Raw genomic sequence first — 106,117 nt, 5'->3', positions numbered from 1 at the left:
TTACTCGCGTCAGGATTATCCATGGGAATATCCTCTATATCATTCTGAGACTTGAAAACGCCAAAAAGATCCCATACCTGTATCAGGTTCCGGTTGTGAGGAATTACATCAATGTCGACAGGTCCATCGTCGGAGATATCATGACTAAATACAAATACATCTTCAATTAATCATTATGGAAACAGTATTGAAAAAAATACAGCTGTTACAACTTATGTTCGCCTGCTTTTTGATGTTCGGACAGGTCAGTGTGAAGAGGCTGAACGATCCTTCAATTGTAGCACAGCACAAACGGATGACCTTTGAAAGCTGGGGCGACTGGCGGCCATATCCGAAATATTTCCTGGGTATCCAGACCAATTTCGCTTATGCAACGGTTTGGGGGATGTGGTCTCCGAGCATCAACAGACATTATAAAGAAGGAGCAGATATACGTCCTTTGAAAACTAGCGGTGAACAAAATCTACGTTTCGCACAGCTAAAATTCCAGGAAGAAGACGCTAAGAAGATCAATGCTGCATCCGATACGATCTACAAAAGAAGTGTTCAGGATCTGGCACACTGGACTTCGGCCACAGTCGATGCAGACCCGCTATGGCTGCTCTATTACAAAAGAATGCTCAAACCGATCACCGAATTTCCGGACACGCCGCAGAACTTTACCGAATGGCGACTGAATGACGAACCAACTTACGAAGCACTCAAAACTACCGGCACCTTAAAAAGATTACAGGAAGAACTGGACCTGATCAAGGAAAAATATTCCATGTCGCGCTCAATAGATATGCCGAGAGGAAAACGCTTCATTATGTATCACGAAACGCTGATCCGGTGGCGGACATTTGTGAAGGAATTGAGAAGGTACAATAACCGAACGATGCTGCTTCTCGATTATAAAAACATCCTGAATAGCCATTTGCCAACCGCATTGCCAACACCATGGACACCCGCTTCAGACAAGGGAATTGTTCAAAATGTCATACAGCAATATAAATATCGATATTAGAGATGAATAAAAATAGAAAATTAATTTTTTGCCTTTGCGCAATAGTACTTCCAATAATGGGCTTTGCGCAGACCGATGGTGATTACAGCAACCTGCTTCAGTTTCTGAAGGGTGATGGCGCCTTTGAAAAGTGGTTTATGGAGGTCTTCACCAAGCTGGACACCAGTATTCAGGACAGCGCTCAAGGTTCCGCACTTGTAGGAAGAGCCATCGGAGGGCTCGGTGCATTGATGTATCTCGGTTATATGGGCTGGCAGATGGCCGCCGGAGACCGGGAATGGGAAATTACCCCGATGCTTAAACCGATCCTTATTGGATTTACCTTAGTCTATTGGACGGGATTTGTCAATCTGATACAGGCACCATTCGAGGCCATCGCCGAACCCGGCATTGCTATTTTCAGCGATATCGAATCCGAGGTCAATGACCTGAGGGTTCAGCGGTTCAAAAAACAACAGCAATTGTTGGATGCGGTCATTAAGCTCAATGCCGAGGAAGATGCCAAGCAGGAGATCATTAACAATACTTCAAAAGATGCAGACGATTCGTGGTTTGATATCAGTGACGGAATTGATAAGCTGCTGCAGCCTATCAAGGAATGGCAGATCAGGATGCAGTTCCAGATGCAGAAACTGGTCGCCGAGGTGATCGAGTTTGTCTGCCTTTCCATTCTCAGGATTTGTGTTTACCTCATATTCTTTATCCAGAAGATCTGGGCATATATTCTCATCATTTTAGGTCCCATTGCAGTCGGAATGGCCCTCGTTCCGGGCTTTGAAAATTCGTTGTACAGCTGGGTATCCAAATTCATCAATATCAACCTTTACACATTTGTGGCCTACACCATCATCAATATTGGACAGCAGCTTATTGCTTCAGGCTACACGATGGAGATCGAACGTTACGATACTTTACTCACAAACGGAACAGTGACCAACCTGGATGCCTTAATGGTCTATGTCAGTAATTCCGGGATGATCTACAATCAGCTTTTTACCTGTGTTGCTTACATCGTGACGGGTATCGGGGTGTTGATGACCCCGACAATTGCTGATACGATTGTAACTGCAGGCGGAGCGGGTGCGATGACAAAAATGAAAAATGCGGCCGGAAAAGTGGTAAGTAGTGCCAAAACAGCGGTACTGACTGTGAAAACAGGAGGTGCAGCAGCAGCGGCATCGGTTGCCAGATCAGCTGCGTCAGGTACTGCTTCAGGTAGGGTGAGTAGTGCAATGAATAACAAAAAGAAATAAAGATGCTTATCAAAAATATAGAACAGCGAATCAAGATCAATAAGATCGTTTCATTATCGGCTATTGGCTTTGCCATATTCATTGTCATTGCCGGGTTTTTCTTTTCCTATCGGATGATCCAGGATTCCCGCAAATCTATTTATGTTCTGGATAATGGGGTTCCGGTATTGGCTAAGCAAACGGATGTCCTATTGAACCGGCCGGTTGAATACAAAGCCCAGATCGAATTGTTCCACCGCCTTTTTTTCACATTGGCTCCCGATGATGCCTACATCAAGGAGAACATTCAGAAGTCTCTGTATCTCATTGATGACAGCGGAAAGAAGGAATATACCAACCTCAAGGAAAAAGGATTTTACAACCAGATCGTAGCTTCAAGCTCAATGGTCAGCATCCACGCCGATTCGATTACCCTGAATATGGAGCAGAACAAATTTCAATTCTTCGGAAAGCAGATGATCACCAGAAAATCTTCGGTTATCACTCGGAAGCTGGTCACTGAAGGATTTTTTGAGGACATCATCCGAAGCCCCAACAATCCTCACGGAGTTCTGCTGAAGAACTGGCGCATCATCGATAACGAGGAACTCTCCAATCAAACCAAAAATTCGTATTAAAATGAATGCTTTTACAAAACAAACCGGACAGAAATGGCTGGAGCGCGTGGCTAAAAATCCGAAAAAGTTCTTTGTGTATTCGATGATCTTTCTTTCGGTCTCATTCATAGGCTCGCTGATACAGGGAATTTTCTTTCCTTCCCAAAAGACCTTTACCATCAAAGCTCCGGTTCTCTATTCCAATAATGGGATCAGTCAGAATACAGCTTCTGTTCAGGATAGGGAAATGGAAAAGATCGTCAATGAGCTGAAATTGCTGAAAGAAAAAAGAGACCGGAATGCTTTACAAAAAGAGGACAGCCTGAGAATAGAGTTTCTATTTAACCGATTCCAGCAGTTAAAAAATAACCGGTAGCACCGGAGGCAATTTATCTAAAAATCAAAACGCAATGAAGAAAATTAATTTCAAACAGAAAAAATATGTGCTTCCGCTCTTGGCTTTGCCGTTCCTGCTTCTTTTCGGCTACGTCGGTGCGGAGTTCACCAAAAAGGATAAACCTAAAGACAAACCCAAAGAACTTTCCCTTTCACTGGGAGAAACCAAGGATTCGATTATGAATAAGAATGATGCCTACGATGCATTTTTCAAAAAAGATGACAACCGTACGATGTTGGGAGGACTGGATAAGGAACAAGACAGTCTCTTAAGTTATGATGACCAATTGTCGTTAGCACAAAAAAGAAAGATTGATTCCCTGCAAGCGGTATCCTCAAGACAGAATCAATACCAGGCCAAAGGAAATCCTTCATCCTACTATGACCCAAAGCAGCATAGTGAGGATAAGGATTACAAAAGGTCGGCAGAAATAATCCGGATGCTCAATGATAAATCGTATGGAAATCAGGAAAATAAATACGCTGATACACCAAAAGAAAAAAATCAATCTGTCCAGCCAGATCCCGTCAAATACCTAAAAGAACAGATGCTTGTCATGGATTCCCTGGAAAAAGCCAGAGACCCGGAGTACCAAAACAAACTGGCGGCAGAACAACGGCTCAAAGCCAATAAGGAAAAGATGGAAGAATTTCTTAATTCGACCTTCAATGTCAGCAAATCAGGAATCAACAGTGTGTTCAATGCATTCTATAAAGAGCAGGAAAACAGCTTTATCAAAGCGGTCATTGACGAAAACAATAAAGGCTTTCTCGGCAGCAGAATCAGGTTCAGACTATTGGAAGATATTTTTGTGGGCAACCGTAAAATTAGTAAAGGTTCCATTCTCTATGGGCAGATCTCCGGATTCTCCATGCAAAGGGTTGATCTTAAGATCATATCAGTGTTCACCCACGGAGAGATTTTTCCGGTCAACCTCTACATCTATGATGTGGACGGGATGAAGGGTTTGTATGTTCCCCAGAGTGTATTCCGCGATATGATCCGTGAAATGGGCAGCAATTCAGTTCAGGGAACACAAATGGATATGGGCGGACAGGGATTTTTTACCAGCATCGGTTCCAAATTGTTCACATCCACTTCCAAATCAATTGCTAATCTCATCAAAACCAATAAAGCGAAACTGAAATACAATTCCTATGTATTCCTGATCGACGAAAAACAGCTTAAAGAATCACAAAACCAGCAAAATAAATAAAATGATGAAAACCTTACTATACAGCCTTCTGCTGTTCACCGCACCATTGTTAACTGCCCAGACCGCCACCCCTGAGCAGATCATTTCTGACCTATCGGAACTTGAGATCACGGAAGGGATCAACCTTCACATAATCTCACCGGAACCCATTCAATATGTTGATCTTTCCACTGAGAAACTGACCGGAGATCTCCCTGCCAGCAATATCGCAAGAATTAAAATTACCGATAATACTATATCTAATAAGGACAAAAAGAAACAATCCATCCCTTTTTTCAGTGGAGATACAGTGGGGATTATAACGGTTGTCGGTCAGTCTTTCATCGCGCAGTATAAAGCGGTCTATAGAAGCCCCGATAACCTTAATACCATTACCAACATCCACATTCAGCCTGATGCCATGCAGCCTATCGAGTTTGACAAAATGATCTTCTCAAACCGCGAACTCAGACAATTTGCCTTGGACATCATTCAGAAGAACGCTGACAAAAAGCCTGTCAGAATAGAAAACAACCTGAATCTCAGTATGCAGCTTAACAATGTATATGTCATGGGTGATTACATCTTTCTGGATATGACCTTTAAAAATACTTCCAACCTGAGCTACGACTTGGAAGCCCTCAAGTTTTCCATAGAAGATAAAAAGATCCATAAGGCAACCAACAATCAAAGCATTGAAATGACCCCAGTATTTCAGCTGAATCCTCAAAAACATTTCAGGAAAAACTTCAGAAATATTTATGTATTCAAAAAATTTACCTATCCGAACTCCAAGGTGATGATGATACGGCTGATCGAAGAACAGCTATCCGGAAGGACCATCGAAATGAAAGTGAACTATTCGGATATTCTTAAAGCAGATACCTTCTAGCAGGCTAGGCCTGACCTAATTTTTTAACTAAAAAAAAATGCAAGAACAACAACATCAGATAAAGATCTACGGATTCCTACAAAAGGCGGTTTATGCGGTCGTTGTATTGGATTGTGCATCTCTTTTTTACCTGAATGCAAATGTTCCGGTAATCTCCAATCTATTGAAGAACTTCTCGAAGATGAGCTTTATATATCCACCCATTAATGCCAAGTTTGCCACACTCATTTTGATCGGATTGGTTGCTATCGGAACGAAGGCTAAGAAAAAGAAAGATCTCAATGTAGCAAAGGAAATCATTGCTCCAATGGTATTGGGACTGGCAATGATGTTTTGCGCCTTATTTTGGCAGAACGAAGCAGGAAATACAGAACTTTCGAAAGTATTTCCCGGGATGAACCTGTACCAGGTCATCTATGCGAGTCTCTCTTTTCTTGGGGCTGTTATCCTACAAATGGGTGCAGACAGCATCTCTAAGCTAATGCAGCAGAAAATGGGGAAAGACCGATGGAATGTCGAGGAAGAATCTTTTGACCAGAATAGGGAACTGGTCAATACCGAGACAAGCATTAATATTCCTTACTTATTCAGATATAACGGTAAAATCAATAAGGGCTGGATCAACATCAACCCGTTTCGGGGTACGACCGTAATCGGAACACCGGGAAGCGGAAAGTCGTTTGGGGTGATCAATCCGGCCATCCGCCAGATGATTGCAAAAGGCTTCTGCTTATGCATTTATGATTTTAAGTTTCCAGACTTAGCGAAGATCGCCTATTATAATTATCTGATTAAAAAAAGTAGAGAATCGAAATACAACTATCAGTTTCACATCATAAACCTAAACGAGGTTGAAAGATCTAAACGGGTCAATCCGTTTCATAAAAAGTATATCCAAACTTTGGCGGAAGCACAGGAAATGGCAGAATCAATGGTGTCTTCATTACAGAAAGGCGGAAGTAGTTCCGGCGGAGGATCGGATGCGTTCTTCACCCAATCTGCGATCAACTTCCTGTCATCCTGCATTTATTTTTTTGCTACTCTGGAAAACGGGAAATATTCAGACCTGCCGCATATCCTCTCTTTTATGAATCGGAGCTATCAGGAAATCTTTGACACGCTGTTTACTAATGAGGAAATAGGGTCATTGCTTTCTCCCTTCAAAACAGCGTATGATAACAAAGCTTTTGATCAACTGGAAGGACAGATCGGAACACTAAAGATATTTCTTTCCAGGTTAGCAACTAAAGAAAGTTTTTGGGTGTTTTCAGGTGATGAAGTGGAACTGAAAATTACTGACAGGGAAAATCCGTCCATCCTGATTTTAGCCTCAGACCCCGGTACGCAAGATATTAATTCCGCATTATACTCATCGGTTTTAAACCGCACTTTACGCCTGATCAATTCCAAGCACAACCTGCCGGGAGGTATTATTGCCGATGAATTTCCAACCATTTATATCCATAAGATCGACAATGTTGTTGCTACAGCTAGAAGCAACAGGGTCGCTGTATTACTAGGGCTTCAGGAAATTCCACAGCTTCGGCAATTTTACAAAAAGGAAGTAGCAGACACTATTTCTGCCATTGTCGGAAATATTCTATCCGGTTCGGCAAGAGATAAAAATACGTTGGACTGGCTGGAAAAACTGTTTGGAAAAATCAAGCAGAAATCTTACTCACAGTCCATATCACAACAGGGAACAACGACCAGCATCAATGAGAAAATGGACCACATGATTCCGGCCGGAAAAATAGCCGCATTAAAAACCGGGGAAATGGTTGGGATGATCGCGCAAGGGGAAGAAAACGACACCGACGAATACAAGACATCAGCGATTCACGGAAAGATCAATCTGGATATGAAAGCCATTAAAGAAGAAGAGCGAAACTATGCTCCGATGCCGATCTATTATTCATTTCTGGATAAAAGGGGAGTTAACCGCAAAGAGGAAGTACTGATGAGCAATTTCCGGAAGATCAACAAGGAAGTGGAGCTCATCGTGAATGAATTTATAAAATCAGCCTCATGAAAACGCTTACAACATACTGCTTTATCGCCTTGTTTTTTTCTTTTCATTGCTTTGTGTATGGGCAATTCAATACCCTTATACCCATCCAGCCTAAGAAAACAGAGAATCTTCCAATTGTGGAGAAGACGGATGAGACTAAGGATTTGAAGCAGAAAAGCGACAAAAAATTCTGGAAGGCTATTTTTAACACAACCTCCAAAGCAGACCTGAAAAAAGAACTGGATTCTTTGAAAACAATGATCAAAGAGAATTCAGAAAATAACAACAAAAAATGGAGAATACAAAAAATCCAGGATTCGCTGATTTTACAGCGCCAAAGTCAGGTAGTTATTAATGAACAAAAACGAACTAGTAATCTAACAAAGAATGGCTTTGAAAATGAAACCGGAGAACTGAAGTTATCAAAGATCGCAATGCCATTAAGCAGGCCTGTCTCCGTGACATCGCCTTATGGAATGAGAATACATCCCCTGCTTGGAAGAGCCAGAATGCATAATGGTATTGATCTTAAAGCTCATTATGAGAATGTGTACGCCGTGATGGACGGAATGGTTACTGCAACAGGATGGGATCCAAAAGGCGGTGGAAATTACATCAAAGTAAAACATTACAACCGGTTTGAAACGTCTTACCTGCATCTCTCAGAATTCTATTACAGAACAGGAGATTTGGTAAAAGCGGGATTTATCATTGCCAAAAGCGGCAATACCGGAAATTCTACCGGTGCGCACCTGCATTTTGCGGTCAGAGAGAATGGGAATTACATCAATCCTATCCGTTTTCTCAATGACCTTATCGAAGCAAATCATTGGCTTGCTGCATCTTATTAACACTAAATAGTCTTACACTCTAACATAAAAAACATCATCATATGGAAAATCACAATTTACCGACCGAAGACCTCAAAACCTATGGCATCATCAACGAAGACCTTACATTTTCCCAAAAGTTAAGTCCTGACGACGTCCAGAAGTTTCTGAGGGGCTATACCATCGTCGCTGATAATGACAGGAACCGTGCTACTTTTCAGCTCACCGATAACAATACCCAGCTGAAGGTCATCTTTCTGGAACGGGACAAAAGCCTTTCGGAAATTCTAAAAAAAAGCAAGGATCAAATTCAGTATTCTGAAACAAGGGCACAATACAATGACAATGGGAATTCTACACGATTAAGCTTTTCAAAGCAGGCTTTTGTTTTTGATGAAGAAACCAACACTGTAAAGGAATTAGATCTTATCAAAAACGCTCCTGATCTCACCGCCATTATTGCTGATAAAAAAGACATACAGGAGCTAAACCGCTATAAAAACGAACTGCAAAATCTGAAAAATTTCCTGTACGATAAAATAGACTTATATCCTGAAATTGCCAAGGAAATCAGAAATGATATAAACATCATTTCGGGTGAGATTGATACCGTAGATGGAATTTCACAAGATATGGGTCAAATGAAAAAGCGAGCAAAATCTAATATTCGGTTAAATGTAGATGACCCAGATCTATACGATAAGGCTAACAGAATGGTCGAGGAAAGTGGGGAACAGGAAGAAGATTTACAAAAGTCAAAACGTAGAGGAAGATAAGTTTTTATATAGTCGTGATGATGAAAAGTAATGAAATTTTATATTCTTCGGGGAATAATGACGAATGCCATACCCCCAGATATGCGGTAATACCTATCCTCAGATATATACCGGAAAATAGTGTTGTCTGGTGCCCATTTGATACACAAAAAAGCGAATTTGTAAAAGAGATCAGCAAAACAAATAAAGTCGTGTTTTCGCATATTGATAGTGGTCAGGATTTCTACACATATGAACCTGAAAACTGGGATATTATCATATCGAACCCTCCTTTTACCAACAAAAGAAAAATTTTTGAAAGATGTCTGAATTTCAATAAGCCTTTTGCATTATTGATGTCAAATACCTGGTTAAATGATGCTGCGCCCAAACAACTTTTTATGCAAAAGGAGTTGCAATTGCTGATGTTCGATCAAAGAATCAAATTCAATTGTAAAGGAATAGTAAACAATAAGATTACCTATAGCAGTAGTTACTATTGCTGGAATTTTTTGCCTAAGCAATTAATAATGGAAAAAATTAATGAAACGAAAGCCAACTGCAATAATTAACTCGTTTTATTCTGTCGTTAGTTACGCTGTTGTGATTGAGATGTACTCTCGAAAGAATAAGAATAAAAGGAATTTTAGAGGATAGAACAATTTTAATGTTTTAATAAATTATAAAACGCAAATGGAAAAAGAATTGTCATGGTTTGAAAGGATAATTACTCCAAAAACCAAAGCCTATAAAGATTTTGTAAAAGAAATGGAAAGCACACCTGCTGAGTTGTTCTTTCAAGATGGAGAAAAGAAATTTTCCGATAAGGAGAGAAAATTTATGCAGATCTACAAATCAAAAGAGAACGGATTCAGTGCAAGCCAGCCCTATAGTGTGAAGATTATCTCAAATTCAAATAAGGAGTTTCCCGTAGAAATTGATATTAAAAGCACTTCCGGACTGGTTCAATTTATCGGAAAACAGGAAGCAAATACTAAAGTCTTAATCATTCAGGATAATAATGCTTTTACAGAAATATATGTAGATAACGAAGCGGCAAAACAGAAGTTCCTTTCCGATATATGGGCGAAAGAGTTGTATGACAGGACTGATTTAAGTTTAAAATTGACCAATACACAAATTGACGAGCGGCAGGCTTTGCATTATCACAATTATAAAATTGAAATAAAAAAAGAAGGTGGTAAACTCTTTTCAGATATAGATTTCGAAGAAAATCTAATCAACGTGTCCGATTTGCCTAAGGGGTGGAATTGGAATGATTATGAATACGGGAGTGGTTCCCTGGTGAGTCCAGATGGGCACAGCTATTACAGTTATGATCTCCAAACTCAGGAATACCATTTATCGTTTGGTAATAATGAGTGGACCGGTATTGTAAAACAAGGTGAAACTCCAAAAAGCCTGAATGAATTTAAAATCTTTGCAGAAAATGATATTATAGAAAAAGCTCAATTACACCTTCTTTCCCCAAAGCTTTCTGAAGAAGCTTTACATGATCTGCTAAATCACAAAAATATTGAAAGAGACAAAGAATTTCTTCTGGGAGATTTAAATATCACCCAATATCAAAGAGAGAGTTACTTAGAAAAGATGGAATTCGGAATGACGAGCGGAGATTATACTCTGACTGAACAACAATTGAGACAATTGCCTGATTTCATTGATGGATACCACCTATCTAAGAATGATAAATACGAACTTGCTTACGGCCTGCTACAAAAACAGCATTATGCAGAAGCCTATTCCATATTGCCGGGAGGTGGAATAGTCAAAATGTTCCTGGATGAAGAAGGGGTATCTTCATACAGGTCATTATCAATTGATGAAATAAAATATAACAATCAAAATCCAAAAATTATGGAAACACAAAAAGATTTCGACCAGGTACAATACCTGAAAGACCAGATGAAGTATCTTGGTTTCGGTGAAGGCGAACAACTTCATAAAGATTTAGAAAATGGGATCAACGCTAAAAAGCAACAGTTTGAAATTAAAACCGGTTCGGACAGAGTATTGCCCGGTAATAAGGTGGATTTTACACTGAACTTCAACAAAACCGATAGAGGTGGTATTTTTCTCAATTCGTATCATGCCAAGCTTACAAGCGAGAACAATGAGGAGCGCTCTCACAATTTTCATATCAGAGGAGAAAATAGCTTTACAGCGAAGGAGGCTATCAACCTTTTGGAAGGACGGAATGTAAAGATTGAATTTCTTAATCCAAAGAGTGAACAGGTAGAGCCTGCCTTTGTTCAATTTGATTTCTACCAAGCCAAAACAGAAAAGGGCAATTATTATTTCCAGAATTTCTACAAAAATTATGGCGTCGATACAGCCAAAATCGTTGAGAAAGCGGAGTTGGTGTTTGATAAACCGGAATGGAAAGAAAATGTCATAAAATCTTTAGAGAAAGGAAATATTGTCAAAGTAAAATTCAAAAAGGATGATTCGGTCATGGAAGGCAAAGCTGTTCTTGATCCTCAAAACAAAAACCTTAAACTTTATGACAACGATATGAACCGCCTGAATACCAACAAGCCTTTGGAAGGGCTGGAACAGGATCATAAGCACGAAAAAAATAACGTGAAAGAGCAAAGCATCAAACGTTAATAGAAATACCTGACCATTATGCGAAGGCGGTGGGTCTGATGATCTGCCGCTTTTTTAAAATTAAACACGATGAAAATAAAATTGACACTATTATCTTATGCTGTAATGTTAGGCTTAAGTTCCTGCCGAAAAGAAATTAAACCGGATAAAGGCGGCATTGATATCTTTTCCAATGTCTATTTCAATGCTTCCAAGGGACTGGACCAAATGCAGAGTTTCCATATTTCCAAAATGAGCTATTCTGAGGATGATTTGATAGAAATCGTTCCCGACCGAAGCTTTCCGGAAGTTAATAAGCAACTTTATTTTATCAATGATTCTCTATGCTATTCACTGGGTTCTGAAAGAAAGAACGCAATATTTTCGGAGGTCGTGCTAAAACAAGAGCCATTGCTTGTATGGCAGAAGAAAGAAGGTGCTGTTTTCTCAAAAGAATGGATTCCGAATTACAGGAATAGAAGGAAATTATCTGACACTGTTTTGTTCGGTAAACAATATAAACGTTTCGAGATCAATTCGCCCTGGAACTACACCCGGTTCTATATCTATCCTACCGACACTATTCTTCCGTACTCATTGTACCGACACGCTGAAATAGATTATCGCGGACGGCTGGAACGTATTGACTCTTACAATAAGAAGAATGACATTTTTGTCACGCTTCAGTTGATTCCGAGAAAAAACTGGGACGAGCCGGCCCAGGAACTATTTGAGTTTAATCGTTTTGTAACACGCACAAAAAATGAGTGAGCCTATAGAAATAAATGATGACATTACTGTCATTGAAGGAAGTAAAAACGAACTGATCCTTTTTGGAAAAAATGAGGATGCTAAGTCGTTCCAAAAACTGTTAGAGCTTAACGGGCAATCCAATACAAGAACCCTTGTTACGCTCAATGCGGTTACGAATGCAAAAAAATTCCTCAGCAGATTCAAGTATTTCGAAGGCAAGATCTTTTTGTGTCTTGAAGCAAACCGGACAGACGATGCAGCAACGCTCAAAATCCTGATGGAATTTAGGGACAAGAATATCAAAGACATCCGGAAAATGTATGAGATATCCGCCAATGGAAATAAGAACCTGGCTCAATATCTTCAGAACAAATTAAAGAATCTTCATAAAAACAGTAATTTAGTCAAATCAAAAGAATCAGAAAATGCCGGCAGTAAAATTAGATCAAAAGGAATATCCGACACTCAGCACCTGGGATCCGAATTTTCTGGAAGAGATTCTGGAAAACCTTTGCAGGACATCCAATCCCAACAAAACGGAAATAACGACAGAGGACAAAATGTGGACAGCTCAAATGCTGGAAATGGACCTTCAGGCGCAAAGCGGAGCGATCACAAACCCGGAGAACGAGGAAGAAGATCCACTGACGGAACACAATCTCAGGATGCTGAAGAAAGACCTTCCGTGGGCAGAATCATATTCGGGCGAATTGCACCCGACACAGGAAAATCCGAAGGACAAGTCCCCAAGATAACCAATAATTCTGCAAATGTTGCAGAATTAGGCGGTCTTATCGCAAAATATAATGGTCAGAAGCTGACCAACCAGCAAGTTGCAGAAGTCGTTTCCGCAGCTTGTTTTATTTCAATTAACAAAGAGGTTCTTTTTAAAGATGGCATCGCCATCACCGAAGAACTAAAAGATATCTGCCATCAGTTTAAAAGCGGCGGTGTCGCAAAAGAAGGTCGCGGTATTCTTGACGAGTATTACACGGATCAGAAAATCGTAGAGGCTGTCCGGAACCTAATCAAAGACCACTTTAAAAACAGGAAGGAACTAAGCGTTTTAGAACCGAGCGTGGGGACGGGCGGCTTCTTGTATGCAGCTAATGGACTTGCTTCTAATGCAACTATTTCTGCCTTTGAGATCAATGAGACCACAGCGAAGATCGCGAAAATACTCCATCCTGAAGCCAACATAAATCTCCGTTCTTTTGAAACTGAATTTATTGACGAGAAGGGAAACAAAAAGGATTTTTCTCAGCAATACGATTTTGTAATCGGAAATCCGCCTTATGGCGAACATCGTGGTCTCTATAAAGGGTTGGGTGAGGAACCCAAACTTTCCAAATACGAAGATTACTTTGTCAAACGCAGCCTTGATGTTCTGAAAGACGATGGAGTCCTGGCAATGGTCCTTCCGTCAGGCTGGCTCAACCGCAAGAGAGATCTTGAAAATGCTGAATTGGTCAAGGCTTTCCGATTACCAATCGGAGCTTTTGCAGGAACACAGATCGGAACGGATATCATTATTCTTAAAAAATCCTCTCAAAAAATTAATCGGGATATCTCCGCTTATTTTGAAAAAAATCCAGGAAACATTTTGGGTGAGATCCGTGAGAAATCGAATCGTTTCGGACGTATGGAGCTATACGTCCACGGAAATCTGGATGAAGCATTAGCCAGGCTGCAGAGACTTGAAACGAACAAACAAACCGAAAGAATAGGGAATCTCTTTGAAGACCTGCTTTTTGAGAATGTTGAAACTGAGGTAAACATACAAAAAACAGTTCCAGTTGAAAAAGAAGGTAATCCGGAAAAAGAAACTGAAATTGATCTTTCCGAGGTACAGGACAAACTTAAAACGATCGTCTCTCAACTCAACGACATCAGATTCAAATCCCCTGCAATCTTAAGGGAGATTGAGAAGTACACCAAGCTGCAAACTCAGCTGACTAATGAGCCAAAGAACCTCAGCCGGGATCAATTTGCTGAAATTCTTGAGAAAACCGATAAAATACTTCAGGCTCAAAATAAAAGGAAAGAGTCCGAATTCAGTGTCCAGACGAAGCCCCAAATCAAAAAAGGAATTTTAAAATACCTGTTTTCAAAAACTGATGAAGTGGTGAATACTTCGCTTCAGAATAGTTCTGATATCACTTCGCAACAGATCGAAGCATTCCGGGACACGGATTATGACGGAACGCTGAATAACAGAGGCAAGCACTACAGATTCGCCAATTATATTGGCGGCAAGTGGGTACACGACTTTTATTATGCGGAAGGTAATATTTATGCCAAGCTGGAACAGTTGGAAAGGGACTTTGCCGATAAAAATTCTGTTGGCGGCACCGAAGACCAGTATGAAAAACAAAAAGCATTACTCCAACGTGTTCTGCCAATACCAAAGTCAATCGATGAAATATCGATCAGTCCCAATCACGAATTCGTCCAACAATTTGCATTGGGACAAGTGGAAAAAGAACAATACAACTACAATACAAAACTAAGCGAGGTCGTCACTGTTGATTACAACCTGGCTGAAAAATTCAAAGATTTTGTCGGGACCTTACCCAGTGATGCCTTCCAGGGTTCTTCAGCCTGGGAAGTAAGACAGTTTGTCGATAATGAGACGGTCACAGGAAGTGACAAAGAACGTAACGCCTTAGTTCGGGACCGAAGAAAGGCTGCAGCCATCGATCTCTTTCAAAAATTTATACTTGAAGAATTATCGGATGAACTCAGGGAAAGGTTTGTGAGAGAGTTCAACAAAAACTACAACAATATCTACGTTCCGGACTATTCCAAATTCCCCTTATTTTCTAAAATCAATAAGAACTTCAAAGGGCATGAATTAAGATTAACTGAGGTTCAAAAAGCAGGTATCGGAAGGCTGACAACTAAGGGCGTTGGTTTACTGGCGCACGAGGTAGGATTCGGGAAAACCTTATCCGGAATCCTCTCGATGCACGAAGCAATGGAAAGGGCAAATTCTAAAAGACCTTTGATTATTGTCCCAAACGACAGTATTATCAAACAATGGGTGGAAACCATCTTTGAAACGATACCAAATGCGAAGGTCAATGTTCTGGGAAATCTCGGAAAAGATTATGACCTTTCAAAATTTGACAACAAGGACGGAGAAATTACCATTGTGACGTATGAGGGCTTCAACAACATAGGTTTTTCGGAAAGCATTACTCAGGATCTGGCCTCAAAGTTTTCGTATATCTCAGAAAGTGAGTTACGAAGTGTGAATTCAATCAGCGACAGGGATTTCCAAAAAGAATTGGAGAAGACCAAAGAGGTAGAGGGTAAAATGAAGCGTGGCAAGATCTACGACTGGGAAGATTTCGGTTTCGACCATATCACATTCGATGAAGTCCATAATGCTAATCATATTGTAGGTAAGGTGAGAATTGAGGACAGAAGATTTTCTTCCGATTTCAGAAGCCAAAATCAGCAGACTTCCAAATTGGGAATCAACACCTGGATGGCCGCACAGTACATTCAGCAAAAGTATGACGGTAGAAATGTTACTCTGCTTTCGGCGACACCATTCACCAACAAACCGCTGGAATACTATTCCATACTTTCCCTGATCGCCAATAAACGTCTTGAAGAATCCGGCTATTTCAATGTCAATACCTTCTTTGAAACCTTTATGGAAGCGGACACCGATATGGAGATCGATGCGAAAGGCGATGTGAAGTTTAAAGCCAATGTACGCCGGTTCAAGAACAATTCATTGTTTCAGCAGCTATTATCTGAATTTATAGACATCAAGGGTGAAGAGGATAATCCAGAACTGGTCCGTCCCAACAAGATCAACAAAGAATATAAGATTGAGCAAAATGACTTGACGAAAGAGCAGTATGATCTATTGACGGAAAGTTTCAGCGAAACGGAAAAGGGAGCAATACTCACACACATTCTTAATGCACGGCTGATTACTATTTCTCCGTATTTGTCGCCTTATTATGATGGGGGATTGCCAACCGTAGAAGAATTTATTGATAACTCACCGAAGCTGAAGGAAACAATGAATCTTATCCAGCAAAATAAAAAAGACATTCCGGACGCAGGACAGATCATTTATTCTGAATTGGCAGTAGCTGAATTTCCAAAGATGAAAGAGTATCTTGTGACCAATATTGGTTACAAGCCTGATGAAATAGGTGTCATTACTGGTACTACGAGTAAAGCACAGAGGATATCAGTACAGAATGATTTTAATTCCGGGAAGATCAAGATCGTCATCGGCAGTGAAGCTATTCAGGAGGGAATGAATCTCCAGGAAAATACTACGGACCTGTACCTGCTGTCCCTACCATACAACTTTACCACATTAAGACAGGTGGAAGGCCGTGCCTGGCGACAGGGAAATAGGCATGAAAATGTTAGGGTGAACTTTATGCTCACCAATGACAGCATTGATGTTTTTATGTTGCAGAAATTACAATCGAAACAGGCAAGATATCTGGAAGCGATGAAGAAGGGAGCTGATGTGCTGGACATTTCGGATATCAGCACACAAGAACTTAAAACCTCAATCATCACAAATCCTGAAACAAGGGCTAATATTGAAATCGAGTTACTCAAGAAGAAAATTGAAAGTGAGAAAAATAAATTTCTGGCAGATATTGCATTCGTCCTTAGAAAGCAAGAAGATTTTCTTAAGGTGAAAGAAATGGTGACTAAAGCTGAACAAGCTTACTACAGAATCTTAGGCTATTCTCAAAATGGAGATGCTAATACCAATTACTGGAAAAATCAACTTCCATCTTACCAGAAAACGATTGACCTTGCTAAAATGGAAGTTCAGAAAACAATTGAATTTTTAGGTGAAAAAGGGGTTAATGTTGCAGAAATAGAAAAGCAGACACAGGATACAGAAGCGAAAATTGTTGAACTTGATAAAAGATTAGAACAACTTCCTGAAACTAAAATACAGCTGATTCTCCAATACAAGCAAGAAAGAGAAGAACAAATAAATATAAATAAAGCAATTGATTTTATCAGTGAGCGGAGTGATGAAAATAAAACTTTATTTGGATGCACCTTTACAACAGATCATGTTGCAAAAAGTTTCTCGTCTATCATAAATTATCAAAATGAAAGTAATTTGCAGATCGAAACCAAAAGAAAAAGATAATATATTTAGCTGATTTTATAGATTGTAATTTTATATATTTGTAATACAGTAATAACAGTTAATCATTATTATTGTAATTAAATAATACAGTTATGTTACTTATTTCATTGTCTAAAACGCAGAAACTGATTGCTGATTATGTTCGTGATCGGAGACTTCTGATGGAACTTACTCAGGAAGGGCTGGCCGAACGTTCAGGGGTAGCACTTTCCACCCTCAGGAAGTTTGAACAAAAAGGATTGATTTCGCTGGACTCTTTTCTAAAGATATTAATGGTAGTTGGAGGTATGGAACAATTGCTTGATGCTCTTAAGCCAGACAAGCCAGCTTTCAATTCAATAGATGATGTTTTGAAACAAGATGATAATTTAATTAAAAAAAGAGGTCGAAGAAAATGAATAAGACTATTGCAGAAATAAAAGTTGGATTAGATTTTGGCCTAGTAGTCCAGCCTGTTGGACGTCTTGCAATACGTAGTGGTATCATCTACTTCCAATATGATGACAATTTTGTTAACGATGGATTTGAAATATCTCCTTTCAGATTGCCTTTGAAAAGAGGCGTTAGTGGATTGTCCCTGCATCCATTTGACGGATTGGCCGGGGTATTCAGCGACAGCTTGCCGGATGGCTGGGGAAGATTGCTATTTGACCGCATGATCAGAACCTTCGGATTGATGCCATCAGATGTTTCACCTCTAGACCGCCTGGCTCATGTAGGTATGCACGGAATGGGAGCATTGGTTTATGAGCCGGATCATAGTCCTGAAGTGACACAAGATAAAGTTGACCTTGATGTGCTGGCTGCACAAACTGAAAAAGTCTTGGAAGGAAGTTCAGAAGAAGTAATTACTGAGCTGTTAGCTTTAAATGGTTCTTCAGCAGGTGCCAGACCAAAAGCACTCATTGGCGTAGATGGTAAACGAAAAAATATATTATACGGAACCCAAAATTTAGACGAAACTTTTGAACATTGGTTAGTTAAGTTTTCCAATTCGCAGGACGGTCTGGATTCCGGAGCCATTGAATATGTCTATGCGCTGATGGCTGCAGAAGCTGGTATCTCAATGCCGGATGTGCATTTATTTCCCTCCCAAAATGGGAGCGGTTATTTCGCAGTGAAGAGATTCGACAGGAATGGTAATAGAAGATTACATATGCATACTGTAAGTGGGTTGCTGCATAGCAATTTCAGACTACCGTCGCTAGATTATGAAGATCTACTGAACTTGACTGCAAGCCTGACAAAAGATATTCGTGAAGTCGAAAAAATGTATCGATTGGCTGTCTTCAATGTAATGGCTCATAATAGGGATGACCATACAAAAAACTTTAGCTTTTTAATGGACGAAACCGGCAACTGGAAACTTTCTCCTGCCTACGATTTAACATTTTCGTCAGGTCCTGGCGGAGAGCAGAGTACCATGGTTTTGGGAGAGGGTAGAAATATAACAACAAAACATCTTGTCAAATTAGGAAATGAGGCTAAACTACCAAAAGAATTCATAGAGGATGTTATTGAGCAAACAACATCAGCAATTAGCAAATGGTCAAGACTATCAAAAGATTTTGGAGTCAATAAATCCAACAGAGAATTAATAGGTAGATTAATTAAGAAATTTTAGTAAAAGTTTAAGCTATACTTGTTAGCATTTTTAAATTATTTTGCCCTAAAATGGATGAAAATTGAGGTGTACAGACGAAATGTATCAATTATCACTGTTGCATTCGGGAAATGTTAATTGTCTAATTTACAGTAATTTACAAGGTTGGAGGTGGACAAAAGTAGTACAAATGTATTTTTAAATTCATCGTTAAATATTTTAAAACATTGGTTTACAAGTGTTTAATGTGACGAGATTCGTGCGGAAAAGTAGAAAAAAAAGATGTTGCAGCATCTTAATCCTGTACCACTTTTGTACACCTCGATGTACGTAAACCACCATAGATAAAGACTTCTATAGATACTGTATCGGGCGGCGCACAAGATTTCAGCGAATATAAAAACTCTATCCCCTATTTTTAGAAGAATTGTTTAGTTGAACAAATCCTTGGGAAATTATCTTGATGATATAGAAGTTCGAGCAAAATATAAAAACAAGTAAGTGATTATTACCTTAAGCATAGTGATTTTGAAGGACAAATATTAATTTTTGTAAATCCTATAATACTTGATTTTTGGAATGTAAAATTATATAATATGGCTTTCTTTTCATAATTTTATAATCTCTCAATTAAAAATGCTATATCTAAAAAATGTTGCATTTGAAGGGAATAAAATTTATAGGTTCGCCCGATTCCGTTGTTGGCAAAGAAAAAACAAGTAAGGGAACACCTGATTCCTTTTTTGTTAATGGTGACAATTACATTTTGTTGAATGTACAACAAAAGAAAGAATTGGAGAGTCAAAATCATTTCAGAAACTTTCAGAAGTGTACATTATTTAAACTTTTATGAATAATAATCCTAACGTGCAAATAAACACTGTCCGTTCCTTATTTCAAGGAAGAGAGGAAGTGTTTGCCGTTCGTTGGGAAAAAGCAGGAAAGTCAGGTTATATGCCTGCATATCAATACGACCCATATCATTACCGGGTACATAAAATGAATGGCGGTACTTTTTCAAATTATTCAAACAAAAATTATTTACCACTTACCGATAACGAAATTCAAAAACACTTAAATGGTATTCAGCAAATTGGTGTTTATCCATTATTGCAGAACAATACTTCCTGGTTTTTGGTCGCTGATTTTGATAAACAGAACTGGAAACAGGAAGCGGTCAATTTCTTAAACGCTTGCAAAAAGAAAAATATCCCTGGCTATTTGGAACGTTCACGTTCGGGAAATGGCGGACACGTTTGGATATTTTTCGAAAAACCTTATCCATCTGTCAGAAGTAGAAAAATTTTCATTTCGATTTTGGAACAATCGGGTATATTTTCAATGTTTGACAAGAGTTCAAGTTTTGACAGACTGTTTCCTAATCAGGATTTTCTTTCGGGGAAAGGTTTGGGGAATCTGATAGCATTACCACTTTATAAGCCTGCAATGGAAGCCGGAAATAGTTGTTTTATTAATCCGGAGACTTTTGAACCTTTTTTACATCAATGGCAATTTTTGAATGAAATCGAGAGAGCTTCCATTGATGTTTTAGACAATCTATTTCAGGAAATTTCAACAACGCACAATTCACCAATTTCCAAAAGCGGTTACGAAAAATTATCTATCACACTCTATAAAAATATCCGTATTCAAAGAGATGGATTGACACCTCCATTGATTAATTTTTTAAAAGAAGAATTAAATTTTGCCAATTCTGAATTCTTTATCAAGAAGAAATCAGGAAAAAATACTTTTGGAACAGACCGTTATTTTAAACTTGTTGAAGAAACAGAAAATGAAATTATTGTTCCACGAGGCTTTATTGGGAAATTGCTTCGGTTTTGTAAAGAACAGAATTTGGATTTTGATTTTAAAGACCAAAGGAGGCTAAAAGAAGAAATTGATTTTGCATTCAATGCAATTTTGAGAAATCATCAAGATAAAGTTGTAAAAGCTGTTTCAAAAAAGGATTTTGGTGTTATCGTTGCTCCACCGGGTTCGGGTAAAACGATTATGGGGTTGAAAATTATTTCGGATAAAAAACAACCAGCTTTAATAGTTGTACATCGCAAACAGTTGTTGGAACAATGGCAGGAACGAATCCAGGCATTTCTTGGAATTCCTAAACACGAAGTCGGTATTATAGGTCAAGGGAAAGCTAAGATTGGAAAGCAAGTCACCATTGCTACGGTTCAGAGTTTACCAAAACAAACAGAACAAATGCAAAATCTATTCGGAACAATTCTAGTAGATGAATGCCATCATATTGCTGCGGAAACATTTCGAAGTACCATTGGAAAACTGGAAACTTTTCATTTGTATGGCTTGACGGCAACACCATTCAGGAAATATAATGACGACAAACTTATATTTGCTTATTTAGGTAATGTGATTTCAGAGGTTATAAGCAATGAAATAGAAAACTTTAAACACGCTCAAATCATTGTCAGAACTACCGATTTGGATGTGCCATTCAATTCAAAAACAGACAATTTTGAAACTCTTTCAAAAATTTTAGTTCACGACTCAGAACGAAACAAACTTATTCTGAATGACATAAAAATAGAGTTATCCAAAGGAAAACGAATCGCCATTATCACTGAAAGAAAAGAGCATATTGATACGCTTCATCTTTTTCTAAAGCAATCTTATGAAATTATTACACTAAGCGGCGATGATTCCGAAAGTAACAGGAAATCCAAATGGCAAGCCTTACAACAAGGTAATTTTCAGGTGTTCATTACTACAGGACAGTATTTTGGCGAAGGTTCGGATTTGTCCAATATCAATACCTTATTTTTAGTCTACCCTTTTTCTTTTAAAGGTAAACTGATTCAATATATAGGTCGTGTACAACGTTCGGAAATCAATCCTACTATTTATGATTACAGGGACATCAAAATTGATTATCTGAACAAACTTTTTTTAAAACGAAACAGTTATTATCGTCAAATAGCCAAACACGCAAACTTATTTGACGAACCAACCGAAATTATCACCGAAAGAGAAAGTTTAATCATTACTAAACAAATCAGAATTGCAATAGAAGATTTGGATTTCAGATATGGTAATGTTGGTTTTGAATACAATGATAAAGAAAGTAACCAGCGATTTAATTTTGAAATTGAAAATGAAGAATTTAGACCAGAATTCGAAGTTCTTAAACCTTATTTTGCCAGGGTTTTAAAATCAAAAGTTATTAATATTGAAATTTATGCTGAGGTAGAAAATGGAGTAATCTTGTCACAATTAGCAACTTCTGCCGATATTGAAAACATCAATAAAGAATTAATTGAAAGCGTAAAGTTCCAATTTCTGAATAAAAACTTCATTGGTCAAATTCCTATATCAAAACAAAATATTCTTACAACCAATGAACTTCCTAATAATCAAAATATTTATACGAACCCTGAAAGTATTCTGGAGGATTTGTTAAAGGGAAAGCAATATAAACATTCACAACACATTCAGTTTTTGGCTGACAAGCACGAGCGAAGTGTAATGAAGCTACGGTTTGTTTTGCAACCTTTTTCATTTGTATTCTTATTATCAGGAACTCAAAACTATCACATAGTTTTAGAGACTTTAGACACTGAAGAAGCAACCTACATTTGGCATATGGAAAAAAACAAATCTATATTGATAGACACCATAAAACAAATTGACAAAGAACTAAATATCATAAAAGAGAAAGGGAGACAAACTTATTTGGAAACCAATCCTCAGAACTTTTCAAGGATTATGCACGATTATTCGGACAGTAACAAAGGATTTGCAACTTGGAAAGGGCAGTTGGAGGAACGGTTAAATTAGCTGGTAGTTTGCAATAATAGTATAATCAACATTCGTTGCTAGTTTTATAGAAGATTTGAGATCGTGCGTACTGGATATGCGCAAAAATAAAGATACTCTAGGAGATACCTCCAAAAACGAAGGGCGATTTTACTATCAGTACCCTTTAAATTTGTAACAAATTTAAAGGGTACTGAGCAGAATAGCAAATCTATGGTTATTTTGTCGCAAATATTTGCTAAATTTGCGACAAAAATATACTTTGAACCAATGGAAAGTATTGATAATAAAATACTTGATAAAATAAAAAAAGCCAAGAGGGGTTCGCTTTTTTATACTGAAGATTTTTTATCTTTTGGTAACTACAAAGCTATTTCCAAAGCACTAGAGCGTTTGGTTAACGAAAAGAAAGTTTGTCGAGTTGCAAGAGGTATCTTTTCTGTTTTAGAGCAGGATCCTCATTTAGGTGAGATTTTGCCAACGGCAGAAAAGATCGCAGAATCCATAAGAAAAAGGGACAAAGCTCGAATTATTCCGACAGGTGTGTTAGCTCTTAATAAACTCGGATTGTCGTCACAAGTACCAATGAATCTGGTTTATCAAACGGACGGATCAGCTAGAACTGTCAAAGTAGGTAATCGAAGTATTGTTTTTAAAAAAACAAGTCCCAAAAATTTAGCTGTGATTGGAAATATTAGTGGGATAGTAATTCAGGCTCTTAAAGAAATAGGAAAAGATAATGTAACGGATGATGAAATTCGAACGGTCTTAAATCACTTGAAAAATGAAGAGCAATACCGTTTAGAACATGACATTAAATTAGCTCCTGAATGGATCAGAGTAATAATGCGTAAAGCTTTGACTAAATAAAATGAAAAATAAATTTCTAAACTTACCTGAGAAAACAAGAATTAATGCATTAAATCACGTTGCAGAAAAGAAAGGGATTACACCTTTTGCTGTTGAAAAAGACTGGTGGGTTACGCAAAGTTTGTCTATAATATTTGAAATGGACGAAGCTAAATATTTAGTTTTTAAAGGCGGCACTTCATTAAGTAAGTCTTGGAATTTAATTCAGAGGTTTTCTGAAGATATTGATTTGGCTATCGATAGAGAATTTTTGGGTTTTACTGAAATAACCAAAAGAAAGACTAATCTTCGAAAGAAATCAGGGAAATTCGTATCTGAAGAATTTTACCCAAAGCTACAGAAATGTTTTGAAGAGAAAGGCATTGCAGAAGCTGTTACATTTACCTTAGAAGATGTTCAGTCATCAGACCAGGATCCACGAATCATTAATATTTACTATCCTTCCATCATTGAAACTAAAGGATATTTGAATCCCCGAGTACAAATTGAAATAGGTTGTAGGTCATTAAAAGAACCATTCTCTGATTGTTTAATTTCTTCTTTTGTTGATCAGGAATACAAAGATTTAGAATTTGCAAGTGATGAATTTCGTGTACCCTCTGTCAACCCTGAGAGAACTTTTTTGGAGAAAATATTCTTGTTACATGAAGAATTTCAGAAACCATATGATAAAATCAGAGTAAATCGTCTAAGTAGACATTTATATGATATTTACTCTCTTTATCATTCTGAGTTTAAAGATAAGGCACTACGGGATGAGGATTTATATAAAACTATTGTTCATCACAGAATCGAATTTACTAAAGTTACTGGTGTTGATTATTTACTACACAATCCTCAAACAATAAATCCAATTCCTCCGGACACAATTATTAAGAAATGGGAAGAAGACTACGAAACCATGAAATCGGAAATGCTTTACAGCGAACACAGACCCAATTTTTCTGAAATCATTAAAACGTTAGAAAAGCTAAAGTCTGAAATTAATAAATTGGAATGGGTTGTTTTTGAGGGGTAAAAGCTTTCCTCAGGAAATGATGATTTTGAGAGAAGTACGAAAAACTTTTATTTGACTTAATACGAATTTTAAGATGTTAAAGCTACATTCGAAAATTTATCTTTATTCAAAAAATAGAAAAAAATTGAGGTGTACAGGCGAAATGTAATAATTATCACCGTTGCAGTCGGGAATTGTTAATTATTTAATTTTCAATATTTTATAAGGTTGGAGGTGGACAAAAGTAGTACAAATGTATTTTTAAATTTATCGTGAAGTATTTTAAAGTATTGGTTTACAATCATTTACTGTGATGAGATGCGTGCGGAAAAGTAGAAAAAAAAGATGTTGCAGCATCTTAATCTTGTACCACTTTTGTACACCTTGTATGGTATAAACCACCATCAATAAAGACTTCTATAGATGCTGTATCGGAAAGTAACCACAGCAAAACAAACAATCAAAAACCCTTATTAATAAACATAAAACCCTTATTTATAGGGCTTTTATCTATTTTGCTAATATACGTTTATTTTGCATTGATTTGTGATAATCGGTACAAATTTGTACCTTTGTTGTACCTCGAAAGGATTTTTAAAAAAGAATCCATTTTTTTTGGTTTTTTGGTTGTCACTTTTAAATAACTTTAAAGACTTTAGTACACTTTAATACAAATTTTCCATAAACGCAAGATATCGCGTTGTGCGTCTTCCGACACCAAAGGACTTCTTCTCTCTACTTTTTGGATTAATGATTTTTTGACGATATTTTTCCTAACTGTCTGCACATATCCTGAAGATGGAATTTTGTTATCAAAACTGTCCATGTCCACACAAAATTGTTTTCTTCTATAAAATACTTGGTGATTTCCTCGCCTTTATTATTGTATCTTTTTGGCTAAATAAGCGCCGCCAATCTTCCAGAATAACATCTACACCTTCTTTTTGTAATTCGTCTTCAAAATTCTGTGTTTATAATTGATATATGAATCAGCGCCCAACTTAAGACAAATTTTACCTTTTTCGTCAGAACCAACGGTCACAATCACTTTTGAACCTAATGCATGGGCAATCTGAATACCGGTAATTCCAATGCCGCTGTTTCCGCCATGAAGTAAAAGCGTTTCTTCAGATTGAAGATTTCCTCTCTGAAAAATGTTGGACCAGACGGTAAATACAGTTTCTGGTAAACTTGCAGCTTCCGCAAAACTCAGCCCGTCAGGAATCGGGAGACATTGCCCTTCTCTTACGCTCACATATTCTGCATCGGGGGAAATAAATTAGCTTTTCTTTGATTATCCACTATAGCTTTCAACAAATTAAATTATAAATAACTACAGCTGGTAATTATTAACCATCTTGCTCAGAATGAAGTTAACAAACTTATCATCAACCGTTTTTCGATCCATCAGTTTGTTTCGGTATTCATAAGAATTCAATACTTTAGACAATCGTCCATAGCTCTCGAAGTCTGATTCGCTAATCTTCATTCTTCCCGCACCATTTTTAGTAAGTATGATCTCATCATCAATAGTTCTGAGCTTTATAATGATATGGTAAAATTTATTATGCCCCTTCCCGGAGTATCTTTCAATAATATTAATTTTAAAAGCATTAAAATAAATGGTTTTAAATAAAATGTTTGAGCCTCTTTCGGGCGCCGTGATCTCCAGTGTAAAATTCATATCATATTTTTAGATACAGTAATCATAAATTATTCAACATTACCTTCATATTTCTTTATACCATTGACATATAGAACAGATTTTTCGGAATCATATTCATAATTATCGTTTTGATAGATACCCTGATCAGATTTGGTTAACATGATGGTATTATGTGGTAAAAAGAGTTCAAGTTTAGATCTGTCGTCATTTAATAGTACAAAGATACTGATAACAGAATTATTTTTTTGTGCTTCCACAGGATTAAGCCGTAATCCTTCATTAAAAATCTGAATGCAATCTTTTTTCAGTTCGCTCCAGGTCTGTCCTGCGGTTGCAATACATCCGTGGCTATCTTTCTCAGATCCAACTGCGGGCTTTTCTTCTTTGATATTGTTGCCAGCCATTTTAGCTGGTTTATCGCACGATGATAACCCGACAAAACAAATTGCTATTAGAATCAGTTTTTTCATGGTAAACGAATTAATAATAATGTTTCCTAACAATACAAATGCCATTATGGGGAAAAGCTTAAACAGTTATGTCAAATATTAAATTATTTTTGAATTAAGTCTATCTGTCTTTTGTAATTAATAATAAAGTTTGATTTTCAAATGCCTTTTTAACTCCTATAAAAGCCCTGTTTCATTTTATTTTGAAATAATTATTGATGATTCAGGTCATAAATGAAAGAATCTGATTTTCCTATTTTCGTCGGTCCGAACAATTGAAGATTCTCATTTGCTTCAGTAGTCTTATTCAAATTAATTTATGATTGTAAAGCCATCTCAGATCGGTGTCAGTTCAGACGAACTGTCTGTAAGGTCACTTATTTTTTTTATTATTGAACTCGAAAATTTGCTTAGTTATATTGGCAAACGAATGTTGCAATGTAAGGAAACGATTGCAGTTGCAGAAAGTGTGACATCCGGTTTTCTACAGTTTTCCTTTTCCCAGATGAGAGATGCCTCAACTTTTTTCATGGGTGGGATAACCGCGTACAGTCTTCAGGAAAAGGTTGAAATTCTAAAGGTTGACCTGGAGGAGGCCATAAAAACCAATTGTGTTTCTTCCAATATTGCTGAAACCATGGCTCTGAATGTGGCAAAAATGTACAGAACAAACTGGTCCATAGCTGTAACGGGTTATGCCACACCTGTAGAAGAATCTGGCAAAAAGCTGTTCGCCTACTTTTCAATAAGCCACCGCGGAAAGATCATATTATCAGAAAGGTTGGATCTGCACTCGAGAACCAAAGCTGTAAATGCCCAGTTGTATTATAGCGAATTCATACTGGGATGTTTCAAGCTTGAGCTGGATAAGCAAATTGATACAGGCATAGATAATGATAAAGCTTCTTAATTTCCGCAATCGATATTATATTTTTATAATTGACTCAAAATTTTTCGGTCAATAAAAATGTCCTGAACGGAAAAACTCAGGGGAAGCAGTTTGAAATGTAAGAAAAGGTTTTCTGTGATTTTTGCGTAAAAATACCAAATGGTCTTTTTACAAAATAACAAATTAATCATATAAATGATGAATTTACTGCTAAATAATAGTTTTGGCGTCTAATCTATTGATTAATAATAATTAAGGTTTTATTGTTAATTATTTGTGATGAACAATGATCTTTATATCACCGGATTGTAAATTTTTCAGCCATAAAGATAAAATAACACAGCAAAAATTAATTCATATTTAAAATTCAATTACAGATAAGATAATAGATCAATGATAGCTTTGCCCAAATCTATAAAAGAAATGAAAAGACTATTATTAATTTGTTTGATGCTGATCTGCGGAACAGCTTCAGCACAGGAATTATTTCCTTATCTCCAGGCGCCGTCGCCGACGTCTATCTGTGTAAACTGGAAAACCACGGACAATGCAGAGACCGTCGTTGAATATGGTTTGTCACAAAATCAGCTGGCGTCAACAAAAACGGGTACCAACAAGATCCTTTCGGATACAGGTTATCCTGCTAACTATTATTACCATTCTGTCAAGATTGATGGTCTTACGGCTAATACAAAATACTACTACAGAATCAAAACAGGAAACCGTATTTCCCAGGTTTATTCTTTTAAAACACTGCCATTACCAGGACAGGCTTCGACTGCGGATGGCCACATCCGTTTTTTGATTATGGGTGACAACCAGATGAAAGGTGTACCGAGATATGATTCTTTGGTTTCTGCTGCCAAAAGACAGATAGCCAGAAAATGGGGCTATGACAAAGATCCGTCTGATAATATCGCAATGACAGTTATGGTAGGCGATCAGGTGGATGTCGGGACATTGGATCATTATGAAAATGTACATTTTTCCAAAAACAAAAAATTGTCGGGATTCCTTCCTATACAGACACTTGTTGGTAACCACGAAACATACGGTACATTGGGAATGCAGGCTTATTATGATCATTATATCCTTGATGATGTCACTTATAAAGGTATTTCTTCGGGTTCCGAGGCTTATTATGCAAGACAGGCAGGGAATACGCTTTTCATTGCGTTTGATACCGAACATCCGTCTAATGATCAGATCACATGGCTGAACAAAATTTTGCCATTGGCTGATCAGGATAATACCGTACAATGGATTGTATCTTTGGGACACAGACCTTACCAGGCTGAGCAATATGTCGGCGATATCTCGACATGGATCAGGAATACCGTGATGCCAATTATGAATACAAGTGCGAAACATATTTTGCATATCGGAGCCCATCATCACTTGTATCACAGAGGTCAGCTTAAGAATTTTCCGACCTATCAGATTATTTCCGGTGGTGTAGCCTGGGATCAGTATTGGGGAATGTCGTCTGAACAGGATTTTGATGACGTCCAGAAAACGCTCCCAAACTGGATCTATCAGATCATCGATGTTGATACTGTTAACAATACATTTGATGTCGAAGCTTATTCTATAGGCAGTATTTTTGAATGGAAAGATAATGTGCTGATGGACAGATTTCATCATGCTAAAAATAAACCTGCACCGCAAAAACCGGGTATTCTGAACAATTACAACGGTCAGGAATTGGAACTTCCGATCACAATAGAAAGCTCTCCTTATGAGACAACTTCTGATGAATTGCTGAATACGACTGAGTTCCTATTATCCAAAACTCAGGATTTCAGCATTGTGGAAAAAGATATCTACAGGGATTTTGAAAACTTTTATGGTAAAGCAGGCAACAGAACAGACGAGTCAAAGGATGTCAATGCCAATCTTGACATTACAAAAGCTACAATTGAAAAGAATGGATTAACCAATGGAGTTTATTATGTTAAAGTCAGATACAGGGACAGAAATCTGAAATGGTCTCCTTGGAGCGATATAAAATCTTTTAAGATCATTAACAGTGTCGTGCTTAACACACAGATCGTTCCCGATGCTACGGAATATGAGCAAAATAAACCCATCAAGATCAGCTTTACAGATACACCCGGAAATGCAAAGGACTGGATTGGGATCTATAAAAAGGGGCAAAATCCCGGTTCAGCCAATCCTTCCCAGATCTGGAAATATACCAATGGACAGGTCAGTGGAAGTATGACTTTCACTAGTGGTTTGGCTACAAAAGGACAATATTATGCTGCTCTAATGGCTAACGATGGCTATACGGAAATTGCACCAAGAAAATCATTTTACGTTGGTCCGCCCGTAACCTTGTCTACAGATCAGAATAATTATCCGGTGACCGGAACAGTAAAGCTAAGTTACACTAATGCACCTGCTTTGTCCAAAGATTGGGTAGGTGTTTATAAAGTAGGGATAACGCCGTCGTCTGCTGTAACTTCTCCGAAATGGGCTTATGTGACTTCTGCTAATGGTACTTATACATTCAACGGATTGCCGAAAGGTTACTATTTTGCACAATATTTTCTCGAGGACGGCTATACAGCCGTAGGTAATAAAATCTTCTTCCAGATCGGAGACGACATCACCCAACTCATGATCAATAAAACGATATATAACCTGAATGAAAATATCATGGCAACATGGACAGATTCTCCCGGTATTGTGAAAGACTGGCTGGGAATCTACCATAAAAATGATAACCCGAACATCGATCCTCTGGTTAGCTATACTTATTTCAATGGTATTGCAAATGGTAATGTAGAGATTCCTGATGATAAATTACCAACTGAACCGGGAAGTTATTTCATTGTCATGTTTACCAATGATTCTTATAATGAGGTTTCTAACAGAGTCGAATTTGAGGTGGTTGGAGAAACTCTTGGTACCAGCAGCAACTCATCAGAATCAGGAATTCAGGTTTATCCAAATCCAGTTAACAGTGGCGAGAGAACTTATATCAAGGCAAAATATCCGATCGAGAAAATTGATGTCTATGATATGACGGGAAGTCTTTTCTACACCTCGAAGAACATCAATAACAATGCAACATCGATCATCAATCAGAGCCTTCCAAAAGGGGTTTACGTCCTGAAAATATTTTCAAATAAACTATATACCGTCAAAATGATAGTGAAATAATATAAAACCTTTAATCAAAAATTACAACCCTGGACAGCTGTCATGTTCAGGGTTATTGTTTTTAAGTTATTGCTGTGTTTTTCGCATGTTACATGATAATTATCCAATTAAAAATACGGAAGAAATTTAGTAAACTTATCAGAACTGATATATATCAGTGTAATAAAATACTAAACTGTCTTTTATTTAAAATAAGTATCTTACCTTTGTCATATAAAAATAGAGAATGTTTTCTAAAACCTGTGAATACGCCATTCGTGCTTTGATCTTTATCGCGCAGAAGTCTAAAGACGGGAGCAGGGTAGGGATAAAAGATATTTCATCAGGAATAGATTCCCCGGAGTATTTCATTGCGAAAATATTGCAGGATCTCAGCAGAAAAGGATTTGTACAATCTGCAAAAGGACCGAACGGAGGTTTTTTTATGGAAGGGAAAGACCTTGAGCAATCTGTTGCAGATATCGTGAAAGAGATAGACGGAAACAAACTTTTCTCCGGTTGCGGGCTGGGTCTTAAAGAATGTTCGGAAAATCATCCTTGTCCCATTCATAACGATTTTAAACATATTCGTCAGCAGATAAAAGATATGCTGGAAAATTCTAAAATCGAAATGTTTGTCAAAAATCTCGATTTAAGACTAACGTTTCTCAAACAATAAAACAAATAACTTTAAAAAATTTAAAAAATCATTATAAATAAAATACTAAAAGGTATTTATATCCTTTTAATTTTATTACCAATTAAAAAATCGAAAATTATTAACATGAGAAAATCACTTCTTTTCACAGCTGTTTTGTCTGCTTTCATCAGTCTGGATTCCTGCAAACAAAACGAATCTGCCGCTTCAGAAAATAAACAGGATGCATCGCAGATAAAAACCGACGGAACAACCGAGGAACATAAGTTCGTAACAGCACCTAATGTCCCTGCACCAATAGGAACCCGGTCAGCGAAAAAAATCATTGTAAGACTGGAAACGATAGAAAAAGCCGGCGAACTTGCAGATGGAACTCAATATAATTTCTGGACGTTCAACGGAACAGTTCCGGGAAGTTTCATTCGGGCAAGAGTGGGAGATGATATCGAGTTACATCTCAAGAATAATGAGAATAATACTTTTCCACACAATATTGATCTCCATGCAGTCAATGGACCCGGAGGTGGAGCAGAAGCAACTTTTGTAGCTCCAGGAACAGAAAAAATATTCAATTTTAAAGCACTTAATCCCGGGCTTTATGTCTATCACTGTGCTACAGCTCCAGTCGGGATGCATATCGCCAACGGCATGTACGGATTGATACTCATAGAACCCGAAGGCGGATTGCCAAAAGTCGATAAAGAGTTCTACATTATGCAAGGCGATTTCTACACCAAAGGTAAATTTGGTGACAAAGGCCTTCAGGAATTTGATATGGACAAAGCCATAGCTGAGCATCCTGATTATGTTGTATTCAACGGCAATACAGGTGCTTTATTAGGCGCCAACGAGCTTCAGGCAAAAGTAGGAGAAACCGTCAGATTCTTTGTAGGAAATGGTGGTCCCAACCTGACTTCTTCGTTCCACGTTATCGGCGAAATTTTTGACAAAGTCTATATGGAAGGTGGCAGCAAAATCAATGAAAACGTACAAACGACAGTTATTCCGCCTGGTGGAGCATCCATTGTGGAATTTAAAGCAACGGTTCCTGGCGAATATGTGATTGTGGATCACGCAATTTTCAGAGCATTCAACAAAGGAGCGTTAGGAAAAATTAAAATTACAGGAGCCGAAAATCCTGCAGTTTATAAAAAGAATTAGAATTCAAAAATAAATAAAGTCCATTTTATTTGGGCAGCTTATCCGCCCTCCGTTCCCGCTTTTTTGTTCCGCTTCGCTGCACAAAAAGAGCTCCACTCAGGTCGGGCTGCGAGAGATTTGTCGCAATATAGATTAGATCGGTAATTTAAAATAAAATTTTACTTGAGGTCCAATTGAGGATCTGAAAATTGAGAAATAATGAGAGTCGTGGTTAGTGTGTTTTTTGCAATGGTCGCAATACTGTTTTCCTGTTCCGGACATTCCGAAATGCCTGAAAAAGCATCCCAGAATCAAAACCATTTGAAATCCGTTTCCAGTTCAAAGAAAATGGTGAAAATAGCAGCCGGGACTTATGAAGCTTTCATAGGAAAGGATTCCGGAAGAATCGTAAAAGTAGTATCTTTCTATCTGGATGACAGTCCTGTTACCAATGCAGAGTATCTCCAATTTCTCAAAATAAATCCTCAATGGGCCAAAAGTAAAGTAAAAAGGCTGTATGCAGACAGCACATATCTTCAAAACTGGAAAAGCGATTTTGAAATTCCGGAAAATCTGAATCCTGATGCACCGGTAACGAATGTTTCCTGGTTTGCCGCCAAAGAATACGCCAAAAGTGTGGGGAAAAGATTGCCGACAATTGATGAATGGGAATTTGTTGCATTAGCGGATCAGAAGTCCAAAAATGCTTCACAAAATCCAGAATTCACAGATTTTATTCTGAAAGCCTATCAGAAAAAAAATAAAAACAAACAGATCATCAGACAGGAAGCTCCGAACTATTACGGTGTCTACAATATGTACGGAATGGTTTGGGAATGGACTTTCGATTTTAATTCGGTGATGATGAGCGGAGAATCCAGAAAAGACAATGCGACAAATGACAATCTTTTCTGTGCCGGAGCAGCGGTAACCTCTGCCGATCTTCGGAATTATGCCGCATTTGTCAGATATGCATTACGCGGAAGCCTGCAGGCCAATTACTGCCTTAATAATCTCGGTTTCCGATGTGCGAAAGATTAATTTAAGAATGAAAAAATGAAAAAATTATTTTATTTATTGACTGCATTGGTTTTATTTTCCTGCAGTAAAAACCCTGAACCTCTAAAGCCGGATTCTATATACAATGTAGATTCTGAATGGGAAAATCAGAATGGAGAAAAGCTTTCGTTGATCAACTTCAAAGGAAAAGTTGTGGTGACGGCTATGATTTTTACATCCTGCAAAACTGCTTGTCCAAAACTGACAGCAGAAATGCGAAATATTTCCAGGAAAGTTGGGAAGGTAAATCCAGACGAAATCCAATATGTTTTAATCTCCATCGATCCCGAAACTGATACGCCGGAAGTGATGAAAGCTTATCTCAAAACCAATCAGTTTGATGAGAAAGAATGGACTTTCATCCGGAGCAATGAAAATGATACCAGAGAGTTGGCTAACGTTATGGCGATCAAATACAAAGAGATTTCCCCGATTGAGTTTTCGCACTCCAACATCATTACTGTTTACACAAAAGATGGCACTATGGCTTTCCAAAAAGAAGGATTGGATGAAAACATTGAAGTTACTGCCGAAGAAATTAAGAAACAAATAGAATTATAAAATCAGAAAATTATGAAACGATTATTTTTAGCAACTTTAATGTTGTCCTTATTCCAGATTTCCTGTTCCAAAAAAGAGGAAGAACCAAAAGAAAAACCTCCGATTGTGGATAATACATCATACGAGCCTCAGGCTTCGCCGATGTCTCCGCCACCATCAACCGACCAGCCAGTTGCGACAGACGATATTTCTGCGGGTAAGTCTCTTGTGGAAGGCGCCGACTGTCTTGCCTGTCACAAAATTGATGCAAAACTGGTTGGGCCGGCCTATCAAGACGTTGCCGCAAAATATACTGATGCAGATATTGATCATCTGGCTCAAAAGATCATTGATGGTGGAAAAGGCGTTTGGGGAGATGTTCCAATGACTGCCCATGCCGGAATGAGCAAAGAAAATGCGCAAAAAATGGTGAAATATATTTTGTCATTAAAGAAATAAATCGGGTTAATAACTATTAGGAATTTGAATATTCCTGTCTTTATTTTTTTCGGGCATTGCGAATTTGCATTGTAGTTAGTATTTAGTAGTTTATCCTTTCGCAATGCTGAGAAAAAGCATCATTAAAATCGATTTAATAATGAAATTGACATTTAGAAAAAAAATTTATAATAATAAAAGATAAAAAAGTATTAAATTATGAATTCACAGAAAGACTTTATAGGAGACATCGTAGCGGCAGATTTTAGAACAGCAGCGATATTTAAAAAATATGGTATTGACTTTTGCTGTAAAGGCGGAAGAACAATAGAAGAAGCCTGCAGTTCTAAGGATTTGGATAAAGATCAAATCTATTCAGATATTGAAAATCTCCCGAAAACGGATGGTAATTCTATCGATTTCAACAGCTGGCCTTTGGATCTATTAGCAGATTATGTAGAAAAAACACATCATCGTTACGTAGAAGAAAAAACGCCGATTCTCCAGCAGTTTTTAGATAAATTATGCAAGGTTCACGGCGGACGTCATCCGGAATTATTTGAAATTAAAGAACTTTTTGATGGTTCGGCACACGATCTTGCAGCGCATATGAAAAAAGAAGAATTGATTCTTTTTCCTTTTGTGAAAAACATGGTGAAGGCCAAGATTTCAAATGAAGCCATTCCGCACCCTCAATTCGGAACGGTAGAAAATCCTGTCAATATGATGAAGCACGAACATACTGTTGAAGGGGAGCGCTTAAGAAAAATTGCGGATCTTACCAACGAGTATACACCGCCTGCAGACGCCTGTAATACGTACAGGGTTACATTTGCAATGCTTCAGGATTTTGAAAATGATCTTCACAAACACATTCACTTAGAAAATAATATTCTTTTTCCTAAAGCCATTAACCTCGAAAAAGAATTTTCTGCAGAATATTAAGATTTAAGAAGATTATGACAACTAAAAAATTATGGACCTGGCTCGCCGCTGTGATTATCGGTTCATTTGCAGTTTTGATTTATTATGGCGTAGATATTTACAGGAAAATTCCGCCTGTTCCGGATAAAATGGTTACGACGGATGGAACAGTTATAGCAACCGGGCAAGATATCAAAGATGGTCAAAATGTCTGGCAATCCATTGGGGGGCAAACTGTTGGAAGTATCTGGGGACATGGCGCTTATATCGCTCCAGATTGGAGTGCAGATTATCTTCACCGGGAATCACTTCTTCTTTTGGATGAGCTGGCGAAAAAAGACGGGAAAATTTATAAAAATCTTCCAGATGATGAGCAAGCTAGATACAAAGTTCTTCTGAAAAAAGAAATTCGCAAGAATACTTTAGACGATGCCACCAATACGATTGTAATTTCTCCCGAAAGAGCAAAAGTACATACAGAACTGGCAAAATATTATGCTAAGATATTCATGAATGATGCTGAGATGAGTCAGCTTCGGGATCATTATGCCATCCCGAAAAACACAGTGAAAACTAACGAAAGAATGGCCAAAATGAATGCTTTCTTTTCCTGGGCGGCCTGGGTCTGTATCACAGATCGTCCCGGAGATACCGGAATCACATATACCAATAACTGGCCGCATGATGAATTGATAGGAAATATTCCGCCACCATCATTGCATTTATGGTCCGGTTTCAGTGTCTTGATGTTGCTGGGTTGCGTTGGGTTGCTGGTTTTCTATCACGCTAAAAATAAGGAAGAAGAAATCAGCGAAATACTTCCGTTAGAAGATCCACTCAGAAATATGAAACCAACACCTTCTATGCGTGCTACTCTAAAATACATCTGGGTTGTGGCGTTGTTGATCCTGGTTCAAATGTTTGCAGGTGTTATCACGGCGCATTATGGCGTCGAAGGAAGCGGATTCTATGGTTTCCCGTTGGATGAATTTTTACCACAATCTATTTCGCGAAGCTGGCATGTACAATTGGCAATTTTCTGGATCGCAACTTCCTGGCTGGCAACAGGATTATACATTGCTCCGGCTGTTTCGGGTCACGAGCCGAGATATCAGGTGTTGGGAGTCAATATTTTATTCGGAGCATTATTGATCGTAGTTTTTGGTTCTTTAGCCGGGCAATGGCTGGGTGTGATGCAAAAATTAGGTTATGTAGATAATTTCCTATGGGGACATTCTGGTTACGAATATGTAGAATTGGGAAGAATCTGGCAGATTTTACTTCTGGTAGGATTAATTCTATGGTTAGTTTTAATGGTAAGAGCGCTTCTTCCAGCCTTGAAAAAGAAAGATGGTGACCGGCATTTGTTATTATTATTTACCCTTTCTGCAGTTGCCATTGCTTTATTTTATGGAGCCGGATTGATGTACGGAAGACAAACCCATATGGCCATAGCAGAATATTGGAGATGGTGGGTGGTGCATCTTTGGGTAGAAGGATTCTTTGAAGTTTTTGCAACTGTTGTAGCTGCATTCTTATTCACAAGGTTAGGACTGTTAAGATTGAAGTCGGCTACGCATGCTGTACTTTTCTCCACCATTATTTTCCTGGCAGGAGGTATTTTAGGGACATTCCATCACTTATATTTCAGTGCGACACCAACAGCAGTTCTGGCTTTGGGAGCAACATTCAGTGCGCTGGAAATTGTGCCTTTGGTTTTAATAGGGTTTGAAGCTTATCAAAATTATCAGATCAGTAAATCTACCAAATGGATTAAAGCGTACAAATGGCCGATCTACTGCTTCATTGCAATGTGTTTCTGGAATTTCCTCGGTGCAGGTATTTTCGGATTTGCTATTAATCCACCGATAGCATTGTATTATATTCAAGGTTTAAATACTACTGCAGTTCACGGTCATGCAGCATTGTTCGGAGTGTACGGAATCCTGGGAATTGGCTTGATGATGTTTATGTTGAGAGGACTGTATCCTGACAGAGAATGGAATGACAAACTGATCGGTTGGGCGTTTTGGTTAACAAATATCGGATTATTGGTAATGGTTACCATCAGTTTGTTGCCTATAGGAATTATGCAGTCTGTGGCGTCTATTAAAGAAGGTTATTGGTATGCACGTTCCGCCGAATTTATGCAAACCGATATGATGAGTACTTTGCGTTGGTTGCGTGTTCCGGGTGATATTCTATTGGCAGTAGGAGAGATGCTGCTGGTTGTTTTCATTATCGGACTCAAAACCGGTTGGTCTTTAAAAGATAAAAGATAATCAATTTAATCCTGAACTGCCACTCTTTTGTTGTGGCGGTTCTTTTTAAATTTTAACTTATGAAAAGAAACGGAAACCTTGTCCCACTGTCCAGAGATCATCATTTCGGATTACTTTGCAGTTGGAAGATTCATCAGGGAATTAAGAAAAATGTTTCCTATGAGAGAATAAAAGATTACATCAATTATTACTGGAAAGAAAACCTGAGCCGGCATTTCGAAATTGAAGACATCGTTCTTCCCGAAACGGAAAATAACATGTTCCAGATCCAGATGGAAAAAGAACATACCGAAATCCGAAAGCTGATTAATAGAATAAATCAAAGTCAGGATATTAAAGTTTTGGAAGCATTTGCTGATGCGTTGCGCAGTCATATCCGCTTTGAAGAACGAAATTATTTTCCGCATCTGGAAGAAGTTCTTTCTGGTGAGAAAATGAATGACATCGGACATCAATTGGAACGGATCCGCCACAAGAAAGACGATTCTTATCACGATGAATTTTGGAAATGAAATTCTGTTCAAGAATATTTTGAAATCATAATTGATGATTAACAATTCTAATTCTCAGTATGAAAAACTTTAAATTTTGGGTAAAAGTCTGCGTTTTCAATTTCTTCCTCGTATCGGTTATTGGTGCGATGATGCGCTATAACATGGCCTTTTCGTTACCGGGATTTAATCATAAATTTATGCAGGAATCGCATTCCCATTTCGCATTTTATGGGTGGGTGTCAGCAACGGTTTTTCTTTTTGTTACCAAATATTTAAGTGAAAATTTTCCAAAAATAGACCTTGCAAAATATCAATATTTAATGATTTCCAACCAGATATGTTCGTACGGAATGCTGATATCATTTCTTTACGGAGGCTATTTTTGGTTATCGATTGTTTTCTCTTCGGTTGCGTTGTTTACAGGTTTTGCCTACTTTGTTTTTTTATTAGTTGATACAAAATCTAATAAAAATCCTGAAATTATCTGGTTAAAATCTGGTGCTTTTTTTGCCACATTTTCAGCGATCGGAATTTTTGGATTAGCTTACTTTTCAACCAAAAAAGACAATTTTGAAATTCTTTTCAAAGCTTCAACTTATTTTTATCTGCATTACCAATACAACGGATTTTTTCTTTTCACCTGTATTGGATTATTTTTGATTTTATTAAAAAATTCAGGAATTCAAATCCAGGAAAAATTTAACAAAACCATTTTTTGGCTTCTATTCTTCTCATGTTTTTTCGGCTACGGCTTGTCGATTTTGTGGATTGAAATGCACCCGATTCTGTACGGATTTTTCGTTCTGATTTCTGCTATTCAATTGATTGGAGCATTTTTATTGTTGAACCGGATAAGAACAACAACTCTCTTCAAAAAGCAAAATTCTATTCAGAAAATTCTTCTCAGCATTTTCGGTTTCGCCTTTATTTTGAAATTTATACTTCAGAGCTTATCGGCAATTCCGGTTTTAGCTGCTTTTGCATTCAGTAACATTCATATTGTGATTGCTTATTTGCACTTGGTTTTATTAATGGGCGTCAGCCTGTTTTTGATCTGCCTGATTTTACATCATACAAAAATTATTTTAACTAAAATATTGAAAATAAGTATTATACTAATGGTTTTTGGAATTGTCTGTAATGAGCTGATCCTGGGTTTATTAGGTTTTTTTTCGGTATTTTATATTCCTTTTTTAAGTGCAAGATATTGGTTACTTTTTGTTTCGATTGCAATTATGGTATCCATAGGAATGTTTTTTAAAATATTGAAATTAAAATGAATACAGTTTTAAACTTCGACTTTAAAACCTAGATCCACATCATATCCGGATTGTCCGCCCTGGACACCCCAACTTTCTTTTTTACTATCTCTGACGACGATTAAAATATGGTCTTTTGGAATTCCTAATTCTGATAAATTTTTAACAATTTCACCGAATAGCTTTCTTTTTGCATCGATAGAACGTCCGGAAAATGCATCAATACTTATTAAAGTATATAATTCAGGTTTGGTTTTGGTCGGCGAAACGGCGAATCTATGTGGCGGATGAACTAAAAGTCTTATCGTTTTATCTTCTGCCGGGATCTGGAAAGCGCTTACCATCGCAGAATGGACAGCCTCAATAATTTTCATCCCATCCTGTTCGTTATAATCTTTTCTGACTTCAATTAAAATTGCGGGCATATTTTTGTTTTTAATGATTAATTATTGTCCTGCGGAGAAATTGCTGTTATCACTTGCATCACGCTTCCGAAATCTATCAGATCTTTGATTTTATACTGAAACATAATCAGTACCTTCTCTTTGATGGCAGCTGCGAAATGATGGATTGGGCAAGGATCCTCGGCACTACATTGCTTGAGTCCCAAAAGACATGATGTAAAAACTTCTTTCCCTTCAAAATTTTCATAAATGTCTTTGATAGTAAGGTTTTCAAACTGTCCGTCGGTGAGATAAAATCCGCCGCCTTTTCCCTTCCCGGAAGAGATAAGTTGCTTTTTTGTCAATTGCTGCAAAATTTTGGAGGTAAAGGCTACAGGCGTTCCGATTTTTTGAGAAATATCTTTGATTCCAATTCTCTTTCTTTCGTTGGCAAGTACGATGCAGGCTTTGATGGCGTATTGACAAGTGTTTGAAAATATCAGCATTTATAAAAAATTGTAAAACAAAGATAACAACTTTGTATTGTTTAATTTTTTTAATTTATTGCTGAATATTATTTGATCCTGAAGTTCGGTGCAATTTTAATAGCGATCCAAGACCAGGTTTGCAGGTTTTTAGGTTCTGTAACATTCTTCAGATATTCCATGCTTTTCCCTGAGAACATAAATGAATGACCAATATTGGCGGTAATTATTTTTCCTATTTTATAGGTGCAAACCAGATCCAGCTCTGTACCCAAATAGGAGGAAATCCTTTCTCCTGATTTATAATAACCCATTTTTCCATTAGAAGAAAAAATGTGTAAATTGACTTGCAAGATAGATTTCGGACTGAATTTCAGATTTGATTTTAAATAGTAATCATTCAGTCCGAAACTGTTAAAATGACTGTTTCCGACATAAAAAAAATCCATAAAACCATTATACATATGATTGGTTCCATACATCGGGCTGAAAGATTTATTTTTATCGGACGCAGTGTTGTAACTCCTTCCTGAAAGCCATTCTGTACCTAGAACAGTATTGAATTTCGGATGAAAAAGAAAATCAATATTTGCTGAAAGTTGATAAGCATTTTTACTCTGTGCAAGTGTGTTTTTTCCGGTCTGATAATAAATTGAGCCAAAGAAACCAAAATTTTCCAAATATTTTTTGGAGTTAATTCCCACCGTCAGCATATCATAATGCGTTCCTGAAGGATTTTGCAAAACCTGATTCATTGCAATCGCAGTCAACTGAAATTTATTACCTGAATAATCATAATGAATTATCTGTAAAGATTTGGTAACTTCTCCTGATTCTGAAATATTATATATCTCTTTTTCCGGCAGATCATTCAAATCATTATCATCGTTATTGTAAGTCACTGCAGCTTCCAAGGTGGATTTTGAAGTCAGTTTATAAATACCTTTCAAAGCATCAAAGCTTCGTCCCTGCATTGTCCAATCCAGTGCTCCAATCAATCTTTCATTATCATAAGAAAGTATTTGCCGACCTGTTTTTAAAGCAAACTTTTCCGAAACTTCATATTTTACCCAAGCTTCATTTAATATAAAATTTTGATTTTTACTGGCAGTAGTATTGGTTTCTCCCCAGGTTCTGACGTCTTGAGCTGAAAAGTATATTTCTAAATTTTTGTAATAATAATCCATCCCGAATCTTGCCCTTGAAACAATTGTGGTTTCTGCAGATTTTCCTTTAATAATAGGCGTCCTTACACCATTATCAAGTTCTGCACGCGTTCGCAAATCCAGATTCATTTTCAGGCTGTCCACTTGAGCGCTGATATTTCCGGATATCAATATTAATAAGAATATGATGATTATTTTTTTTATCATAAAAGATTAAGAATTATTTTGATTCCATATTTTTACAGCAGTTTTTCGGATAAAAGATTGATCAGGATTTTTTGCATAATTTGTCTTTAGTCATTAATAAAAACAAAGATATTTAAAATAAGATATGTTTGTCTTATTTTATTTTTTTTATCTGTATTTGTGTTATAAATCATATCAGCAGACGGAACTAAAAATAATTGACATCATTGGCTTTTGTTCTCTCAACACTGATCTATTCAACTCCTTAATAGAAACTAACAGAAGATTTCAGAGGTACGAAGCAAATATGGAAAATAAGATTTTATTTTTTCTAAGTAATATGGACTCATTCTTAGCGAAACATTTTATAATTTTGCAGAAGTGAAAAAACTGATCTCAATACTATTGCTTAGTTTATACTTGGTTTCTACAACCGAGCTGTATCAGTTTTTGAAAATTCCGGTTCTTATTGAACATTATCTGGAACACAAAGAGGAAGATCCGAATATTACTATAGGTTCATTCTTTAAAATCCATTATGATAATCCGGTAAAAGATTCAGATTACACCAAAGATCAGCAGTTACCGTTTGTTTCGCACGCAGCTCATCTTATCATCGTATGTACACCTGCAACACCTTTTACGTTTCATTTGTTCGATAAAGAATCCAACCCGATTATTAAATCCAAACAGACTTTTTACAAAAGCATCTTTTACAATAAAGATATTCTCAATTCTATCTGGCAGCCGCCGAAATCTTGTTGATTTTTTTTCTGAATTTCTCTCAAAAATATTTTTGAGAACGTTTTGGTATTAAATTAATCAACGATAGGTTCATTAATTTTTTATCAGGCGATCAAACTTATTTATTCATAAGCATTTGCTGGAATTAGTACATTCAAATAGAGATATTTATCTGTAAAATAGCTATCTATCATCTATTATCAATTATCTACCATCTGCTAATAAGCTCAACAAAACATTATGCTTACAAAAATCATTGAGTTTTCTGTAAAGAACAAACTCATCATTGCGCTGTTGATTTTGGGATTGATAGGCGTGGGTTCCTATCAGGTCACCAAACTTCCGATAGATGCCGTTCCCGATATCACCAACAATCAGGTTCAGGTCATCACCATTGCCCCTTCATTTGGAGCAACAGACATCGAAAGACTCGTGACATTTCCCATAGAACAGGCGAACAATAACATTTCAGGATTAAAAGAAATCCGAAGTTTTTCCCGTTTCGGGTTATCTCTCGTTACCATCGTCTTTGAGGATGATGTAGATATTTACTGGGCAAGACAGCAGGTTGCAGAAAGGCTGCAGCAGGTTCAGAGCCAGATTCCACAGGGAATAGGAACTCCCGAATTAGGTCCTATTTCTACAGGGTTAGGCGAAATTTTCCAGTACGTGATCCGTCCCGAAAAAGGCTACGAGAAAAAATACGATATTACAGAACTCCGCACCATTCAGGACTGGATTGTCAGAAGACAGCTTCTCGGTGTAAAAGGCGTTGCTGAAGTCAGCAGTTTCGGAGGAAAACTGAAACAGTACGAAATTGCCGTCAATCCCGACAGATTAAATGCTTACGGAATCACCATTAACGATGTTTTCGATGCATTAAACACCAATAACCAGAACACAGGAGGAGCTTATATCGAAAAAGGTCCCACTGTTTTATACATCCGAAGCGAAGGTCTCATCGGAAATATCGAAGACATTAAAAATATAGCGATTGCTTCCAAAACCAATGAAATCCCGCTGTTTGTAAGAGACGTTGCAGAGGTGAAAACCAGCTTTGCCACAAGATACGGTGCAATGACGTTCAACGATCAGGGAGAAGTTTCCGGGGCAGTGGTGATGATGCTGAAAGGCGAAAACAGCAATCAGGTTATTAAAAACGTAAAAGAAAAAATTGCCCAGATTCAGAAGACCCTTCCGAAAGGAGTAGTGATAGAACCGTTCCTCGATCGTACCAAAATGGTAAACAACGCCATCGGAACCGTTGAGAAAAACCTTACAGAAGGCGCATTGATTGTTGTTTTTGTACTGGTTCTGTTTCTCGGAAATGTACGCGCCGGATTGCTCGTTGCTTCTGTAATTCCGCTCGCTATGCTTTTTGCCATTTGTATGATGAATCTTTTCGGAGTCAGCGGAAACCTGATGAGTCTCGGTGCATTGGATTTTGGCCTTATAATCGACGGTGCAGTCATTATTGTAGAATCCGTCCTGCATCAGTTCAGCCATAATTCAAAATTCAAAAAAATATTCTCCGTTGGAAAAGAAGAAATGGATACCATTGTTACTGATTCTGCCGGAAAAATGATGAACAGTGCAGTTTTCGGACAGATTATCATCCTGATTGTTTATCTTCCGATTCTTACCTTACAGGGAATTGAGGGGAAAATGTTCAAACCAATGGCTCAGACTGTGGCTTTCGCTCTATTAGGAGCATTTTTATTGTCGTTAACCTACATTCCGATGATGAGTTCTTTACTCTTAAGAAAAAGAAGTTCAAAACCGAGTTTATCTGACCAGATGATGAAAAAAGTGGAGAAAATCTATCTGAAAACACTGCTTAAAATCTTAAGAGTTCCGAAAATGGTATTCTCCATCGTGGCTGTACTTTTTGTCTTGGCAATTTTCATTCTCAGCAGAATGGGAGGAGAATTTATTCCTTCCCTTGAAGAAGGAGATTTTGCCGTGGAAACCAGAGTTTTGCCGGGAAGCAATCTGAATACAACCATTGAAAGTACACAGAAGGCAGCTCATATCCTGAAATCAAGATTTCCGGAAGTACAAAAAGTCGTGACAAAAATCGGGAGCGGGGAAATTCCTACAGATCCGATGTCGATGGATGCTGCCGATTTAATGGTGATCCTGAAAGACAAAAAAGAATGGACTTCTGCCTCTACATTCCCTGAACTGGCAGATAAAATGAGCAAAGAACTGCAGGATGTTCCCGGAGTAACCGTAAGTTTCCAGTTTCCGGTGCAGATGCGTTTCAATGAACTGATGACAGGAGCAAGACAGGATGTCGTGGTGAAAATTTTCGGTGATGATCTGGACGTTCTTTCCCAAAATGCTCAAAAACTCGGGAAAATTATTGAAACTGTAGACGGAGCCCAGAATCTTTACATCGAGCCGATTGCAGGAATGCCACAGGTAACCATAGAATACAACCGTCCTGTTATTGCACAATATCATTTATCCATTTCCGACATCAATCGGATTGTGAATGCCGCATTTGCAGGGCAGAGTACAGGTCTCGTGTTCGAAGGCGAAAAACGTTTCGATATGGTTGTTCGTCTCGATTCCAAAGTCCGTAAAAATGTGGATGATATTAAAAATCTGCTTGTTCCGACCCCTTTCGGAAACCAGATTCCGCTTTCCCAGCTTGCAAGAGTTGAGGTGAAAAACGGCCCCAATCAAATTCAGAGAGAAAATGCACAACGCAGAATTGTCGTTGGATTCAACATCAAAGGAAGAGATGTTCAGAGCATCGTGGAGGAACTTCAGACTAAAGTGAACAAAGAGATAAAACTTCCGACAGGTTATTATATGACTTACGGAGGTTCTTTTGAAAACCTGAACAATGCAAAACAGCGTCTGATGATTGCTGTTCCGGTAGCTTTGGCGCTTATTTTCGTGATGTTGTTCTTAGCATTCGGCTCGGTGAAAGAAAGTCTGCTGATTTACACCGCAATTCCACTTTCAATTATTGGCGGCGTATTTCTTCTTGCTTTGAGAGGAATGCCTTTCAGCATCAGTGCAGGAGTAGGTTTCATCGCCCTTTTCGGAGTGGCAGTTCTCAACGGGATCGTTCTCATTTCAGAATTCAACAGATTATACAAAAGCGGAATCCGGAATATCGTAAGAATTGTAATTGATGGCGGAGAGTCCAGACTTCGTCCGGTTCTGATGACGGCTTTCGTGGCATCTTTAGGATTTATTCCGATGGCATTAAGCAACGGAGCAGGAGCGGAAGTTCAGCGTCCGTTGGCAACCGTGGTGATCGGAGGTCTTCTCGTGGCAACCTTCCTTACGCTTTTTGTACTGCCGCTTCTTTATGTAACCATTGAAAAAGGATTTAAAATGAAATCGCCATCATTTGGAAAACGCAAACGCCTATGAAGAAAACGCGATTACATATGACCTTTAAAAAACAATAAATATCTACATATGAAAAATAATCACAAAAATATAACGGCTGTATTCATTTTGCTGTTCAGCTTTGCAGGATTTGGACTGAAGGCGCAAACGCCAATCAATCTTCATACTGCGATCAATACCGCACTGGAAAACAACAGAAATCTTAAAAACGAAAAACTTAAATCGGAATATTCCAAAGCGTTGATAAAATCGGCAAATGATATTCCGCAGACTGGTGTAACGTTCGATTACGGACAGATCAACAGTGCGTACAACGATATGAAATTTGGCGTTTCCCAGAACATTGCTTTTCCGACAGTGTATAAAAAACAGAAAAATGTATACACCGAAGAATGGAAAAAATCTTTGCTGAATGTTTCCCTGAAAGAATATGAACTTAAAAAAGCAGTCAGCCTTACCTTTTACAACATTCTGTACTGGAAAGAAAAAGAAAAACTGCTGAATGAAATCCTGAAACTGTACACCGACTTTTCAGATAAAGCGAACCTCAGACTGAAAGCAGGGGAGAGCAATATTCTCGAAAAAACAACCGCTTCAAGCCAGAAATCGGCGATAGAAATTCAGTTAAAACAATTGCAGCAGGAATTAGCCGTATTAAAGATCCAGTTTCAGTGGCTTTTGAATACGGAAACCGATTTCATTCCCGAAGATTCAAAATCTTTTGCCAATTCTTTAAACGAAAAACTGGCGGATCATCCTTTGCTGAAAATCTGGGAACAGCAGAAAAATATTTCCACAGAACAGATCGCACTGGAAAAAGCGAAAATGCTTCCCGGTCTGCAATTGGCGTACAATCTTAACAGTTTTAAAGGATTAGGTCCGGATGATAAATTGTATAATGCAACACCTCAGTTTCATTCGGCTCAGGTCGGTGTTTCGCTTCCGATATTTTCAGGAGGTCAGAAAGCGAGAATTGAAGCCGCAAAAGTAGCGCAGTCTGTTGCAGAAAGTGAACTGAAAAACGCTGAATTCAATCTTCAGAATCAGCTTAAAAAAGCCAGAGAAATCTATCAGTCCAATCTGGAAATTGTTTCAAAATATGAAAGTTCCGACCTGAAAAATGCGGATGTGATCACCGAAACGGCAAAAAGACAGTTTATCGGCGGAGAAATCAATTACCTTGAATTTGTGATCCTCGTAAATCAGGCAGTACAGCTTAAAAACAATTACACCGATGCAGTCTGGAAACTTAATCAAAGCGCCATTGAACTGGAATATCTTACTTTAAATCCATAAAAAAATGAAATCAATTTCAATATATATCTTATTAATCAGCTTTTTTGTCTTCATTCAATGTAAAAAAGAAGAAGCTCCCAAACAGGAAAAAAGCCTCCCGAAAGACGAAAATGTAGTGACTTTAACCGATGCACAGTTAAGAAATGCACCGATAGAAACAACCACGCTTTCGTTGCAGAATATCGCTTCCACCCTGAAATTAAACGGAATGATCGATGTTCCGCCCCAAAATCTGGTTTCAGTAAGCATTCCGCTTGGCGGCTATCTGAAATCCAGCAATCTTCTTCCGGGAATGCCGGTTTCCAGAGGTCAGGTCATTGCCGTGATCGAAAATCCGCAGTTCATTCAGCTTCAGCAGGATTATTTAATGGCAAGATCCAAAGCACATTTTGCGGAACTGGATTACAACCGTCAGAAAGCCCTGAACCAAAGTCAGGCAAGTAGCGACAAAGCCATGCAGCTCGCTCAGTCTGAAATGAACAGCCAGAGAATTTTAATGAATTCATTGGCGCAGCAGCTCAGACTCATCAATGTCAATCCTGAATCTTTAAAATCAGGAAGCATTACGAAAAGCGTTCCCGTGTACAGCTCAATCAACGGATTTGTAAGCAAAGTGAATGTGAATATCGGGAAATATGTAAATCCTTCGGATGTGCTTTTTGAGCTCATCAATCCCGATGACATTCACCTGAATCTTAAAGTGTACGAAAAAGATCTGGAAAACCTGAAAAAAGGACAGCGTTTTGCAGCGTACACGAATGCAGATCCGAGCAAAAAATATTATGGGGAAATCCTTCTCATCAGCAAAGATATCAGTCAGGGCGGTTTGGCAGAAGTTCACTGCCATTTCGATAAATACGATCACAGTCTCGTTCCGGGAATGTATATGAATGCCGAAATTGAAACCAGTACTTCTTTTTCCAATGCGGTTCCGGAAGAAAGCATCGTGAATTTTGAAGGCAAAGATTTTGTTTTTGTTGAGGTTAAAAAACAAACATACCGATTGACTCCTGTTACTTTGGGAGAAACGGAAAACGGATTTATCCAGATTCTTAATTCTGATGATTTTAAGAATAAAAAGATCGTGACCAAAAATGCTTACACGCTTTTGATGAAGCTTAAAAATACGGAGGAAGAGGAGTAGGCTGTTGTACCATATAATACAAAAAAATGAAAAAATATTCACTAATAAAAACACTAGCATTGTTCATCATATTACTTCTTATCGTTATTCAGTTTATTGACGCAGACACAAATATTGCTGTAAGCGTTTCAGCAAATTCTTTAGAAAAACACTATGAAGTTCCTGACCGCGTTCAGAGCCTGCTGAAAAACAGCTGTTACGACTGCCATTCCAATACGACTTCCTATCCGTGGTATAATAATATTCAGCCTTTAAAATGGTGGCTTGCAGATCATGTGGACTCAGGAAAAAGACACTTGAATTTTGATGAGTTTGCGGCATATTCAAACGAAAAAAAGCTTGATAAACTGGATGAAATTACCGAAACAGTGCAAAATGGAGAAATGCCGCTTGAATCCTATACGATTGTACATCAGAATGCGAGATTATCCGCATCGGAAAGGTCTGAAATTGTACAATGGGCAGCTTCGGTAAAAAAGCAGATCCGCTAGAGTCTCTATCCGGAAAAATAAATTCTTATTTTGTGGAAAACATGTGTAACTTTAATAAACTATTGATTTCGTATGACTTATAATATACCAAAAGATTTTCGTGGTCTTACAGAAACTGAAGTTAAAGTTTCCAGAGAAAAACACGGCTATAACAGAATGGATGCCATCAGGAAAGAAACATGGATGAGCATGCTGTTTAATACCCTTAAAGAGCCGATGCTTATTCTGCTCATTTGCGTTTCCGTTATTTATATCCTAACCGCGGATTATGGGGAAGCCGCTTTTATGCTCGCGGCCATAATTTTTGTTACGGCAATCTCTTTCTATCAGGATAACCGTAGCAAAAAAGCACTGGAAGAACTGGAAAAACTTAATGAACCTTTGAGTAAAGTGATCCGGAATGCTGAGGTGGTGGAAATTCCCACACACGAAATTGTTCTGGGAGATCTTTGTATAACAGAGGAAGGCAGCTTAATCAATGCAGACGGAAGAATCGTTCAAAGTAATGATTTTTCTGTTAATGAATCTTCTCTTACAGGAGAAAGCTTTTCCGTTTTTAAAGACAGCACATCGGAAGACAATTATGTGTACAGCGGAACGATAACAGTTTCCGGGCTGGCTGTTTTTGAAGTTGAAAAAATTGGAAAGGAAACGAAAGTAGGAAAAATCGGACAATCTATCTTAAATATCCGGGAAGAAGTATCTCCTCTGCAGCTTCAGATCCGGAATTTTGTGAAAGGAATGGCGATTATAGGGATCTGTATTTTTCTGGCAGTCTGTATTTTCAGCTTCATCAAGAGCCGTGATTTTGTAACGAGTCTGTTAAGTGGCTTAACGTTGGCAATGTCTGTGCTTCCTGAAGAAATCCCTGTTGCTTTTACCACTTTCATGGCATTGGGAGCGTGGAAGCTTATGCGTGAAGGAATCATCATCAAAAGAAGCAGTATTGTAGAAACTCTTGGAAGTACCACGGTGATCTGTACCGATAAAACAGGGACTATTACAGAAAATTCCATGCAGTTGAAAAATTTTTATGATTATAAAACGAATACCGTATACAGTGAGGATAAATTTGATGTAAACGATCTGGACGAGCTCATTCATTATGCGATGTGGAGCAGTGAGCCTGTTCCGTTTGATCCCATGGAAATTACCTTGCACAAAGTTTATGAGCAAACCCAGAACCCTGATCAGAGAAAGGATTTTCAGCTTTTTCATGAATATCCCCTGGAAGGGAAACCTCCCATGATGACCCATCTTTTCGAAAACGCACAGAAACAGAGGATTATTGCTGCAAAAGGGGCTCCCGAAGCAATTATCAGCGTTTCCGATCTTACGGAAACTGAAAAAGATAAAATCAGAAATATTGTGAAGGAATTCGGAGAACAGGGATACCGTGTTCTGGGAGTTGGCAAAGCATTTTTTGAAGGAAGTAATTTTCCGGAAAGGCAGCAGGATTTTTCGTTTATTTTCTTAGGCTTGACAGTTTTTTACGATCCTCCTAAAAAAGGAATTAAAAACGTTTTTCAGGATATTTACGATGCCGGAATTAAAGTAAAGGTAATTACCGGAGACAATGCCGATACTACAAAGGCCATTGCTCTGCAGGCAGGAATCCGCAATGATGCTGATGCAGTGAACGGAAGCGAAATCCTGTCTCTTTCAGAAGAAAATCTGCTAAAACTTACTGAAAATACAACCCTGTTTACAAGAATGTTCCCGGAAGCGAAACTTGAAGTCATTACAGCTTTAAAAAAACAGGGAAATGTCGTAGCAATGCTTGGTGACGGAGTCAATGACGGTCCTGCTCTCAAAGCCGCCCACATCGGAGTTGCCATGGGAAACAAAGGAACGGAAATTGCCAAATCCGCCGCTTCACTCGTGATTACAAACGATGATCTGGAAAAACTGGTGACAGGAATTGCTGCCGGAAGAAGAATATATTCCAACATAAAAAAAGCGGTGCAATACATCATTTCCATTCATATTCCGATCATTCTTACTGTTTCTCTGCCACTGTTTCTGGGTTGGATTTTTCCGCATATTTTTACCCCTGTTCATGTTATTTTTCTTGAGCTGGTAATGGGACCAACCTGTTCTATAGTCTATGAAAATGAACCACTTGAAAAAAATGCGATGAAAAAACCTCCAAGGGCACTTTCTGATACATTCCTCAACTGGCGGGAACTTATGGTAAGTATTATTCAGGGATTGGTAATTACCGCAGGAATATTATGGATGTACCAATATTCTATAGACCTGGGAAATGATGAGCCTAAGACCAGAGCTTTGGTTTTCAGTACGCTTATTTTTGCTAATATTCTACTTAGTTTCGTCAACCGTTCTTTTTACTACAGTGTTTTCGAGAGTTTAAAAAATCGCAATAATCTCCTTTTAGGAATTTCCGCATTAGTCTTATTGCTTTTACTAATGATTCTATATGTAAGGCCGGTCTCGGAATTTTTTGATGTTTCCTCTCTGACTTTGGAAGAATTGTCAGCATCATTCCTGTTAGCAGCTATCTCAGTACTTTGGTTCGAAATTTTTAAACTGATAAAAAGAATGACTAATAGAAATAGCTAACATTAAAATAATTTTAAGATTCTAACGTTTTATTTAATAATTTTGATCGGTGAAAAAATTGATTTCCATATTGTTGTTATTTTTATATTTGGTTTCCACAACCGAATTATATCAGCTTTTGAAAATCCCGGAACTGATCGAGCATTACGTCGAGCATAAGGATTTGAATCCGGATATGACGCTTACGGCATTTCTGAGAACACATTATGATCATCCTGTCAAAGATGGGGATTACGGAAAAGATCAGAGACTTCCGTTTATCATTCATTCTGCACCTTTGTCATTGGTTTTTACAATTAATCCGGGATTCAGTTTTGAAACGGTAACATATCATTTCAGTCCTTTAAAAATACATAGAATCCCTTCAAAAGACGAAGATCTTTGCTATAAAGGTTTTCTGAATTCCGTTTGGGAACCGCCAAGGTTTTCTTTTTCATAATTCAGTCCTAATTTGGTTTGTATTCACAGATCAAATATCATCAATTGTTTCATATCATTAATTTCATAATAATGAAAAAACTATTTTCAGCCATTTTAATGGTTGTATTTGCTGTTGGCATTCATGCGCAAAGCCGTTTGGAAAATGCCCAAAAACTAGCTTTAGAAAATAAAGAACTTATACTTTTGAATTTCTCCGGTTCCGACTGGTGCATTCCATGCATCAAGCTTCATAAAAATATCATTGAAAGTGATGAATTTAAAAAGCTGGAAACAGAAAATGTCGTGGTTTACATCAATGCAGATTTTCCAAGAAACAAAAAGAATCAGCTTTCTCCGGAACTGAAAAAAGAAAATGCTTTACTGGCTGATCAGTACAATAAAAAAGGACTATTTCCTTACACATTATTGCTGAATCCGGAAGGCAAAATCCTGAAAAGCTGGGAAGGTCTTCCTGCGGAAAATGCTTCAGCTTTCAGTAAAGAGATTAGAGATATCAAAGAAAATCAAAAATAAAAGTATGTTAAGAGAATTCAAAAGACCTCAGAAATTAATGGGGAACGCTTTTGAAATTACCGTTGTTAGCAATGAAGAAAAATCCGCTTACAGTCATATTGATGCGGCTATTGAAGAAATCAGGAGAATTGAAAAACTTCTGACGACATTCAGTGAGGAAAGCCAGACCAATCTTATCAACAGAAATGCAGGAATCCAGCCTGTAAAAGTAGATTGGGAGATTTTTAACTTGATTGAAAGAAGTTTGAGGATCAGCAGAATAACGGATGGATATTTCGATATCTCGTATGGCGGAATCGATAAAAGTTTCTGGAACTTCGACCGTGAAATGAAAGAACTTCCTAATCCTGAACTGATTAAAGAACATCTGAAACTAGTTAATTATCAGAATATTATTCTTGACCGTGAAAAGCAAACCGTTTTCCTCAAAGAAAAAGGAATGCGGATCGGTTTCGGAGGAATCGGGAAGGGTTACGCTGCAGAAATGACAAAACAGATGCTTCAAAACAGAGGTGTTACTTCCGGAATTGTTAATGCTTCAGGCGATCTAACGACTTGGGGAAATCAGGCAGACGGAAAACCCTGGACGGTCGGAATTGCCGATCCCGACAACGCAAAACAGCCGTTTTCGTATATGAATATCACCGATATGGCAATTGCAACTTCGGGAAATTATGAAAAATTCGTCGTGATCAACGGTAAAAAATATTCTCATACCATTAATCCCAAAACAGGAATGCCTGTTTCGGGTGTGAAAAGTGTTACAATTTTTTGTCCCAACGCAGAAATTGCCGATGCAATGGCGACTCCCGTATGCATTATGGGAATCAATGCGGCGCTCAATATGATCAACCAGATCAATCATCTGGAATGCATCATTATTGATGACCAGGACAAAATTTATTCATCTCAAAACATTAATTTAAAATGAAAAACCTTATAAAAATATTAGCTTGCTTACTGATCACAGTTGCTTCGGTACAGTCCTGCACAACCGTAAAAGAGTACGAAAAAAATAAATTAAATGACGCTGAAATGGTTCTCGGAAACAGAACGATTGAAAAAACTGAGCTCAGCTTTCAGTCCTACAGAGAAGGATCTTCTGGAGCGAATGCCGGAAAAGTGGGTGGCGGTTGCGGATGTAACTAAAAGAGTAATCGTAAAATTTAATTGTGATTCAAAAATGAAAAAAATAATCGTAAGTGTTATTGCTCTTTTCGGAATTTTCAACGTAAAAGCACAGGAAAACACAAACAACGAACAGTCTAAAAAACTGACTTTTGATGAAGCTAATTTAGTTTCAAGCTATTATAAACAAAACGGAAACAACTCAGCAGTGACGGGAGGAATCGGGACGGAAAAACTGACCGACATTTCCAATACCATTGACGTAACTATGGTAAAATACGATAAGAAAGACCGGAAAAATAAATTCGATTTCAGTGTCGGGATCGATCATTATACGTCCGCTTCTTCGGATATGATCGATCTGAAAGCCAATTCATCAGCTTCCCACGCAGACAACAGAATTTATCCTGCGTTAAGCTGGAGCCGTGAGAACACCGAAAAAGGGACGACTTTAATGGCGGGTGTTTCTACTTCCTTCGAGTTCGATTATGCATCGTACGGAGCAAACATTGGATTTTCACAAAAGACCAAGAACAGAATGGGAGAGTTTACCGCAAAATTTCAGGCTTATCTGGATCAGGTAAAACTGATTGCTCCGATTGAGCTCAGAACAAACGGAAGCACTGGAGGAGAACACGAAAGTTATGGAACCAGCGGAAGAAATACTTTTGCGCTGTCTCTTTCCTATTCGCAAATTATCAATCAAAATTTTCAGGTTGAATTTTTGGCGGATGGTGTTCAGCAGACGGGATATTTAAGTTTGCCTTTCCACAGAGTTTACTTCAATGATCATTCGGTTCATCAGGAAGCTTTGCCAGATAAACGGTTTAAAATTCCTTTGGGAGTAAGAGCGAATTATTTCCTTGGGGACAAAGTCATCCTGAGAGCGTATTATCGTTATTATACCGATGACTGGGGCTTGAGATCCAATACTTTCAGCCTGGAAACGCCGGTGAAAATTTCGCCTTTTGTTTCGGTAAGTCCGTTTTACAGATATTATTCTCAGACTGCGGCTAAATATTTTGCGCCTTATCAAGAGCACACGGCTTTTGATGGTTTTTATACAAGTAACTATGACCTTTCAAAATTCGACAGTCATTTTTACGGGGCAGGAATCAGGATCAATCCGAAGAATGGTTTATTTGGTGTCGAAAGGCTAAATATGCTGGAAATCAGATACGGACATTACACGAAATCCGTGGGAATGAAATCTGATATTATTTCCCTGAATTTGAGATTCAAATAAAATCTTTTTTCAGGTTATAATTTATAATAATCAAGATTATACTTCTAATAAGAGATTTATAGAGAAATGGTGTTACTTGAAATCAGGTAACGCCATTTACTATTGGTGTAAAGACAGAATGATTATCTATAAACAATTTAAATAGATGATTCGGTTCGATTGGTGTAGTTTAAATATTTGATATTTAGTTGTAGGTGACAAAGGAACCATATTGAAATCGGTGGATGGTGGGATGTCCTAGCAGAAAAAAGTCACAGGAATATCACAGCACATCAGAAACGTCAAGTTCGCTACACCCAGTGTTGGATATGCTGTTGGAGATTCGGCACCTTTTTAAAAATCTGTCGATGGCGGAGACAGTTGGTTGCTATTAATATTAATTCAACTGGTTTAAATGGTTTAACTTGTGTAGATGAAAATATTTATTTATATCTACAACTACCAATACATTGCTGAAATCAAAGAACAGCGGAACCGACTGGTCCGTTGTAGCCATTCCTGCAAACGGAAAGATTCAATTTGTAAATGAGAACATCGGTTTTACATATGGGTTCGTTTCAGGATTTTTTAAAACTGTCAATGGCGGTCAAACCTGGAGCAAGATAAATTGTCCGGGTCCTTTTTATTTCCTTCGGCCAATTTAACAACGCTACTTTTGAATTAAAAACAATTAAAGCGATCATTGAACAGAAAAAAAAACGTTATTAAATTAAGCAGATTTTTAATAACTGCTATGGGCGACGTTTCTGATGCAATGGCAAAATCCCAGGGAAGCAATGAAAGATTAGTCTTTTATATCGACGAACTGCTATTTTAGTTTATTGGTAATAGTTTAATTTTGTACATTCAAGTATATAGTTATTTTAATTTATTTTTTACTCAGCAAACTGATCGTATAGCTGTAACTGTATTTTTTGTCGAGCAATCGGTACTCTTGATGCGGATATGCACCCCAGCTATCATCACCGCCAAGGCCACGTTGTTTAAGATCGATGCTTAAAAATACCTGATGTCTTGGTGGCAGATCAACGGGATGCTGCTTTTTTTTGGTAAGACCGGGGTCAAGATCTTCTACACTGTGGTTAATGGCTGTAAAAGCAATAGGCTGTAGACCTTCCACTTTTATTCCATTGCCGGATTTATCAGTCAGCTTGAACCATCGAACATCTGTTTTATTGCCACTTTCTTGCGGACGGATATAGCCTTTATAGTATTGATTCTCTACCTTATCCTGATAAATACCAATAAATGAAGCACTGTGCCGGTCGGTATAGTTCTCGTATGGACCTCTTCCATAATAACTGAGATTGTTATAGCTTGCTGGCAAGGTGGTACGCATTCCAAAGCGCGGAAGTTCAGGGAGTTCTTTACCGGCCATATCCATAGTTGTGGTAATTTGTATGTCACCATTATTATGGATGAAATAATTGATTTGGTAAGGTACATCGATGCTGGCCAGTTGCCATTCGACCTGTATTGCCAATCCTTTATCAGTCTGTTCCCCAACCGTAATCTTTTTTAACTTCTTCTGGTCATGGGCAGAACGCCACAAGCCCAATTTTGAAGGCATACCGTTTCCGAAATCATTATCAGTAGGCGCTCTCCAGAAATAAGGTTCCGGAAAATTATTGAAATTGCTGTCGTTTTTGCTGTATAATATGAACTTTCCCTTTTGAAGATCAAATTCACCTTTAACAGTATCAGCCGTGAAATTCAACTTTTTATCATCTTTTGTGAAGACCAGTTTTGTTGTTTTGGTTTCATCTCTATCAAAATAAGAACCTGCATAACTGAACTGTTCTTTGGCGATCTCTGATCCGGAAGGCAACATTTCTGTCGCTGATTTCGTATACGCATACAGATTTAGATAATATTCAGTCCCTGCAATAGATTTGTATTGTGGAATGTTAAGCTTAACATCTTTTGACTGATGAGGATCGAGCTGAACATCGAACGCTCCTTCATTTATTTTTTCACCATTCCTAAGCAGTAGCCATTTAAATGAATATTGGTTGAGATTAGTAAAATCAAAAACATTTTCGATATTGATTAAACCTTTGTTCAAATCTTTTGCAGTAAAAATCACCTTCTGATACATCTTTTTTACTTCATAGGCTCCAGGATCCGGCGTTCGGTCGGAGCTGATAATGCCATCGGCCACACCATTCTCATCATTCTGCCAGGAAAATGATCCCAAATCACCGCCATAGGCCCAAAATGACTTACCATTAGCATCTTTGGTTTTGATACCCTGATCTACCCAATCCCAAATAAATCCACCTTGCATATTCTTGCTTTTCCGCATAATATCAAAATAGGTCTGCATATTACCATTGCTGTTACCCATTGCGTGTGAATATTCACACATAATGTAAGGTCTTGTCTTGGTGGAATCGGCAGCATATCTTTTCATATCGGCAATACGAGGGTACATAGGAGCTACAATATCCGTATTCCAGTCTTGTCCTGCCTGTTCGAACTGTACAGGTCGGGAGTTATCACGGCTTTTGATCCATTTGTAATTATCGTGGAAAACTGGTCCATTGCCACACTCGTTACCCAAAGACCAGATGATGATAGAAGCGTGATTTTTGTCGCGTTCTACCATTCTTACAATCCTGTCTGTGTGTGCCGGAGCCCATTCCGGAAGGTAAGCCGGGTGTATCGTTTTATCAAATCCACCCTGTAATTCTGCGCCCATACCGTGTGTTTCGATATTCGCTTCATCTACGAGATATAAACCATACTGGTCGCACAACTTATACCATAGCGGATCATTAGGATAATGCGAAAGCCGCACAGCATTGATGTTCAGCTCTTTCATCAGTTTTATGTCTTTCAGCATTAATGCTCTTGTCGTGGTATGACCGGTTACATCATCATGTTCATGGCGGTTGACACCGTGGACGGAAATTGGCATTCCATTGACAAGAAGTCTTGCATTCCTGATCTCAATTTTACGAAAGCCCACTTTTGAAGCAGTTATGCTTAGGATCTTTCCGTTTTGATCTTTGAGGGTTAGTACGCAATCATACAAATTTGGTGTTTCGGCATTCCATTTTAATGGATTTTTAATGGCAGTCTGGAATTTCAGGGTTTGAATGCTGTCTTCATTTACACTGAAAATTTCCTCTTTGTTATAAATGGTTTCGCCTGATTTGTCCAGAAGACTCAAAGTTACGCTTCCGCTTTTAAGGTTGTTTTCTTTAAATTTGCGTAAATCTACATCAGCACTTAACAATCCATTTTTGTATTTATCATCAAGATCTGCCCTTAAAAAATAATCCCAGATGGCTAACTTTGGTAATGCATATAAATAGACTTCTCTTTCCAGCCCGCTTAAACGCCAGAAATCCTGATCTTCCAGGTAACTGCCGTCATGCCAACGGAATACCTGTACAGCAAGTAAGTTTTCTCCCTTTTTCAGATGTTTAGTGATGTCAAATTCAGCTGGAGTCTTCGATGATTTAGTCATTCCCACTTTATTGCCGTTCACATAGATAAATGCGCATCCGGAAATAGAACCAAAATGCAGCAATATTTCTTTCTGATCCCAATCTTCAGGAATGGTAAATGTCTTTCTGTAAGTCCCTACCGGGTTATTAGGGCCTATAAATGGAGGCGTTCTTGGATGCGGATAGGTCACGTTGGTATAGATCGGTATACCGAAACCGTTGAGCTCCCAATTGGAGGGAACTGTTAAATTTGCCCATCCGGAATCGTCCATTGTAGTTTTGTAGAAATCTGCAGGTCTGTCTTTGTACAGGTCTGTATAGCTAAATTTCCATTGCCCGTTAAGGGATTTATAGTTTGAGGATTTAGAATACTCATCGGAAAGGGCATCTCTTTGATTATCAAAGGATACGAAAGTCACGTGAGGTTTTTCCTTTCCCTGATCAACAATCTTAGGATTTTCCCAATCGTTATTTTGGGCTATGACAGGTACAGAAAAGAAGGATAGTACTATAGCTAGTATTTTTAAATTCATGACAGACGTTTTCAGGGTTTATTTTGATAAACGAATTTACAAAAAAATGCCTTGATATTCATTGATTTATAAAAGGACATCTTGTATTGAAAATATGCAATAAACAATAAATAGGTTTTTAAATTATTATATACGGACATCTGTAAGCAGAGGATAATAGTACAAATTGAAATGCAGAAATGCATAAAAAAGACCACTGTCAGCGGTCTTCTTGCATAAATGTTAATATATCATCATTGCCTAAATTTAATATTCATAGAGGTTTACATAAATAACTTTGGCAGGTTTGTCATACCGAGAATAATCTTTTTTAAATTTGTCTGCTACTTGCTGTATCCTCTCTTTGCATGCTGACAGTGAGTTGAATTTTTCATAACTCCCGCCATCAGGCACCGGTATTTTATAATTTCCCATAATGTCTTTTCCTATCTGCCTGTTTGCGGATATTCTAAAACTTGTTTCCCATTCTTTGCGTTGATCTTCACTCATATTATACCAGTTTTTTACCGGATCTGAAACTACCAGATAAAAAGCATCATCGTTAGAAGAAACACCTGCATTGGACCAAGTTGCAAAGGCATATTTATCCTGAGCTTTTATTAAAGAGAAGAATCCTGGTAATAATACGATCATAAAGATCATAAGATTAATTATTTTTGTTGTTTTCATAATAAAAATTTATTTAATTATTTTAAAATAAGTCGTCCTTTACCAGTTTAGCTCCTTGAGATGTTGCCATATGTTTTAATGCCTTTATGGATTTTTCTCTTAACTCATCATTTACAATCTGGAAACTGAATACAAATTTGTTATTTGGGAATTTTTCCTCACCTGCGATTTCAATTCTTGTATATAATTCAAGCTTTCTAACATCTTTGATGTTTTCCCATCTGTAAAGAAAAGATTCTCCTTTATCTGAATAGGAATCAGATGGTTTTTCCCTCAAGCGTAAAATCTATTTTGTGGAGGAACTCATTTTTTGATTCATTTGTTTTGGAATAGGGACGCTCGGTTATTTTGGTTTTAAGCCAATCCAATATTTCTTCCGAAGTCTGTGCGTTCATCATTCCCAATGGCATGAATAAGACGAAAAGTGTAAATAGGTTTTTCATAAATTTTAATTTTTCTGATTATCTATTCTGCAAAAGGATCTTTATTTTCTTCTTTTGCGATTTCTTTCAATCTTTCAAAAGCTTTTATAATACTTTCAGCTTTGATCTTTGGTACTGCTAATGAAATAATGTTCAAATTATCCTCACTATGATTGGCATCTTCGAGACCTTCTATAAACCATTTCGTTTTCACAGATTTCCTAATACCATTATAATCAAAATTTATTTTAATGCGGGTATTATTATTACTATAGTTAATAGGATCTATAGTCACACTATTTATTTTTTCAAAATATATTCCATAGTATTCTACTTTCTGATCTAGAAACGAATCATCAAAAACCCTATACAATAATGTATTATCATTAATTTTAAATTCGCTGACTGGTCCATTCATATTATGTGAAGTATTTAATATCCGCTCAATAAAATTGATTGTTTCTTCTTTTGTTGGCTTTTTTTCTTGAGCATTCACCAATCCCAATCCCAGAAATAAAACAAAAATCGTGAGTAGGTTTTTCATGAATATCTATTTTAAAAGTTAAAATACTTCTTTTTTCTGTGGGCAAAAAGTATTTAGATGTAAGATCGCTTTCATCATTCGCGAAGCCAAATCCGCTTCACGCTTCTCATCTAAGAGAGAAATAAAGTCCACATATTTAACTTTTCCCAAATGATTAATATGTTTAACTACATTTCCCTTAAAAGAGGGGCCAAATGCAATCCAGCCAGTTATGTCTGTTGGCATAATCCAAGTTGACACTTTATTATCCATATAGTTTTCGACTGTTATTTCACAGGCGTTTATTGACTTTACAACGTTTTTGTCATAATCTACCGGATATTTTTCTATTTTTTCTTTTATCCACGCAATGGTTTCGGCTTCAGTTTGTGCGGTTGCTAATCCCAGACCTGAGAATAAAATAATAAGTGTGATCAGGTTTTTCATATTTAAAATAATTTTAAAGTTTAGTGATAATATCAAACCCCAAATCGGCAATAGTAGAATGTTATATATTTTTATAATATTTATTTTTTTGTTAGTATGATTTGTATTGATTGTTTTAAAAATTATTCTATAAACCCTCGGATTTGACGTATATATTGATATCTTTCTTCACCTAATCTTCTCAGTTCTGCTGCTTTTGCAGCATCTTTCGACACACCTTTTCCTTTTTCATACATATTAGCTAACACAAAATAGGAATTATAGGTAAATGTAGAACCTTCATAAAAGCTATTTGTTATATGGTGTGCTTGATAGAGCGATTCTTTATATTCAGGGATAATACTTTTTGAAAACCATTCAAAAGCTAGTTTATCATTTTTTTCTATTTTAAATTTTAGAGGATAATATATTTCAGAAATTTTACCATCAAGATAGATTAATCCCAGATAATACATTGCATTAGGGCTTCCTTTTTCTGCAGCAGCGGTAAAATATTTTATGGCTAATTCCTGGTTACTACCACCTCTCATATAACCGTGTGTAGTACTATAAATACTTCTTTTATAGAAATAGCTAGGTCTATTCGGTCTCTGGCTATACCACAAGCCAAGCATTACCATAGCATCTACTTTTCCTGAATCAGCCATCGTGTGTAGAAGTTCTCTATTTTCTTCATATCCACTCTCGCTTATTTTAGTAAGTAATTCAGCATCATAGTAAGCACTTAATTGCTGCGCATTTGCAAAAACTCCGAGTACCATCACTAAGCAAATCATAATTAATTTTCTCATAATTGTAAAATTTTTAATTATTATTTTTCAGTCTTTCTTCCGCGTCTTTCGCTGCTTTTATTTTTTCAGGATTTGGCGGGTCGCATCGCAGCTGTTTCTGTATTGCTTTTTCTCTCGCTGTTTTTTCCGCAACAGCTTCATCGGGTTCAAAATCCAGGTGGTACAGTTGTCCGTCATTCTTTGAGATCAGCCAGATATCTCTGCCATCTAAAACTAATTGATAAGGTTGCCAATGGGTTAAATTAACATTACGCAGGAGCTTTTTCTTTTTAAAATCATAATGGACAAGGTGGTTTTCACAGGCAAGCCAAATGGTTTCATCATCCATCTTCACCATCTTGCTTACTGCATAATTATCTTCCAAATCCGGGGAGATTATTGTTTCCAGGTCGAGATTTAAAATGACCCTACGCCTGTCGCCTAAAATCAGAAGACGCCTGTCGCCCAACAATACCGTATGTTTTTCCGTAACTTCTTTTGTAAAATCCCAGTTGCTGATTTTCTTTCTGCTCAAAAATTTTCCTGTGATCTTTTTGCCGTCGTGTGTTGGAAACTCATAATTGCTGATATTGTACTTTGTTGTGTCAATGATGACAAATTCTTTGGTTTTCTTTGTGAGCTGTTTGCCTTTATAATCCATTTCTGTCCACTGCTTTTCATCTACCTCTGCTATGATTTTATCTTTAAGAAAAACCGTCGCGCCTTCCAAACCTATCTGTCTTTCCCATACGGTTTCATTATTATCAATATCATAAGCCAGCAGCCTGCTTCCATCCATAGCTCCCATGAAGTACATCGTACTCCCTAAAAAATGTGGCTTTGACCAAATACTTTCAAATGGCAGCTCTTTTATCATTTTACCGGTTTTAAGATCATACAGCGCCATACTGTTCCGCTCTCCCTTTTTTGTCGCATGGAAAAAAGAATCATTGTAGAAGTAGGGAGATGTATTGGAGGCTGTCCCAACATCAATATCCCAAAGCTCCTGATAATTGTCTTTATTTAAAGCTTTCAGTCTGTAGTTTGAAGTGTTGACAATGACTGCGTTGCCCACCAGTGTTATTGAATTATAAACGTTCTTCTCTGTCTCACTATGACCGGCCTGCTCAGATCTGTATAGCTGCGTTTGGGAAAAAACACAACCTGCTTGGAAAAGAAAACAGAACAGGGTCAATCTGGAGTTCATTTACTATAATATTATTTAAAAAAGAAGTTGGATTTCATAGTTATTGTATTGTTGCGACAAATCTAATTTCTTTCCGAAATAAAAAAAATACTCCAAAAGGAGTATTTTTTTATTATTTTCATTAAAAAATTACCGGGTCATTAGATAAGTTGTAATATCAACTTATCTGAAAGTTTCTCATTCCAATGAATCTCAATACAAATCTATAGCAATCCCTGCTGAATACAGTTTTTAATTAGTTGTGCCGTATTACTGCACTGTGATTTTTCCATAATATTGCTTCGGTGTTTTTTTACCGTAAGCGGGCTGATGAAAAGTTCTTTGCTGATCATCTCATTGCTTTTACCCTCGGCAATAGCCCTGATGATATCGATCTCCCGTTTGGAAAACTCAACTTTGTCCTTGCCTTCATCTTCAAGACTGATATTCATATAAGAGCACTCGCCGTTCAGGCCAATCAGGGAGATTTTATAAGTATTCTGATTGCTGAGATGATCTATCCGGGTATGGATGTTAAGAGATTTTCCGTAGCCATTACCATCCATGGTCAGCATAATTGCCTGATGATTGACAAGGGCATATTCTCCGTTTTTGAATTTGGCACGGTGGCAATAGCTTATTTTGTAGGACAGCAATTTTTCCCTGCCAATCTCCTCCGAAAAAAAACGTGTCAAAAACGCCTCGGCTTTTATTACGAAGTCAATGTCATCCGGATGAATTGCACCTAAAATATCATTGAATGTGATCGTCTCCGGATCGAAATCGTGCATCTCATAGAGAGACGGACTGATTTGAGAAAGCGACATATCAAAAAAGTCTATGACATAAAATGAAAAAGGACCTGTACTGATAATAGAATTGGCAAGGCTTTCAAAGGTTATCTGTTTTTTACGTGTATCTTTAACTGCCCTGTTAGAACTCCAAACCTCATGAAGTAGCTGTATATCCTGTTCCATATTAATTTTGTTCGTAAATATAAAATTAGACAATTATATGCTATAATATGTTTTTTAATTTGTGTGATTAAGTCTGTATTATTAAAACCTTGGATAACAATCAACTTAGAATTTGTCTTGAGAAAGTAAGATTGGCTGAGTCAAAAAGATGGACTAATAACGAATTGTATTTCAATGCAAAAAAAATTAAAGCTTTGTTCTGTCAACCTTTGACTGTTTTCCATGTATTCGAAAGTTGGGTTTTAATTACAAATAAGTAGTCATTTAACCTAAATGCATCTAAATGCCTTGTTGAATATTTCAGAGTAAGTAACCACATATTTGTATTTGATCAACAATTAATTTAAGAATTTTACAAGAATAATTTTACACAAAGTATAATATTACTTTATTTTTTGACAATTCTATACGTTACAATTTCTCCAGATATGTAGGTGGCTTTTACAAGATAGACACCTTTTGGTAGTTTTGGTAAATTCGCTGATTTTCGTACACCTAAAATTTGAGCTACCATTCTTCCTGAGAGTTCAATTATCTTAATATCACTAACTTCTTCTGAAAAATTAAGTGTTTCATCAACCGGGTTTGGATAAAGATTCAGTTCTTTTTTTCTCTGATCCGTAACAGACAATGCTTTTGCACTCATACGTATAATTCGGTTTTGGGGACTGTTATTAAAAGAAGTAAAATACCCACCTATGATATATTTGCCATCTGCTTGGATCGAAATTGATCTAATATTACCTAAAATACCGCTGAAGCCAGTTCCGATATCAAAGGTTGTATCCAAATTACCATTTGTATGGAGCCGTACAAGACGATTTTGCGTTGTTTCATTATATGTAGAAAAACCGCCTCCAATCAGTATTTTACCATCACCTAATATTCGGATTGTATTCACAGGAAAATTAAAACCTGTGCCTATCATAAAGGAATTATCCAAGGTTCCGTCATTATTGAGACGTGCTATATGATTTTGTGGTAAATCCCTGTATGTTGTAAAATATCCACCGACCAGAATCTTACCATCCGGTTGTATTGCTATGGACTCTATTCTTGCAACACCACTGACATAAAAACCTGTACCAATTTTAAAAGATTCATCAAGCGTTCCATTCGGATGCAGTCGGACAATATGCTTTTGATTATAAAAGTAACCAGTGTACGTAAATGAGCCTCCTACCAAAATTTTACCATCCGATTGAATCACGATCGTATCAACGTCCTGACTACATCTCCAATCCGCAGAGGTATCCAAACTTCCGTCCGCATTCAGGCGGGTAATATGGCTTTGGGGTTTTCCATTATAGATATTAAATCGACCACCTGCTAAAATTTTACCGTCAGGCTGCACGGCTATGGTATTAATGAAAATGAAACCGCCGCCAGGACTGCCAAAACCTGAACCGGAATTAAATGATGTATCTATACTTCCATCAGTATTTAGACGAGCAATGCGGTTTTGTACCGTTCCGTTATATGTGGTAAATGACCCTCCTACAAGGATTTTTCCATCCGCCTGTATAATGATAGCTTTAACATAAGCATCCCCATCTGCATTAAATCCTGTTCCCGTTTTAAATGATGTATCAATGCTTCCGTCCGTATTCAATCGTACGAGCCGGTTTTGAGGTGTACCATTATAGAATGTAAACGAACCTCCTACAAGAATTTTACCGTCCGATTGTATGGCAGTTGCTAGAACAGAATTAACGAATCCTGTACCTATTACAAAAGAAGGGTCACGAGCTCCATCTGTCTGACCCTTAGCTCTGCCAGTAAATATTACTAAACTAAAGAATATAATTAAAATTAAAAAATTTCTCATACGTAGGATGTTGGTTTATAATAATATAGAAACGTAATTATTTGTAAATATATGAAAATAGATAACGTTACAGTATTGTGAATCTATTTATTGATATTTAATTAAACTGAGATCGGACGAAAATAGCCGATAGAATTCAATAATAATAATAATAATAATAATAATAATAATAATAATAACCTTTCAGGATGTCCAAAAAATGTGACAATGATACATAATAAATAAAAAAACTCCGCTACAGTTTCCTGTTGTGTTACTGAAATTTTGATGTTGTGATAACAAGAAGAACTATATTTCCCCTAAAAATCGAATTTGACGGAAAGTTTCAAAAATATAAAATGATATTGATGCTCAATGTATCTGCCAGTATAACAACGATTTAGGAGATAAAAAAAACCGACAAAGAAGTGAAAAATCTTCAAATGTCGGTTTTGTGACCTCGACAGGATTCAAACCTGTAACCTTCTGAGCCGTAATCAGATGCGCTATTCAGTTGCGCCACGAGGCCGTTTTTAAAGGTTTGCAAATATAGTACTTTTTTACGTTCTTTGGAAGATGAAACGCTTTTTTTTACTCTTCATTTTATTCTTATTTACAATTTCCTGTAAAAAAGAAGCATCTCAAATTAATACGGAAAAAATAACTATTTCTGAAAGAGTTAGTTATACAATTAATGAGGCTGATATTACAATTAATTCAGGAAAATTTAAAAATGTTATTTCAAAAGAAAAATTACCTTTTAAAAAAGCAATGTTGCTTAACTCAAGTCTTATCGGATATTTTTCTGAACTAGATTTAGAAAATAAAATCACAGGTGTTTCCAGTCCGGAATATATTTTTTCTGAAAAAATCCATCATTTGATCAATGAAAACAAAATCCTTAACATTGGAAACGAACAGAAATATGATATCGAAAAAATACTCTCTGCCAAGCCGGAAGTGATTTTTACCAATTATGTTCCTAATTTCGCAAATACTTATGAGATTTTAAAGCATAGCGGGATCGAAATAATTTTCCTGGATGAATTTATGGAGCAGGATCCATTGGAAAAATCAAAATATCTGCTGTTGTTTGGTAAGCTATTTGGAGCAGAAAAAAAGTCTGAAAATGCATTTGAAACTATTGAGAAAAACTATTTCAAAATCAAAAAATTAGCTTCAGGAAATAATAATAGGCCAAATGTCCTTTGCAATGAAATGTACGGAAGCCAATGGTTTTTGCCTGGCGGGAATTCATTTGTCTCAAGATTAATCAATGATGCAGGTGGTAACTATATCCTGAAGGAAAATAAGGAATTGGTTTCGGTTCCGTTAAGTTTTGAAGAGGTCTTTATAAAGGCAGAAAATGTAAGTTACTGGATCAACATCAGTCCGCATCGCAGCAAAAAAGAGCTTTTGACGCTGAATCCAAATTACAAAAAAATGAAGGCCTTCAATTCAGGAAAATTATATATGATAAACAATCGCGAAAAAGACAATGCCAATGATTATTTCGAATCCGGCGTTGTAAGGTGCGATTTGGTGTTGAGAGATTATTTTAAAATTTTTCATCCGGAAGATAAAATTTTCAGCTCAGAACCTCTAATTTATATGAAAGAACTTAAGTAGATGAAAGAACAAAATTACAAAGTCGATTTTTTCGCCGGTATTTTATTGGTTATAGGGCTTTTTGTTGGTGCTTCAGTAGCTTATGCAACCGGACAGGGTTTATCTGCATTGTTAGCAAAAGATATTCGGGAAACAGGCTGGTATCAGGCTTTGGCCTATGTCATTACGTTTATTACGCCTGTGTTGTTTTTCGATTTTCTGATAGCAAGAAAAGAAGGTAAAAAGCTCAGTTTCGACTTTTCTGCAAAACCTTTCAGAATCTATCTTCTGATATTCCCGATGATGTTTGGGATGATGCTGGTGGCAGATTATATCACCCAATTGATCCCGACAACAGGCGATTTGCTTGGTCCGCTTTACAAAATGTATATGGACGAGTTTTCAAAGCTTATGAAAGATCCATTTGCGCTGATTATCATGACGGTTGTCCTTGCGCCCATATTGGAGGAGATACTTTTTCGTGGCATTCTGATGAAAGGACTACTGAATAACGGCACCAGACCAGTTACAGCCATTGTCTTATCGGCTTTTATTTTTGGAGTAGTCCATTTTAATCCCTGGCAGTTCGCAGGTGCATTCCTGCTTGGTTTGGTATTAGGTTTGGTGTATTACAAAACCAAATCATTGCTGATGCCGGTTTTGCTGCACGCCTTCAATAACCTTGTTTCTGCAATGTTGATGTTGTATTCGGATTCGGAAACTTTTTCCGATTTGTTCAAGATCAGGAGCGAAATATTATTGATAATCGGATTGGTCATTTTTGCGATCCCTTTTTATTTTTTCGCGATCCGGAAAAATATTGTTTATATAGATTAATTTTATGGCAGCTTTATCCGCCCTCCGTTCCCGCTTTTTTGTGCCTGTGCTTTTTTCCTGGCTTACAAAAAGAGCTCCACTCAGGTCGGGCTGCAGATTGGGAATAATTATAAATTTGTAAAACGGAATACAACCACCAGTAATAAAAATAATAATTTAACTGAAATATGGAAATCCTCATAGCCACGCATAATCTTCATAAGAAAGAAGAGATCCAGCAGATTCTCGGCACCGACTACATCGTAACAAGCCTTTCCGACTATGACCTGAATGAAGAAATTATCGAAGACGGAAAAACTTTTGAGGAAAATGCATTCATAAAGGCAAAATATTGCTTTGATAAAACCGGAAAACCAAGCGTTGGCGATGACAGCGGTTTGGTTGTAGAAGCATTAGGAGGAAAACCAGGTATTTTCTCCGCACGTTATGCAGGAAATCACAACTTCAAAAAGAATATCGAAAAAGTTCTGGATGAGATTAAAGATGAGCCAAACAGAAGAGCTTATTTTATCACGGTTCTTTGCTACAAAGATAACGATGGCGAGCACTATTTCGAAGGTCGTGTCTACGGGAACCTGACAAACGAAGTTTTTGGAGAGGACGGATTCGGATACGACCCGATTTTTATTCCGGACGACTATAATCAGACATTCGCAGAGATGTTACCTGAAGAAAAAAATAGAATCAGCCACAGAAGTGAAGCTTTAAAAAAATTCCTGGAATTTTTGAATTCTAAGGGGGTGGTTGTATGATTTTGTTATCTTTTTGTATATTTACCTTGTAATTTTCAATACCCTTTAAAAAAATTGAGTACATATCTCACGATTTTAGGATTTAATTCAGCGATTCCAACAATTAATTCTTCGCCCACGTCCCAGTTTCTGGAAATGGAAGAACGTCATTTTCTTATTGATTGTGGCGAGGGAACGCAAGTACAGATGAGAAAAGCAAAAGTCCGGTTTTCTAAAATCAACCATATTTTTATCTCACATCTTCATGGTGATCATTGTTTCGGATTGCCTGGGTTGGTGGCATCCTTCAGGCTTCTTGGAAGAAAGACACCTCTGCATATCTATGGGCCAAAAGGTATCAGGAAGATGCTGGAAACCATTTTTGAAATTACAGAAACTTACAAAGGTTTTGAGGTCGTTTATCATGAGTTAGAAGGAAAAGAATCGGTGAAAATCTACGAGGACAAAAGGGTAGAAGTCTTTACCATTCCTTTGAACCACAGAATCTACTGTAATGGTTATCTTTTCCGGGAAAAACCAAAGGAACGTCATCTCAATATGAAGGAAATCTCAAAATATAAAGAAATTGAGATCTGTGATTTTCAGAATCTTCGTCTTGGGAAAGATTTTGTAATGGAAAACGGAACAGCAATTGCGAATCAATTGCTGACAACAGATCCGAAACCTTCTGTTTCATACGCTTTTTGCAGTGATACCAAGTATAAAGAAGATATCATTCCTATTATAGAAGGTGTGGATGTACTTTACCACGAATCAACTTTTCTCCATAACCTGAAAGAAATGGCGGATTACACCGGTCATTCCACAGCGTTGGAAGCTGCAACAATTGCTAAAAAAGCACAGGCGGGAAAATTGATTTTAGGGCATTTTTCAAATCGCTACAGCGATCTTAGCGTTATGACCGATGAAGCGAGACAGATTTTTCCAAATTCATTTTTGCCAAAGGCTCTGGAAATGGTAAAAATTGGAAATTAGTCTTTTAAACTACATCGATGCTTACAATACAAATTGCCACAGTAATGCAAAGCAAAGCAACAAAAAAAAGAATGTCAGCTATATTTTCCATTTTTAGCGATAGTTTGTCTTTTTCTGTTTTGATTGCGAGAAATGAAAGTGTACAGCTGATGGTAAGGCAAAAAATTGCACCGACAGCACATTCGTCCAGATAAGAATAATGATTGAATTTGGTTATTTTAAGAGAGGTGATAATAACCAGGCAAAAACCCAACAGATTGGTAGAGGCATTGAGAATATGAGGTGCTGTTTTTTTCATTTTTCAAAAGTAACAATTATCTCATTTTGTTCATTCGATATCCTTTGATTTTAGATCAATTTAAAATTCCTTAAATAAATCTTAAATCTAAAAATATCATTTTCGTAAAAATTAGCGAAAAAATTTTATATTTGTCAAAACTCTATTGCAATGCAATCAACTTACATAGAAACACAACAGGTCTCTTTTCAGGACTTCAAAAACAGTGTTAAAAATGACTACCGCTTGGGCAGAATCTCCCGCGAGATGTCTTATCTGGGCAGAAGAGAAGTTCTGACCGGGAAAGCCAAATTCGGAATTTTTGGTGATGGTAAGGAATTGCCGCAGCTGGCAATGGCGAAAGTTTTCCGTGATGGGGATTTCCGTTCCGGTTATTATCGTGATCAAACCTTTGCATTGGCTATAGATGCCGTTTCTGTGGAAAGTTTTTTTGCACAATTATATGCTGATACGAGTGTAGAAAGAGAGCCTGCTTCTGCCGGCCGACAAATGAACGGGCATTATGCAACAAGAAGTCTGAACCCGGATGGAAGCTGGAAAAACCTGATGGCTCAGAAAAATATTTCTTCTGATATTTCGCCAACAGCAGGACAGATGCCAAGATTGTTAGGATTAGCTCAGGCTTCAAAAATTTATAAATCCGTAAAATTTGATGGCTCCGAAAAATTTTCAAATAACGGGAATGAAATTACTTTCGGAACGATTGGAGATGCTTCTACTGCAGAAGGACATTTCTGGGAAACTCTGAATGCCGCCTGTGCTTTGCAGGTTCCTATGATTGTTTCGATCTGGGATGATGGTTATGGTATTTCGGTTCCGACTCAGAATCAAAGAGCTAAAGCTGATATTTCCGAAATGCTTTCGGGATTTCAGAGAAATGAAGGTGAAAACCAGGGATGCGAAATCATTCAGGTAAAAGCTTGGGATTACCCTGCATTGATGGAAGCTTATGCAAAAGCAGAACATTTTGCACGATACGAAAGCGTTCCTGTAGTGATCCACGTAACCGAAGTTACTCAGCCTCAAGGACATTCCACTTCTGGATCGCACGAGCGTTATAAGTCTGAAGACAGATTGAATTGGGAATCAGAATTTGACGGTTTGATCAAATTCAGAGAATGGATTTTGGATTACAGCATTGAAATAGAGGGCAATGAAGAATTTTTGGCGAGTGCTGAAGAATTGGATTTGATTGATACTGAAGCTAAAAAGCTTGTAAAAGAAGGTCAGAAAAAAGCATGGGAATCATATCAGAAAACAATATCTGACTTGAAATCAGAAATCTTACCTTTGGTTGAGATGCTGAGAAATCAAAATTCAGAGATTGGTATTTTGATTGATAATTTTAATAAAATTATTTCCAAAAGCAAAAAAGATATATTCCATCTCGTAAGGCAATCGTTATTAATAACAAGAGGCCAGAATTCCTCTGAAAGAGACAGTCTCAAATCAAAATATGAAGAGATTCTGAGGATTGAAAAGGATAATTATTCTTCCCACCTGTATTCAGAATCCAAGTGGAAGGCTACCAATATAAAAGAAGTAAAACCGATATTTTCAGAATCTTCGGAAGAGGTAGATGGAAGAGTAGTGGTGAGAAATAATTTTGACAGAATTTTTGAAAAATATCCTGAAGCACTGGTTTTTGGTGAAGATGCCGGAAATATAGGTGATGTGAATCAGGGATTGGAAGGCTTGCAGGAAAAATATGGCGAGTTGAGAATTGCTGATACCGGCATCCGCGAGGCGACTATCCTCGGGCAAGGGATCGGAATGGCAATGAGAGGATTGAAACCTATTGCAGAAATCCAATATCTTGACTATATTTTATATTGTCTTCAAGGGATGAGTGATGATCTTGCAACGGTGCAATACAGAACTAAAGGCGGCCAGAAGGCGCCTGTCATTATCAGAACCAGAGGTCACAGGCTGGAGGGCGTATGGCATTCCGGATCGCCAATGGCCGGCATTCTGAACCTTTCCAAAGGGATTAATATATTGGTTCCGAGGAGTTTGACTAAGGCTGCCGGTTTCTATAACACCATGCTTCAAAGTGACGAGCCGGCTGTGATTGTGGAATGTCTGAACGGATACCGATTAAAGGAAAAACAACCAGATAATCTTGGGGAATTTACTGTGCCGGTTGGAAAAATCGAAGTTACAAAACAAGGTACCGACATTACTCTGGTAACTTATGGATCTACATGGAGAATAGTGACTGAAGCTGCACAGGAGTTGGAAAAACTGGGTATTGCAGCAGAAGTTATTGATGTGCAGTCATTGATTCCTTTTGATCTGTCTGGTGAAATTGCAGAAAGTGTGAAAAAAACCAACAGATTGGCAATAATAGATGAAGATGTGGAAGGCGGAACTTCTGCATTTATTTTGCAGCAGATTTTAGAAAAACAAAAAGCGTTCAGATACCTGGATTCGGATCCAGTGACAATTTCGGCAGAAAATCACAGGCCTGCTTATGCCAGTGACGGTGACTATTTCAGTAAACCATCTGCAGATGACATGGTAGAGAAAATTTATAAACTGTTTAATGAACTGAATCCTGGAAAATATCCCTCGATTTATTAAACAATTTAAAATAACCCAAATAAACCTTTTGAAGATTCGATTTTCAAAAGGTTATTTTTTTGCAGATCTTCCACAAAAGCATCTTCATTGTCACTCCGTATTTCCATCTTTTCGAACGTTAATTTCCTATAAGCATAACCTTTCATGAAGTCCAGATTATCTTCCCATTGCTGAAGGTCATGTTTTCTCATCCAGGCTACGAATTCAGAATTCGAAGTTGTACGAAAATTTTTGTTTCTTTTGATTAATGTGTATTTCATTGAGGATTAGTATAAGGTAAAATTAATAATTATTATTGAATATTGATAAATTAATAATTAAATTTATTTTAATTATTTTATATTTTTATCAAACAATTGTTTATTAATTGATATATAATTTATTATTTACTTTAAATTATATTTGAAAATACTGAATCCAAATTAATTCTGCAGATAGTTAAAAAAAGAAATTAAATAAGAAAATATAGACTCAATACTAATTTTAAAGTATGTCAGCTGAGTCTAATGAATTTTTGCGGGAAAATTTTTTGAATAAGAATAGATTCCAGAGTATCATTTCATAACCATAGAAAAAATCTTCGATAGGGATGGTGAAAATTCTTAAACCGATATAATCTTCCGGATTATAATTGACCACAGGAGTATCCAGACCTGTTCCTGTAAGTATTCCGTTTACGGTAAGAAATCCCGGAAATAAAAGCAGATATACTGTAGTTGCTTTACCTAGCCAACCGGATTTCATAACGAAATAGAGAATAAATAATGTGATGGACAAGCTCAGAAATGTAACAAGTGTATAGATATTGTCACGAAAATAAATTGCAATTATAAGATAGATAATGATCGAAACGGGAATGAAAACTTTTTCCTGGGAAGTTTTCCAGTCAAGGTCGAAGAATTTGTCAAGACAGAAATATGTGAAAATGCAGGAAAATGGAATACAGATGAAAAACAGAATCTCCTCGATAGGAAGTTCAAAAATTTTGAAACCGGTAATATATTTGTCATTAAACCACCATACACCTGTTTTTGTAAACCATATATCCCAGCCGATAAAGACCAGGCCAACGATGAAGGATGACAGAAAAAATGCTCCGAAGTACCTGTTGAATCTGATTTTCGGATGAAAAGAAAATACGAAACAGATAATAACAGTTAAAAAATCAATAAGCAAATAAGTTAATTGCATCTATGTGTGTGTTTTGTTCTGACTGAAGTACATTCTAAAATATTTTACAGGCACCCAAAGAAACCCGAAACATTCTCCATGTTCTTTCCCGAGATGTTTATGATGTTGCTTGTGTGCTCTTCTTATCGCCAAAAGATATGGATTCTTAGTATTTTTCAGCACCTTGACCCTTTGGTGAATAAATATATCATGTACAAAAAAATATGCCATTCCGTAAATGGTAACACCAAGCCCAATATAAAATAAGTAATTAAAGCTGTTGATACTTCCAAAATACATCAATATAATCGCCGGAATAGCAAAAATAATAAAAAAATAATCATTTTTTTCCAAAGGCGGATCATTACTGTGATCATGATGATCACGGTGCAGAGACCATAGAAAACCATGCATAACATATTTATGAATTATCCAGGTTGCGCCTTCCATAAGGAAAAAAGTTATTAATATTATGAGAAAATTCATATTTTATTTTTTTTTGAATTGAACATTTTTTCCAAAATCATTTGTCGGTAATTGAAAATATGTATGAGCTTTTTTCTTACGAATAACGTATGAGCTAATTCTCCAAAAATCCCAAACGGAAGTTCATAATCAATCGTATCTTTCATCAGTACACCGTCACGGTTTTCGATAAAATCATGTCTGTGATTCCAAAGCCTGTACGGTCCGTACTTTTGGAAATCCGTAAAACTTTTCCCGGAGTCAACTTCCGTGATCTCCGTTTTCCATGGCATTTTGATTCCCCAAAAAGGGGAGACAAAATAGTCAATCATCATACCTTTATAGATATTATCATCAGCAAGTTCGGTGATGACGACGAAATTCATCTCTTTTGGTGTAATCTTGGAAAGATTATTGGCGGATGAAAAGAACTTCCATGCTTCCTGCAAACTGCAATTCAGCTGTTGCTCACGGTATAGACGATGTTTCATTTTTAGCTTTTAAGAATCTGGATGATCATTTGTTTTAATAATGCGTCATCGATATGTTTAACATTTTTATCAAGCATTGCTCTGTCTTCCTTGATATTCGATTTATAGCCCAAAAATCCGGGGCTTTCTTTCTGGATAGAGTAGCGAAGAAATATGGATTCTATCTGATCCGGATTCTGTTTCAGAGCTTTTTCGATATTGCTTTTTCCTTTTTTGAAAGTACTGAGTTTTTCAAAAGGATTGTTTGTGTGTTTTGCCCAGATTGCCTGGAACGCTCCCTGATAAGCCAGTTCCAAACCTTCGTTTCTTTTATTTTCGAATTGAGCCAGCATTTCTCTGCAAGCCTGTTTGTCAGAAACAGCTTTCTGATAATTCTTCCTGATTGTAGTAATATCCTGGCTCGACAGCATCAAAAAAGAAAAAATTAATAAAAAGGAATATATCATTTTCATATCATGGACATTTTATATTCCAGGTAACAGCCCATCATCAGAGATATTTTTCTTCTGTTGGAGATTCTTATTCTTTGATTGATAATCTTTCCCGCAGATGTTTTTCTGATCTTTCGGAATAATGAAATGTAATACCGGTAAGCGAGGTAAACACCAAAACGGGAAGAATTCGGAAGCAATTTTATACCTTCCAGCGCTTTTTGGAATTCTTCATGAATTTCTTTTTCGATCTCTTCTTTCACCTTATTATCAAAATCCTTTATATCCACATTCGGGAAATAAGTCCTTCCCAAAACGTAATAGTCATCTTTCATATCGCGCAGGAAATTCACTTTCTGGAAAGCGGAACCCAGGATCATTGCATAGGGTTTGAGCGTTTCATATTCAGATTTGTTGCCTTCCACAAAAACCTGAAGACACATTAGTCCCACAACTTCTGCAGAACCAAGGATATATTCTTTATAAAGTTCAGAGTTATAATCGATCTTATGGAGATCCATTTCCATACTTCTCAGGAATTGATCAATGAGCTGAAAATCAATTTTATATTGATGAACTGTTTCCTGAAACGAATGCAGAATAGGATTTAAAGAAATTTTCTCTTCCAGTGCAACTGTAGTTTCTTCTCGGAAACGTGACAATAATTTTTGCTTGTCATAACCATGGAAGCTATCTACGATTTCGTCTGCCAGACGCACATAACCATAGATCGCGTAGATGGCATTTCTGATCTTTGGTGACAATGCAAGGATACCAAGCGAGAAGCTTGTACTATATTGTTTTGTCGTTTGTTTGCTTATCTTATAAGAAAGTTCGTCGAATAATTTTTTCATATTTAGATGTATTCAGGTTATGGTTTATTGGATTCGGTAGCTGCGATTTTTCCGGATATAATGGATGGCGGAACACCCGGTCCGGGCACGGTTAATTGGCCTGTGTAAAAAAGGTTTTTAACTTTTTTGTTTTTTAAAGAAGGTTTCAGCACTGCAGTCTGTGAAAGAGTGTTTGCCAGTCCGTATGCATTTCCTTCATAAGCATTATAATCGCTGATAAAATCGTTGATACAATAGCTTTTCTTATAATCCAGCTTAGAGATCAGATGTTTGGTTTTTGTATGTTTCTCGATTCTCTGTATCATTTCAGAAAAATATTTTTCTCTCATCATTTCCGAATCTTCAATTCCTGTAGCGATTGGCATTAGCAAGAAAACATTTTCACAATTTTCCGGAGCAAGATTTTCATCAGTTTTTGAAGGACAACAAACATAGAAAAGTGGCTTTGTCGGCCATTTTTTGTCAGTATAGATTTCGTTTGTATGCAGATCAAGATCATTTTCGAAGAACAAAGTATGATGTTTAAGATTAGGTATTTTTTCTTTGAATCCTAAGTAGAAAATCAAACAAGATGGAGCAAAAGTTTTTTTCTTCCAGTATTTTTCGTCATAATTTCTGTATTCTTTCTCCAAAAGTTTTTCTTCAGTATGATGATAATCGGAGGAAGCAATAACAGTGTCAAATTTGAGTTTTTCACCATTTACCATAATCCCGGCAACCTTTTTATCTTCGATTATTATTTTTTGAACATCGGAATTAAGGTGAAAATGAACGCCTTTTTGTTTTCCAATGGTTGCCATAGCTTCAATAATCTTAATGAATCCGCCCATGGGATACCAAGTTCCGAGTTTATAGCCTCCATAATTCATCAGACTGTACAAAGCTGGAATATCCTTTGGCGCTGCACCTAGAAAAATTACAGGAAATTCCATAAGCGTTATCAGTTTGGGATGCTTAAAATATTTTCTGACAAAGTGATGAAAATCGCTCAGCAAATCAAGTTTTAATGCGCTTTTAGCAATCGTGGGAGAAAAAAATTCCAGCCAGGAATGACAAGGCTTGTTGACAAAATCTTTCATCCCGACTTCATACTTATACTGTGCATCTTTCATAAAGTCATCAAGCCTTTTTCCGGCTCCTTTTTCCGTGAATTCAAAAAGATTTTTCATCTCTTCATAATCCTGAGGAATCTCCATTTTGCCATCAGAAAAAACCATTTCAAATTGTGGATTGAGAGGAATTAATTCATAAAAATCCTCTCTAGATGATCCAAAATCTTTAAAAAAACCTTCGATAATATCAGGCATCCAATACCAGCTTGGCCCCATATCGAAAGTATAACCATTGTCTGTCCGAAAACTTCTTGCACGCCCGCCCAGACTTTCATTTCTTTCAAAAACGTGAACTTCATTTCCAAGTCCGGAACAATATGCTGCTGCTGACAAACCAGAAAATCCGGAACCTATAATTGCTGTTTTTTTCTTCATGTCTTTAATTTTCTCCGAATGAATAATCCTTCAAAACAGTTTCTATAAGTTGATTGCTGTCGATATTCCTGTTGTAAATCGGATTGTGAAAACGGTCTAGTTTATCCAGTATTTTTATAAGTTGTATTTTTTCTGTATAATTAAGATTTCCGGTTACTATTTTGCTTGCATTCCGGATTTTATTCATTTGCTGATCCAGAGCTATAATGCCTTGCTGGGTCATTTTCAGCACTTTTGATCTTTTATCTTTGGCAGAATTGGTTTGTTCCACCCAACCTTGCTTTATAAGACGGTTTATAGTAAGTATACCGGCAGATTTATCATGAATGTTCTTTTTAATCAGTTCTATTTTAGTCATTTCGCCAAAAGCCTGTAGGTTAATCAGGTAAATAAATTCTTCCTGCGTGCTGAAATCCGAACCGGCAATCGCAGATTTGGAATAAGTTTTTGCATACCTGTTTAGATGAACAAGCAATGTGCTGATAACGCTTTCTGCAGATCTTCCGTTGTTTTTACCTTCCCAAGCCGGTTCTTCGGGGACAATATGTTTTTCGGAGATTTCTTTTTCTGCTATCCAGTTTTTAAAACCATTGATATCGTTTGAGTAGATACTATTTATATTTTCGGAGTCGAATGTTTCCAAAAGTTTTATAGTGTCATTAATTAATTTAAAATTCATGGATGTAATTAGTGTATAAATATTGTAAAAAATATATATAAAGGTATAAAAAAATACTATCAATAATAAAGCCAAAAATAATTTAAACAGTAAAATTGTATTTATAAACAAATGTTTAAAATATCTTAAAACTTAATCATACAATCTTAAAATTATGATAAAAAGTTTAAAAACTTAAAAAAATATTTGTTTATGGAATTGTTATTGCGAATTATCAAACACAACAAAATTGAAAAGTTATGAAAACGGAATTTAAAATTAAAAGCTTATTGTTTGGTTTATCATTTATTGCAGCAAATTATATGACTGCACAAACAAACCAAACTTCAAATGATACCATCAACAACCAAACTGCAGCAACAGCGCAAACTTCTGGGGTAAGCAACCCTGAAATAGAAGGTCTTAAACAAAAAATTGCTGCGAAGCCGGATGATACCCAATCGCTTGTTGGATTGGCTACCGCTTATCAAAATGCGAGTGACTGGACTTCTGCCATAGCTACTTGGAATAAAGTGACTGCTATCATCCCGGATTGGGCACCTGCATATTATAGTATTGGCTATGCTAATCAATCAGCTAAAAATAATGATGGTGCAAAAATGGCATATGAACAATATATTGCCAAAGTGAAACCGGAAGAGGTAGATGCAAATAAACAAAATTTAGCTTATGCTTATTTCTTTATTGCATTTCTTGACAAGGAAAGTAACCCGGAAAAAGCGAAACAATATATTGCAAAATCTCTGCAATATGACAGTTCAAATCAAGATGCTCTTAATCTGAGTAAAAGCTTGATGAACTAGATATTCAGATTTGTTTATAAATGAAAAGACGCTTTATTTAAGCGTCTTTTCTATTATTGTTCTGTTTTGTTTTCAGAATTATTCTGTTTTTTGTTTTTTTTATAAAAGTAATACCCTATTCCAGATATCAGAAATAAAGGCCAGAACGGAAGAAGAAATAACAGAATACTCCCTATAACATGCCAACCTGATGAAATAGCATCCATAGATTTTTCACCAAAAGTCTGATATTTTTCAGATTCTTTTTTTGTCAGATGATTTTCATATAATGTGATGTCAAGATTACATAGCTTGTTCTGTCTGTAAGTTTCACCCTTAGATTCCAGGTTTTTATTGTTCACCGTACCTAATATTCCCAAATCTTCAACCAGATAATCGAACTTTTCATACGGAACTTTGGAGGTGATGTAAAAGGTCTGGAATTCATCATTGGTAACCAGGTTTTCAGTTTTGACAATAGCGTCATATTTTCGAATAATATCCTTTACATTTTGTCTGGCAACTGCTAAATTTTCAACGGTAATTTCAACGGAACCATTCTTAACTAATGTTGCAGTTTCCGAAGCGGGCGGTTGGTTGTTTTGGGTTTTGTTTCGGTATATAACTTTTTTAATAGTCTTTTGCTTAGGTATTTCTTTTTTGATTTGTCGCGTTATGGAATCAATAGAAACCGAAATTTTTTTGCCCTCAATATCTTTTTTAAATTGATTGATATCTTCAGAAATGGAATCGATTTTTTCTTTTTCTTTATCAAATGCCTTTTCGATATCTTCCTTATTTTTAATAAGATCTTTAGTTTTCAGATTCACCGAATCTATAACAGCAGTCATGTCAGAATCTGATTTTTCTATAATATCAGACGCCTTCTCAGCAATGGAGTCAGCAGTTGAAATAGTTGAGTTTGATTCCTGTAGATCAGCTTTTTTACACATGGTTAATGTACCAAGTATTATGGCACTCAAAAATATTTTTTTCATTGGAATAATTTTATGATGTAAAACTATTCAACAACACAAATAATAAATTGTAAATTGCTCTGATTCTTTTTGTAATTGCATAATTATCTGTAAGACAAGTGTTTAATTTTAATTTACAAGAGATTTACAAGATCATGAATTAATAAAATATCCGGATAATCAAATATTTTACAAGTCTTTAATATAGTATTGTTATCCATATTCAGATAAAATTTTAAAAATCATTAAATTTGCGTTGTGAAGGATTATTATTATTTTCTTGGAATTCCTCAAAATGCTTCTCCTGAAGACATCAAAAAAGCCTACAGAAAACTTTCGCTGAAATATCATCCGGATAAAAATGAGAATGATGATTTCTTTGCCGACAGATTCAGAGAAATCCGGGAAGCCTACGAAACGCTTATGGATCCGGAAAGAAAACGTATGTATGATCAGAATCTTTCCAGCCAGCAAAGAAATGTAAAAAGCATCCTCCCGCCAAAGATCAAAAATTTTTCTGCAAGTAAGATCCGCGCCCTTAAAGGTGAAGAGATAACTGTTTATTGGAACACTTACGATGCAGACCTGGTGAAGATTGTTCCTTTCGGATTGGAAAAACCGAACGGCGAAAGAACCATCAGGATAAAGGAATTCGATTCACAAGGTAATTTTCAGATCCTGCTTCATGCTACCAATACGGTTCTTCATAAAACAGTTGTGCAGGGAATAACGATCAGTGAACGATCGGAGACGGATTTACAACCTGAAGAAAGTAATTTACAAAAACCCAAAGAATCGTTGGGAAAATCGCAAAAAAAAGAAACCAAACTTTCCGGGATGGTTTCTGTTATTATATTTTTAGTATTATTGGTTTTGATTGCCTGGCTGATTTTTAACTGATTTTCAATCTTCCCGGACATTTTTTGCAACGTTTTCCTTTTTTGAATTTTTTGCAACATTTTTTCTTGTCACAATACATCATCTCATCATTCCTGAATGCTGGCGCCAATGGCGCGATTTTGAAAGGTATAATCTGCTGAATCATAATGTAAATATAAATTAATTTAGAATAAATACAAATTATATATTAATTTATTTATTTGGAAAAATCATGAATTCAAATATCTGATTTGATATTTATTTCAGATACTTAGCCATTACTTTTGTCCAAAGCCGGTAGCCTTCAGGCTTCATATGAAGCATATCCTCTTTGAAAATATCGGTTCTAACTTTACCATTTTCACCATTCATCACAGTTGTAATATCTATATATTCTGCTTTTCTCTGGGTTTTAAGATAGGCTTCTATCATTTGGTTCAGCTCTTTCATCTGTGGCCAGAACTGCTCACGGCTTGGTGAATATTTGATAGAAACATAAGCAACCGGAACTTTGGGATATTTCTGACGGATCTTTCCGAAAAATGTTTTGAACCTTTCCAAAACTTCGGCAGGAGCAGGATTATCAGTAGCAATATCATTTTCCCCACAGTATATGACAATCTGTTTCGGCTTATAAGGATCGAGAAGTTCATCTGAATAACGATTGAGATCCAATAATCTGGAGCCGCCAAAAGCCCTGTTCACAATGGTTTTAGTAGGGAAGTAGTCATTTACATCATTCCAGTAAGTGAAAGAAGAACTGCCTAGGAAGAGAATGGCTTTTTTGGGAATTCTGCTGGTCTGATCTGTTTTCCTGAACGCCTGAATCTCTTTCCAAAACGGTTTTTCCTGCGCTTGAAACAGGAGAGAGGTAAGGATTAGCGAAAAGGAAAAAATAATTTTGATAAAATATCTACTGTGTTTCATTCTTACTTTTTTTTGAATATTTAAGATAAAAAAAATCAGCTGCAAAAGCAACTGATTCCCGTTTTAATATTTCATTATAAAATTAATCTACGATAAATTTAGTATTCAATTCTCCTGTTTTAAGGATATAGATACCTTTTGGAAGATTTTTAATTGTAATGGTATTTCCGTTTTGGAAAGGATTCTCAATCGTCTGGATATTTTGTCCGACAGTATTGTAAATAAATGCAGTTTTAAATTGCTTAAGATCCTTATCACCGGTTACCTGGATTGTATTACCTTTAACAGGATTAGGAGCAATAGTCAGGTTTTTGGAAAATGATGCGTCATCAACAGCCATTACAGTTCCCCAGATCTGCGCAACATATTCCGGATGATCCACATATGGGTTTCTGTTTTTCTGATAGTTGTAAACGGCATTGTTTCTGTCAATTTCCTTCTGAGAAACAGGATCCTGCTGATGCCATTTTAAAAGCATGGACAGAAAAGGCTCCGCAAAAACCTTGAATGTAGATCCGTCATACATGTCATAAGTAAATGTAGTGATCTGAGACTGATATCTTGTAGCAAAATATAAATAGATCCTGGCGATATCACCTTTGAACTCATTGATTGGCTCAAAAACAGTTCCTGAATATCCATTAAGCTTACTTGATCCCAGTTTTGAACCATTTTTTGAAGTCCAGCTTGCAGTTCCAACCTCCCCATATGGCCAGTTGCTTCTTTTTCCGTTCACATAGCCGTCCGTTGGCAACAGGTGATGATAATCATTATGCATCGGAGTAGCGTCATTGAAAGTTGATTTCGGAATAGAGTGTTCTCTATTGTAACAAGAGCCTTCTCCACTGTAACTACCGCATTGATTAGTATCGATTGTATATTTATAAGGATCCGGACCGGCTGGGTTTTCAGAATATACGTCTAGGACACTGTTGTCATTTTCATAATATTTATCCCTGTCAGCACTTGAAAATACAGCCCAGTTATAACCTTTATCCTGATGGCCCGCTGTAATGATCTGGCTCAATTTGGTTTTTAGAGCAGCGCCGCTAAGCCCGGTTGTGCCATCATAATAGCCTGTCGGGATCTGCGCATTTATAATGCCAAATAATCCGACGAATAATGTAAAGAAATATTTTTTCATTTTAAAAAAAATTAGGGCGTTAAAGTTATAAATATTTCTGTAAAAATACAGGAATACTTTCAATTATATTTCTGTTTTATATTAACTAATCATTATTGATTTTGAAATAAAAGAGACAGATTTTACTCTGTCTCGAAATATAATTTTGGTTTTTATTCTATGATGAATTTGGTATTCAGTTCTCCGGTTTTAAGGATATAAACGCCTTTTGGAAGATTTTTTAGCTGAATTGTATTTCCGTTCTGGAAAGGATTTTCAATTGTCTGAACATTTTGCCCGACCATGTTATAAATAAAAGCTTTTGTAAACTTCTTCAGATCCTTGTCTCCGATCACGCTGATCACATTACCTTTAACAGGGTTTGGAGCAATAGTGAGGTTTTTGGAAAATGAAGCATCATCTACTGCCAAAGGAGAAGGGCCCCAGATTGTTGTAACCCATTCCGGATGATCCACAAAGGGGTTTCTGTTTTTTTGATGCGTGTACGCCACATTATTACGTGTGATTTCTCTTTCGGAAACAGGATCTTGTTGATGCCAAAGCAATAGCAGATTTAGTTCCCAAGTCTGTAAACCCTGGTTAACATTAGAGGTATTCAGAATGTTTCCACTGGAAAAACTTGATAATTTTGTCTGATATCTGGTAACAAAATACAATAAGCATCTGGCAATATCTCCTTTGAATTCATTAATCGGCTCGAATACAGTTCCGGAATAACCTGGAGAAGTATTAGATCCCACTTTTGATCCGTTCTTGGATGTAAAGGATGGATTAGACACTTTTCCAAAAGGGTAATTGCTTCTCATACCATTTACTTTTCCATCAGTCGGAAGGATATGTAAAAGATCAGAAACCATTGGAGATGCAGAGTTGAAAAGACTTTGTGGGACTGTATGTTCACGGTTATAACAATCACCTTCATTACTGTAGTTTCCACATTTTTTCTGTCCGTGTGTGAAATTGTAAGGGTCTGGTCCTGTCGGGTTTTCAGAATAAACATCCAAAACAGTATTATCTTTCTCATACCATTTGTCAGAGTCCGATGAAGGATAGATGTCATAAAGAGCATCATAGCTTTTGGTTTGATAACCAGCAGTAATGATTTCTCCGAGTTTTGTTTTCAATGCATAACCTGTAAGTCCGCTTGCATTGTCATAATAACCTGTTGGTGCCTGCGCATTTGCAATGCCGAACATCCCAACAAAAAGAATAAAAATACATTTTTTCATTTCAAAAAATTAAGGGCGGTAAATGTATAAAATATCTTTATAAGTAAATGAAAAAAATTATCAACAACAGAGAAGAAATTTTAACTGTTTAGATTAATTTTTTGAATTATATATAAAATGATAATAATATGTGTGTAGAATTGAAAAATACAGATAGTTTTATCTGAATTTTGGAATATAAATTAACTTAAAAATTATATACGGAAATTGGTGCGTTTAATTATCAGAAATATATTTCTTATTCACTTTAGAAAAGATAAAAGAGATAGATAGTCCGAAAAATATAGCAATGCCTGATACAATGAAATAATTGATAATGTCTATTCTTACGGGAAATGCCAATGTTTCGCTGGCTTTGATCCAGCCTGTGTAGATCTGTAAAAAACAAATCAATGACCCTAAAATTAATCCGCAAAGAATCCCCAGTAAAACAATAAGAAGTCCTGTAAAGAAGTAAATCATCCGCAGATTTTTCATATTGAATCCAAGGGCGATCAGAGATTTGGCCTGCTCTTTTTTATCCAGCTGCAGGATTGTTATTGCACCAGCCAGATTGAATGTTGTAATGAAAATTACAAGTCCGAAAATCAGATAGATCATCAGTTTTTCGGTATTGATCATTTTCCAGAATGCCGCATTCTCTTCCGATTTGGTTTTTATTACAATCTGATCTCCAAGTGTTTTGAGGAGTGATAATTTTACAATCCCAGAATTTGCAGGATTTTTAAGTTTGATAACAATTTGATAGGCTGCATCTTTCGGAAGGTCAAGCAGTTCCTGAGCCAGTTCAATAGGTGCAATAATGTAGTTGTCTAGCTGATCATTCCCAGGGAAAACACCACTTACATAAATTTCTTTTTTATTGAAAATATCATTTTCCTGCTGAATGATTCCTTTTCCTGGTTTAGGCATCAGAACTGTCGCAAAATCCTGACTGGAGTTCACCGGAAGCGATAGCCTGTTGTCCAGGCCGTTTTCCATGATTACTTCATTACTGTAGTGGAAGTCCGGATACTTTCCGTAAAAGATATTTTTGTCTATAGGATTGACATTCGTATACGCAGAATCTACACCTCGCAAGTATGCAATTTCTCCGTTATCTTTATATCCGAGATATACTTTTTCTTCTATGATCTTTGAAAAACTGACAATGTCAGTGTCTTTCCGGAGTGTACTTTGGATTTTATTCATCTCCGGTAAAATCTTTCCTGACTTACTTTTTATTGTTAGATCTGCATGCAGATTGGTAATCATCTGATTATTGATCTCTTCCAAACCGGAAAATACGGAGATGATAATAAACATTGCTGCTACAGCTGCAACCATCGCAAACGCTGCCAACCAAGTAATAAAGGTTACAGCTGTGCTTCCCTTCTTGGAAATCAGGTAACGGGATGCTATGTAAAAAGCGTTTTTCAAACTCCCAGCAGATTAAAGAGTTGGGTTATCACCTTCGCCTTTCAGCTCTCTTTCTATGCGCTCTACATCGTCCAGGGTTGTATCCAGATAGAATGACAGTTGCGGGATTATTCTAACCTGCTTAGCCATTTTCTGGCCGAGATAGTTTCTGTAGAATGCATTATTCTCATTAATTTCCTTCATGATAGGCTTTCGCAATTCTGCCGGGAAGATACTGAGGTAAATTTTTGCAATTCCCAGATCTGGCGTTACCTTCACGTCAGAAACAGATACCAAAAAACTGTTCTGTTTGCTTTCGGAAGCCTGTTTACGGAAAATCTCCGCTATATCTTCCTGTATAATCTGTGCTACTTTTCTTTGTCTGTTGCTTTCCATAAGTTTTGCAAATTTAGTGATTTTGTTTTGATTTGATGAAAGCTTTTACAGCGTCGTTTACGCTTATGACCAAAGGACATTTCATATCTGTCATCAAAATAAAACCCGATTCACAGATGGAATCGGGTTGTTGTTTCTTTTAATTTGAAAAAAATTACACTTTCAAAATTTCAGCTTCTTTAATTTTCAGGTGGTCATCAGTTTTTTTAACGTAAGCATCGGTCAGCTCCTGGATATCTTTTTCAACCCCTTTTATAAGGTCTTCTGCAATTCCTTCCAGTCTTTTCAGTTCTTTGTTACCTTCCTGTCTTGCATTTCGGATAACAACTTTTGTCTGCTCAGTTTCAGCTTTTGCCTGTTTGGCAAGTTCGCGTCTTCTTTCTTCTGTCAAAGGCGGAACATTCAGGATAATGACATCGCCGTTATTAGAAGGTGCAAAACCAAGATTGGAATTAATAATGGCTTTTTCGATAGGGCCAATAGCGGATCGGTCCCATGGCTGGATAGAAATAGTCATCGCATCAGGTACAGAGACGTTGGCTACCTGATTGATCGGTGTCATAGATCCATAATATTCTACCATTACATCCTGCACCATAGATGTAGAAGCACGTCCGGCTCTGATTTTTTGAAAAGCGTGATCCAAATGCTTTATTGCAGCATCCATCTCTTGCTTTACTGATGCTACAATGAGTTCTAATTCTTCCATTGTATATTTAAAATTTGATAATTGACACATATTTTACATGAATGATGGATTATGAATGATAATGATTTAATCAAATATCAAAAATATCCCCATTTAAAAGTTGACTAATGTTCCGATATTTTCGCCGTCAATCAGTTTTTCCAGATTACCTTCTTTGTTCATATCGAAAACGATGATTGGTAATTTATTTTCATGGCTGAGGGTGAAGGCGGTCATATCCATTACTTTAAGATTCTTTTCGAAAACCTCGTCGAAAGATAGGCTGTTGAATTTGACTGCATCTGCATTTTTTTCAGGATCACTGTCGTATATTCCGTCCACTCTCGTTCCTTTCAAGATAACATCAGCATCGATCTCGATGGCTCTCAAAGTTGCAGCAGTATCAGTAGTGAAATAAGGATTACCCGTTCCTGCTCCGAAGATGACAACACGTCCTTTTTCCAGATGACGTACGGCTTTTCTTTTGATGAAAGGTTCTGCTACTTTGTCCATTTCGATGGCAGACTGTAACCTTGTCATGATGCCCGCATCTTCCAAAGCGCCTTGAAGAGCCATTCCGTTGATAACTGTCGCAAGCATTCCCATATAATCTCCCTGCACTCTGTCCATTCCTTTTGCAGCACCCGCTAATCCTCTGAAGATGTTGCCTCCACCAATAACGATGGCAATCTCACATCCTTTGTCTACAGCTTTTTTGATCTCGACAGCATATTCTTTTAGTCTGTCGTTATCGATGCCATACTGGCGATTTCCCATTAATGCTTCACCGCTTAGTTTCAGTAGGATTCTTTTATATTTCATCTAACTTATTATTTTTATTTCTTTTTTAACTGTGCAAATATAATGAAAGGAAAAGAATTACGTTAATAAAAAGATAGTTGTACAAAAATTTTGATTAGCATCAAAATAGATTATTTTTGCAAAGCCAAAAGATAGTGTTGAAGAAGTTTTACAGTCTGTTTTTAGTAACAATTTCCAGCGTGGTTTTTTCTCAGACGGGAACCACGGTTTACCAGTTTCTGAATATTCCGATGTCTCCCAGGCAGGCTGTCCTGGGTGATGCAGTATCGGTGCGTGATTATGATGTTAATTTTACGGCTGCCAATCCTGCCCTTATGAATCTGGAGATGGATAAAATGCTATCGGTGAATTATGCCTCTTATCTTGCCGGGACAAAAATCGGAAGTATCAGTTATGTCAGAGATCTGGAACATGGTCACCTGGTTTCCTTCAATGCAAAATATATGGATTATGGAAGCATGCCGAGAACCGATGAGAACTCTAATATCAATGGAGACTTCTCTGCTATGGATGCATCCGCTGGACTTGGCTATGCCTATCAGTTCGAGGACGACTGGACAATTGGTGCTAATATCAATTATGTAACATCAAAAATTGATACCTATACTTCATCCGCAATTACTGCAACAGCTGGTGTAACATACTATTTTGACAAATCCAATGAAACCCTGGGTTTAGTCTTCAGGAATTTTGGTTATCAGATCAGGCCTTATAATGGTGTAAGAGAAAAACTTCCGTTCCGGGTTGATCTCGGATATACAAAGATTCTCGATCAGTTTCCGGCTGCAATTACAATTACAGCTCATGATCTTCAGCAGTTCAATATCTCTGCAGCTACCGATATCAATGGACAGGAGACAAAATTCGGAAGAAAGCTGCTTGATCACTTATCACTAGGTGCGGAATTATTTCCCGGACAGGCTTTTAATATAAGGTTTGGTTATAATGTTAAAAGGGGAGGAGAGCTAGCTGTTTTGGATCAAAGAAGTTTTGCGGGTCTGTCAGCAGGTTTTAGCCTCAAGATTTCTTCTTTCCGGTTTGATTATTCTCACATGAGGTATCACAGTGCATCCAATGTCAATATGCTGGGACTCACAATGGATCTTATCGAGCTGGGCGGCAACAGAAGATAATATTCATTAATTTTCTGCCAATTTTATTAATCATTTAATTTTATTTTTTCGTCATACTCATTACATTTGCATCATGACAAAAAAACCGGTTATCGCCATCGACGGATTTTCATCTACAGGGAAAAGTTCGATTTCTAAAATCATTGCAAAAAAATTGGGATTGATCCACATGGATACAGGCGCACTTTACAGAGGTGTGACTTTTTTTGCTTTACAACATTGTCTAAACGAGGATAAGAACATCAATATCGAAAAGTTGATTTCAAGCCTTCCCTATATAAAGCTGGAATTTCAGGATATAGATAACGAGCTGCAACTTTTTCTAAATGGTAAAAATATCGATAGAGAAATCCGTTTTCCACAGGTCTCTGATAACGTAAGTCAGGTCGCAAAAGAAGCGGAGATTCGGAATTTTCTTTTGGAAACACAACGCAATATTGCCAAAAAAGGCGGGATTATAATGGATGGAAGAGATATCGGGACTGTGGTTCTGCCGAATGCAGATTATAAATTTTTCATGACTGCAAGCCAGGATGAGCGCGCTAAAAGGCGTTTTCTTGAACTGGAATTAGCCGGCGAAAAAACAGATGTCGAAACAGTTAAGCAAAACCTCATCAGCCGTGACAAAATAGACAGTGAAAGAGAAGTGTCTCCTTTGAAACAGGCTCATGATGCAATCCTTATCGACAATACCAACATCAACAAAGAGCAGACAATTGACCTGATTTTGTCCTATATCAAAAAGTTTTAACAAAATTTTAAGACCTTTATTTTTTCTTTGGCATTTTAGTTGTAAATTTAGAGTTAACAAATAATTGTTTAAATAAACTTAAAAATTATAATAATGTCAAAAAAATCAAATTCAGCAGCAATATTAGCTGCATTGTTGGCAGGAGCGGCCACAGGTGTAGTTCTTGGATTGCTTTACGCTCCGGAAGAAGGTAAAGAAACAAGAAAAAAAATCAGAGATAAAGCAAACGATCTCAAAGATAAAGCAGTAGATGAATACAGCAAAACTTCGGAAATCGTTAAGGATAAATATTCTGAAGTTTCTTCCACTGTGAAAGATAAGTATGACTCTTTGTCATCCCAGTTCAAGGAAACAGCGCAGAATGTTGCTCAGACTGTAAAAGACAGTTATGATAAATACAAAGATCAGGTGGTTTCAAAAACTTCTGATGTTGTAAAAGATGTAGAAACCGAATTAGATGGTATGAAATAAAACCTAATTCGGGAATACAAAAAGGAACTTAGTTTCTAAGTTCCTTTTTTTTTAAATTTGTGTGTAATTTTTCTAATAAGATTCCTATGGTAGAAATTATAAAAGATTATGCGACAAAACGTCTGGATCTTCTTCATCTCCAGTTTACCGAGAAAACGTCTTTGTCCGCAGGTTTGATAGCCTTCCTTTCGATTGTGCTTATAGCATTTTCGTTTTTTATTATTCTTTTTAACTTTGGTATTGCTTTTCTTATCGGAGAATCTTTGGGAAATATGTCCTATGGGTTTCTGATTGTTTCGGCATTTTATTTTGTATTGATGATCGTAGTTTTCTCAATCAAAAAAACAATTGTTAAGTCTATTGCAAACCAAGTTATCGAATTTCTAAAAAAATAAACCTATGGCAGCGAATTACAATAATCTGGATGAACTGAGAAGCCAAAAAAGGCTTCTGAAGCAGGAAATAGGAGATTTGGAAGATATTCTTACTTTCAAAAATAAAAAGCAAAGTCTGGGTGTTATGACGCACGGTTTTACAGATAAATATCTGAAGGAAACAAAAAATATTAACGGAGAAACCGAACTTTCTCTCGATACTGAAAATATAATGAGGGAGGTCTCTTCCGGAATCAAAGAATCTGTTTCTAAAAAAAATATGATGGGATTGGCAAATGATAGCGTAAGATCTGGTTTACTGGAAGATACACTTAGAATCGGTGCTGTAACTCTTGTCGGAAATTATGCAAAAAAGAATATGATGAATAAAAGCTGGAAAAAGAAACTGATCGGTGCTGCACTGATCTATGTTGCACCTTATGCACTTAGATTTTTAAGAAAAAAACTGGACGAATATCAGAGAAACAGGACGACATCCAGTATGGAGAAACTTATCTGATAAGTATTATTTCTTTGAAAAAATTTCGCCCAGAATTATCCCGGCTGACATGGAAACATTCAGACTTTCTGTGGATTGATATTTCCCGAATCTTGGAATTGTTACCATTTCTGAAATAAGTTTTTCAGTAGATGCACGCAAGCCGTTTCCTTCGTTGCCAAAAATGATCGAGAATTTTTCCGGGTAAGATATTCTATAAATGTTTTTACCATCCATATCAGTACCGATAATCGGATATTTATAATTTGACAGATATTCTTCAAGATCAGTATAAACCACATTGACACGCAGAAATGATCCCATGGTTGCCTGAATGACTTTGGGATTATATATATCAACCGTATCATTGCTGCAAATGATCTGCTCAATGCCAAACCAGTCTGCCAGCCGGATAATTGTTCCAAGATTTCCCGGATCCTGAATTCCGTCTAGAATAATCTGAATGCCGGTTTCTTTTATTTTTATATCATTGGGTATTCTACAAAGTGCCACAGAATCCTTCGGTGTTTGCAAGAAGCTTATCTTTTTCAGTTCACCAGGCAGGATTTTTTCATTTTTTACCGTTTTTATATCTAATTTTTCAGGATCGACAGAATATAGTTTGGTAATTTCATAGTCAGAATTCGGAAGTTCTTTTATGATTTTATTACCCTCAACTAAAAACAAATTGTATTTTTGCCTGTATTTTTTTTTGTCCAGAGACTGTATTATCTTAATAGTATGAGCCGTAAGCATATCAACAAATATTTTCAAAAATATCATATATTTTATTATTCTGCAATTTTCAGTGTGTTTTTGTATGCCTGCAACGTAACAAAAAAAGTACCTGATGGCGAGTATCTTTTGACAAAAAACAAATTTGATTATACAGACGGAAAGGTCTTTTCTGACGAGATCCCGGGACTTGTTGCGCAACGCCCCAACAAAAAGACGCTGATGTTCGCACCCATTGGATTAATTCTTTATAATAAAGCAAATCCAAAGTATGATACCATTCTCAAAGAATATATGACCTATCCGAATGAGGTGAGAAACCAGAAACTCAGAGATTCTCTTTTTGTGAAATATGGCCACCCGGAATATGTAGGGAAAAATCTTTTCTGGAACCGTTTCTGGCACACTGTCGGGCAGTCACCTGTTATTTATAGTGATGCCAAAACAAAGCAAAGTGCAAAAAGTATCAATAACAGACTGATCAACAGAGGCTATTGGGATTCCGAGGTGAAAACACAGGTTAAGAAAGACTCAGTAGCAAAAAAGGCAGAGGTCAGCTATATCATTACCCATAAAGATCCGACTTTTATCAAGGATTATTTCTATAATATTCCGGATCCGAATGTCAGAAGTATCTACGAAAAAGATATCAGTAAAAGTCTTGTAAAAAAAGGCAAAATTCTGGACGAGACCGTTTTGGAAAAAGAGATCAACAGAATTAATGACCTGATGAAAGATGAAGGTTATTATAAATTTAATAATGATAATCAGGATATTTATTTTGTGGCAGATTCTTTACAAAGCAGGAAAAAAGTTCCTGTTACAATGAATATCATTAAAGATTCTGTCGGCACACCTTACAGAAAAGCAACAATTGGAAAAATTAGCGTTTCTGTTACTGACAGGTTAAATGATGTCGGAAAACTTCCTTTGCAGGATTCATTAAGGGGAATTAAATTTTACAGACAGGATTCTGCGTACAAGCTACAATCCCTTTGGTTGCCTGTCATTTTGAAGACAGGAGAGCTTTATCAGCAGTCCGACCTGGATCTCACCAGAAGGAATATTCTTTCCATGAATAATTTCACCATACTGAAAGCGTCTGATGAGCTTCGCAAGGAAGGTACAGATGCGGAGAGAGACAGCATCGTGGATGTAGAATATGTTCTGAGACCACTTCCTAAATACGAATTTAATATCGCTACAGATATTCATTATTCCCAGATTCTTAATTTTGGTTTTTCACCATCGATAGATCTGACTACTCGAAATGTTTTTGGAGGTGCAGAAAACCTTGTGACAAGTTTTTCTGGTGTCATAGGAACAACAAAAGATCCTAAAGATCCGGGTGCTATTTTCAATGCTTATGAGCTTTCTGCACAGACATCACTACAGTTTCCAAGGTTGCTGGTGCCTTTTCGGAAATATTATAAGCTGATTCCTAAAAAATATTCACCGATTACAAATATCAGCCTTGGTGCATCGGTACAGAATAATATTGGACTGGGCAGAGTTAACTTCAATGCAGGCCTCAATTACTCGGCGAATGTTGAAGATGGCAGAATACAGCACAGGCTGACGTTATTCAATACACAGGTCAGTCTCACACAGAATAAGGATAAATATTATGATTTTTTTCCGGGAGATGATGAAGTTCGGCAAAAAGTTTTTGATCTGTATGCAGTAGATCATCCAGGTGTTATCAATTCCGGAGGTTCTTATGACGATATATCATCGGTCATTCTACAGGACGAAGCTTTTATTATACAACTTTTGAACCAGGACCCGAAGTCGCTCTATACTTTCATGCAGTCACTTTATAACAAGGAAAGACAGACACAGGATGTAATTATATCATCAATAATCTACAACTACATCTACAATGAAAATGGTAAAAAGGACTATGTCAATCCATTCTTTTTCAGTGGTAAAGTAGAACTGGCCGGGAATTTTCTGAATATGATAACCAAAAAAGAAGAGAATTATCTGGTATATGGTGATACAAAAACGATATTCAATATCCCATATTCTCAGTTTGTGAAATTTGATCTGGATTTCAGGAAGTATTTTACTTTTTTCAATGACCGTGTAAAACCTCACACATTAGCAGTTCGTCAGTTTGTAGGTGTTGGTATTCCTTATGGCAACTCAACCGAGATGCCGTTTATCAGATCCTATTTCAATGGAGGGGCTTATGACATAAGAGCATGGATGGCATTCGGAGGGCTTGGTCCTTCGGATTCTCAATTAGACGAAAGAGTGCGCTCCTATGCGATGGACAATGTGAAACTGACAACCAGTATCGAATACCGTATGCCACTTAACAATATGTTCGAAGCTGCTATATTCACAGATGCCGGTAACATCTGGGGATTAAAGGATAATGGTTTCGGCGATCAGTTTAAGTTTAAAAAATTTATCAGCCAGATGGGGGTCGGCAGCGGTCTAGGAATAAGGATGAATATTGCCTATGTCACTCTCAGATTTGATTTTGCATATAAGATACACGATCCTAACCGTCCAGTCGGTGAACGTTGGGTGATTGATAAAATAAAACTGCTGAAGCCGACTATTAATTTTGCTATTGGTTATCCTTTCTAAAAATATTATTTAAAATGCGCTGGCTCAAATTTGTAGTTGTCATATTTCTTTGCTTGTTTGGAATTTATTCAGTCACCATGAATTTCGTTGACGAGAGTAAAAGCTTCACACACGAATCTGAAGTGGCTTATCCTGTAGACAAAGTCTTTCAGCAGTTCGAGAATCTTCAGGATTTTTCATCTTGGAATGATTATTTTTCGGGAAAGTCGGGATTAAGCTATACCTATTTTCAGCCTTATGAGGGAACTGGAAGCGCAATGAAATTTTCTGACAAGAATCATGAAGAATTTGGTGATCTTTTTATCCGTTACTCTAATAAGAACCGTACAATCCGCTATCAGCTTTTTGAAGCAGATGATGATAATCCTTATCTGATTGATGTCAGATTCATTCCAAAAGGTAATAAAACAAAACTTCTCTGGAATATTCATACCCCGAAAAGAAGTTATCTGGAACGCTCGCTTAATCTTGTAGCTGAAGATCTTTTTGTTGAGAATATTGATAAAAGCATGAAAAATCTTTATCAGATTCTAGGCAATAAAGTGGATAAGGATCAGAAGCTTGCCTCGATAAAATATGACAGTATAATGGTTGAAAACAGGCCAGGAGAACTGCTTCTTGGCGTGAATGTCAGTACCAAGAATACCAAAGATGTGCTTTTCAAAAATGTTCTTCTGAATCATAGCAAAGTTCTGAATTTTGTGCGCGCAGATCTTGGGAAAAAGGATGATGAGTTTGGAATTCCTGTTCTGATAACCAATCCTGCAAATCTTAAAGACAAAGAACTTTCCTACTTTTATGGTGTTCCATTGTCCAAAAGAGTTGCTGTGAGCGATAATAACTTTAATTTCAAGCCGGTTAACGAGTCAAGAGTCTATTATATCTACTACCAGGGAAACTACAATGGCCGTGTGAAAAATATCCAGGAATTGTTAAAAAGAACGAAAAAAGATACGCTGAGAAACGGCCTGCTCATGGAAGAGTTTTTGGAGGAGCCTGCTGGTGATAAGGATGTTAAACTGAAGCTTTCCCTACCGGTTTTCAGATAAGCAAATCTGATAAATATCACTAATATTTGTCATAATAAATGATCGCCTTATATGTCAATCCGTAAAAATTTAGTAAATTTGTTGGCAATTATTTAAAATTAAAATTTTAACAGATAATCTGTAATAATGGATAAATTTTCATTTCTAAATGCCGTACATGCTCAATTAGTTGATGATATGTATGAGCAGTACAAAAAATACCCCGATGCAATGGAACCTTCTTGGAAAGCTTTTTTCCAGGGTTTTGATTTTGCTTTGGAAAATTATGGCGATGATAATCTTGATGCTGCTTCAGTTTCTAATTCTGCGCCGGTGCAATATGCTCAGCAAGCTGTTTCTAACAACGCTGTATCGGAGGACATTGCGAAAGAATTCAAAGTGGTGAACCTGATAGAAGCCTACAGATCGAGAGGACACCTTTTTACAAAAACCAATCCTGTAAGAGAAAGAAGACACTATTTTCCTACACTTGATATAGAAAATTTTGGATTGTCAAAAGACGACCTTAATAAAAAATTCAATTCTGCAACTCAGACAGGAATGCCTGGTCCTGCAACTTTGCAGGAGATTATCAATCACCTTCAGAATATCTATTGTGATTCTATCGGTGTAGAGTACATGCATATCCAGAATGTAGAAGAGAAAAAATGGATCATGGAATGGGTGAATGTGAATGAAAACCATCCAAAACTTTCTGCTGAGGAGAAAACTGAAATCCTTTTCAAACTAAACCAGGCGGTAGCTTTTGAAAATTATTTGCATACAAAATTTGTTGGTCAGAAACGTTTTTCTCTGGAAGGAGGAGAATCTCTGATTCCTGCTTTGGACCAATTGATAACGCGTTCGTCTCAATTAGGCGTTGATGAGGTAGTCCTTGGAATGGCTCACAGAGGGCGTCTGAATGTTTTAACTAATATTTTCCAAAAATCATACAAGCAGATTTTCTCAGAATTTGAAGGAAAAGAATTTGAGGAAGATGTATTCTCTGGTGATGTTAAATACCACCTTGGTTCTTCTAAGAAAATTACAACTGCAAACGGAGAAGAAGTTAGAATTAATTTAACTCCAAATCCATCTCACTTGGAAACTGTAGCCGCCCTTGTAGAAGGGATCTGCAGAGCAAAAGTGGATAACGTTTACAAAGACGATTATTCTAAAGTTCTTCCAATCATCATCCACGGTGATGGTGCAATTGCCGGCCAAGGTATCGTTTATGAAATCGCTCAGATGATGAATCTGGAAGGTTACAGAACGGGCGGGACAGTTCACATCGTTGTGAATAATCAGGTGTCTTTTACAACCAACTACCTTGATGCAAGATCTTCTGTTTATTGTACCGATATCGCAAAAGTGACAGATTCGCCTGTGATGCATATCAATGCTGATGATGTTGAAGCTGTTGTTCACGCAATGAGATTTGCAGCGGATTTCCGTGCAAAATTTGGTAAGGATGTTTATATTGACCTTTTAGGCTATAGAAAATATGGTCATAACGAAGGTGATGAACCGAGATTTACTCAGCCTAATCTTTATAAATTAATTTCAAAACATCAGAATCCAAGAGAGATCTACAAAGAACTTTTAATTAAGGAAAATGTAGTTTCTGATGAGGTTTTGAAAAAAATGGAGCAGGAGTTCAAAGCTTTGCTGGATGAAAACTTCGACGCTTCCAAAGAAATCGAACGAAATACAATGGACATCTTTATGAAAGATGACTGGACAGATTTCCCAATCGGCGGCAAAGGCTGCGTTTCCAATAGCAAAGTGGACACCTCTTACGATCTTGAAAAATTAAAAGAATTAGCCATAAAGATTTCTTCGCTTCCTGGCGATAAAAAGTTCATCAACAAGATTACCCGTCTTTTTGAGAACAGAATCAAAATGGTGGAGAATAATTCTTTGGATTGGGCAGTTGCCGAATTATTGGCATATGCTACGCTTTTGACAGAAGGTTACAATGTGAGAATTTCTGGAGAAGATGTGGAAAGAGGAACATTCTCTCACCGTCACGCTGTTGTGAAAACAGAAGATACAGAAGAGGAATATATCCCATTAAGACACGTTAATGAGCAAAGATTTGATGTTTATAACTCTCATCTTTCTGAATATGGTGTTTTAGGATTTGATTACGGTTATGCGATGGCTGCTCCGAAAACATTGACCATTTGGGAAGCTCAGTTTGGAGATTTTACGAATGGTGCTCAGATTATTGTTGACCAATATCTGGTTGCTGCTGAGGAAAAATGGAAAATCCAAAACGGAATGGTGATGATGTTGCCTCACGGTTCTGAAGGCCAGGGTGCGGAACACTCTTCTGCAAGACTGGAAAGATTCTTGACACTTTCAGCTAACGAAAATATTATCGTTGCTAATATCACTTCTCCTGCAAATTATTTCCATTTGTTGAGAAGACAGATGAAATTCGGATTCAGAAAACCATTGGTTATTATGACGCCGAAATCTCTTTTAAGACATCCGAAAGTAGTTTCTCCAATGGAAGATTTAGCCAACGGAAGTTTCCAACCAATTTTAGATGACCCGACTGCCGATCCGGCAAAAGTGGAAAGATTAGTACTTTGCACAGGTAAGCTTTATTATGATCTATTAGCTAAGAAAGAAGAGCTTAATGATGAAAAAGTTGCTTTGGTAAGATTGGAACAAATCTATCCTTTGAGTATGGATAGCATCAATGCAATCTTTGATAAATATAAAAACAGAAAAGCATTAATCTGGGCTCAGGAAGAGCCTGAAAATATGGGCGCATGGAGTTATATTCTTAGAAACTTCAGAAATACTGATATCCAGTTGATTTCTCCTGTTGCAAGCGGAACGCCAGCGCCGGGAAGTCATAAGATGTTTGAGAAAAATCAGACCAAAATCATCAATGATGTTTTCCAAACGGATGATGCTCCCGTAAAAAGACCAGTAACAGCTTAATAAAATTAATAAACTATAAAGAAAAACAATCTTCGGGTTGTTCTGAAATTAAAAACAATATTAGTATGTCAATATTAGAAATGAAAGTTCCTTCACCGGGAGAATCTATCACAGAAGTAGAAATTGCAACGTGGCTTGTACAAGACGGTGATTACGTAGAAAAAGACCAGCCTATTGCAGAAGTAGATTCTGACAAGGCAACTTTGGAACTTCCTGCAGAGCAAAGCGGAATTATCACTTTGAAAGCTGAAGAAGGAGAAGTAGTGCAAGTTGGACAAGTGGTTTGTCTTATTGATATGGATGCGGCTAAACCAGCAGGTTCTGCAGCTCCAGCTGAAGAAAAAACTAAAGAAGAGCCAAAAGCAGAAGTTAAAAAAGAAGAACCAGCTCCGGTAAAAGCTGAAGCTGCTAAAACAGAAACTTATGCTTCTCAGACACCTTCGCCTGCTGCCAAAAAAATCCTTGACGAAAAAGGTATCAGTGCATCTCAGGTTCAAGGCTCTGGCAGAGACGGCAGAATAACGAAAGATGATGCTGTAACAGCTTCTGTTCCTGCGATGGGAAGTGCGCCTGCTGGTGGAAACAGAGCTCAGACAACTACAAAACTTTCAGTTCTTAGAAGAAAGATTGCTGCAAGATTGGTTTCTGTTAAAAATGAAACGGCGATGTTGACGACTTTCAACGAGGTGGATATGTCCGAGATCTTCAGAATCAGAAAACAATACAAAGAAGAATTCGCAGCTAAACACGGTATCGGACTTGGATTTATGTCTTTCTTTACAAAAGCGGTGACGAGAGCCTTGAAGCTTTATCCGGATGTTAATGCTTCTATCGACGGCGATTTCAAAATTAATTATGACTTTGCTGATATTTCTATCGCAGTTTCCGGACCAAAAGGTTTGATGGTTCCTGTTCTTAGAAATGCTGAAAATATGACGCTTAGAGGTGTTGAAGCTAACATCAAAGATTTGGCGACTAAAGTTAGAGATGGTAAAATTACTGTTGATGAAATGACTGGTGGGACTTTCACGATTACAAACGGTGGAACTTTCGGTTCTATGATGTCAACGCCAATCATCAACCCACCACAATCTGCGATTTTAGGAATGCACAACATTATCCAAAGACCAGTTGCAGTAGACGGACAGGTGGTTATCAGACCAATGATGTATGTGGCGATGTCTTATGACCACAGAATCATCGACGGAAAAGAATCCGTAGGTTTCTTGGTTGCTGTGAAAGAAGCTATTGACAATCCGGTAGAATTCCTGATGGATGGTGATGAAAGGAAAGCATTGGAATTGTAAGAAATTACATTCAACATAAATTAAAAGAGAGCAAAACTTGCTCTCTTTTTTATTATAATTTGATGAATATTACAGTCTTTTATTTCTTATTTAAAATACTCAACGCCATTTTTGAAGATATTGTGGTAATTAGCAGTAGGGATATTTTTAAACAAACCTTCTGCAAAACGTTCCGGATGTCCCATTCTTCCGAAAATCTTTCCGCAAGGACTGGTAATGCCTTCAATTCCGAACAATGAGTTGTTTGGATTGAACGGCATTCCGTGAGCAATGTTTCCTTCTAAATCTAAATATTGAGTAGCGATCTGTCCGTTCTCATATAAATTCTTAATCTCAGCTTCCGACGCCATAAAACGACCTTCACCGTGAGAAATTGGAATTGTATAAACTTGGTCTTTCATTCCTTTTAACCAAGGCGATTCGTCATTCAGAACTTTCACATTCACCATTTGAGAAATGTGTCTTCTGATAGCATTGTGCGCTAACGTTGGTGAATTTTCATCCAGATCTTTGATTTTTCCGTAAGGCAATAATCCTGATTTTAACAAAGCCTGAAACCCGTTACAGATCCCGATAATCATTCCATCTCTGTCGAGCAATTCGTGAACTGCCGTTCTCATCTTTTCATTCTTCAAAACATTCACGATAAATTTCGCAGAACCGTCAGGTTCATCACCTGCAGAAAAACCTCCTGAGAATGCTAAAATTTGTGACTGTTTAATTTCTTCAACCCAAGCATCAATGCTTTCATCCAGCACCTGATGATTAATATTTTTAAACGGTAAACTATTGACAATCGCACCTTCTTTTGCAAAGGCATTCAATGTATCATATTCACAGTTTGTCCCTGGAAACACAGGAGCAAAAACTCTTGGCTGAGCGATCTTGTGTTTCTTAAGAATTATATTTCTTGGGTTGACTGAATTTAATTTTTCATCCAATGCAACCGTTATTTTTTCTTTTTCAACTGTCGGGAAAAGATTTTCGAAAGTATTGGTGTTTCCAGCTAATAATTTGTTGATGGAAGTTTGAAGATTGTTGATGGTTAAAACTTCATTCGCAACAACTTGACCTATCAATTGAAGATTTACAGAACTTAATTCTTCTTTAGATTCAATAATTAAGCTACCAACTCGCTTACTGAGCAATGCCGAAGCATCATCTACTGTAATGTCTGCGCCTAATCTGTTTCCAAAGCTCATTTTTGCTAAAGCAACCGCTACTCCGCCTTCTTTTACTGTTTTTACAGAAACGATTTTTCCGGCTTTGATATTTTCGAAAATAAATTCATAAATATTTTTTAAAGTATTGTAATTCGGAAGTCCGTTTTCCTGTGGAATATGATTGAAGAAATACAGTTTATTTCCGGCCTGTTTAAATTCCGGAGAGATGATGTTTTTCTTTTCTCCGTTTGCACAAGCGAAAGAAATCAACGTTGGCGGAACATTCAGATCCTGGTACGTTCCACTCATAGAGTCTTTGCCTCCGATGGCTGCCAAACCGAAATTAATCTGCGCATCGTAAGCTCCCAACAAAGAAGCCAATGGTTTTCCCCACTTTTCAGGATTCTGACCTAGTTTCTCAAAATATTCCTGGAAACTGAATCTGATATTTTTATAATCGCCACCCATTGCAACAATCTTCGCAACACTTTCTACAACCGCATAAGAAGCTCCCGACAAAGAATTCTGTTTAGAAATCTCCGCATCAAATCCCCAACTCGCCAAAGAAACCGTTTCAATATCTTTTGCTCCCAAAATCGGCAATGTCTGAACGCTTCCTTCCATCAAGGTCTGCTGATATTTTCCACCTAGAGGCATTGCAACCGTAGTCGCACCAATCGATGAATCAAACATTTCCAGCAAACCTTTTTGAGAAGCAACATTTTTATCAGATAAAATCTTCAGGAAATTCTCTTCGTTGAATGCAGGAGCTTCCTCTTTTACTTCGTTAAGATGCGTAATTTTAACTTCCTGACTTTTTGAACAACCGTTCGTATCTAAAAATGCTCTTGAAAGGTCAACAATTTTATCGCCTTTCCAGAATATCTGCATTCTTCCTGAATCTGTTACTTTTGCCACCTCAACAGCAACAATGTTTTCAGCTTCACAGAATTTGATGAATTTTTCTTTATCTTTTGGTTCAACAACAACTGCCATTCTCTCCTGAGATTCAGAAATGGCAAGCTCGGTTCCGTTCAAACCTTCATATTTTAAAGGCAAAACATCAAGATTAACTTCCAAAGAATCTGCGATTTCACCGATTGCTACAGAAACACCTCCTGCTCCAAAGTCATTAGATTTTTTAATCAGTCTCGTTACTTCGGGGTTTCTGAATAAACGCTGGATTTTACGTTCTTCAACGGCATTTCCTTTCTGTACTTCAGAACTCATCGTGTGAATTGAAGTTTCGTCCTGTTCTTTCGAACTTCCGCTTGCACCTCCAACTCCGTCACGACCTGTTGCTCCTCCTAAAATAATGATTGAATCACCATTTGCAGGTTTTTCACGTCTTACCCAATCTACAGGAACCGCTCCGGCAACGAAACCAACTTCCATTCTTTTCGCTTTGTAGCCTTCGTCATAAATTTCAGAAACCATTGTTGTCGCCAAACCGATTTGGTTCCCGTAAGAGGAATATCCGTTTGCAGCCTGCTTCGTGATTGTTTTTTGAGGCAATTTTCCCGGTAAGGTTTTATCAACCGGTTCCAAAACATCCGCTGCACCCGTTAATCTCATCGCTTGGAAAACAAAAGAACGCCCAGACAAAGGATCTCTGATCGCACCACCTAAGCAAGTTGAAGCACCGCCAAAAGGTTCTATTTCTGTCGGGTGATTGTGGGTTTCGTTTTTGAATAATAAATACCACGGTTCTTTTTTACCATCGTATTCAGTTTCAATCTGGATGGTACAAGCGTTGATTTCATCTGAAACAACCAGATTCTCCAAATTCCCTGTTTTATGGAAATATCTTCCGCAAACCGTTGCCAAATCCATTAAAGAGATTGGTTTCAATTCGCGTCCTAAGAATTTTCTTTTTTCGATATAATCATTGAAAATGGTTTCCAATGTATGTTTAAAATGTCCTTCGAATTCAATATTTGACAACTCTGTTTCAAACGTTGTGTGACGACAGTGGTCGCTCCAATACGTGTCTAAAACTTTAAGTTCAGTTTCTGTTGGGTTTCTCTGTTCCGATTTAAAATATTCCTGAATAAATTTTAAATCATCCAAACCTAATGCAAAACCGTGATTATTAAAGAATTCTTCAAGCTGAGCATCATCAAAATTGATAAAACCTTCGTGAACAATCACTTTTGAAGGCGTTTCTTCCTCAGGAATATCTAAAATTGATAAATCTTTTTCCTGAGATTCTACTTTATTGATGAGCAAGTCTTTGATTTTTACTAAATCCGATTCGGAAACGCCTTCAAACTCGATTAATTTCCCGCTTCTTACTTTAGACTGTTCATTTCCAGTCAGTAAAGCAATACACTGCTGCGCAGAATCTGCACGCTGATCGTACTGTCCCGGTAAAAATTCTAATGCGAAATGAGTTCCTTTTGCAGGATTTTCTTCGATTAAAATATCCGTAACCGGATCTACGAAAGTACTGTTAACTACCTTTTCGAATTCACCGCCATTTAATCCGAAAATATCGTACACGTTGTATACTTTTACTTTTTGGATGGACGGAATAACCGCTTTTACTTCATCAAAAATTTTTGGACTTTCTACATCGAAAATTCCTCTTTTTTCTACGAAAATTCTTTTATTCATTTTTACTTTTTATCGATCATAGATTAATGGTGGAAGAATGTTTTCACCAAATTTTGTTATATCATAATGCTTTAATTCTAAGATTTCATCTTTTATAGCCATAGGGTAATAAATAGTGTAACCTTTTGAAATATATAGTTTTATGTTTTCTTTTGAAGGTATTTTTAAGACCTCATAATTATCAGTATTATAAATACATTTATAAGCATGGTAAAAACCTCCGGCAACCAATATTTTTTTTTGCGCTTTCTTATTGATAAAATTCTGATGTATTTTTTTTGTGTAATCTAGAAAATCATTTTCCATTTTTTCATTAACAAAGACACTGCCTTTTAACTGAATCTTATTCAGACTGATATATCCTGTAAATGGACTAATTATTATTAGAAAAAAAACTACTTTTTTAATTTTATCTGATATCAGGATTGTGTTCAGTATGATAATTAAAAATGGAACTAACGGAAGATTATAATAACTTTCAAATGGGAATCTGAAATAAACTATACTAATCATTATTATTACCAAAAGACAAAAAGTTAATAATGCTTTGTTTTCCTGGAGTTTAAGTCTTATTTTTTTAAAATTAATAAAAGCATATAAAATTGAAATCAATATACCCAAAAAACCAAAGAATCCATACAAGTGAAGAGTATAAAGACTTATTATTGCCTTAAAATCCGGTAAAATCCAGATTTCAGACGGAAATAGATTAAGCCCGTATTTTCTGAAAACAACTATAAAACAAATCCCAAATGTAAATGCCGAGACAATGAAAAATAATGTTATTTTAAATAAGTTTTTTTCTTTTACACTATATAATATCAAATATAAAAGCGGTAGTAATAAAACTATATTGGTGAATCTTGTAGCAACCATTAATCCTATAAAAATTCCGGATATTATATATTTATTTTTTAAAAGATTGTAAGTTCCAGCCAGCAGAAAAAATATGCTCCACATATACTCCATGTTCACTGTGGATGCTATAAAAATCCCCTGTGTAAATGCAAGAGCAATAGTACTCAGCATTTTATTTTTGAGATTAAAAAAATATAAAATTTTATAGAAATAGACCATTGCAAATGCAGAAAATATTAATGTAATAATATTTATCACCCACCATAATTTCGGTCCTAGAAAAGCGGCAGAATATTCTGATAATGGATATCCCGGTAATCGGGAGGCAGCATAAACTCCAGTTCTGGATATTTCCTGTCCGGTAAATAAAACAAGCCAATTATCGGGGTCTACACCAGGACTATTCCAAATAAAAGGAAGTCTGGAGATTATAGTTATTAAAAAAATCAGAAAAATATTAATTTTATCCTTCACTGTTATTAATAAAAAATGCAGCCGAAAAGACTGCAGACTGTTTTATACTTTAAGGTCGGCTTCCAGGCCGATCAAATCCTGATTCGCATCAATAACCGGCTGAACTTCATTCGCAATGAATTCCTCTGTCTGGATTGGCGCAAAACCAATGAAATTTTTTGGATCCAAAACTTCTTTTAATTTTGATTTATCAAGTTTTAATGAATCGTCATTTAAAATTCTTTCGATCAAATCATTTTCTTTTCCTTCTTCTTTTACTTTTTTGGAAGCTTCCATCGAATGAACTCTGATTACTTCGTGGATTTCCTGACGGTCGCCACCAGCTTTTACTTCCTCCATAATGATATATTCTGTTGCCATAAACGGCAATTCTTCCATAATATGTTTGTTGATTCTGTTCGGATAAACCACGATTCCGTTCATAATATTGTTCCATATTAATAGAATTGCATCAACAGCTAAAAATGCCTGAGGGATCGTCAATCTTTTGTTTGCAGAATCATCCAGAGTCCTTTCAAACCATTGTGTTGAAGCCACCATTGCAGAACTTGTTGTCAAAGACATTACGTATTTTGCCAATGCTCCGATTCTTTCACTCCTCATTGGATTACGTTTGTAAGCCATTGCCGATGAACCGATTTGATTTTTCTCGAAAGGTTCTTCAATTTCTTTTAAATTTTGAAGTAAACGCAAGTCATTTGTGAATTTATGAGCCGATTGAGCGATGTTTCCTAATAACGCCACAACTTTCGCATCTATTTTTCTATCATAAGTTTGTCCGGAAACTCCAAAAACGTTTTCGAAACCGAATCTTTTTGATAATTCTTTATCTAAATGTTTAACTTTAGAATAATCTCCATTAAAAAGTTCAAGGAAACTCGCTGCAGTTCCTGTAGTTCCTTTTACACCTCTGAATCTTAATGTTTCCAGGAAGAAATCCAATTCTTCAATGTCTAAAACCAAACTTTGTAACCAAAGTGTCGCTCTTTTTCCTACTGTCGTTAACTGAGCCGGCTGGAAATGGGTAAATCCTAAAGTCGGTAAATCTTTGTACTGAATCGCAAAATCAGAAAGATTTTTCATCACGTTCACCAACTTTTTCTTTAAAATTAAAAGTCCGTCACGGATCTGAATTAAATCGGTATTATCTCCTACAAATGCCGAAGTAGCTCCCAAGTGAATAATTCCTTTGGCAGAAGGTGCTACATCACCATACGCATGGACATGAGCCATGACATCATGACGGAATTTCTTCTCATATTCTGCGGCAATCTGGTAATCTATGTTTTCCACGTTGGCTTTCAGCTCTGCGATTTGTTCGTCTGTGATGTCCAGACCAAGATCTTTTTCAATTTCAGCAAGTGCTAACCAAAGCTTTCTCCAGTTCTGAAACTTATTGTTGTGCGAGAAATTAAACAGCATTTCTTCACTGGAATAGCGTTCTTCCAATGGATTTTTGTAGGAATTCATTTCTTTCTTTTTACTTTTTAGATATCACAAAATTAAGAAAATTAACCGATTGGATAAAATCTAATTAATATTGAATTTGATTTAACTTCAATATGATTTCGGAATCCAATATTCGGCTAGATATTTGTATTTTATCTTTAAAAATCGTGGAAATGGTGTCAAAAATTACGTCAGAAATAA

At 36.9% G+C, this 106,117-nt stretch carries 95 protein-coding genes and 1 tRNA gene (1 of these 96 only partly in view); 58 read left to right on the top strand and 38 right to left on the bottom strand.

The window, feature by feature from the left end:
* Window positions 1-175 precede the first annotated feature (175 nt).
* From BUA97_RS15770 to BUA97_RS15680, 18 genes are all read left to right on the top strand, one after another.
* Window positions 176-1,006, top strand: a complete 831-nt coding sequence (locus BUA97_RS15770) for a hypothetical protein (RefSeq protein ID WP_073000083.1) — start codon at window positions 176-178, stop codon at window positions 1,004-1,006.
* 2 nt (window positions 1,007-1,008) lie between these two features.
* Window positions 1,009-2,259 carry a type IV secretion system protein gene (locus tag BUA97_RS15765; RefSeq protein WP_073000081.1) on the top strand — a complete coding sequence of 417 codons (1,251 nt, stop codon included), beginning with the start codon at window positions 1,009-1,011 and terminating at the stop codon, window positions 2,257-2,259.
* 2 nt (window positions 2,260-2,261) lie between these two features.
* On the top strand, window positions 2,262-2,876 hold the full coding sequence (gene traK, locus BUA97_RS15760; RefSeq protein WP_073000079.1) for a conjugative transposon protein TraK: 615 nt from the start codon (window positions 2,262-2,264) through the stop codon (window positions 2,874-2,876).
* A 1-nt stretch (window position 2,877) separates the two neighbouring features.
* A complete protein-coding gene (locus BUA97_RS15755) occupies window positions 2,878-3,231 on the top strand; it encodes a hypothetical protein (protein WP_073000077.1) in 354 nt (117 codons plus the stop codon).
* Window positions 3,232-3,265: 34 nt separating this feature from the next.
* Entirely contained in the window at window positions 3,266-4,468 is a 1,203-nt protein-coding gene (gene traM / locus BUA97_RS15750) for a conjugative transposon protein TraM (protein WP_073000075.1), read from the top strand.
* A 4-nt stretch (window positions 4,469-4,472) separates the two neighbouring features.
* Window positions 4,473-5,339, top strand: a complete 867-nt coding sequence (gene traN / locus BUA97_RS15745) for a conjugative transposon protein TraN (protein ID WP_073000129.1) — start codon at window positions 4,473-4,475, stop codon at window positions 5,337-5,339.
* Between the two features lie 37 nt (window positions 5,340-5,376).
* Window positions 5,377-7,371, top strand: a complete 1,995-nt coding sequence (locus BUA97_RS15740) for a type IV secretion system DNA-binding domain-containing protein (protein ID WP_073000073.1) — start codon at window positions 5,377-5,379, stop codon at window positions 7,369-7,371.
* A complete protein-coding gene (locus BUA97_RS15735) occupies window positions 7,368-8,201 on the top strand; it encodes a M23 family metallopeptidase (RefSeq protein ID WP_073000070.1) in 834 nt (277 codons plus the stop codon). Before BUA97_RS15740 ends, BUA97_RS15735 begins: the two co-directional genes overlap by 4 nt.
* Before the next feature lie 41 nt (window positions 8,202-8,242).
* On the top strand, window positions 8,243-8,956 hold the full coding sequence (locus BUA97_RS15730; RefSeq protein WP_073000068.1) for a hypothetical protein: 714 nt from the start codon (window positions 8,243-8,245) through the stop codon (window positions 8,954-8,956).
* Window positions 8,957-8,973: 17 nt separating this feature from the next.
* On the top strand, window positions 8,974-9,507 hold the full coding sequence (locus tag BUA97_RS15725; RefSeq protein WP_073000066.1) for a tRNA (adenine-N(6)-)-methyltransferase: 534 nt from the start codon (window positions 8,974-8,976) through the stop codon (window positions 9,505-9,507).
* Window positions 9,508-9,628: 121 nt separating this feature from the next.
* Complete coding sequence (locus tag BUA97_RS15720) at window positions 9,629-11,566, top strand: hypothetical protein (protein ID WP_073000063.1); 1,938 nt, start codon at window positions 9,629-9,631, stop codon at window positions 11,564-11,566.
* A gap of 69 nt (window positions 11,567-11,635) precedes the next feature.
* The gene (locus BUA97_RS15715) at window positions 11,636-12,316 is read left to right on the top strand and encodes a hypothetical protein (protein ID WP_073000060.1); all 681 of its coding nucleotides are present in this window, start codon (window positions 11,636-11,638) and stop codon (window positions 12,314-12,316) included.
* Window positions 12,309-17,453 (top strand): Eco57I restriction-modification methylase domain-containing protein, encoded by a 5,145-nt coding sequence (locus BUA97_RS15710; RefSeq protein ID WP_073000057.1) that lies wholly within the window; start codon window positions 12,309-12,311, stop codon window positions 17,451-17,453. The genes BUA97_RS15715 and BUA97_RS15710 overlap by 8 nt, the downstream gene beginning before the upstream one ends.
* Window positions 17,454-17,545: 92 nt before the next feature.
* A complete protein-coding gene (locus BUA97_RS15705) occupies window positions 17,546-17,851 on the top strand; it encodes a helix-turn-helix domain-containing protein (RefSeq protein WP_073000055.1) in 306 nt (101 codons plus the stop codon).
* Window positions 17,848-19,077, top strand: coding sequence for a type II toxin-antitoxin system HipA family toxin (locus BUA97_RS15700; protein WP_073000054.1), 1,230 nt, complete (start codon window positions 17,848-17,850; stop codon window positions 19,075-19,077). Before BUA97_RS15705 ends, BUA97_RS15700 begins: the two co-directional genes overlap by 4 nt.
* An 846-nt stretch (window positions 19,078-19,923) precedes the next feature.
* The gene (locus BUA97_RS15690) at window positions 19,924-22,869 is read left to right on the top strand and encodes a DEAD/DEAH box helicase (RefSeq protein WP_245795951.1); all 2,946 of its coding nucleotides are present in this window, start codon (window positions 19,924-19,926) and stop codon (window positions 22,867-22,869) included.
* 249 nt (window positions 22,870-23,118) lie between these two features.
* Window positions 23,119-23,718 carry a DUF6088 family protein gene (locus BUA97_RS15685; RefSeq protein ID WP_073000127.1) on the top strand — a complete coding sequence of 200 codons (600 nt, stop codon included), beginning with the start codon at window positions 23,119-23,121 and terminating at the stop codon, window positions 23,716-23,718.
* Window position 23,719: 1 nt separating this feature from the next.
* The gene (locus BUA97_RS15680; RefSeq protein WP_073000048.1) at window positions 23,720-24,736 is read left to right on the top strand and encodes a nucleotidyl transferase AbiEii/AbiGii toxin family protein; all 1,017 of its coding nucleotides are present in this window, start codon (window positions 23,720-23,722) and stop codon (window positions 24,734-24,736) included.
* A gap of 910 nt (window positions 24,737-25,646) precedes the next feature.
* On the opposite strand, the gene BUA97_RS15675 is transcribed toward BUA97_RS15680, so the two are convergent.
* The 3 genes from BUA97_RS15675 to BUA97_RS15665 all read right to left on the bottom strand — a co-directional run bounded on the left by BUA97_RS15675 (window position 25,647) and on the right by BUA97_RS15665 (window position 26,851).
* Window positions 25,647-25,970 carry a zinc-binding dehydrogenase gene (locus BUA97_RS15675; RefSeq protein WP_073000046.1) on the bottom strand — a complete coding sequence of 108 codons (324 nt, stop codon included), beginning with the start codon at window positions 25,968-25,970 and terminating at the stop codon, window positions 25,647-25,649.
* Window positions 25,971-26,048: 78 nt separating this feature from the next.
* Window positions 26,049-26,399: a prevent-host-death protein gene (locus BUA97_RS15670; protein ID WP_073000044.1), complete on the bottom strand. Its 351-nt coding sequence runs from the start codon at window positions 26,397-26,399 to the stop codon at window positions 26,049-26,051.
* 29 nt (window positions 26,400-26,428) lie between these two features.
* Window positions 26,429-26,851 carry a hypothetical protein gene (locus BUA97_RS15665; RefSeq protein WP_139258355.1) on the bottom strand — a complete coding sequence of 141 codons (423 nt, stop codon included), beginning with the start codon at window positions 26,849-26,851 and terminating at the stop codon, window positions 26,429-26,431.
* Between the two features lie 298 nt (window positions 26,852-27,149).
* Here BUA97_RS15665 and BUA97_RS15660 point away from each other — a divergent pair, with 298 nt between their 5' ends.
* The 11 genes from BUA97_RS15660 to BUA97_RS15610 all read left to right on the top strand — a co-directional run bounded on the left by BUA97_RS15660 (window position 27,150) and on the right by BUA97_RS15610 (window position 39,681).
* Window positions 27,150-27,740, top strand: a complete 591-nt coding sequence (locus BUA97_RS15660; RefSeq protein ID WP_073000040.1) for a CinA family protein — start codon at window positions 27,150-27,152, stop codon at window positions 27,738-27,740.
* Window positions 27,741-28,142: 402 nt separating this feature from the next.
* Complete coding sequence (locus tag BUA97_RS15655; protein ID WP_073000038.1) at window positions 28,143-30,887, top strand: fibronectin type III domain-containing protein; 2,745 nt, start codon at window positions 28,143-28,145, stop codon at window positions 30,885-30,887.
* Window positions 30,888-31,113: 226 nt separating this feature from the next.
* Window positions 31,114-31,545: an RrF2 family transcriptional regulator gene (locus BUA97_RS15650; RefSeq protein WP_073000036.1), complete on the top strand. Its 432-nt coding sequence runs from the start codon at window positions 31,114-31,116 to the stop codon at window positions 31,543-31,545.
* Between the two features lie 105 nt (window positions 31,546-31,650).
* A complete protein-coding gene (gene nirK, locus BUA97_RS15645; protein WP_073000033.1) occupies window positions 31,651-32,685 on the top strand; it encodes a copper-containing nitrite reductase in 1,035 nt (344 codons plus the stop codon).
* Window positions 32,686-32,883: 198 nt separating this feature from the next.
* Entirely contained in the window at window positions 32,884-33,705 is an 822-nt protein-coding gene (locus BUA97_RS15640) for a formylglycine-generating enzyme family protein (protein ID WP_073000031.1), read from the top strand.
* 15 nt (window positions 33,706-33,720) lie between these two features.
* Entirely contained in the window at window positions 33,721-34,284 is a 564-nt protein-coding gene (locus tag BUA97_RS15635; protein WP_073000028.1) for an SCO family protein, read from the top strand.
* Between the two features lie 12 nt (window positions 34,285-34,296).
* Window positions 34,297-34,722, top strand: a complete 426-nt coding sequence (locus BUA97_RS15630; protein ID WP_073000025.1) for a c-type cytochrome — start codon at window positions 34,297-34,299, stop codon at window positions 34,720-34,722.
* A 198-nt stretch (window positions 34,723-34,920) separates the two neighbouring features.
* A complete protein-coding gene (gene ric / locus BUA97_RS15625) occupies window positions 34,921-35,646 on the top strand; it encodes an iron-sulfur cluster repair di-iron protein (protein WP_073000023.1) in 726 nt (241 codons plus the stop codon).
* A 14-nt stretch (window positions 35,647-35,660) separates the two neighbouring features.
* Complete coding sequence (locus tag BUA97_RS15620) at window positions 35,661-37,907, top strand: nitric-oxide reductase large subunit (protein WP_073000021.1); 2,247 nt, start codon at window positions 35,661-35,663, stop codon at window positions 37,905-37,907.
* 59 nt (window positions 37,908-37,966) lie between these two features.
* Window positions 37,967-38,419, top strand: a complete 453-nt coding sequence (locus BUA97_RS15615) for a hemerythrin domain-containing protein (protein WP_073000019.1) — start codon at window positions 37,967-37,969, stop codon at window positions 38,417-38,419.
* A gap of 59 nt (window positions 38,420-38,478) precedes the next feature.
* Window positions 38,479-39,681: a hypothetical protein gene (locus BUA97_RS15610; protein WP_073000017.1), complete on the top strand. Its 1,203-nt coding sequence runs from the start codon at window positions 38,479-38,481 to the stop codon at window positions 39,679-39,681.
* 8 nt (window positions 39,682-39,689) lie between these two features.
* Here BUA97_RS15610 and BUA97_RS15605 read toward each other — a convergent pair whose 3' ends face one another.
* The 3 genes from BUA97_RS15605 to BUA97_RS15595 all read right to left on the bottom strand — a co-directional run bounded on the left by BUA97_RS15605 (window position 39,690) and on the right by BUA97_RS15595 (window position 41,901).
* Complete coding sequence (locus BUA97_RS15605; RefSeq protein WP_073000015.1) at window positions 39,690-40,085, bottom strand: tautomerase family protein; 396 nt, start codon at window positions 40,083-40,085, stop codon at window positions 39,690-39,692.
* Window positions 40,086-40,102: 17 nt separating this feature from the next.
* Window positions 40,103-40,549 carry an RrF2 family transcriptional regulator gene (locus BUA97_RS15600; RefSeq protein ID WP_084081365.1) on the bottom strand — a complete coding sequence of 149 codons (447 nt, stop codon included), beginning with the start codon at window positions 40,547-40,549 and terminating at the stop codon, window positions 40,103-40,105.
* A gap of 68 nt (window positions 40,550-40,617) precedes the next feature.
* Window positions 40,618-41,901: an alginate export family protein gene (locus BUA97_RS15595; RefSeq protein ID WP_084081364.1), complete on the bottom strand. Its 1,284-nt coding sequence runs from the start codon at window positions 41,899-41,901 to the stop codon at window positions 40,618-40,620.
* 360 nt (window positions 41,902-42,261) lie between these two features.
* On the opposite strand from BUA97_RS15595, the gene BUA97_RS15590 reads away from it, so the two are divergent.
* From BUA97_RS15590 to BUA97_RS17405, 12 genes are all read left to right on the top strand, one after another.
* Window positions 42,262-42,645 (top strand): hypothetical protein, encoded by a 384-nt coding sequence (locus BUA97_RS15590; protein ID WP_073000011.1) that lies wholly within the window; start codon window positions 42,262-42,264, stop codon window positions 42,643-42,645.
* Between the two features lie 219 nt (window positions 42,646-42,864).
* Window positions 42,865-46,017, top strand: a complete 3,153-nt coding sequence (locus BUA97_RS15585; protein WP_394332934.1) for an efflux RND transporter permease subunit — start codon at window positions 42,865-42,867, stop codon at window positions 46,015-46,017.
* A gap of 48 nt (window positions 46,018-46,065) precedes the next feature.
* The gene (locus BUA97_RS17500; protein WP_394332933.1) at window positions 46,066-47,292 is read left to right on the top strand and encodes a TolC family protein; all 1,227 of its coding nucleotides are present in this window, start codon (window positions 46,066-46,068) and stop codon (window positions 47,290-47,292) included.
* A gap of 4 nt (window positions 47,293-47,296) precedes the next feature.
* Window positions 47,297-48,436 (top strand): efflux RND transporter periplasmic adaptor subunit, encoded by a 1,140-nt coding sequence (locus BUA97_RS15580; protein ID WP_073000009.1) that lies wholly within the window; start codon window positions 47,297-47,299, stop codon window positions 48,434-48,436.
* 26 nt (window positions 48,437-48,462) lie between these two features.
* A complete protein-coding gene (locus BUA97_RS15575) occupies window positions 48,463-48,927 on the top strand; it encodes a heme-binding domain-containing protein (protein ID WP_073000007.1) in 465 nt (154 codons plus the stop codon).
* A gap of 72 nt (window positions 48,928-48,999) precedes the next feature.
* The gene (locus BUA97_RS15570) at window positions 49,000-51,510 is read left to right on the top strand and encodes a cation-translocating P-type ATPase (protein ID WP_073000005.1); all 2,511 of its coding nucleotides are present in this window, start codon (window positions 49,000-49,002) and stop codon (window positions 51,508-51,510) included.
* Between the two features lie 49 nt (window positions 51,511-51,559).
* On the top strand, window positions 51,560-51,949 hold the full coding sequence (locus BUA97_RS15565; protein WP_073000002.1) for a hypothetical protein: 390 nt from the start codon (window positions 51,560-51,562) through the stop codon (window positions 51,947-51,949).
* A 71-nt stretch (window positions 51,950-52,020) separates the two neighbouring features.
* Entirely contained in the window at window positions 52,021-52,464 is a 444-nt protein-coding gene (locus BUA97_RS15560; protein WP_073000122.1) for a thioredoxin family protein, read from the top strand.
* Between the two features lie 4 nt (window positions 52,465-52,468).
* Window positions 52,469-53,395 carry an FAD:protein FMN transferase gene (locus BUA97_RS15555; protein ID WP_073000120.1) on the top strand — a complete coding sequence of 309 codons (927 nt, stop codon included), beginning with the start codon at window positions 52,469-52,471 and terminating at the stop codon, window positions 53,393-53,395.
* On the top strand, window positions 53,392-53,613 hold the full coding sequence (locus BUA97_RS15550) for a DUF4266 domain-containing protein (RefSeq protein ID WP_073000000.1): 222 nt from the start codon (window positions 53,392-53,394) through the stop codon (window positions 53,611-53,613). Before BUA97_RS15555 ends, BUA97_RS15550 begins: the two co-directional genes overlap by 4 nt.
* Before the next feature lie 34 nt (window positions 53,614-53,647).
* Entirely contained in the window at window positions 53,648-54,838 is a 1,191-nt protein-coding gene (locus BUA97_RS15545) for a DUF3570 domain-containing protein (protein WP_072999998.1), read from the top strand.
* A 682-nt stretch (window positions 54,839-55,520) separates the two neighbouring features.
* Window positions 55,521-55,655 (top strand): hypothetical protein, encoded by a 135-nt coding sequence (locus BUA97_RS17405; RefSeq protein WP_262494353.1) that lies wholly within the window; start codon window positions 55,521-55,523, stop codon window positions 55,653-55,655.
* Window positions 55,656-55,706: 51 nt separating this feature from the next.
* Here BUA97_RS17405 and BUA97_RS15535 read toward each other — a convergent pair whose 3' ends face one another.
* The 11 genes from BUA97_RS15535 to BUA97_RS15485 form a co-directional block, all read right to left on the bottom strand.
* A complete protein-coding gene (locus BUA97_RS15535; protein WP_072999994.1) occupies window positions 55,707-58,826 on the bottom strand; it encodes a glycoside hydrolase family 2 TIM barrel-domain containing protein in 3,120 nt (1,039 codons plus the stop codon).
* A gap of 246 nt (window positions 58,827-59,072) precedes the next feature.
* Window positions 59,073-59,495, bottom strand: coding sequence for a hypothetical protein (locus BUA97_RS15530; protein WP_072999992.1), 423 nt, complete (start codon window positions 59,493-59,495; stop codon window positions 59,073-59,075).
* A gap of 22 nt (window positions 59,496-59,517) precedes the next feature.
* Window positions 59,518-59,772: a hypothetical protein gene (locus tag BUA97_RS15525; protein ID WP_072999990.1), complete on the bottom strand. Its 255-nt coding sequence runs from the start codon at window positions 59,770-59,772 to the stop codon at window positions 59,518-59,520.
* Window positions 59,753-59,938 (bottom strand): hypothetical protein, encoded by a 186-nt coding sequence (locus BUA97_RS15520; protein ID WP_072999987.1) that lies wholly within the window; start codon window positions 59,936-59,938, stop codon window positions 59,753-59,755. Before BUA97_RS15520 ends, BUA97_RS15525 begins: the two co-directional genes overlap by 20 nt.
* A gap of 22 nt (window positions 59,939-59,960) precedes the next feature.
* Window positions 59,961-60,461, bottom strand: coding sequence for a hypothetical protein (locus tag BUA97_RS15515; RefSeq protein ID WP_072999984.1), 501 nt, complete (start codon window positions 60,459-60,461; stop codon window positions 59,961-59,963).
* Between the two features lie 18 nt (window positions 60,462-60,479).
* A complete protein-coding gene (locus tag BUA97_RS15510; RefSeq protein WP_072999982.1) occupies window positions 60,480-60,887 on the bottom strand; it encodes a hypothetical protein in 408 nt (135 codons plus the stop codon).
* 122 nt (window positions 60,888-61,009) lie between these two features.
* Window positions 61,010-61,678, bottom strand: a complete 669-nt coding sequence (locus tag BUA97_RS15505; RefSeq protein WP_072999980.1) for a tetratricopeptide repeat protein — start codon at window positions 61,676-61,678, stop codon at window positions 61,010-61,012.
* Window positions 61,679-61,691: 13 nt separating this feature from the next.
* Complete coding sequence (locus BUA97_RS15500; protein WP_072999978.1) at window positions 61,692-62,864, bottom strand: outer membrane protein assembly factor BamB family protein; 1,173 nt, start codon at window positions 62,862-62,864, stop codon at window positions 61,692-61,694.
* 203 nt (window positions 62,865-63,067) lie between these two features.
* Window positions 63,068-63,820: a LuxR C-terminal-related transcriptional regulator gene (locus BUA97_RS15495; RefSeq protein ID WP_072999976.1), complete on the bottom strand. Its 753-nt coding sequence runs from the start codon at window positions 63,818-63,820 to the stop codon at window positions 63,068-63,070.
* A gap of 388 nt (window positions 63,821-64,208) precedes the next feature.
* Entirely contained in the window at window positions 64,209-65,648 is a 1,440-nt protein-coding gene (locus BUA97_RS15490) for a T9SS type A sorting domain-containing protein (RefSeq protein WP_072999974.1), read from the bottom strand.
* A 434-nt stretch (window positions 65,649-66,082) separates the two neighbouring features.
* Window positions 66,083-66,156: transfer RNA gene (locus tag BUA97_RS15485), tRNA-Arg, on the bottom strand.
* 47 nt (window positions 66,157-66,203) lie between these two features.
* On the opposite strand from BUA97_RS15485, the gene BUA97_RS15480 reads away from it, so the two are divergent.
* From BUA97_RS15480 to BUA97_RS15465, 4 genes are all read left to right on the top strand, one after another.
* A complete protein-coding gene (locus BUA97_RS15480) occupies window positions 66,204-67,256 on the top strand; it encodes an ABC transporter substrate-binding protein (protein ID WP_072999971.1) in 1,053 nt (350 codons plus the stop codon).
* Window positions 67,257-68,072 carry a CPBP family intramembrane glutamic endopeptidase gene (locus tag BUA97_RS15475; protein ID WP_072999969.1) on the top strand — a complete coding sequence of 272 codons (816 nt, stop codon included), beginning with the start codon at window positions 67,257-67,259 and terminating at the stop codon, window positions 68,070-68,072.
* A 167-nt stretch (window positions 68,073-68,239) separates the two neighbouring features.
* Window positions 68,240-68,824, top strand: a complete 585-nt coding sequence (gene rdgB / locus BUA97_RS15470; RefSeq protein ID WP_072999966.1) for an RdgB/HAM1 family non-canonical purine NTP pyrophosphatase — start codon at window positions 68,240-68,242, stop codon at window positions 68,822-68,824.
* A 54-nt stretch (window positions 68,825-68,878) separates the two neighbouring features.
* The gene (locus tag BUA97_RS15465; protein ID WP_072999963.1) at window positions 68,879-69,799 is read left to right on the top strand and encodes a ribonuclease Z; all 921 of its coding nucleotides are present in this window, start codon (window positions 68,879-68,881) and stop codon (window positions 69,797-69,799) included.
* A gap of 4 nt (window positions 69,800-69,803) precedes the next feature.
* Here BUA97_RS15465 and BUA97_RS15460 read toward each other — a convergent pair whose 3' ends face one another.
* Window positions 69,804-70,097 carry a hypothetical protein gene (locus BUA97_RS15460; RefSeq protein WP_072999961.1) on the bottom strand — a complete coding sequence of 98 codons (294 nt, stop codon included), beginning with the start codon at window positions 70,095-70,097 and terminating at the stop codon, window positions 69,804-69,806.
* A gap of 150 nt (window positions 70,098-70,247) precedes the next feature.
* Here BUA97_RS15460 and BUA97_RS15455 point away from each other — a divergent pair, with 150 nt between their 5' ends.
* On the top strand, window positions 70,248-72,680 hold the full coding sequence (locus BUA97_RS15455; protein WP_072999959.1) for an alpha-ketoacid dehydrogenase subunit alpha/beta: 2,433 nt from the start codon (window positions 70,248-70,250) through the stop codon (window positions 72,678-72,680).
* A 5-nt stretch (window positions 72,681-72,685) separates the two neighbouring features.
* Here BUA97_RS15455 and BUA97_RS15450 read toward each other — a convergent pair whose 3' ends face one another.
* From BUA97_RS15450 to BUA97_RS15415, 8 genes are all read right to left on the bottom strand, one after another.
* Window positions 72,686-72,940 carry a hypothetical protein gene (locus BUA97_RS15450; protein ID WP_072999956.1) on the bottom strand — a complete coding sequence of 85 codons (255 nt, stop codon included), beginning with the start codon at window positions 72,938-72,940 and terminating at the stop codon, window positions 72,686-72,688.
* 223 nt (window positions 72,941-73,163) lie between these two features.
* Complete coding sequence (locus tag BUA97_RS15445) at window positions 73,164-73,871, bottom strand: lycopene cyclase domain-containing protein (RefSeq protein WP_072999954.1); 708 nt, start codon at window positions 73,869-73,871, stop codon at window positions 73,164-73,166.
* Window positions 73,872-74,336 (bottom strand): sterol desaturase family protein, encoded by a 465-nt coding sequence (locus BUA97_RS15440; RefSeq protein ID WP_072999952.1) that lies wholly within the window; start codon window positions 74,334-74,336, stop codon window positions 73,872-73,874.
* Window positions 74,333-74,806, bottom strand: coding sequence for an SRPBCC family protein (locus BUA97_RS15435; protein ID WP_072999950.1), 474 nt, complete (start codon window positions 74,804-74,806; stop codon window positions 74,333-74,335). Before BUA97_RS15435 ends, BUA97_RS15440 begins: the two co-directional genes overlap by 4 nt.
* A gap of 2 nt (window positions 74,807-74,808) precedes the next feature.
* Window positions 74,809-75,258 carry a hypothetical protein gene (locus BUA97_RS15430; RefSeq protein ID WP_072999948.1) on the bottom strand — a complete coding sequence of 150 codons (450 nt, stop codon included), beginning with the start codon at window positions 75,256-75,258 and terminating at the stop codon, window positions 74,809-74,811.
* Entirely contained in the window at window positions 75,255-76,091 is an 837-nt protein-coding gene (locus BUA97_RS15425) for a phytoene/squalene synthase family protein (protein ID WP_072999946.1), read from the bottom strand. The genes BUA97_RS15430 and BUA97_RS15425 overlap by 4 nt, the downstream gene beginning before the upstream one ends.
* Window positions 76,092-76,108: 17 nt before the next feature.
* Entirely contained in the window at window positions 76,109-77,578 is a 1,470-nt protein-coding gene (locus tag BUA97_RS15420) for a phytoene desaturase family protein (protein WP_072999944.1), read from the bottom strand.
* 4 nt (window positions 77,579-77,582) lie between these two features.
* Complete coding sequence (locus tag BUA97_RS15415) at window positions 77,583-78,257, bottom strand: MarR family winged helix-turn-helix transcriptional regulator (RefSeq protein WP_072999942.1); 675 nt, start codon at window positions 78,255-78,257, stop codon at window positions 77,583-77,585.
* Window positions 78,258-78,496: 239 nt separating this feature from the next.
* Between BUA97_RS15415 and BUA97_RS15410 the strand changes: the two genes are divergently transcribed.
* Window positions 78,497-79,060: a tetratricopeptide repeat protein gene (locus BUA97_RS15410; RefSeq protein WP_072999939.1), complete on the top strand. Its 564-nt coding sequence runs from the start codon at window positions 78,497-78,499 to the stop codon at window positions 79,058-79,060.
* 53 nt (window positions 79,061-79,113) lie between these two features.
* On the opposite strand, the gene BUA97_RS15405 is transcribed toward BUA97_RS15410, so the two are convergent.
* Window positions 79,114-80,037 carry a DUF4349 domain-containing protein gene (locus tag BUA97_RS15405; RefSeq protein ID WP_084081362.1) on the bottom strand — a complete coding sequence of 308 codons (924 nt, stop codon included), beginning with the start codon at window positions 80,035-80,037 and terminating at the stop codon, window positions 79,114-79,116.
* 237 nt (window positions 80,038-80,274) lie between these two features.
* Here BUA97_RS15405 and BUA97_RS15400 point away from each other — a divergent pair, with 237 nt between their 5' ends.
* On the top strand, window positions 80,275-80,916 hold the full coding sequence (locus BUA97_RS15400) for a J domain-containing protein (protein ID WP_072999935.1): 642 nt from the start codon (window positions 80,275-80,277) through the stop codon (window positions 80,914-80,916).
* A 237-nt stretch (window positions 80,917-81,153) separates the two neighbouring features.
* On the opposite strand, the gene BUA97_RS15395 is transcribed toward BUA97_RS15400, so the two are convergent.
* The 7 genes from BUA97_RS15395 to pyrH all read right to left on the bottom strand — a co-directional run bounded on the left by BUA97_RS15395 (window position 81,154) and on the right by pyrH (window position 87,499).
* On the bottom strand, window positions 81,154-81,822 hold the full coding sequence (locus BUA97_RS15395; protein ID WP_073000117.1) for a GDSL-type esterase/lipase family protein: 669 nt from the start codon (window positions 81,820-81,822) through the stop codon (window positions 81,154-81,156).
* Between the two features lie 82 nt (window positions 81,823-81,904).
* Window positions 81,905-82,966: an endonuclease gene (locus BUA97_RS15390; RefSeq protein ID WP_072999934.1), complete on the bottom strand. Its 1,062-nt coding sequence runs from the start codon at window positions 82,964-82,966 to the stop codon at window positions 81,905-81,907.
* A 152-nt stretch (window positions 82,967-83,118) separates the two neighbouring features.
* The gene (locus tag BUA97_RS15385; RefSeq protein ID WP_072999933.1) at window positions 83,119-84,195 is read right to left on the bottom strand and encodes an endonuclease; all 1,077 of its coding nucleotides are present in this window, start codon (window positions 84,193-84,195) and stop codon (window positions 83,119-83,121) included.
* 216 nt (window positions 84,196-84,411) lie between these two features.
* The gene (locus tag BUA97_RS15380) at window positions 84,412-85,614 is read right to left on the bottom strand and encodes an ABC transporter permease (protein WP_072999932.1); all 1,203 of its coding nucleotides are present in this window, start codon (window positions 85,612-85,614) and stop codon (window positions 84,412-84,414) included.
* Window positions 85,615-85,626: 12 nt separating this feature from the next.
* On the bottom strand, window positions 85,627-85,989 hold the full coding sequence (gene rbfA, locus BUA97_RS15375; protein ID WP_072999930.1) for a 30S ribosome-binding factor RbfA: 363 nt from the start codon (window positions 85,987-85,989) through the stop codon (window positions 85,627-85,629).
* A gap of 154 nt (window positions 85,990-86,143) precedes the next feature.
* Window positions 86,144-86,698 (bottom strand): ribosome recycling factor, encoded by a 555-nt coding sequence (gene frr, locus BUA97_RS15370; protein WP_072999928.1) that lies wholly within the window; start codon window positions 86,696-86,698, stop codon window positions 86,144-86,146.
* Window positions 86,699-86,791: 93 nt separating this feature from the next.
* Window positions 86,792-87,499, bottom strand: a complete 708-nt coding sequence (gene pyrH, locus BUA97_RS15365; RefSeq protein ID WP_072999926.1) for a UMP kinase — start codon at window positions 87,497-87,499, stop codon at window positions 86,792-86,794.
* A gap of 137 nt (window positions 87,500-87,636) precedes the next feature.
* Here pyrH and porQ point away from each other — a divergent pair, with 137 nt between their 5' ends.
* The 5 genes from porQ to BUA97_RS15340 all read left to right on the top strand — a co-directional run bounded on the left by porQ (window position 87,637) and on the right by BUA97_RS15340 (window position 90,748).
* Entirely contained in the window at window positions 87,637-88,632 is a 996-nt protein-coding gene (porQ, locus tag BUA97_RS15360; protein WP_072999923.1) for a type IX secretion system protein PorQ, read from the top strand.
* A gap of 73 nt (window positions 88,633-88,705) precedes the next feature.
* Window positions 88,706-89,383 carry a (d)CMP kinase gene (gene cmk, locus BUA97_RS15355; protein WP_072999921.1) on the top strand — a complete coding sequence of 226 codons (678 nt, stop codon included), beginning with the start codon at window positions 88,706-88,708 and terminating at the stop codon, window positions 89,381-89,383.
* A 93-nt stretch (window positions 89,384-89,476) separates the two neighbouring features.
* Window positions 89,477-89,854, top strand: a complete 378-nt coding sequence (locus BUA97_RS15350) for a YtxH domain-containing protein (protein ID WP_072999919.1) — start codon at window positions 89,477-89,479, stop codon at window positions 89,852-89,854.
* An 86-nt stretch (window positions 89,855-89,940) separates the two neighbouring features.
* A complete protein-coding gene (locus BUA97_RS15345) occupies window positions 89,941-90,249 on the top strand; it encodes a hypothetical protein (RefSeq protein ID WP_072999917.1) in 309 nt (102 codons plus the stop codon).
* 4 nt (window positions 90,250-90,253) lie between these two features.
* Window positions 90,254-90,748 carry a phosphoribosyl-ATP pyrophosphatase gene (locus BUA97_RS15340; protein WP_072999915.1) on the top strand — a complete coding sequence of 165 codons (495 nt, stop codon included), beginning with the start codon at window positions 90,254-90,256 and terminating at the stop codon, window positions 90,746-90,748.
* Window positions 90,749-90,754: 6 nt separating this feature from the next.
* On the opposite strand, the gene BUA97_RS15335 is transcribed toward BUA97_RS15340, so the two are convergent.
* Window positions 90,755-91,483, bottom strand: coding sequence for a TrmH family RNA methyltransferase (locus tag BUA97_RS15335; protein WP_073000113.1), 729 nt, complete (start codon window positions 91,481-91,483; stop codon window positions 90,755-90,757).
* Between BUA97_RS15335 and tamL the strand changes: the two genes are divergently transcribed.
* The 4 genes from tamL (at window position 91,469) to odhB (ending at window position 99,356) form a co-directional block, all read left to right on the top strand.
* Entirely contained in the window at window positions 91,469-94,063 is a 2,595-nt protein-coding gene (gene tamL / locus BUA97_RS15330; RefSeq protein ID WP_084081361.1) for a translocation and assembly module lipoprotein TamL, read from the top strand. The genes BUA97_RS15335 and tamL overlap by 15 nt on opposite strands.
* Window positions 94,064-94,140: 77 nt before the next feature.
* A complete protein-coding gene (locus BUA97_RS15325; protein WP_245795946.1) occupies window positions 94,141-95,112 on the top strand; it encodes a polyketide cyclase in 972 nt (323 codons plus the stop codon).
* A 126-nt stretch (window positions 95,113-95,238) separates the two neighbouring features.
* The gene (locus tag BUA97_RS15320; protein ID WP_072999911.1) at window positions 95,239-98,049 is read left to right on the top strand and encodes a 2-oxoglutarate dehydrogenase E1 component; all 2,811 of its coding nucleotides are present in this window, start codon (window positions 95,239-95,241) and stop codon (window positions 98,047-98,049) included.
* Window positions 98,050-98,114: 65 nt separating this feature from the next.
* Entirely contained in the window at window positions 98,115-99,356 is a 1,242-nt protein-coding gene (gene odhB, locus BUA97_RS15315) for a 2-oxoglutarate dehydrogenase complex dihydrolipoyllysine-residue succinyltransferase (protein ID WP_072999908.1), read from the top strand.
* Between the two features lie 86 nt (window positions 99,357-99,442).
* On the opposite strand, the gene BUA97_RS15310 is transcribed toward odhB, so the two are convergent.
* Genes BUA97_RS15310 through purB form a run of 3 tightly spaced genes read right to left on the bottom strand, consistent with a single transcriptional unit; the run spans window position 99,443 to window position 105,937 of the window.
* Entirely contained in the window at window positions 99,443-103,135 is a 3,693-nt protein-coding gene (locus BUA97_RS15310; RefSeq protein WP_072999906.1) for a phosphoribosylformylglycinamidine synthase, read from the bottom strand.
* A gap of 9 nt (window positions 103,136-103,144) precedes the next feature.
* Window positions 103,145-104,467 carry a hypothetical protein gene (locus tag BUA97_RS15305; RefSeq protein ID WP_072999904.1) on the bottom strand — a complete coding sequence of 441 codons (1,323 nt, stop codon included), beginning with the start codon at window positions 104,465-104,467 and terminating at the stop codon, window positions 103,145-103,147.
* A gap of 42 nt (window positions 104,468-104,509) precedes the next feature.
* Window positions 104,510-105,937: an adenylosuccinate lyase gene (gene purB, locus BUA97_RS15300; protein WP_072999902.1), complete on the bottom strand. Its 1,428-nt coding sequence runs from the start codon at window positions 105,935-105,937 to the stop codon at window positions 104,510-104,512.
* Window positions 105,938-106,089: 152 nt separating this feature from the next.
* Between purB and apaG the strand changes: the two genes are divergently transcribed.
* Window positions 106,090-106,117: the start of a Co2+/Mg2+ efflux protein ApaG gene (gene apaG, locus BUA97_RS15295; protein ID WP_072999900.1), read on the top strand. Its footprint extends 356 nt past the window's final position; 28 of the gene's 384 nt are visible here — the first part of the coding sequence; its start codon is at window positions 106,090-106,092; its stop codon lies beyond the right edge, outside the window.

Source organism: Epilithonimonas mollis, assembly GCF_900142325.1.
GTDB lineage: Bacteria > Bacteroidota > Bacteroidia > Flavobacteriales > Weeksellaceae > Epilithonimonas > Epilithonimonas mollis.
This window is presented reverse-complemented; position numbering and strand designations above follow the sequence as displayed.

Coding starts and splice junctions, on each gene's coding strand:
- BUA97_RS15770 (WP_073000083.1), top strand. CDS start 176: ATGGAAACAGTATTGAAAAAAATACAGCTGTTACAACTTATGTTCGCC.
- BUA97_RS15765 (WP_073000081.1), top strand. CDS start 1,009: ATGAATAAAAATAGAAAATTAATTTTTTGCCTTTGCGCAATAGTACTT.
- traK (WP_073000079.1), top strand. CDS start 2,262: ATGCTTATCAAAAATATAGAACAGCGAATCAAGATCAATAAGATCGTT.
- BUA97_RS15755 (WP_073000077.1), top strand. CDS start 2,878: ATGAATGCTTTTACAAAACAAACCGGACAGAAATGGCTGGAGCGCGTG.
- traM (WP_073000075.1), top strand. CDS start 3,266: ATGAAGAAAATTAATTTCAAACAGAAAAAATATGTGCTTCCGCTCTTG.
- traN (WP_073000129.1), top strand. CDS start 4,473: ATGAAAACCTTACTATACAGCCTTCTGCTGTTCACCGCACCATTGTTA.
- BUA97_RS15740 (WP_073000073.1), top strand. CDS start 5,377: ATGCAAGAACAACAACATCAGATAAAGATCTACGGATTCCTACAAAAG.
- BUA97_RS15735 (WP_073000070.1), top strand. CDS start 7,368: ATGAAAACGCTTACAACATACTGCTTTATCGCCTTGTTTTTTTCTTTT.
- BUA97_RS15730 (WP_073000068.1), top strand. CDS start 8,243: ATGGAAAATCACAATTTACCGACCGAAGACCTCAAAACCTATGGCATC.
- BUA97_RS15725 (WP_073000066.1), top strand. CDS start 8,974: ATGATGAAAAGTAATGAAATTTTATATTCTTCGGGGAATAATGACGAA.
- BUA97_RS15720 (WP_073000063.1), top strand. CDS start 9,629: ATGGAAAAAGAATTGTCATGGTTTGAAAGGATAATTACTCCAAAAACC.
- BUA97_RS15715 (WP_073000060.1), top strand. CDS start 11,636: ATGAAAATAAAATTGACACTATTATCTTATGCTGTAATGTTAGGCTTA.
- BUA97_RS15710 (WP_073000057.1), top strand. CDS start 12,309: ATGAGTGAGCCTATAGAAATAAATGATGACATTACTGTCATTGAAGGA.
- BUA97_RS15705 (WP_073000055.1), top strand. CDS start 17,546: ATGTTACTTATTTCATTGTCTAAAACGCAGAAACTGATTGCTGATTAT.
- BUA97_RS15700 (WP_073000054.1), top strand. CDS start 17,848: ATGAATAAGACTATTGCAGAAATAAAAGTTGGATTAGATTTTGGCCTA.
- BUA97_RS15685 (WP_073000127.1), top strand. CDS start 23,119: ATGGAAAGTATTGATAATAAAATACTTGATAAAATAAAAAAAGCCAAG.
- BUA97_RS15680 (WP_073000048.1), top strand. CDS start 23,720: ATGAAAAATAAATTTCTAAACTTACCTGAGAAAACAAGAATTAATGCA.
- BUA97_RS15670 (WP_073000044.1), bottom strand. CDS start 26,399: ATGAATTTTACACTGGAGATCACGGCGCCCGAAAGAGGCTCAAACATT.
- BUA97_RS15665 (WP_139258355.1), bottom strand. CDS start 26,851: ATGAAAAAACTGATTCTAATAGCAATTTGTTTTGTCGGGTTATCATCG.
- BUA97_RS15660 (WP_073000040.1), top strand. CDS start 27,150: ATGATTGTAAAGCCATCTCAGATCGGTGTCAGTTCAGACGAACTGTCT.
- BUA97_RS15655 (WP_073000038.1), top strand. CDS start 28,143: ATGAAAAGACTATTATTAATTTGTTTGATGCTGATCTGCGGAACAGCT.
- BUA97_RS15650 (WP_073000036.1), top strand. CDS start 31,114: ATGTTTTCTAAAACCTGTGAATACGCCATTCGTGCTTTGATCTTTATC.
- nirK (WP_073000033.1), top strand. CDS start 31,651: ATGAGAAAATCACTTCTTTTCACAGCTGTTTTGTCTGCTTTCATCAGT.
- BUA97_RS15640 (WP_073000031.1), top strand. CDS start 32,884: ATGAGAGTCGTGGTTAGTGTGTTTTTTGCAATGGTCGCAATACTGTTT.
- BUA97_RS15635 (WP_073000028.1), top strand. CDS start 33,721: ATGAAAAAATTATTTTATTTATTGACTGCATTGGTTTTATTTTCCTGC.
- BUA97_RS15630 (WP_073000025.1), top strand. CDS start 34,297: ATGAAACGATTATTTTTAGCAACTTTAATGTTGTCCTTATTCCAGATT.
- ric (WP_073000023.1), top strand. CDS start 34,921: ATGAATTCACAGAAAGACTTTATAGGAGACATCGTAGCGGCAGATTTT.
- BUA97_RS15620 (WP_073000021.1), top strand. CDS start 35,661: ATGACAACTAAAAAATTATGGACCTGGCTCGCCGCTGTGATTATCGGT.
- BUA97_RS15615 (WP_073000019.1), top strand. CDS start 37,967: ATGAAAAGAAACGGAAACCTTGTCCCACTGTCCAGAGATCATCATTTC.
- BUA97_RS15610 (WP_073000017.1), top strand. CDS start 38,479: ATGAAAAACTTTAAATTTTGGGTAAAAGTCTGCGTTTTCAATTTCTTC.
- BUA97_RS15605 (WP_073000015.1), bottom strand. CDS start 40,085: ATGCCCGCAATTTTAATTGAAGTCAGAAAAGATTATAACGAACAGGAT.
- BUA97_RS15600 (WP_084081365.1), bottom strand. CDS start 40,549: ATGCTGATATTTTCAAACACTTGTCAATACGCCATCAAAGCCTGCATC.
- BUA97_RS15595 (WP_084081364.1), bottom strand. CDS start 41,901: ATGATAAAAAAAATAATCATCATATTCTTATTAATATTGATATCCGGA.
- BUA97_RS15585 (WP_394332934.1), top strand. CDS start 42,865: ATGCTTACAAAAATCATTGAGTTTTCTGTAAAGAACAAACTCATCATT.
- BUA97_RS17500 (WP_394332933.1), top strand. CDS start 46,066: ATGAAAAATAATCACAAAAATATAACGGCTGTATTCATTTTGCTGTTC.
- BUA97_RS15580 (WP_073000009.1), top strand. CDS start 47,297: ATGAAATCAATTTCAATATATATCTTATTAATCAGCTTTTTTGTCTTC.
- BUA97_RS15575 (WP_073000007.1), top strand. CDS start 48,463: ATGAAAAAATATTCACTAATAAAAACACTAGCATTGTTCATCATATTA.
- BUA97_RS15570 (WP_073000005.1), top strand. CDS start 49,000: ATGACTTATAATATACCAAAAGATTTTCGTGGTCTTACAGAAACTGAA.
- BUA97_RS15560 (WP_073000122.1), top strand. CDS start 52,021: ATGAAAAAACTATTTTCAGCCATTTTAATGGTTGTATTTGCTGTTGGC.
- BUA97_RS15555 (WP_073000120.1), top strand. CDS start 52,469: ATGTTAAGAGAATTCAAAAGACCTCAGAAATTAATGGGGAACGCTTTT.
- BUA97_RS15550 (WP_073000000.1), top strand. CDS start 53,392: ATGAAAAACCTTATAAAAATATTAGCTTGCTTACTGATCACAGTTGCT.
- BUA97_RS15545 (WP_072999998.1), top strand. CDS start 53,648: ATGAAAAAAATAATCGTAAGTGTTATTGCTCTTTTCGGAATTTTCAAC.
- BUA97_RS15535 (WP_072999994.1), bottom strand. CDS start 58,826: ATGAATTTAAAAATACTAGCTATAGTACTATCCTTCTTTTCTGTACCT.
- BUA97_RS15530 (WP_072999992.1), bottom strand. CDS start 59,495: ATGAAAACAACAAAAATAATTAATCTTATGATCTTTATGATCGTATTA.
- BUA97_RS15520 (WP_072999987.1), bottom strand. CDS start 59,938: ATGAAAAACCTATTTACACTTTTCGTCTTATTCATGCCATTGGGAATG.
- BUA97_RS15515 (WP_072999984.1), bottom strand. CDS start 60,461: ATGAAAAACCTACTCACGATTTTTGTTTTATTTCTGGGATTGGGATTG.
- BUA97_RS15510 (WP_072999982.1), bottom strand. CDS start 60,887: ATGAAAAACCTGATCACACTTATTATTTTATTCTCAGGTCTGGGATTA.
- BUA97_RS15505 (WP_072999980.1), bottom strand. CDS start 61,678: ATGAGAAAATTAATTATGATTTGCTTAGTGATGGTACTCGGAGTTTTT.
- BUA97_RS15500 (WP_072999978.1), bottom strand. CDS start 62,864: ATGAACTCCAGATTGACCCTGTTCTGTTTTCTTTTCCAAGCAGGTTGT.
- BUA97_RS15495 (WP_072999976.1), bottom strand. CDS start 63,820: ATGGAACAGGATATACAGCTACTTCATGAGGTTTGGAGTTCTAACAGG.
- BUA97_RS15490 (WP_072999974.1), bottom strand. CDS start 65,648: ATGAGAAATTTTTTAATTTTAATTATATTCTTTAGTTTAGTAATATTT.
- BUA97_RS15480 (WP_072999971.1), top strand. CDS start 66,204: ATGAAACGCTTTTTTTTACTCTTCATTTTATTCTTATTTACAATTTCC.
- BUA97_RS15475 (WP_072999969.1), top strand. CDS start 67,257: ATGAAAGAACAAAATTACAAAGTCGATTTTTTCGCCGGTATTTTATTG.
- rdgB (WP_072999966.1), top strand. CDS start 68,240: ATGGAAATCCTCATAGCCACGCATAATCTTCATAAGAAAGAAGAGATC.
- BUA97_RS15460 (WP_072999961.1), bottom strand. CDS start 70,097: ATGAAAAAAACAGCACCTCATATTCTCAATGCCTCTACCAATCTGTTG.
- BUA97_RS15455 (WP_072999959.1), top strand. CDS start 70,248: ATGCAATCAACTTACATAGAAACACAACAGGTCTCTTTTCAGGACTTC.
- BUA97_RS15450 (WP_072999956.1), bottom strand. CDS start 72,940: ATGAAATACACATTAATCAAAAGAAACAAAAATTTTCGTACAACTTCG.
- BUA97_RS15445 (WP_072999954.1), bottom strand. CDS start 73,871: ATGCAATTAACTTATTTGCTTATTGATTTTTTAACTGTTATTATCTGT.
- BUA97_RS15440 (WP_072999952.1), bottom strand. CDS start 74,336: ATGAATTTTCTCATAATATTAATAACTTTTTTCCTTATGGAAGGCGCA.
- BUA97_RS15435 (WP_072999950.1), bottom strand. CDS start 74,806: ATGAAACATCGTCTATACCGTGAGCAACAGCTGAATTGCAGTTTGCAG.
- BUA97_RS15430 (WP_072999948.1), bottom strand. CDS start 75,258: ATGAAAATGATATATTCCTTTTTATTAATTTTTTCTTTTTTGATGCTG.
- BUA97_RS15425 (WP_072999946.1), bottom strand. CDS start 76,091: ATGAAAAAATTATTCGACGAACTTTCTTATAAGATAAGCAAACAAACG.
- BUA97_RS15420 (WP_072999944.1), bottom strand. CDS start 77,578: ATGAAGAAAAAAACAGCAATTATAGGTTCCGGATTTTCTGGTTTGTCA.
- BUA97_RS15415 (WP_072999942.1), bottom strand. CDS start 78,257: ATGAATTTTAAATTAATTAATGACACTATAAAACTTTTGGAAACATTC.
- BUA97_RS15410 (WP_072999939.1), top strand. CDS start 78,497: ATGAAAACGGAATTTAAAATTAAAAGCTTATTGTTTGGTTTATCATTT.
- BUA97_RS15405 (WP_084081362.1), bottom strand. CDS start 80,037: ATGAAAAAAATATTTTTGAGTGCCATAATACTTGGTACATTAACCATG.
- BUA97_RS15395 (WP_073000117.1), bottom strand. CDS start 81,822: ATGAAACACAGTAGATATTTTATCAAAATTATTTTTTCCTTTTCGCTA.
- BUA97_RS15390 (WP_072999934.1), bottom strand. CDS start 82,966: ATGAAAAAATATTTCTTTACATTATTCGTCGGATTATTTGGCATTATA.
- BUA97_RS15385 (WP_072999933.1), bottom strand. CDS start 84,195: ATGAAAAAATGTATTTTTATTCTTTTTGTTGGGATGTTCGGCATTGCA.
- rbfA (WP_072999930.1), bottom strand. CDS start 85,989: ATGGAAAGCAACAGACAAAGAAAAGTAGCACAGATTATACAGGAAGAT.
- frr (WP_072999928.1), bottom strand. CDS start 86,698: ATGGAAGAATTAGAACTCATTGTAGCATCAGTAAAGCAAGAGATGGAT.
- pyrH (WP_072999926.1), bottom strand. CDS start 87,499: ATGAAATATAAAAGAATCCTACTGAAACTAAGCGGTGAAGCATTAATG.
- cmk (WP_072999921.1), top strand. CDS start 88,706: ATGACAAAAAAACCGGTTATCGCCATCGACGGATTTTCATCTACAGGG.
- BUA97_RS15350 (WP_072999919.1), top strand. CDS start 89,477: ATGTCAAAAAAATCAAATTCAGCAGCAATATTAGCTGCATTGTTGGCA.
- BUA97_RS15345 (WP_072999917.1), top strand. CDS start 89,941: ATGGTAGAAATTATAAAAGATTATGCGACAAAACGTCTGGATCTTCTT.
- BUA97_RS15340 (WP_072999915.1), top strand. CDS start 90,254: ATGGCAGCGAATTACAATAATCTGGATGAACTGAGAAGCCAAAAAAGG.
- tamL (WP_084081361.1), top strand. CDS start 91,469: ATGAGCCGTAAGCATATCAACAAATATTTTCAAAAATATCATATATTT.
- BUA97_RS15335 (WP_073000113.1), bottom strand. CDS start 91,483: ATGCTTACGGCTCATACTATTAAGATAATACAGTCTCTGGACAAAAAA.
- BUA97_RS15325 (WP_245795946.1), top strand. CDS start 94,141: ATGAATTTCGTTGACGAGAGTAAAAGCTTCACACACGAATCTGAAGTG.
- BUA97_RS15320 (WP_072999911.1), top strand. CDS start 95,239: ATGGATAAATTTTCATTTCTAAATGCCGTACATGCTCAATTAGTTGAT.
- odhB (WP_072999908.1), top strand. CDS start 98,115: ATGTCAATATTAGAAATGAAAGTTCCTTCACCGGGAGAATCTATCACA.
- BUA97_RS15310 (WP_072999906.1), bottom strand. CDS start 103,135: ATGAATAAAAGAATTTTCGTAGAAAAAAGAGGAATTTTCGATGTAGAA.
- purB (WP_072999902.1), bottom strand. CDS start 105,937: ATGAATTCCTACAAAAATCCATTGGAAGAACGCTATTCCAGTGAAGAA.